The organism is Wolbachia endosymbiont of Kerria lacca (assembly GCF_051602725.1).
Lineage (GTDB): Bacteria > Pseudomonadota > Alphaproteobacteria > Rickettsiales > Anaplasmataceae > Wolbachia.
In genome coordinates, this window is sequence record NZ_CP192272.1 from 1,038,081 (window position 1) to 1,153,423 (window position 115,343).

A 115,343-nucleotide genomic window follows, 5' to 3' on the forward strand; every position below is an offset into this window, starting at 1 on the left:
TTATCAGCAAAGGCACCATTTGACATGATATTCATCGATGCTGACAAAAGTAGTTATCCTAAGTATTTAGATTGGGCAGAGTCATACATTAAACAAGATGGGCTAATCGTTGCAGATAACACTCTATTATTTGATACAGTATTTTTAGAATCTCCTCCAAAAGAAGTATCAGAAAAGTCATGGCATGCTATGAGAGAGTTTAACGATAGATTGTCAGATGAAAAAAAATATTTCTCCATATTGATTCCTACTGACGAAGGAATGACTGTAGCTTTAAAACTAACGCAAGTTAAAAATCAAGGTCAGCGTAATGTCTAGGGGGAGTTAAGCCAAAAACTCTCTCTAATAATATTTCGCGAAAACAAGGCCTTGATTTAACAATGGAGTACCATTCTTTTAAAATCTTACTTTTTTCCCAGGGAAAACTATTTACGTAGTCTATTATAGAAATATGTGATGCTAAAGTAATATCGGCTAAAGTGAACTTATCGGTTGCAAGCCAAACGTTCTTGTTAATTAAGTGTTCGATGTATTCCATATGGTAAGGCAGGTTATGCTGAGCTGCATGAAGAAATCTAGAGTCAGGGCTGCGGTTAGTAATTACTTTTTCATTCATAATATACTTAGTAACTTCATTGTAAAATTTGCTATCGAACCAATTGATTAAAGCGCGTATTTTAGACTTAATAATAGTTGATGAACCAAGTAATTTGACGTCACTATTGTAAATCTCTTCTATATATTCACAAATGGCATTACTATCCGCTATTACAAAGTTATTATCTATTAATACTGGTACTTGTCCGATTGGATTGATCTCCATGAATTCATTCCGCTTTTCCCATGGATTTTCATATACCAAATCACAACTCAGCTTTTTTTCCTTGAGAAGAGCTCTAACTTTTCGTGAAAATGGACAAAGAGGAAAATGATATAAAATCATAATATTCCTCTTTTGTTATTCCAATACCTATATGTTGTCATTCCAGTACGTGACATTGGAATCCAGCTTATTTCATTATGGACATTACTTTTAACATATATTCCTAGAATCCATTGTCCATTGTATAATTTCCAAATATTTTTATACTTGAATCCCAGTACAACTGTACGAACATTGTAGTTTGAGAGCAATCCCCACCGGAAGGGTGTCATTTCAGTGATTGACACTGGAATGGCTTTGTTGCACAGCTCTTCGGATAGTGGGTAATGTATAATAAATTCATGAAGCTATATCAAACTTAGCCATGCCTATTTCAGTAAATTTGTTAAGCAAATAACACTTGAGTAGCAGTTCCTTCTCACGATTAATCTCAGATTTATTCCTAAAACTAAATCCAAATATTTGCTTCAGTCGCGAGAAAAAACTTTCTATATAAGATCTCTTCCAATAATTTATCTCTTTTTTCCACCTCTTCATACCATCTTCATCATATGACTTTATGAGCTTGATTGTAGAATTTCTCTCATTCATATAATCCAACTTTGGATGCTCTACTGCATTATTTTGCGGAGGAATCCTTGTCTTTATGTCAAGCTCATCGCACAGTTTGTATAACTTCTTTCGATTATATGCCCTATCTGCATATATCGTGCTTATGTTATACTTGGTATCCACTCTTTCAATAAGATCACAGGCTCCATAGTGGTCGGAATAAACTCCACTACTGTATTTTGCAGCTATAACTTTTTTACTACCTATCTCTAGCATTACATGTAGCTTTCTTGTTTGCTCATAGCGGCGATACTTTCTATCTGTACCATTTGCCTTACTATGGCCTGGAATATTATTGTAGATGCTGATACCTGTACTATCTATAGCAATTTCAATATCTTCCATATCGTTCTTATCAACTCTGCAGTCGTTGATTTTGATATTAAGCTTTTTAAACCTTCTTGAAGCCTGCGAATAGCTGATAATTTGCAAAATTTTCCCTATTTGCTCAAGATATTTCTCTATAAATCCCACTGTTTGCCTAAGACCAATCCTGAATAGATAGGTTATTATGTGAATTAGAATCACTACTTTGTCGCTGTAGACATTGTTGCCACCTGCTACTTTTGGACTATTTTCGTACCAATTTTCAATGGCATCGTTGATATAATGAAAAACATTTCCCCTTTCTTGAAGAAATTTGTTATATTCATTGCAGTTACTGACTTTCATTCTTATTGGCATATTTTTCCTTTGTCGGCTAAATATCTATTTTATAACAAATTCCATCAGTAACTGCCTGTTCTTTCCTTGAGTGGTGCAACAAAGCCATCCCAGTGTCTGGGCACTGGGATGACAGAAGAAGAGTATTTTAGGTAACAGCTGTTTACTCCAAAGTAATGTTGCAAAAGGTCTAACATATAAATTATAAGGCTAATATAGAATATACCTTGCTAAAAAAAAAAAAAGAGTATAACCTTTTATAAGGTATGCAGGCAAAAATTCTGTAACTTGGTCAGGTCAGAAATGAAGCAACCATATCAGAATCTTTTTGGGTTGCATACCTATTTGTACTATTTGTTTTATTCTAGGCTATGAACATAGCATTAAAATATCGTCCTAGTAGCTTTAAAGATTTAGTAGGTCAAGATATATTGGTGCGTATACTAGAAAATGCTTTTACTCTCAACAAAATTCCACAATCTATACTGCTTTCTGGTAGCAGTGGAATTGGTAAAACCACCACTGCAAGAATAATAGCTTTATGTTTGAATTGCTCATTGGGGCCAACTTTTGAACCTTGTGGATCATGTACAAGTTGTCTGGCAATAAAAAATTCAAGCCATCCAGATGTAGTTGAAATCGATGCGGCAAGTCACACTAGTGTTGAGGATGTTAGAGCGATCTTGGGAGATATTTGCTATTTACCAATAAGTTCTAAATTTAAAGTTTACATTATAGATGAAGTACACATGTTATCCAGTAATGCATTTAATGCATTACTTAAAACTCTAGAAGAACCACCATCTAGCGTAAAGTTTATTCTAGCAACTACAGAAATAAAAAAGATACCAATAACTGTTATTGCGCGTTGTCAAAGGTTTGACTTACATAACATTCCTTCAGCTAAGATAATGGAGCGTTTAAATGATATTGCACAAAAAGAAAATTATTTTATTGAAAAAGAAGCATCGGAATTAATTGCGCACCACTGTAGCAATTCAATGCGTAACGCTTTATTTTTGATGAATCAAGCAGTGCTATATAGCAAAGATGGTACAATATCCACTCAAAGTGTTAAAGACATACTTGGTCTAGTAGATAGAAACGTTATATTTGATCTACTGGAAGCAGTATTAGATAGTGATTTACAGAAGGCTTTGTTAGTATTCGACAATGTGGTAAAAACAGCAAATCCGCTCAATATTTTTGAAGATCTGCTGCAAACAATCCAGTTAATATGCCGTTTTTTAATTACAAAAGAGATTGATACAGAATATGAGAAGAGCAGAGTAAAAGATTTGAGTGCAAAAAAGTCTTTAATATTTTTTTCGAGATTGTGGAAGGTGCTGCTTAAGGGTATTCAAGATATAAAAATTTCAACGTGCAATGAGGTTGCTGCTGAAATGATGTTAATTAGCCTTTGTTATCTTTCTGATTTGCCTTCTCCGGAACAGGTGATCAAAAAAATTCTTTCACAGAATGTAGAGCAAGGAAATAGACAGGGCAGACCTGTTGCACCTTCCCCCTCTGTCATCCAAGTAACTGACTACTCGGATCCAAAAAAATATGTGGAAAAACCCCACTCTGTCATCCCAGTGCGTGACACTGGGATCCATGTGAAAAATAAACAACAAAATTACGATTTTGATAAGATTTTGCAACTATTAAGGCGGAGTAACCAAATTTATCTTTACAAACAACTGTGTAGTAATCTAAAATTAATAGATTGTAAATTTGGGTATTTAAAATTAAAAGCTGTATCTAACTTGAACAGTAATTTTTGTAATGACTTGAAAAGTTACTTAAATCAAGCTACTAATCAGGAGTGGGTTATTATAGTTGATACGAGTTATATGAATAGGGAAGTGAGTAATTTAAATTATCCACCTGTAGTTAAGGATATATTAAATACGTTTAAAGGTGCAAAGGTAGTTAATATAGAAAATAAGGAGTAGGTTGTGGATTTCAGTCAAATAATGAAGCAAGCGCAAGAAATGCAAAAAAAGCTTGCGGAAGCCCAAGAAAAATATATTGGAAAAGAGTTTCAAGGTATTTCTGGTGGTGGCAAAGTTTCTGTATTAGTGGAAGTTATAAAAATAGGTGGCTATAAAGCTAAAAAGGTAAACATAGACTTAGAGCTTATGAGAAATGAAGAAAAAGACATAGTAGAAGATTTAGTGACAGCAGCGTTTAATGATGCAATTAAAAAAGCAGAAGAAGATATGGCAAATGCAACCTCTGATCTTGCAGGTATGATGGGGTTACCACCTGGATTTAAACTTCCTTTTTAAATTTACTACTGAAGTTTGACTTAATGCAGTAACTAAGTGTTTTCCTTTTATACTAGTACTTCCATGAAGTACATTCATATTACTGCATGAATATGCAGCAATTCACAATGATGAATGCAGATCAGAAGATAAAAAGACATTAGTGAAATAGGTGTCAGAAGATCAAGAGTAAAAAAAGTAGAGTAACTCTATTTATTAATTAATAAAATCTTTGTATTTTCCTAAAAGTTAGTTAAGATACAGAAGGTTTTGTGTTATTAAGTTAGCACTTGACTTAACTTTAGTTATTATTTAGACTGCTAAAGTGGAATTTTAATTTTTTTAACGAGGGCAATTATGCATTATAAAAAGTTTTTTTCGGCAGCTGCTTTAGTGACGTTGCTAAGCCTATCAAACTCTGCTTTTTCATCAGACCCTATTGGTCCAATAAGTGATGAAGAAACTAGCTACTATGTTCGTTTGCAATATAATGGTGAAGTTTTACCTTTTAAAACAAAGATTGATGGTGTTACATATAAATCAGGTAAGGACAACAATAGTCCCTTAAAAGCATCTTTTCTAGCTGGAGGTGGTGCATTTGGTTATAAAATGGATGATATTAGGGTTGATGTTGAAGGACTTTACTCACAATTGAGTAAAGATGCAGATGTAGTAGATACTTCTCCAGCAGTTGTAGAAAGTTTAACAGCATTTTCAGGACTAGTTAATGTTTATTACGATATAGCAATTGAAGATATGCCTATCACTCCATATGTTGGTGTTGGTGTTGGTGCAGCGTATGTAAGCAATCCTTTAGTAACAGAGGTTACTGGTGATAAAAAATCTGGATTTGGTTTTGCTTATCAAGCAAAAGCTGGTGTTAGTTATGATGTAACCCAAGAAATCAAGCTTTATGCTGGTGCTCGTTATTTTGGTTCTTATGGTGCTAATTTTGGTAAGACAGCTAAAGATGATGGCGTAATCAAAGTTCTTTACAGCACTGTTGGTGCAGAAGCTGGAGTAGCGTTTAATTTCTAGTCTATCTTTGTCTTATTATCCCAGTGGGTTTTTCTTATCATTCAAGTAGCATGACACTGGGATCTAGAAAAAAGAAATGTGAATTCCAGTGTTTGAGCACTGGAATAACACATTATTTATTTAATGTAGTTTTTATCGTTACACGCTGGCAATTTTAATTCTACATTTAGGTAGCTGTTGTTAAGATCTCAACTAGATATAAAGTTATGCTTTTTTAATTAAAGCTTGAATTTTTCACTGAAAATCAATATATTATATGTATAGAGTTTTAATTTAAGTTATTATGTTGACCCCAGTAGCAAATTTATGTGTTAATAGTAGCACTAATCTCATGCAATATATTGCTGAAGTGCGAAAATTTCCTATGCTTTCCCAAGAAGAGGAAGTGCGATTAGCAAAAAATTGGCAAGAATACCAGGATATTTCTTCTGCTCACAGGTTGATTACTAGCCATTTGAATTTGGTAGTAAAAATTGCAATGAAATTTAAGAATTACGGTCTATTGTTGATGGACCTGGTCATGGAAGGAAATATGGGTTTAATGCATGCAGTGAAAAAGTTCAATCCTGACTTGGGATTTCGTTTTTCAACTTATGCAGTATGGTGGATTGAAGCTTCAATGAAAGACTTTATATTAAAATCTTGGTCACTTGTAAAAATAGGTACAACGCAAGCACAAAGGAGATTGTTTTTTAGTTTACGTAAAATAAAAAAAAGAATTTTACAATACACAAACAGAGAAACTTTGAGTAAAGAAGAAATAAAAGCAATATCAAATGAGCTTTCTGTATCTGAAGAAGATGTTGTACAGATGAGCTATCGTCTGGCTTGTAAGGATCAGTCGTTAAATAATTGTATAAAAATAGGTGATGACTCTAAAAAGGAGTTACAAGATATGATTCCGTGTAATTTAGTTAGTCAAGAAGTAGCTTACCAGAATCATGAAGAAAAGGCATTAAAAGAAACAATTTTAAGCAATGCGCTGGCAAGTCTTAATGAAAGATCAAGAGACATTTTCATTAGCAGATATTTATCTGAGAATACTCAGACTTTGGATGAGCTTAGCAAAAAATATTGTGTTTCAAGAGAAAGAATAAGACAGCTGGCTGAGCAAGCGATGAGTAAGGTAAAACAACATATAAAATCAGAGAGTTTGAAATTCGGTTTACATGCGTAGTCTTTTCGTATTTCTAATATTTCTTTCAATAGACACTCTTGCATCGGTTAGTAATGTACAACTGAGCGAAAAATATAAAGACTGGTTTGTGTATACTGCATTGGAAGATGGTGAAAAAGTGTGTTATATTGTATCTCATCCTAAGAAAAAAAGTGAACATTATACAGCCGATCGCAAGCCGTATGTAATGGTCAGTTACGTTGATAAAAAAGCAGATGAGGTGAGCGTCACTTCTGGCTTTCAGTATAATAATGAGCCTGTAGTTCTCAATATCGATAAAAAAATTAAATATCAATTGCCAATAATACAGGGAAGTCTTGCGTGGACAGATGATACAAAAATGGACCAAGATTTGATTCTAAAAATGAAGCAGGGATTATCAATGGTAGTTAATGGAAAAGTAAAAACAGCAAATGTTGATGATACTTATTCCTTGCTTGGCTTTCAAAAAGCGTACCAAAAAATGCATGACTTATGCCATACAAAGTAAATTATTGATCACTAAAGTATAAGATAGGCTGTTTTGTCTCTCAGACAAAAATATGGATATCACTTTACATAGAATATGAATATCATTTAAAATATATTTTTGAGAATTAATATGTCAAAAATTGTAGATATAGGAATCAAAGAACAAAGTTCTGTGTGTGAACAAATGCGTTTTAGTGTAAGTCGTGCAAGCCTTTTAAATACGCTATCCAGGGTAAGTGGAGTGGTTGAAAGGCGCAACGCGATAGATGTTTTAGCGTGTATAAATATCAAAGCACAATATGGTAGCATAAAATTGAAGGCTACTGATCTTGACATTTCAATATTTGCCTCACTTACTGCAAATGTATCAGCAGAAGGAGAAGTGAAAATCTCAGCACATACTTTACATGATATAGTGAAAAAATTGCCAACTAATTTGGATGTCAATTTCGAAATGAATAATCAAGGAAAATTATTGATATCCTGTGGAAATGCAAATTTTTCTTTACCGAACGTAGTTTCAAATAACTTCCCTGTTCTTGAAGAAGGTGATCATCAATACGATTTCACTCTACTAAGTGCAGATTTGGTAGACTTGTTGACTAAAACGAAGTTTGCTGTGTCGCTAGATGATACAAGGTATAATTTGAATGGGATATATCTGCATACAGATGAGCAATTTCTGTACTGCGTTGCAACTGATGGCCACCGTTTATCATGTATAAAAAGGCCTAAACCTGAAGATATCAACGGAGAATTTGGGGTGATCATTCCACGTAAAACTATCATGGAACTGTTGAAAGTATTGGATGATTGTAATGAGATAAATATAAAACTTTCAGATAGAAAAATCAAATTTACATGTGGTGAGTATATTCTAATATCAAAATTGATAGATGGAACTTTTCCAGATTACAAAGCCGTTATTCCAACGTCTCAAGATAAACAAATGATTGTTGAGAGTAGCAAACTTGCTAGTGTTATAGACCGAGTTTCCGTTGTTGTGTCCGATAAAATAAAATCAATTAAATTTTCATTGCAAGAGAATTTATTAACTCTACATTCAAATTCCCAAGAGTGTAGTGATGCAACTGAGTCTATAGAAGTGGATTACGATGGAGCTCTTATGGAAGTAGGATTTAATTCTCGTTATTTGCTTGATGTTTTATCCTGTATAGAAAACAAGTGTAAATTTAGCTTATCAGATGGTAATAGCGCTACAATTATCACTGATGAAGATGATCCAAGTGCACTATATATAGTAATGCCAATGAGGACTTAAGCTAGTAATCTATCTTTACTAAGTATAAGCCGTGAGGCGGTGCAGTGATTCCAGCAGCGTTTCTTTTACATTGACTTAATATGTTTAGCATTTCTTGTGGATTAGTTCTATTTTTTCCAAATTCAACTAAAGTACCAACAATAATCCTCACCTGGTTATGTAAAAAGGAAATCGCAGATATTTTGATGTATATGTGACTTCCGTTTTGTACTATATCAATATCATCGATTGTTCTGACCGGATTTGTAGCTTGACAATCTTTTGAGCGAAAGCTTGAAAGATTATGTTTTCCAAGCAGGTGTCTAGCAGCTTCACGCATGATGTTTACGTCAAGTGGGTTAAATACTTGCCACACATAACCGATTTCCAGAGCTGCAGGAGCGTAGCGATTAATTATTCTATATTCATAATATCTTTTTTTTGCTGAAAATCGCGCATGAAATGCATCATCTACGGCTTCTGCACTAAGCACAACTATAGGAATCGCTTTTAAGTGATAGTTTATTCCATTTCTTATTCTGTAAAGCTCAAATTGCCTTTCCATATTGAAATGAGCAACTTGCCCTAAAGCATGAACCCCTGTGTCAGTTCTGCCACCACAATGCAAAGAGACTCTCTCGCCACTGAAATTAAATATAGCGTTTTCTATGGTTTCCTGAATTGAGTTAGCAGAGTGTTGTTGCTTTTGCCAGCCAGAGAAACTACTACCATTGTATTCTATCGTTATTTTGTATCGCACTACAAAGTCTATCTATCTAATTTTAGGTAACTAACGTTCTTCGTTATTAAAAAACCCTTGGCAGATTGGTTGCGTTCAATTACCATGGAGACTATACAAGTTAATAAATGATCCATGGCACATAATCCAGAAGAAAGAAATAATGATAAGCAAAAAGCACTAGATAATGCAATAAGTCAAATTGAAAAAGCATTCGGTAAAGGTGCAATAATGAAACTAAAGCAAAATCCTGTAGAAAAAATAGACACGATATCTACAGGGTCGATTGCACTTGATTCAGCTCTGGGTGTTGGGGGATTGCCAAAAGGACGTATAATTGAGATATTTGGCCCTGAGAGTTCTGGTAAAACTACCCTTGCTTTGCATGTAATTGCTGAAGCACAGAAAAAAGGAGGTTTATGTGCATTTATCGATGCGGAACACGCACTGGATGTTATATATGCTCGTAAACTTGGAGTGAAAACTGATGATTTGGTAATTTCACAACCAGACACTGGAGAGCAGGCGTTGCATATTGTTGAGTATTTAGTGTGTTCTAGTGCAGTTGATGTAATAGTTATTGATTCTGTTGCAGCACTAACTCCAAGAGCTGAAATTGAAGGGGATATGGGCGATCAGCACATGGGACTACAAGCAAGACTTCTAAGCCATGGACTCAGGAAACTAACTTCTGTAGTTTCAAAAGCAAACTGTATATTGATATTTATCAACCAAATTCGTATGAAAATAGGAGTAGTATATGGAAATCCTGAAACTACCACTGGTGGAAATGCGTTAAAATTCTATACTTCTATAAGACTTGATATAAGAAAAGTTGGTGCGATAAAGGATAAGGAGAATATTACGGGTAATGAAACGAGAGTTAAAGTTGTAAAAAATAAAGTTGCTCCTCCGTTTAGAGAGGCAAAATTTGATATAATGTACAATGAAGGCATATCAAAACTTGGAGAAATAATAGATATAGGAGCAAAACTTGGTGTACTTGAAAAGGCAGGTGCTTATTATTCATATAACAATACGCGTCTTGGCCAAGGAAGAGAAAATGTAAAAAGTTACCTCAAGGCAAACAAAGAAATTGCAAGTGAAATAGAAACAAAAATCAGAGATTTATTTAAAAATCATGATAATTCCATTGCAATAGAAGAGGAACGCGAACAACTTCTAGAAGAATCAGTATTCTAATCTAAATTAGTTTGTATTGGGCAGTATTCGTTTGCTATACTAAAGTTTCACTCTCAACCGAGTTGATAAAAGCTGTGGTATCTCCTTGCAGCATTAGGTGTATATTTTTTGCTATTTTTTCCACTAAGAGGATAACGTTATCAAAATTTTCAAATTTTGATAACACATAGTCTGCTAAGCTTTTCTGACCTTCAGGCCTGCCTACTCCAAATCTTAAACGCCAATAATCATTACCAATAAAGCTATCTATAGACTTAAGTCCATTATGTCCAGCAGAACTACCACCTTTTTTTACTTTTATTCTTCCAAATTTCAAGTCAGCATCATCATGTATGACAACAATATTGTCTAGCGATAATTTGTAAAAATTTTTTATTTTTGCAACAGGAATACCTGAATTATTCATAAACGAATAAGGCTTTATTAGCATAACTTTATTATTGTTAATTATGCCAGAGGTTATCAAGTAATCGGCTTTCTTAGAAAATGACTGAAAATTCCAATATTTGTAGATTGCGTCAATAACGATAAAACCAATATTATGATGAGTTAACTCATATTGACTACCAGGATTACCAAGCCCAGCTATTAAATGCACTACTCCTCTGTTTTTGTTTGAGTCTCTTCAACATCACTATCGGCAGCAGAGATTGTTACAATGGTGAAATTTTCTTCCTCATGAGCTACAAATTTAACACCTTCTGGCAATTTTACATCATTGATATGTATAGACTGACCAATCATTTTGCCAGACAAATCAATTTCTATGACTTGAGGTATTTTCTCAGGAGAGCATTTGACAGTAATAGAACGACACAGAACATTAAGCACTCCACCTAATTTGATTCCTGGTGATTTACTTTCATTGATGAATGATAAAGGTATATCTATTTTAATTTCACTACCTTTATCAACAAACTGAAAATCAACATGTTGCACAGTATCCTTTACTACATGCCATTGAATATCACGAACAAGAGCATATTCTTTTTTCCCTGAAATATCTAGTTCTATTAAATGTGCAGAAAGAGCACCTGATTTATATTGTTTAGTAAATTCCTTTGCAGACAATGTCAAATTTACGTTATCATGCCCTTTACCATATATAACTGCAGGTATACTTCCCTTCTCCCTCAGAGCCTGCATCGCTTTCTTTTTTTTTACATCACGTAACTCTGCATTAATTGTTACCATTTCTTGCTGTGCCATCGATTACTCCTATTCAGCTAATCCTTTTTATATAATTTAATAATATAACATAAAAATATTTATTTCAAACTTCATTCTTTCACACTAATTCTTTGTGGAAAAATTTATTTAGATATATACTTAAGATTACGTAGTAAGAGCTATGAGTATTAACGATCAAGTAGTTTTTAAGATGTATAAGCCAACAAAAACTGCAACACAATCTGGCTTAGGTAATACAAAATTCTGGTACCTAAAAATTGAGCCTTGTTCTTACTATATTGAACCTTTGATGGGATGGGTTGGCTCAAAAGATCCCCAAAAACAGATTGTATTAAAGTTTGATTCTCTTGAAAAAGCAATATCTTACGCAAAGAAACACAACACAAATTACACAATTGAAATGCCAAAAGATGTTAAAAGACTGCCAAAATCTTATGCAAATAACTTTATACTAAAGTAAATTTTATTGTAGTGTGTTTATCTAAAAACCTAAACCTAATCGTTACTATGATTTTGCTAACGCACTGCGGCTATTTAGAAAGTTGAACCTGGCTAGCTAGTATCAAAGAGTTATTTTTTAGGTATTTCTCCGTAAGACTGCAAGTTTTTTTGGATTACTCAAATAACTTCATTCTGCTTGAAGAACTTTTATGTTGCTTTGCACTAAATTAATTTCACGCTTTATTTGTGTTAGCTATTTATTTAGTGATTGGACATATAATTTTACCTTAAATAATCCTACAATGCTGAAGAAAAACATAATTATTGAAATGGCACGAAAGGTCCTCATGATAACCTCTGTATAGCTCTTAATTTTGCTGAACGCGCACGCGGATTTGCATTTATTTCTTCCGCACTTGCTTTAATCACTTTTTTGTTTAAAAGGGAGAATGTCTTGGTAGGTCCTGGTTCACACAAATCTTTAAAAAGGGTTTTAACTATACGATCTTCTAGAGAATGAAAGGTAACTACAATTAATTTGCCGTTTTCACTTAAAATCTCAGATGCAGCTTTAATACCCTTTTCAAGCTCTCCTAGCTCATCATTTACCCATATTCTGATTGCCTGAAATGTCCTAGTTGCAGGGTCAATCTTGCTTTTTCCACGAAACACTACAGAACGTACAATATCCGCAAGTTCAAATGTAGTTTTGATAATTTTCTTCTTCCGCGCATTTACTATCGCTCTTGCGATTCTGCGGGAATGACGCTCACCCCCATAATTATATATAGTGTTCGCAATCTCTTCTTCACGTAAAGCGTTAACAAATGTCGAAGCATTCATATGAGAATAGTTATCCATGCTCATGTTAAGTGGGCCATCACGTAGAAATGAGAATCCTCTATCTCCATTATCAAGCTGCATAGATGAAACTCCAACGTCGAAAACTATTCCATTGATACCTTTAATATTATTACTATCTAATAAATCTTTGATATTACTAAACTTTTCAATAAATAACTTTATTCTATTAGGGTATTTAACATTTAGATCATCATAAAATTTGGTAACTGTTTCATCCCTATCAATTGCATACACTTTGCAATCAGCGGATTCCAATATTGCTTTGCTATATCCTCCAGCCCCAAATGTAGCATCTACATATATGCCACCACTTTGTGGTGCTAATTGAAATAGCATCTCTTTTAACAAAACTGGAGTATGTGTCATATCAAGAGACTTTGTGCACTTAAATTAAAATAACTTTCTCGCCAAAAAATATATGGAAATATATAGGTATAGTATAAGAATATTTAAATATAATCAACGATATAAAAATTTAATAAGATAATATTATTAATATAACATTTACATAATTCACGTTTGAAAAAGTAAGTAATATTACTATAATATCAAACAAATTACGGAAGATTTCGTGCAACAAATAACAAAAGTAATACTATCAAGTTTAATTTGTAACACTTTGTTGTGGTATGATCACATGCTTTTCAGCCATCTAATAAGCATAATCGGAGATGTGTTTTTTCCATCAGACGACAAATTAGTCAGCATACTTAAAGCTTTTGGAGTGTTTGCAGTGGGTTTCTTAATAAGACCAATTGGTGCTGCTATATTTGGCCACATTGGCGATAAATATGGAAGAAGGATTGCTCTATTTCTCTCTATCATATTGATGACTCTATCAACCGTACTTATTGCATTTGTTCCAGGGTATCAGAACATTGGGGTACTTGCATCAGTACTGGTGGTATGTTTAAGATTATTGCAGGGTATATCTCTTGGAGGAGAGGCAGGAAATGCCCCATTTTTAATAGAGCATGCTCCTAAAAATAAAAGAGGATTCTTTGGCAGTATTGAAGTATTGAGCGCAATTCTTGGCTCAATATTAAGTCTTATAGTGGTGCTTATATGCAAAAAAGTATCCGATTTTGAATCTTGGGGATGGAGATTGCCTTTTATTTTCAGTTTTGTAATAGGATTAATCAGTATATATATGAGATATATACTCGATGAAAGCCCAGAATATAAAAAGCAGGAAAAGCCACATGAATTACCGTTAAAAGAACTGTTAAATGGCTATAAAAAACCTTTTCTAATATCAATTGGAGTTGACATAGTTGAGAATGCATCTCTTTACATATATTTAGTGTTTTTTAATCTACTTGCATCAACAATAAACACTCACTTTAATCACGCAGTAGAAATATTGAATCAGGTTGCACTTGGAGGATTGACTATACTATTTGCAATACTTTCTGATAAGGTAGGGAGAGAAAGAGTCATGAAATTTGCATTTGTGACTTTTATAGTAGTAAGTTATCCAGTTTTTTCAATGATACTAAGTGGTAATAATTTGCTCACCATAATGGCGCACGTTCTTTTTATAATCCCAATAGCTGCTTCTCTTGGTCCTGTTAGCGCGTTTATGTGCGAATTATTCCCAATAAAGGTACGATACAGTGGATTTGGTTTATCAAGAAATATAGCTTCGGGATTTTTTGGTGGTCTTGCACCATTTATATGCACAACTATTATCAAAGTTACAGGACAAGGAACTTTAGCAAGTTTTTACATGATTTTCTGTGCATTAATTGGGTTAGTTGCTATATCACAAGTTAAGAGTTAGATTTTTTCAAAAACCAAGTGTTTAAAAAATCTAATCATAAGGTGGAAAATGCCAATTTTTAGGTGATAGTGTAAATATTTCAACTCCATCTTTTGTGACTCCAAGCGTATGCTCAAACTGTGCAGAAAGTGAAAGATCGCGTGTTGTCACTGTCCAGCCATCTAGCTTGCTGAGCAGAGTTTCATGTTTTCCAGCATTGATCATTGGTTCTACCGTAAAAAACATGCCTTCTTTTAAGATAAGATCCTCACCTTCATCATAAAAATGTACAACATTTGGTGGAGCATGAAAAACCTTTCCTATGCCATGTCCACAATAATTGCGTACGATAGAATATCCAAAATCTTCAATATATTTTTCTATAGCAAATCCTATTTCATTTAACTTATTGCCGGGCTTAACTTGTTTTATCGCTTCCATTAGCGCATTGTAGGCAGCATTACACAAACGCTTTGCTTTTATTGAGGGTTTACCGGTCCAAAACATGCGACTTGTATCACCATACCAGCCATTTAAAATCACTGTAACGTCAATATTTAAAATATCTCCATCTTTAAGAGGTTTATCATCAGGAATACCATGACATACAACAGCATTTTTCGAAGTACAAATTGATTTCGGATATCCCTTATAATTCAGTGGTGCTGGAATTGCACCTGCATTGATTATAAAATCATGACATAGATCATTTAATTCATTAGTTGTTACGCCTACTTTGACGTGTGGTGCAATAAAATCAAGGGTTTCAGCTGCAAGCCTGCCAGCTTTACGCATAAAGTCAAAATCTTCTTGTGAATGTATAGTTATGTTCATGTTTCTTACGTTTTATTGTAATTTTCTGCTTCTCTTACGGATACATCAGTGTAATAATACTATAAAAATAAGCTCTTAGATCAAGCCATTTGTATATTAAGAGATAAAGACAAAAATCTAGACTGTGACTTTTGATTTAACCCAATGGTATAACTTACTTATTTTGCCATCGTGACCAAGCATTCCAGAATTATTTCTATAAAAGGTGTCAACTATTAGCTTTATAGAGCCTAAAGCAGCAGAAAATACAGGATTTTTGTCGTATTCGCCATCAAGACCGCTACAAGATTCAGGGCATCCGATACGGACTTGTTTATTGAATATATAGCTTGCAATTTCTTTCATGCTTGTGAGTTGACTGGTTCCACCTGTGATCACTACTTTATTAATTGGATCTTTCTGTTCTTGAAATTGTTCTCTTATCAGCTCAAGTATTTCCTCAACCCTTGGTCTTATGATGTTAACAAGTTCAGACTTAAACACTTGAGTTGGTTCATCGCTTTCATTACTTTGCACTGCAATACATTCATTCTCATCTATTGAAGTTACAATAGTGCTACCGTATAGTATTTTTATGCGTTCAGCATGCTCTATACTTGTGCATAATCCATAAGCTATATCTCGGGTAATGTGAATGCCACCAATTGGAATGCTGCTTGTGTACACAAGTTTTCCTCTCTTAAAAATTCCAATTGCAGTGCATCCACCTCCTATGTCAACAACGGCAGTTCCTAGCTCTTTTTCATCTTTACTTAGACAGGCAAGGCCTGCAGAATATGCAGAAGCAACACAACCAGCCATACTTATCCCACTATTATTAGTTATACAATTTTCGATATTGGTAAGCGCTGGACGCGAAGCAGTGACAACATTAACATCAGCAGATAATCTTTTTCCATATAATCCACTGACTTCCTTTATGTCAGTCATATCATCTAAGTGATATTTCAGTGGTATATTGTGAATGATGACATTTTCTTCGATATATTTCTCAAATGTCTGAAAGACTACACGTTTTATGTCTCGGTCTGAAATTTCGTGATTAGCTGCAATAATTTCGTTATATACGTTAAAAGATGAGACTCCACATCCGGATACATTCACATATATCTGGTCTATAGTCTCTTCTGATACTTGCTCAGCTAAACCTATAGTTGATGAAATAGAGTAACTTGCATGCTTTGCATCAGTTATTGATCCACCGCTTATACCTTCTGCACTTTTATAACCCGTTCCTATTATTTTATAGCTGAAGTTGCTATTGATCTTAACAATGAGACAGATAATTTTTGTTGTACCTACGTCTAAAACGGCAAAAACATTTCGCTTTGGTTTTATTATTACTGCAGAGTACATTAGTTGACCTTATGACACAATTCCATTCAAATTGTAGCTTCCTTTAATAATTTATATTTCTATTAAAAATACAGCAACATTTTAATATACCCAAAATACTGTACAAAGGAAAAAATAAAACATAAAATTTTAATTTTATGTCTAAATTGCCAATTGTAATTGCCCCTGATGAAAGGTTAACTACACGTGCCAGTGAAGTAATAGATATAACCGATAAAATTAAAGAATTAGTAAATGACATGTTCGAAACTATGTACCATGAAGATGGTCTTGGCCTTGCTGCAGTGCAAATTGGAGTGATGAAGAGAGTTTTTGTCATGGACGTTCAGCCAGAGAAGGCTGAAGATGGGCCAGCAGGATATGAATCAACTGGCAAATTTTGCATGATTAATCCTGAAATTACAGAATTATCGGGTGAACAAGTAATTCTCAAAGAAGGGTGCCTTTCAATTCCAGAGCAAAGCCATGAAATTAAGCGTCCAAAATATTTAACTGTGAAATATAAAAATTTAAATAACGAAGAACAGACGCTAAAAGCTAGTGGTTGGCTTGCAAGGTGTATTCAGCATGAGTTAGATCATTTAAATGGTATATTATACGTTAGACATTTGTCTAAATTGAAGTACGATATGGCTATGAAAAAAGCTCAAAAGGTTAAGAGGCACTATGAACAATGAAGATCTAGAATTGTTGAAGTTCTATCATGAAGTGGGTGTTGACTGCACGCTAACTGAAGGTGAAGAGGAAAAAAAAGTGGAAAATGAGAGAGCTGCACAGTCTTCTGTCATCGAGCAGAAAAAAGCCATGTTCCCAAGTGACTGGATCATTGAAGCAAGGAAGCTTGCAAGTGAATGTGGTAGTGTAGATGAACTAAGAAGTGCAGTTAAGTCATTTGAGGGTTGTGAAATAAAAAAAACTGCAACTAATACTGTTTTTTCCGATGGTAATCCAAATGCAAAAATCATGCTTGTTGGTGAAGCACCAGGAGCAAATGAAGACCTGAAAGGCATACCATTTTGTGGTGCAAGCGGAATGCTGCTCGATAAGATGCTCGGTGCAATTAATCTGGACCGCACTAAGGTATATATAAGCAACACCGTGTTTTGGCGTCCACCAGGTAATAGAAAACCAACTGATCTAGAGCTTGATATGTGCAGACCATTTGTTGAGAAGCATATTGCTCTTGTTTTACCGCAGATTCTGATTTTTGTTGGAGGAATCGCATGTTATAGCCTTCTTGATAACACAAAGACTATATCGAACTTGCGTGGCAAATTTCATACTTATACTAACCAATATTTATCTCATGCAATTACCACAGCCGCTATATTTCATCCAGCCTATCTACTTCGTCAACCAGCACAAAAACGCTTAGCTTGGGAAGATTTAAAGAAGATTAGAGAATATCTTGATAATACCAATAACCACACGGACGTTTAGCTCACTACTCGTTGTCATCCCAGTGCCGGCTAATTGCATTAAATATTGAAAAATTTACTAAACAGAGAAAAAGGCAAAAGAAAATCTATCAGCTACTACCTTTTTTTTAATTGGCGTTTTTCATTGCATTAAATGCTTTGATAAGCGTATTTTAGCTTATGTGGGTAAAAGTTTTATAAAGACATAGAGTGCACATAGTGCAAAAAATTAAACATCAAGTATATCGAGCTTTTTTTCCTTTTATCTGCACAGACTGAAGATAAATAATATATCTTCACCCTTATTTTAAGGAGAATGGCGGAGTCCGTCAAGTAACTCTTGCCGTTGCTATAGCTGCTTGAGTTCCTGTAATCACAATATTGGTGCAATGCACGCATGGAATTTTATTTACTCTATAATATATTGGTTTATAGTAGTACTAATGCAGAAATAAAGGGAGGAGACATTGGAAAGCAATATAAAAAAATTGAAAGGAAATTTTTTAGAACAAGCAATTAGAGTAAATCATGCTGGCGAATATGGAGCCATTTGCATTTATTCCGGTCAAAAATTTATTCTTAAAAAATCTTCCATAATTGACAAAATAATTGAAATGGAGGAGCAGGAAAAAAAACATTTCCACTATTTTAATGAGAAAATCAAGGAGCAAAGAGTTCGTCCTACTGTTTTGTTGCCAGTTTGGGGTGCTTTAGGGGTATCACTTGGTGTTGTAACTGCCATGATGGGTAAAAAAGCCGCTATGGCTTGCACTGCTGCAGTTGAAGAAGTGATCGGAGAGCACTACAAGGAGCAAGTCTTACATTTAGAAGATGGGGAATTAAGAGAAACTATAAGTAAATTTCGCGATGAGGAATTAGAGCACAGAGATATTGCAATTCAGCACAATGCCGAAAGCGCACTTGGCTACAACGTTTTATCTTTGTTCATAAAAACAAGCTGCAAAGCTGCTATTTACCTCTCTAAATTGATTTAATCAATCACTATTTGACAACCAACCACATCTGCCTTTAGTTCTTGTGCTAATTGCTGCCTCATATCCTCTACTACAATCGAATGCGTATGAATGTTTATAATTAATTTCTTAATTATTATCCTAAAAATACATTAATTTAATTCCCTATGAGAGTTTTCTTGTTGTTGTAAACATGTTTGCATAAGACTAGTAGATGGAACGTTTTTAATAGTCTGAGTTAACTCCTCAGGAATATTTTCAAAACTCTTGCCCATAACTTCTAAAACACTTTTTCCCTGTATAAGACAATTCCCTCCAAAGCTTGATTTGTTTTCTAACTTGCTAAACCTTATTTTGCTTTTCTCATCAATTTCTACTACCATTTTGTTACCATCTTTCCGTAGATAAATACTAATCTCTCCTATTTTAGTAGTAAAAAATATTTCAATACCACCTTTTAAGATATCTGTGTAATTTCTTTTTCCATCTTCTGTAATTTCAACTTTTACTATATTTTTCTCAATCTGAAATATGCCAACTTCTAAATCCTTAGCTTTTTCATTATTTAAAGTTCTCGCAATTTCAACAATACTACCTTGTGGATACTTAATATAAAAATATTTATTATCTACTTCTACTTCAAGATCATATTTATCAATTTGCTTGTTATTTTCTTTCACAATACCTTCATATGCTAGACCCTCTAGCATTTTTTTCTTACTCTTACATTGTTCGTTAAGATCATTTAAATAATTAGAGCCGTAATATCCGCCTTCAATATCGCTATAAAAAGATAATCCTTTTTCTACCCCACCTTTTAACACTAAATTACGAGTGATCTTTTGTATGATATTTTTTGTAGTTGAATTGTGTGGATTTGCATGAAAGCGATTAATTAATTCTTCCATTTTTTCAAATATAAAATTTGTTACAGTCTTATTATCCTTACCGTAATATGAGTTTAATCTTATTCCTTGATTTAAATAACCCTCTATTATGCGTTCCATGTACTTTAAAACGCTTTCTTGCTCATCGTGTTCTGTTATACCTTTTATCATCTCATCACAAAATTTTTTAACTAGAATTTGTTCATCTGTAGTCAATGGTATTTGCAATTTCGTAGAAGATGAGTCTCGCTCAAAAAGATAAATTATTGACAATTCTTCTGCTCTTTTAATAAAGTCATAACTTCTTAGATATTCTGCAACATCTTTGTTTTTTGCGTACCTTTTCTTGATTAAATCCATATGCCTATCTTTACGACTTATAGTCAGTAATTTTGGATTTGATGAACTACTCTGTTGACTATTGAAGAAGCTGTTAGAGAACTGTTCAGGCTCTAAAATAAGATTACTTTCACCTTGTTTACCTACTTGCTTAGACATATTATATACCATAACCAATAAAACTTTTTAGTGATTACTTCAATACATAGATAAGTCAATAAAAATATCTTTTTCTCTTCAGTGCTAAAAAATTGTCAAAAATCTCAAAATTGGTTAATTGCATATAATCTACTTTCTGGTATACATCAAAACTACCGTAGAAAGCTTCAACTTTGAAAGGGATTAACAAATAAAATTCTTGTACTTTACCTCTACTAAAGTACAATCAGGCTTTATTTAATATTTTTCATGCTTGATGAAGTACATGAGGAGTGTGGGGTATTTGGCATAAGTTGCAACCAAAGTGCTGCTTTTAACTCTATACTTGCTCTCCACGCTTTGCAGCATAGAGGTCAAGAGTCTTTTGGTGTAGTAACCAGTAACAACGATAAGCTGCTCTCTTATCACTTTCAAGGTCAAGTGAGCAGCGTATTTGATGATATAGATGAAATAAAGAAATCCTTACCTGGAGATTGTGCAATAGGTCATGTTCGATACTCAACCAGTGGTAGTAAATTTGGAGTGCAGCCCATGTTTGGCAAAAGTGGCAAATTTGGAGATTTCGCCATAGCACATAATGGTAATTTAATTAATATTTCTCCGATACGCGAACAATTAATTAAACAAGAGTGTGTTTTTCAGTCAGATATTGATACAGAAGTAGTAGTGCATCTGACAGCAAGCGGTGAAAAAGATAGCTTTTTAGAGAGTTTTATATATGCATTAAAGCAAATACAAGGTGCTTATTCTTTTGTGGCAATCAATCAAGAAGTAGTTATTGGAGTACGTGATCCATCTGGAATCAGGCCTCTTGTTTTAGGAAAGTTAAACGGTTCTTACGTTCTTGCATCTGAAACTTGTGCTCTTGATATAATAAATGCAGAGTTTATTAGAGAAATAGAACCAGGCGAATTAGTTACCATCAGTTCGGATAGTAAGCTAGCCTCAATGTTTCCTTTCCCAAAGCAAAAATCAAGTTTTTGTATTTTTGAATACGTTTATTTTTCAAGACCAGACAGCATAATGGAGAATAGGTCTATATACGATACAAGAAAAGAAATAGGAAGAATACTTGCAAAGGAAAGTCCACCAAAGAACAATGTAGATATGATTGTACCAATACCTGATTCTGGAATACCTGCAGCTATTGGATATGCAAAGCATTCAGGATTACCTATGGAACTGGGGATAATTCGTAATCATTATATAGGAAGAACATTTATACAGCCAATCCCTGAAATACGTAAGGTTAGAATAAAATTAAAGTTCAATGCTAATAAGCATATTTTAAAGGGTAAAAACATAATTTTAATAGACGATAGTATAGTGCGTGGTAGCACGCTCAGAAGTATAATAGTTATGTTAAAAGATGCAGGAGTAAAAGAAATTCACCTAAAGATTTCATGTCCACCAATTAAGCACTCTTGTTTTTATGGAATAGATACGCCAGAGTGCAAAGATTTAATTGCTGCAAATAAATCTGTAGAGGAAATTAAGGAAGTTATAGGAATAGATAGCCTAGCCTTCTTGAGTATTGATGGCCTATACAGGGCTGTTAAAGAAGAAAAACGTAACAACGCTACACCGCAATATTGTGATGCTTGTTTCACTGGTGACTACCCAATTGGTAAGTAATCTATTATTAATAAAGGTGAGGTTTTTTCTATGTTATATTAACAGTTTTAAAAATAGATTTTTTGCATAACCATATAGTTTTTGCCTGGGCGTCATTTGAGTGAAAACTACTTTACAAATTTCGTCATTCCCTTTACTATGATACCAAGAATATTTATCCTTATTTTTGACCTGCAGGCTCAATTACAAAATCAGTAAAAAACTCAAATATTTATTGGCAAATTACACAAAAATTATAGCGGCTTTTTTTATTTTTTCTACATTCAGCCAAAACGCGCTTGTTAGCACATTATTATAGCGCCAATTTACATTATAAAACTTGTCACACGGGGATTCTTTTGCCTTTTTTCTTCATTTGGTAAATTTCTTAATATTTGCAACTAAAGTAATTTTCGAGAGGTGTTATGTAAGTAGCTGACACACAGCTGTACGAGCATTCATTTTTGAAAGTAAATTGCGTAGCAAATGGTGTCATCCGAGTAGCTGACACTGGGATCCATCTCTTAATACAGCCTCATCAAAAATGTTGTGTTTTAACATAAAATTAACTGCTTTTATGCTCATAAACTTAATATCCAATCAAATTTCCTGGATCCCAGTGGGCTTTGTTGCACAGCTCTTCGGATAGTGGGTAATGTATAATAAATTCATGAAGCTATATCAAACTTAGCCATGCCTATTTCAGTAAATTTGTTAAGCAAATAACACTTGAGTAGCAGTTCCTTCTCACGATTAATCTCAGATTTATTCCTAAAACTAAATCCAAATATTTGCTTCAGTCGCGAGAAAAAACTTTCTATATAAGATCTCTTCCAATAATTTATCTCTTTTTTCCACCTCTTCATACCATCTTCATCATATGACTTTATGAGCTTGATTGTAGAATTTCTCTCATTCATATAATCCAACTTTGGATGCTCTACTGCATTATTTTGCGGAGGAATCCTTGTCTTTATGTCAAGCTCATCGCACAGTTTGTATAACTTCTTTCGATTATATGCCCTATCTGCATATATCGTGCTTATGTTATACTTGGTATCCACTCTTTCAATAAGATCACAGGCTCCATAGTGGTCGGAATAAACTCCACTACTGTATTTTGCAGCTATAACTTTTTTACTACCTATCTCTAGCATTACATGTAGCTTTCTTGTTTGCTCATAGCGGCGATACTTTCTATCTGTACCATTTGCCTTACTATGGCCTGGAATATTATTGTAGATGCTGATACCTGTACTATCTATAGCAATTTCAATATCTTCCATATCGTTCTTATCAACTCTGCAGTCGTTGATTTTGATATTAAGCTTTTTAAACCTTCTTGAAGCCTGCGAATAGCTGATAATTTGCAAAATTTTCCCTATTTGCTCAAGATATTTCTCTATAAATCCCACTGTTTGCCTAAGACCAATCCTGAATAGATAGGTTATTATGTGAATTAGAATCACTACTTTGTCGCTGTAGACATTGTTGCCACCTGCTACTTTTGGACTATTTTCGTACCAATTTTCAATGGCATCGTTGATATAATGAAAAACATTTCCCCTTTCTTGAAGAAATTTGTTATATTCATTGCAGTTACTGACTTTCATTCTTATTGGCATATTTTTCCTTTGTCGGCTAAATATCTATTTTATAACAAATTCCATCAGTAACTGCCTGTTCTTTCCTTGAGTGGTGCAACAAAGCCATCCCAGTGTCAAGCACTGGGATGACACCGTCATAAAGTAAACCAGTACTTGGATGAACTGGCAAAAATTGCTCTTAAATCACAAGTTCGTGCAATGATGGTGCTCCTTAAAGAAGCACCATTTGCTAATGTTTTGAAGCTTTAATGCTTATTATACGCATGTATTTTTTGTTGCATCCCATCTTTTACCATCAGGGCAAGCAGTTGCACCATCTTTACAAATCACACCACCTGGTACTATTTTTGAAACAACTACAGGTGCACCAAAAAACACAGCAGTAAATGCACCAAGTGCAAAAAGCGCTGGCCATGGCATTCTGCCAAATATTGCCAGCAATGCTGCACCTATTATCACTATTGTAATCATAGGCCCGCCTATACCGTGAGTATAGCCTACTATTTTGCATATTGTATTGGTTGTTGCATCATCAGTAACAGCAGCAGCAAAAGCATTATCAAATGCAAAGGAAAGAATTAAAGCTACAAGTAGAAGAAAATTTTTCATTATGCCTCCGTATTTAACGCTGGATTATCTATCATTTTGATTAAATTTAAGTAAACGGTGAGGATTTTTTGCTTAAAAGTATGCTTTATTTCATTTAGAATACTTTTCTTAGTTTATTTATATTACAAGTGCTACAGAAATTTTATAGTATCGTTTATTGCCTTTATCGTGCTTTAATTGACACAATTTATAATGATGGAGTGGAGCACGCAGGATATCTATCATTTTTAATCCTGTTATCAATATTTCCTTTTCTTATTGTTTTAATGGCCATGGCATCAACGTTCGCAAATTTCTTAGATCAATACAATGTCGGCTGGGCATTTATTATTGATAACATGCCACAGGATATTTTATCATCTTTGATGCCACGTATTAGGGAGATAATATCAGGCCCTCCGCAAAGCTTATTAACCTTGGCAATTGTAGGCGCTGTTTGGACTGCCTCATCGACAATTGAAGGATTCAGAACGATATTGAATAAGGCCTATAAAGTCCCGGTTTCATCGCCTTATATATGGAGAAGGGTGCTCAGTATATTACAATTTTTAGCAATTACGCTTGTTACAACTCTGACTATAGTATTTTTTACATTAGTGCCAATGTTAATTGATTTTTCTTACCAAGGGCTAAGTTATACTAGATATTTACTTATTGAGTTTTTGCTTTTTACTATAGTATCTTGGCTATATTTTACATTGCCAAACATAAAACAAAACTTATCAGACGTATTTCCCGGATCTTGTGTAGCTGTTATTCTTTGGACGATCTCTGCTTCAGCTTTCAAGCAATACTTAAAAGCTTCCTTTGACCAACTGAATTTGATATATGGAAGTTTAGGTGGTGTGATAGTATCGTTACTATTTTTTTATGTGCTAAGTTTGATTTTTATATATGGAGCAAAATTTAATTTTCAGCTAAAATATTTCAATGGATCTTGCTAAGGAGAAAGAAATGGGTGACTTAGAAGGTAAAATAGCTTTAATTACCGGAGCTTCAGGTGGAATAGGCTCTTCTGTTGCAAAAAGATTTGTAAAAGAAGGTGCATGTGTAATTCTGATTTCCAGATCTCTTGATAATCTCAAGCCATTGTATAACGAAATTGAAGAGCTGAAAGAAGGCTCTGTGAAACTAATTCAGCTTGACCTTTTAGACTTTGAAAACGTAGAAAAACTGGCAAATATGATAGAAAGCCCAAAATTATCAGAATCTGGAACACTTGATATACTGATTGCATGCACTGAAATTTTAGGTAAGTTGAGCTCTGTTCATGATTGTGAGCTTGAAGATCTACAGAACGTAATGAATACAAATTTTACTGCCAGTTGGTACTTGCTAAAAAATTTGGGTCCAATACTAAAAAAGTCTAATGCTGGAAGAGCGATATTCATGACCTCAGAGATAACACTTTCTCCTTCCTCTTATCCATATTGGGTACCATATGCTGCAAGTAAGGCTGCACTAGAAGCAATGGTGAAGATATATGCATCTGAGACAAAACATACGAACTTATGCATAAATGCCGTGTATTCGGAAGGGCCTATCGATAGTGAAATGTATAAGCAAGCATTTTCGGGAAAAGATATATCTGAATTGGTGCCACCTGATAAACTGACAGACAAATTTGTAGAACTTGCTTCTGAAGATTGTAGCATATCAGGACAAATCTTACCACTTAGCAAATCTCCCGAGTAAATTACCATAGTATCTGCAAAGATACTGTTAAGCCTAAAGGTAGTTAGGTTTAATAAAAATTCACATACACAGGAAAGATTGGTAACATTATTTGAGTCGAGACTATTATTGTAATTATGCCAAAACGCACAGATATAGAATCTATATTAGTAATAGGAGCAGGCCCAATAGTTATAGGTCAGGCATGCGAGTTTGATTATTCTGGAACGCAAAGCTGTAAAGTATTAAAAAGTGAAGGTTATAAAGTCATTTTAGTTAACTCCAACCCCGCAACTATAATGACAGATCCTGAATTCTCTGATGCAACTTATATTGAGCCGGTGCTACCTGAAATCATAGAGAAAATTATAATTAAGGAGATGCCAGATGCAATATTGCCAACAATGGGCGGGCAAACAGCACTCAATTGCGCAATAAAACTTGCAGATGATGGAGTGTTAGACAAATACAACGTAGAATTAATAGGAGTAAATAGAGAAGCAATAAAAAAAGCGGAAGATAGAGAATTATTTCGCCAATCCATGGATAAAATAGGTCTAAAATACCCCAAAAGTATCATTATAAAAAATCAAGAACAAATAAAAAAGGCTTTGGATTACATTGGATTACCAGCAATCATCCGTTCATCATTCACTCTTGGTGGCGCAGGTAGCGGCATAGCATACAATAAAGAGGAGTTTTTCAATATTGCAGAAAGTGCTCTAAAAATTTCACCAATAAATGAAGTTCAGATAGATGAATCAATTATGGGCTGGAAGGAATATGAAATGGAAGTTATCCGTGACTGCAAGGATAACTGTATAATAGTGTGTTCAATAGAAAATATTGATCCAATGGGAGTGCACACCGGAGATAGTATCACAGTTGCTCCTGCTTTGACTCTGCGTGATGCTGAATATCAACAAATGAGAAATGCATCTATAGCAGTGTTGAGAGAAATTGATGTTAGCGCCGGTGGTGCAAATGTTCAGTTTGCAGTGAATCCTAAAGAAGATGGAAGCCTCGTTGTAATTGAAATGAATCCAAGGGTTTCTCGCTCCTCTGCACTTGCTTCGAAAGCAACAGGCTATCCTATTGCAAAAGTTGTAACTAAACTTGCTATTGGCTATTCGCTCGATGAAATATGTAACGACTGTGCTCCAGTTATACCTGCTGCATTCGAACCAGTGATTGATTATATCGTCACTAAAATTCCTCGATTTGAGTTTGAGAAATTTAAGGGGACGAATTGTGAACTATCAACCTCCATGAAATCAGTGGGAGAAGTAATGTCTATAGGCCGCACTTTTAATGAGTCACTACAGAAAGCTTTTCGCTCACTTGAAACAGGGCTCACGGGACTTGATGAAGTGTTTTCTGAAGACACAGATGTTAAATCTCAATTAGCAAAATTGCTGCCAAACAGATTACTGATTGCTGCTGACGCAATGCGTCACGGAATTAGCATAGAAGAAATAAATTCGATTACAGGATATGACTTATGGTTTCTGCAAAATATACAGCAAATCATCTTGGCTGAACAAAAAATCAAGGAAAACGGCCTTCCTGGAACTGCATATGAAATGTTAGAGCTGAAAAAAATGGGGTTTTCAGATGCAAGATTGGCAAAATTAAGCAATAAGAAAGTAGAACAAATTGAAGCAATAAGGAAAAAATTTGATGTTAATCCAGTTTATAAGCGTGTAGACACCTGTGCAGCTGAATTTGAATCGAGCACTGCTTATATGTATGGCTGTTATGAGAATAACACAATCCAGCGTGTGACTAGAGATAAGGAAGAATGGATCCCAGTGTCAGCTACTCGGATGACAGAGGGAATGGAGTGCGAAGCAGATGTTTCTGACCGAGAAAAGGTTGTCATTTTAGGAAGTGGTCCAAATCGCATTGGTCAAGGTATTGAGTTTGATTATGCATGCGTACATGCAGCTTCTGCCGCCAAAGAAATGGGGTATGAAACAATAATGATTAACTGTAATCCAGAAACCGTTTCAACTGATTATGATACCGCTGATCGTTTATATTTCGCCCCACTGATTGCAGAGGATGTGCTTGAAATACTAAGCAAAGAGCAAGAAAATGGCACACTGGTTGGTGTAATAGTTCAAATAGGTGGTCAAACACCTTTAAAGTTAGCCAAAGTGCTTAACGAGAGAGGTTTCAAAATTCTGGGAACTTCGTTTGATTCTATTGACCTTGCAGAAGATCGCATGAGGTTTAAAAACCTTGCTTTGCAACTTAATTTAAAACAACCTGAAAGTTCTATCTGCCATTCAGTAGAAGAAGCGTTAACCAACGCAGAAAAGGTGGGGTTTCCACTAGTAGTTAGGCCATCATATGTCCTCGGCGGTCAGTCTATGTCGATTAGACATGATACTCAGAGCTTTAAAGAGTATGTCTTGAATCAAACCAAAATTTTTGAACACGGATCGCTTCTTCTTGATAAATTTTTAGTCAATGCAGTTGAGGTTGACGTTGATGCTGTGTGTGATGGGGAAAAAGTTTTCATTGCAGCGGTCATGGAGCATATTGAAGAAGCTGGTATCCACTCTGGCGATTCAACATGCTCAATACCGACAAACACATTGAGTGACGAAGTAATAAAAGAGATCGAGCTCCAAACTGAAAGAATAGCTCTTGCACTAGAAGCGAAAGGTCTGATAAACATTCAGTTTGCTGTTCAAGAGAGTGATGTATGCATACTTGAAGTAAATTTACGAGCTAGTCGAACCGTTCCTTTTATTTCCAAGGTAATCAATATTCCTATTGCAAAGCTTGCCACTCAGGTTATTTTGGGTAAAATTTTGAATCAGGAAAACAAGCCTTTCAATCATTTTGCAGTTAAAGCTGCTGTTTTTCCATTTACCCGCTTTGCAGGAGTTGATACTTTACTTGGTCCTGAAATGAAATCAACAGGAGAAGTGATGGGAATTGACTCATCTTTCGAAGCTGCACTTGCAAAAGTGCACATGGCTGCAGGATACAAGTTACCAACAGAAGGAACAGCTCTGATTTCAGTAAAAGATGATGATAAAGAGTATATATTGACTGTTGCACGAATGTTGAAAGAACTGAGTTTTGAAATATATGCCACCAAAGGCACAGCTTCGTATCTGAACAATAACGGCATTGCTGCAAAAGCTGTAAATAAAGTGAGAGAAGGCAGACCCCACATAGTTGATATGCTCAAAGATGGAAAAATAAATCTAGTAATCAATACCTCAAAAGGTGTGAAATCAGTTTCAGATAGCAAAGATATCAGGAGAACTGCTATTTTGCAAAATATAGCTTATAGCACCACAGCTTCTGGGAGTAAAGCGTTAGCGCTTGCAATTCAATATGTAAAGAATAGCAAATTGGAAGTGAAATCATTACAGCAGATACAAAATGTTTAAATATCAAGACTATAATAAATTATTACTTATTTCAAAATGAGGATCGTGTAAGCTAAGGCGAGAGAAATTTAATTAAAGGATTTTTGTGTCAGTATCAATATATAACTGCCTTGAGCGTTTGTTGAAAGGCTTTGTACTAATTTTCTTGATTCAAACAATATGCTAGACTTTAACTTAAAAATCTTTGTAAGTGATCACGACTGAAAGGTGTTTTCATGCATTTTTTACCTGAGTGCAATAAGTGTAGTTCATTGAGTTTCCAAAATTGATAATGAAGAAAAGCATTACTCGTCTAATAAAAGCAATTCAATACTCCTGTGAAGGAATAAAATCAGCTTTTGTATCAGAAGTTGCGTTTAGACAGGAGTTACTGCTTTTTATAATATGTGTTTCAACTTTGTTTGTTTTAGATGTAAGTAATTTAGAACGTGCAGTAATGGTAAGTAGCCTATTTTTGGTGTTAATTGTAGAAATTATTAACACTGCTTTTGAAACAACAATTGAGCGTATTTCCAGTGAACAACATATACTTTCAAAAAAAGTGAAAGATCTAGGTAGTGCAGCAGTTTTTCTCTCATTAATTAATTTCTTGATAACATGGATGATAATATTGATATGAATGTTGTTAAGATATATTTTCAAATTCACCGATTAAGACTTGCATGTCTTGTGGTAAATCAGAAACAAATTCTATATATTCTTTACTTTTTGGATGATATAAGCCTAGCGTGTGAGCATGTAGTGCCTGTCTATTGAAATTACGGATAAAGTCAGAGTTTTTAGCATGTTTTTCACTTTTACTACTATTTTTTCCGTAAACTTGATCACCAACTACAGAATGTCCTATGTGGCTCATGTGTACTCGAATTTGGTGTGTTCTGCCTGTCTCTAAAGTACATTTAACCAGGCTTGCTTGCCCTATAATTTTCTTCACTGAATAATGAGTGATTGCTAATTTACCTGCTGTTTTTGTGACACACATCATTTCTTTATTACTGCGTTTTGGAGCAATATGGGTTTTTACTGTTCCTTGCAGATTAGGTAATGCTCCCCAAATTACTGCTAAGTATTCCCTTTTTATTTTACGATTTGATAGCAGTTCAGACAAGAAGCTGTGGGATTGTTCATTTTTTGCAATTACCATGAGTCCACTAGTATCTTTATCAAGCCTGTGAACAATTCCTGGTCTTGTATTTGTATATGGAATTTTGCCAAGGTGAGCGATCACTGCATTCAGGAGTGTATCATTGTTTGTTCCAGCACCTGGGTGTACTGTTAATCTACTTTGTTTACTCAGAACTATAATGTCCCCATCTTCGTAGATGATATCAAGCTTTATATTATAGTTAGGTTCAATTGATGTGGATATGTCAGGTTGAACGAGATGTACTATATACTCTTCACCTGGTTTTACTATGTGGTCATTATTAATTATCGGCGTGCCAAATAATGTTACCCGCTCATCTTGTATCAATCTTTGCGCTTTACTGCGTGATATGTTGCACTTTTTAGCTATGTAAGTATCTAGCCTTAATTTTTTTTTCGTCACTATTAACATTTAAGGTTATATCTATGGTCACTACCCTGCGCAAGCTACTTTGAATGCTGCATGAACATCTGGATTCACAAAATCAACTTTTGTACTAGGTTGAATTTGAAGGCCGTCTTGTTTTTTAATATGGCAAATTATTTGAGAGCCATCTTTCCAGTAAATTATTATTTTATTATCAAAATCCCGTAGCGTTAACTCCCTCTTTTCCTCTTTTTTATCTTTTTCTTCTAGCTTAATAGACTCTAATAAATAATATAGAAAGTCACTTGCTTTACCGTTAACTTTTTTTCTCCATTCATCCATTTTTTCTTGTTCAGATAATTCTTTTTCCAATTTTGCATTTTCTTGCTCCAGCTCTTTCATCCTTTTTTTTGATTTTAATAGTCTATTTTTTTCTTTTGCTTTTTTCTCTTCATCCCGTTGTTTGTCAAAAGGAGTAGCAGTAATACTGCCTTCACTGCTATTAGGTTCATTTGATTGAGTCTGTTTATTCTTTAATTCCTCTAGTTCATCTTTTACTTTTTTTAGTTCTTCTTCTAATTCCTTCTTTATCTTTTCCGCCTCTTTTTTTTGCTTTTCCAACATATCTATAAACAAAGGATCATCGCTAACTGTGCTTTCCCCAGATTTAAAAAAGCCAACAAATCTGCTTGGTTCAAATCGCTCAACCTTATCTTCAGCGATTTTAATAGCATTATCTAAACTAGAAAAAATACTTTCAATGTTTAGTGAACTTGCTCTTTTTACCAGCCCTTTAGCTTCACTTAAAATGGGCGAGATTTCCTTGTGCAACTTATCTAAATCTTTTTTGATGTCTCCTCTAATTCCTTGTAGATGAACAAGTGTTTCTTGAATTTCATCATTTGCAGGCTTTAGAAGGCTATTATCAAGTAGATCTTTAACTTCATCTAGCTGCTTATCAAATGAAGCAACAATTTTATCTGTAAAATCAGTCAAGTGCTTATCAAGTAATTTTATCAATTGAGATATAGAATCATTTTCTTCCTCATCTTTTGTCTTTTTTTCTATTACCGATACAACCCCACCTCTTCTGAATGGAAAGAGAATATCCAAATTGTTAAACTTTTTAACAATATTATGATTATTGTTTATCTCATTGTTTTTTAGCTTGCTGAATGTTATACATATCCCAACAATAGCAATGATACTAGCCAGTGCAACTATGGCCCATTCCAAATCCTGAATATTGGCAAAGCTCAGTCTATTTTGTATTAACGCACCAACTATAATTACAGCACTAATTACATATGGTATGGTAAGAAAAATTGCCTTATTCTTATTCTCTTGTCTTTGATCATCTAATATTTTTTTTTGATTTTCAGAGATTGGCAAAATTATTGAAAAGCTTGCTTTTTTGTGACTTGTAAAACTTAAATTTTGTTTTATCTCTATTTTTAGAGCATTTTCAGCAAGTTCACTTATCTCGTTGTCTTTGCCACCTCTAATTTTATCATTTATTAATTCCTCTATCGGCTTTTTTCCTTCTTTTATCTTCTGCTTATGCATATATCTCATAGCAGAAGAGGCTGCAAAAGTTGTTAAAAGAATAATAGAAACCAAAGTGTAAATTGGCATGAATGTTGGGTTAAAAATATCTGTAATAAAGCTTAAATTATTACTAGTTATTATTATTGCAGCTACATAAGCCAAAGAAAATTGAAGCCAAGTATTTACAGCTGCTATAGGTAGAGTGTTACTTACGGAATATTTCTTTGCTGCATGCCATAATCTAGGGAAAAAACCAATAGCATCATCTATTTTGGCAAAATTATGATCTACTTTAACACTTAAAGGATTTATTATATCTAAAGGCATAAACTTCCTAGCACCTAATTAATTATATACTAATAACACTTTTAAAACAAGTTTTTTGGCTTATGCCAAGGACGATTAGAACGGACTTTGCTAACCTTTATGCCACTATTTGCTAGCCAAACAGAGTGTGTGCCATATGCCTCTAAGTCAGAGTATTTGATGATTTTAGTATTGCAAGCTGGATAGTTAAACTTGCTTAACTGAATTACTAGATCGACATTGTTACAATTTTCTAAAATATCTTCTCTTTTATGAGCTAGCAACACTGACTTATTATTTCCTTTATTATATGTACAGTCATAATCATTACATTTTAGCCTTTTGTTTGAATTACTGAATTTAGTGTGATTCAAAATTTGATTCTGCCCGTTTTGTTTAGCCCATGTTTTGACAACAAAGTTCCTATTTTTCCTAGTAAGAGAATATAGTAAACTGTCATCTTCTTTTACAGCAAGATTATCAATACTGACCAGGATGTCAGGGGTTCTATACATAGCGCTAGAGAAAATACCCAGCACAATAAAGAAAATTCCAAAAAAACGCCAATTCCTTTCCCACAAGCATAGCCACAATAACCCAAGTGTTATTATAATAATTGATGAGCCAGGAAAAGTGCGAGTGGGAATAACCAAATACTGAAGACTAGCGATTGCATTTGTTATACACAAGATACTGTCAATTGGGCGCTCTATAAATGGCGCTATAATCCATTCAATACCTAAAGGAATCAATAAAACATAAATTATTCCAAGTGGAATAATAATGAGTGTAACTATTGGTATAGCAATCAAATTTGTGATAATGCCACTGATTGAAAAATAGTTAAAATTGTATATTGTGTACGGAACAGTTGCTAAACTTGCTATGACTGAGCTGATCATTATCGACACAAAATATTTTATTATTTTTATTTTGAATAACTTATTAGCATTGATCTGATAGCTGGCAACTAGTGCCAAAACAGCAGAAAATGACATTTGAAAACCTGGCTTTAAGATTGCTTCTGGCTCCACTATGAGTATCACCGAAGCAGCAAACGCAATTGCTATTAATCCTCGATATTTCCTTTCTATGATTATTGCAACAAGTACCAAGATCACCATGATGTAGGCACGCTGAGCAGAAATTTGCATACCGGTAATCAACAAATAAAAGGTAGTTGGCAAGATAGTAAAGAATGCAGATATTTTTTTAGTGTTATATTTAAGAGTCAAAGTTTCAGATATTGCAAATAAATTACGGAATACTATAAAAAATAGACCAGCAACAAACGATAAATGTAAACCAGATATAGCGAATAAATGTGCTATACCTGAATCTCGTATCGCATTCATAGTTTTTTGATCTATCCCGTCTTTTTTGCCAATTAATAATGCAGAGATTATGTCCGCGTGTGGCTTTTTGGTATTTTGCTGTAGGTTTTCATAGATATATTGACGGAAAGATTCTATATACTCTTGAAATTTTCTTGCTTCAGCCTTTTTGTACAGGACTATTTTGCTTGTTGCAAAGCCTGTTGCACTTATTTTCTGATAATATGCTATTCTTGCAAAATCATATGCATATTCCGAAGGCGCAATTTTTGGAGGAAAGAGTTTTGCTGATAATTTTACTTGATCCCCTATTTTAATGCCTTCTTCCGCTTTTGTTTTAACTGATATTCTGATGTTATCCAGCTTGAACTTCGTGTTTTTTATTTCATAAAGCAAAAATTGTTTATATGAGCCCCTATCGTTAATATCCTTCACTGTAGCAACAATATCTTTCACATACCTTTCCTTATCAAGAATATGAGTATTAACTGAATCTGTTCTGAATTTGCTGGCTGTAAATCCTATGAGCACTGCAATTAAAGAAATGCATAATATTGCGTATTTCCTGTATAATATTGCAATCAGAATTAGTATAGGTGAAAGCAAGAGAAAAATAGATATAGTGAAAGCACAGCTTGGTTCAAAATTTAATGAGAAATAGGTTAAAATTCCTGCACACTGAAAAATAGGGAACCACAATATCAAGTTATATTTTTCATTGCACAGATTGTTATGTATATAATTTACTATCATGTTAAGAAAGGTTAATAGATATATAAATATATGTAATAGTGTGATTTTATTCTTTTATTTATTATTATTACGCATATAATAATAAATAAGCAACGACGCGGGATGGAGCAGCTCGGTAGCTCGTCAGGCTCATAACCTGAAGGTCGTAGGTTCAAATCCTACTCCCGCAACCATCTTTCAATTGTACAAATATTGCGATTTCTTTTATTATAATAGCAATGTTATTTCTAACTCAAAGCTTGTTTTTGACCTGTAGGCTCAATCGTAACATTCAGTAAAAAACTCAGGGTATTTATTGACAAAATTATAGCGGCTGCATGCCTTTTTTCTTTTTTCTTATTACATCAATAATTTCACTATACACTTTATTGTTGTCTTTATCTGCAATTCCAGTAATAACATTACATCTATTAGATTCTTTTATAGCTATTTCTTGAAATCCTTTTCGAATTTTATGATAGAAATCAATGCTCATTTCTTCATACTTATTTTTATCCTTTGCTCTGCTGAGTCCAACTTGAACATCAATATCTAAAATAAATGTGATATCTGGATATTTAATTTCCACTAATTTGTGTAAGTCTCTTATTAGACTCAAGTCAACACCTAGTCCATACCCTTGATACGCAATAGTTGAATCGATAAATCGATCACAAATAACTGTCTTTCCCTCTTTAAGAGCTGGTAGTATTAATTCTTTCATATGTTCATATCTCATTGAGGTAAATAATAAAAGTTCAGAGATGGGATCAATATTATCCTTAAGTAGTGATCCTCTTATTTTTTCTGCAAAATCAGTACCACCTGGTTCTCTAGTCAATACGACATTATTTTCACCGTGAATTTGCTTGAAATAATTTGCAAGTAACTCAGACTGTGTTGTTTTACCAGAACCATCTATTCCTTCGAAGGTTATGAACATAAATTTTATAATTACAATGCTAAATGCAAATAGTGTACATAGAAACCATTTGACATTTAAGCAATAAGATCATACATTATATACGGTATACAATTCTCTATGAGCTATGGTTACGCTAGACACTCCTAAGATAGATTTAGACTTTACTGCAAAGAATTTCAATCTCTTGGGAGTGGATAACAAATATTATACATTAAGTGACTGCTATGGGGAAAATGGTCTTATTGTAATGTTTATATGCAATCACTGTCCTTACGTTCAATCAATTATTAGCAATCTAGTAAGCGATGTTAATTTGTTGAAAAAAGATTATCAGGTAAACACCATTGCAATCATGCCAAATGATGTGAATAAGTACCCAGAAGACTCCTTTGAAAACATGATTAATTTTGCAGAGAAAAATAAGTTTACATTTCCATATTTAATTGACAGTAACCAAGAAGTAGCTAAAGAGTATGGTGCTGTTTGTACCCCTGATTTCTTTGGGTTTAACGCTGATTTAAAACTTCGTTATCGTGGACGTTTTAACAATGCAAAAAAAGAGAAAGTTCAAAATTATGAAATAGGAAGTAGTGATTTATTTCAAGCGATGAAATTTATTGCAAAAACTAGCAATCCTCCAATTGACCAAAAATCAAGTATTGGTTGTTCAATAAAATGGTCTAATTCTACAGGTTAAATATTATGCACAGCGGCTCTCAGCATTTGTTTGATATTATAATCTTACTTTCCGCTGCTGTGTTTATAGTCATAGCGTTTTGGAAAATGAATATTAGTCCAGTGCTTGGTTACTTTGTTGCAGGTGCATTGATTGGTTCTCATGGATTTAATCTGATACATTCAGTTGAAGTAATGGATAACTTTGCAGAGTTTGGCGTAGTTTTCCTATTGTTCATTATAGGTCTTGAATTGACATTTGAACGCCTTATCGCTATGCGTAGGCATGTGTTTGGGTTTGGTTCCCTTCAAGTTATAGTTACCATGATAGCAATATGGTGCATTGCTCTTGCCTTTGGAGTAAATACAAACATGGCAGCAGTTATTGGTGGTGGACTTGCACTATCCTCAACAGCAATAGTGTTGCAGGTTCTGCAAGAAAAGGGTTCTCAAGCAAGCCAAGTTGGTAGATTGTCAATAGCAGTGCTACTAATGCAGGACTTTGCAGTGGTACCTCTAATAGTACTAGTGCCCCTGCTTACTGGCAATTCTGAACACAGCTTAATAAGCTCGTTGGCAGGCTCATTAGTGCAAGCAGCTATTGCATTGGTGTTGATATTTGTAACTGGTAGGTTATTACTGAGGCCATTGTTTTCGGTTATTGCCAAAATGGAGAGTAATGAAATCTTTATATCAACAACACTTCTGATAATATTAGGATCAGCATTTATTACTGAACAATTTCATTTATCAATGGCATTAGGCGCATTTGTTGCTGGGTTACTAGTTGCAGAAACAGAACACAGGAATTCGGTAGAACATGCAGTATTGCCATTTAAAGACTTATTTCTTGGTTTATTCTTTATGACTGTTGGCATGTCTATTGATATTGACCTTTTACTCAATAAGTTACCACTCGTTACTTTATTATCAATTATCCTTATCGTTTTAAAGACGTCCATTATATATACATTGTGTAGATTTTTTGGATTTAGAAGTGCACCTGCAATACAAGCTGGATTACTGCTTGCACAAGGCGGTGAATTTGCATTTATTTTATTCCGTTTAGCAGATGAATTAGATGTACTATCAAGTGAAATCGCTCAAGTGCTTATGATGGTAACTACAGTAACTATGGCTTTTACTCCTCTTTTATCGGGAATTGGAGACTGGATAGCAAATTCATTTAGCACTGAAAAAATAATACTAGACGATGAAGCAATCGAAACAGACACACAAGATCTTTATAACCACGTAATAGTTGCCGGGTTTGGTAGAGTGGGATATATGGTAACGAAAATGCTTACTGCAGAGCATTTAAGTTATGTTGTTGTAGATATTCAATCAAAAATAGTGAAAGAAGGAAAAAATGACAGTTTCCCTATATATCTTGGAGATGCTACAAGATATGAAATTTTAAAATCAGTAGGAATAGAAAGAGCTCAAGCTCTTGTGGTTTCAATAAAGAACGAAGTCACTATAAAGAAAATAGTTTCTCTAGTTGCAACAAACTTCCCACATGTAAATATTATAATACGTTTACCAGATTTGAATAATGTGGAGGTTTATAAAGATCTAGGCGCTAGTAAAATTATTCCCGAGACGTCTGAGATTGGATTGCAGCTAGGTGGAGCAGCATTAAGCTTAAGTGGAATTAGCGAAAGCGGAGTTACATCTTTAAAAGGTAAATTTAGAAAAGGCAACTACAGTATGTTAAAAGACCTTGGTAGTGATAAAGATGAATAATCCTCTATCACTTTAATTAGTGATCAGAAAAACACATTTAATTAAGCAACTATACTCTCTAGAAAGGTGAAATTGACCTTATTGTAACTATGAACAAAATAATAATAAAAAAATTTGGTGGTACTTCGCTAACTGACTTAAATCGAGTTGCAAATCTAATAAAAAACGATATTGAAAAAGGTTATAATGTAATTGCTGTTGTATCTGCTGCTGCAGGATTCACTGACCAAATGGCTTTTCAAGCCAGGCAAATTTCAAATTTAAATTGTAGACAAGAGTTATCAGAGTATGATGTCCTGCTTTCAGCAGGAGAACAAATCTCTTGCGGGTTATTAGCTATCACTCTTCTGTCTGTTGGAGTTAATGCTAAATCATGGCTCGCCTGGCAGTTACCAATTGTAACGGATAATTTTTATTCTGAGTCTAAAATAAAAAAGATAAAAATTGACCATGTAAAAAGATCTTTTGCTGAGGGTTATACTGCTGCAATCATTGCTGGTTTTCAGGGTATACACGATGATAGAATCACTACTTTTGGTAGAGGAGGATCTGATATCTCAGCAATTGCCTTTGCTGTAGTCTTTGGTATTAGGACTTGTGAAATTTTTACTGATATTGACGGAATATATACAGCAGACCCAAAAATTGTTCCAAGGGCACGCAAGCTTAAATCTATCTCTTACAATGAAATATTGGAGATGTCGTCATCTGGTGCTAAAATATTGCATAATCGTTCAGTACAACTTGCAATGAAGCATAATATTAAGGTGCAAGTGTTATCCACTTTTGAGGAAGTAGAAGGCACTACAGTACTACACGAAAAAGATGTACTGGAAAGATACTTAATTACTGGAATAACTTATAGCACTCACGAAGCTCTTGTAACTTTTACTAACTTTGCAAATACTCTGGATACTTTAAGAGATATAGCAGGAGCAAACGTTAAAGTTGACATGATACATGGGTCAAGCTTTTTGATTTCTAAATTTGATGTTGATTTAATGACAAAGTTATTGAACAAAAATGAAAATTATGTCGTAAACAATAATATAGCTAAAATTTCAATAATTGGTATTGGTGTTATGTCTAACACTGAAGTGATGTATCGCACACTCAAGGTTTTAAGCGAAAAAAAGATAGAAATACTTGCTGTCACAATGTCCGAAATCAAGATCAGTATAGTTGTTCAAAAAAAACACGCTGAGGCTTTAATTAGAGATTTACATACCGAATATGAGCTTGATGTATGACAGCACGCTTGAAATTTATTTACTTGATAATTCAAAAAACTTGAAAGAGCAAAGATAGTTATTGAAATTATCTTGATTTACATCGGTTATCCAAGTTTGACATTGAATGCTTAACACCTCCTCCATTAACACCTTTCTGTAATCTTTATCCAGATGCGACATTATATCGTCAAGCAGAAGAAGAGGTGCTTTATTGTAATGAATACACCTTGCTTTTACACTAGATAAGATGATAGAAAGCAGTAATAGCTTTTGCTCTCCAGTAGAACAAAGATTTATTGGCATGTCCCCTTTTTGGCAAAAAACCCAAAAATTATCATTATGTACAGAAAAGGTTACTCTACCAGTTAATGAGTCTTTTTCTCTGTTTTCCTTTAGACGATTCTGAAAATATTCTGCAGTATCGTTCAAAGTTAGCTGACTGCTAAATTTCAAACTTGCCTTTGGAAAAAACTCACAAGAATGGTTATCAATTGTGTCTTGTAATATCTTTAAAACAGATGATCGCATACGTAAAATATCAATTGCATTGGTAGCCATGACGTTTTCAAGACTAGAGAGCCAACTTTCGTCCAAAATATTCTCTCTAAGCAATTTACTTCGCTCATGCTTAGCTTTTCTATATTTCATGTAGCAATAGGTGTAATTTTCTTCAAATAGTGAAACTATACGGTCTAAAAATTTTAACCTGTCACTTGGAGAATTAAGAAGAATATAGTCCATTTGTGGAATTAGCCATATTACATTAGATATTCTATACAAAGATGAGTAGCTTGACTGCGTTTTCCCATCAATTTGTATTAATTTCTTATTAAGATTCTTTCCTATACCAATTGAGTTAAGCTCTGCTCCATTGAAAAAATCATAATACACTACCCAACTTTCATTACTGCGCCTATTTTGCATCTCATTGATTTTTGCTTTTTTCATTCCGTTGCTTTTAGCAAGCAATGAGATTGCTTCAAGTATATTAGTTTTTCCAATACCATTTTTGCCAGTTACTACAACTGGTCTATCATCTAAATCCAGTTCAAAGTTTGAATGACTACGAAAGTTATATAATTTCAGTTTTTTTATATAGCAATGGGTAGTCATTCTTTAATTTATATTCTCCTTACTTCTTCTAGAACCTCATCAACATGTCCACTAACTTTTACGTTTTTCCAGATCTTCACTACTTTACCTTTTTTATCGATTAAAAAAGTAGTGCGCTCTATTCCCATATACTTTTTGCCAAACATGCTTTTTTCTACCCAAACACCATATTTTTCCAACATTTCAGCATTTTCATCAGAAACTAAAGAAAATGGCAAAGAATATTTTGCTTTGAAGTTAGCGTGGCACTTAACGCTATCTTTTGATACACCAATTATCACTGTGTCAAGAGAAGAGAAATTTTCTATTTTGTCTCTAAAGCCTTTTGCCTCCATTGTACAGCCCGGAGTATCGTCTTTAGGATAAAAATAAAGGACTACATTTTTTTTATCAAAAAATTCACTCAGCGATAAAATTTCGCCAGAATCTGTTGGCAAACTAAAATCAGGTGCATTATTTCCTACTGTTAATTCCATACTTTGCTCCATTATTAACACTTTTATGGTACTATAGTATATTGTAATAGGAAGGGAGGATAAATGAAAGTAGCTTTTCAAATGGATGAAAATATAAATTTTGAAACTGATACTACATTTGCATTAATAAAAGAAGCGCAGAGGAGAAAGCACGAAATTTTTGTCTATGTTCCTAATAATCTAGCACTCAAGTTAAATCAGTCAATTGCTCTTGCTCAGAAAGTCAGCGTTGATGATTTTGGTTTTACTTCTAAAGAAGATGTAACTATAGATTTGAATGAAATGGATATCATACTTATCAGGCAGGACCCACCTTTTGATATGCGGTACATTACAACAACCTATATCTTAGAAAAGACTACTGCGTTAGTAATAAATAATCCAACAGAAATAAGAAACTGTCCTGAAAAATTAATTACTTCACTATTTCTAGAGCTAATTCCTCCAACTTTGATCACTGAAAATATATCGATGATTAGAAATTTTTGTCACGACTATCAAGATATCATCTTGAAACCACTATATAGCTATGGAGGAAATGACGTAATAAGAATACAAGACCAAAATAGCATTCAAGTGGTAGTCGATCTCATGATTGCAAAATATGAATGTCCTGTAATTGCACAAGCATTTTGTAAAAAGATAAATACAGATAAAAGAATACTGCTACTGGATGGAAAGCCAATAGGAGTAATGAAGCGAGTTCCAAAGTCTAGCGGAGAAATCAGAACAAATATGAGGCTTGGAGCAAGTTTTGAATCTATTGAAATGAATGATAGAGACACTGAAATATGTAATAAAATCGGTCCTGAGCTAAAGAAAAGAGGGCTAATATTTGTTGGTATTGATATTATAGATGACTTCCTTCTTGAAATTAACACAACTTCGCCTACGGGAGTAGTTTATATCAATAAGTTGTATAGTAAATCACTAGAAAAAGAACTATGGGATGCATTTGAAGAAAAAGCAATTCGTCAACTAAGTTCTTGAGCTATTGCCTTAATAAATTCAGTAACTCCATTCCTTATTCTTGTTTTCTTAGTATTATTAGCCATATCACGCAATTTTTGACAATTTTGCAATAAATCAACTAGCAACTCTCCTAGATTCTTTTTCGCGTTACTATTTTGCTCAACCATTACAGCTGCTCCCGAATCTTCAATATGTTTTGCATTATAAAATTGATGGTTATCTTTTGAGTGAGGATAAGGAATATATACAGCAGGACGCTCAGCAAGAGTAATCTCTGCTATTGAAGTTGCCCCCGCTCTGCTAATTACCAAATGAGCATTGGCCAGTTTATTTTCCATATCATCGAAAAACTCACTTAACTCACAATCAATTCCTTCACTTTTGTATAGACTCTTGACCTTGTTTATATTTTTCTTCGTACATTGCTGCGTTACTCTAATCCTCTCTTTTACTTCAACAGGTAGATCACAAATTACGCTGCTCACTACATCATCAAAAAAATTTGCACCCTGACTGCCTGCTATTATTAACACGTTTAAAACTGTTTCAGCTCTAGAATAGCCTTGTGCTTCTATATCGACAAAATTTCCTGTAAAAACGCATTTACTACCTTCTGCATACTTAGTCTCTGGAAAGCTAGTTGCAATTAATTTTGCACTCTTGAAAAAGAATCTATTTACTCTCCCTAAAACTGTGTTTTGTTCATGTAAAACTATAGGTATAGAAAGAATCTTTGCTGCAAGAAGAGTTGGAAAAGAAGCGTAGCTACCAAAACCAATGATTAGCTTTGGTTTTAATTTTCTCGTTTGATACAGTGCTAATACACAACTATACATTAACAAAAAGAGAAACTTCAATTTGTTGCCACTTGGCTTGCACAATGGTAAAATATAACTTTCTATATTGATGGTTTTTTGATCAGTGAATAATATACAATTGTGCCCTTGTACCTTTAGTGCTTTTGCTAAGGTTATAGCTGGAAAAACATGCCCACCTGTACCGCCTGTTGCTAGAATAATAGTCATCTGTAAGTAGTAATTTGATAATAGATTGTTAATTATTTTTTAATACTTTGCATGTAAAATTTTATCAAGCTTTATGATAGTTGAGTTAAAAATGCCTAAAAGTAGTGACAGTAAAAAAGAATCTAACGTAAAAAATAAGCCTCAAGAGCAAAGCAGAAGCGGAGGTTTATTAAAAAACATAATAAAAGCTCTCTTCAATTCGGTTGTTGATCTACCTCAACAAGAACAACTCAATAAAAATATTGATAGACAACAAGGTTTAGATAGTAAAAGAAAAAGCCCAGAGGATCTTAATCGGGAAAAAAAGCTTGAAGTGAAAGAAGCAGCTGAAGGGTTAAAAGAAAAGTTAGAAAAATCTGATATTGGTAATCAATATATTAGAATTGAATCGCCTAATCAGGATACTTGTAGCTCCAAAACGATAGAACGTTAGTTCAACTATTCAGCGATTCACCATCTGCAGCAAGTACTGACTCATGTATCATCTCTGAAATGGTTGGATGAGGAAAAATCGTAGATTTTATGTCGAAGTCTGTTCCTTCTAGTTGCTTTGCAAGAGCAAAATTGCTAATTAACTCTGTTACTTCCGCACCTATCATGTGGCTACCCAGAAGTTCGCCTGTTTTTTTGTCTATAATTGTTTTCACTAAACCTTCAGTTTCACTTAGTGCAATAGATTTACCATTAAAGTTGGAGTGAAATTTTCCTACTTTTATATCGTATCCACTTTTTATTGCCTGTTCCTCAGTAAGGCCAACGTTTGCTACTTGCGGATGAGAGTAAGTGCAATTTGGTATGCACTCTTTTTTTAACTTATGAGCATTTTTACCGGCAATTTTCTCAACACAGATTACAGCTTCATGACTTGCTTTATGCGCTAAACATGGGGGACCAGCTACATCACCTATTGCATACACACTTGATTCACTTGTTTCATACCACTCATTCGTTTCAATGAAACCAGAAGAACTCAACTTAATTTTTGTATTTTCTAAACCTATATTTTCAGTGTTTGCTTGAACGCCAACTGCAACAATCACCCTATCAAATTCTTTGCTCTCACCACTACTTAGTAACACTTGAGCAAAGTCTTTATTTTTAGTCAAAGCTTTTACGCTACTGTTTGTATATATTTTTATCCTTTGTTTTGTGAATATTTCTTGTGCTAAATTTGAAATATCTTTATCTTCCAGCGGCAAAATAGTGTCTTTTACTTCTATAATTGTTACATCAACTCCCAAAGTACTATAAAAACTTGCAAACTCTATTCCTATCGCACCAGAACCTATGATTAGTAGAGATTTTGGTAACTTCTTTGGAGTCATAGCGTGCTGCGCATTCCATATTAAATCTCCATCTACTTCGATTCCAGGAAGATTTCTTGCCCTTACACCTGTTGCTAAAATGATATGCTTGGAAGAAATTTCCTCCTCCTTTTTGTCATTAAGAATTTTTATAGTACGATTACCTGCAAGTTTACCGAAGCCTTGATGGACTTTGATGTTATTTTTTTTCATCAAATACTCAACACCACTTGATAGCTTATCAACAACGTTCCTTGAATATTTCACTATTGATTGTATATCAAAACTTGTATCCTTTACTTTTATGCCAAATTCTTCTGATCTTCTTATTAATCTATAAACTTCAGACGCTCTAAGTAGCGATTTTGTTGGTATACATCCCCAATTTAAGCATATACCACCCAAATTTTCCTCCTTTTCAACAATTGCAGTTTTAAACCCAAGCTGCGCCGCCCTAATTGCTGCTATATAACCACCAGGACCGCTGCCTATAACTGTAATATCATACTCATTCATCAGTTTTTTTCGTGTGCAAAAGACTATATATAACAGATGGAACCCGTATGATCAATGCTCAGGTGTATAGAAGCGACTTGACAAACCTTCCCACGTTCCTTATCATATCAATAAGAGTATTTATCCTTGTTTTTAATCTCTGCAGATTTAACAACAAAATTCAGTAAAAAACTCAGGTATATATTGGCAGATTACATAAAATTATAGCGGCTGCATGTCTTTTTTATTTTTTCTACATTCAGCCAAAACGCGCTTTAAATAAGCGTTAGCACATTATTACAACGCCAATTTACATTATTATAGGGTCAAAACTCACTACTGGGGGATTCTTTTGCCTTTTTTCTATTTGGTAAATTTCTTAATATTTGTAGCTAAAATTTCAGGATGTCATTCCAGCACTTCTTATTACCTGTTCTGGATCCCAGTATCTGGGCACTGGGATGACAAAAACATAAGATGACACCGAAGGGGCTACTCGCATCTTTTTAGCCCAAATCACAATGTTCGTACAGCTGTGACTAGTATGACACCTTCCTTATACAAAAAATTTTTTGATAAAAAAACTGGATTTCAATACTGAGATTACATCCTTTCTAGTGGAGATTGCTCTCAAATCACAATGTTCATACAAATATACTTTATGAATTGCGTTTATAATCTCTAAACACTTCATTAATAGTGTGCCAAGCTTCGGCAGCGTTCGTGTTTGTGGTAATATCAGCAAGAGCCTTCCATAAAGCCCAGGCACGGCCACGAGTCCAAGTGCTAGCATCCAACGGAAGCATTGCACGGAAGATTTTTCGGCTTTCTCCTCTAAGCAGCGTCCAAGCAATCATTAGATCGCAAGCGGGATCGCCGATCCCCAATCCTCCAAAATCAATGACGGCACTCAATTTTCCTTCTTGCACCAATAGGTTGCCAGCGCTAACGTCACCATGGACCCACACTGGCAAACCTTTCCAAGCGCTTGCTAGCGCTGCTTCCCAGAGCTCGATTGCAGCATTGGCATCTATTCTATCTTTTAGAACGGCAATTGCTTGCTTTGTCTCAGCATTATAGGTTGTTAGTACCCCTCCACGATAGAAATTATGTGGTCCGGGAAGAGGCCCATCTGTAGTATCTATGCGTTGTAAAGCAGCGAGAAATTGAGCAAGGCTGGTTGCAAAGTTATTCAGATCTGCTATGTGCACAGATGCAGCGGTGTTGCCATCAATCCATTGGTAAATAGACCATTGCCATGGGTAACCCTCACACGACTCTCCCATTGCCAAAGGCTTTGGAATTGAAAGTGGCAGTAAAGGTGCCAACCTGGGTAACCACTTTTGTTCCTTTTCCACCTGCATTGCATACTTTGCAGCGCTTGGCATACGCACAAGCATGTGATCACCCAGACGAAATGTTCTATTGTCCCATCCACCGGGCACGATTTGGCAGATAGACAGATCTTTAAATTGCGGAAACTGGGTGACAACTAAGCGGTGTACAAATGCAGCATCTACTCTTGCTACTTTTTGCACCAATTGTGCCTTAAATTTCTTTCTTTACAATATATCCTACCTGATACAAACAGGGCTACTATAAGATAAATAAGATTCCATGTTGCTAATGAAACACCAAAAATATAATGAGGCCTGTCACAAGACGGAGAGTAATTGGGGTTTAATAGATTATTTCTCAACTCTTCTATGCTAACGTTACCACTTGCTTGCTCTGTACAGCCTAAAACATCATGAAATAAGTGGAGTTCAAGACCTACATGATAAAAAGATATTATTGCACCAATGAGATAGCTGCAAAACATCGCATAGATTAGGATTTTGTTGTCTTTGAACATGTACGCAACTGCAAGTAGCCCTGTAACATAGTAAACTACTCGCTCGTATATGCATAACTTGCATGGTAGCATATTGAAGAAAGACTCTAGCACATATGCAAAAATCAGAGCAGCGGCACTTGACAGCAAAAAGATTGTAGAACTGTTATTTATATCTGACATAATTAACGAATTACCACAACAACCGAAAAAGTCAACTTTTGTTTAATAATGTTCTATATAATTATAAAGCGACACATATCACTCTATAACTTTTTTATCTAGCCTCTATGTATGTATTCACAGCTAGATACTGATTTAGTTTGCATACTAGTTACAACCCTAGTATCACTATCTATTTTTGCAATTTCTTCTTTGGTATACAATTCATCCTTGTTTTTCGTCCAGCTATTGTCATATTGAGTATCAACTTCTCCTCCATTGGTTTTAAACCCAAATGTTTCTTGCATAAGCAATCTTGCTTCTTCCAAACGTCTGTTGTAACGTTTGTTAGAATCTTGATAGCTAGATATAAGAAGAAGAACGTCATTAGAAAGAGTGAAATATACTATCTCTTCCATAATTTTGTAAATCTCATGTTCTGATAACTTAAACAAAGGATAATCTTTTTGAAACTTATTCTTTACTTCATTGTAAATTTCCATAATTTTTACTCTACCAGCATCGCTTAGAGCAATGATAGCATTTTCAATACTTGCTATACCATCATAGTCATAACCTTTTCTGTCATTTTCAGCAACCAAAAAGCCATGCACAGCCTGAATCTCACCAACTTTCTTATCTTCTTTAGGTAAGATATCAAAATCAAAATAGATCATAGGAGATTTCAATACCAACAACATAAATATACGCATACTGTCTATCTCAACACCAAAATTTTACTTTCTGGAATAGAGTATAGATCTTTGAAATATTGAGATACAGTGTATAAAGGACATTTAGATAGTTCTGTTTTCTTATCTGTTTGTAAGTGAAAGCTAAATTCATACTCTCCTAAATCCAGCTCATTAAAGTCTATAAGCTCTATGTTTTTGTTTGGGTTAAACTCTCTGTTTGATATTTTATTCTCCAACTCTTTACGTTGCGTAGGAGTAAAACCAGATCCATTTATTACTAATTTCACTACACGCGTATCTTCCCTTTTTGCCCAATTGCTCAATCTTTCCAAATATTTTTCTGGAATCGGGTATCCATATCTTTTTGGAAGCCACTGAAATACTAAAGGTGTATCAACCGTGAAAGTATGTGGAGATCCAGGCCTTAAATCTTGTCCTTTATAATTCATAGCAAAAGTACTAAACAAGTTAATACTTTACTATATAATATTAATTTATCAACTACTTATTTAAGTAATATTATTTACTTATTAATAATATTACTAAGATAAAAAAGTATATTATTAGTAAAACAAGATTATCTACTTTACATAGGGGTTTTTATTCTTTTTCAAAAGCAATCTAACTGGTACACCTTCAACAAAGAAGTTTTTTCTAAGACCATTAGTCAAATAACGTTTATAACTCTCATCAACACTTTCCGGGACGTTGCATACCAAAGAAAAAGCTGGAGGTTTGGTGCCAATTTGAGCAATATACTTCATTTTAATCTCTCTACCTTTTATAAGTGGGTGAGAATGTTTTTCCACAGCATCTATTAGCCAATTATTCAGTTTTGCAGTGCTGATCTTCTTGTTTAAGGATTCACTCACTTCAAGACACTTATCTATCACATCACCACAGCGCATACCTTTCAATGCAGAAATTGTTACAGTTGGCACTTCCAAAAATAACCGAGTCACTTCCTGTTGTTTGACAAATTTTATTAACTTACTTCTGTCATCCTTACCTATTAAATCCCACTTATTTAAAACAATGATAATTCCCTTCCCCCCTTTAATTGCAGCTTCAGCAATTGATAAATCCTGCTGCTCAATGCCAAGCAAGGAATCTAACATTAAAATCACTACATGAGAGCGCTTTATTGACTCTATACTTTTTTCAACAAATCTTGATTCTAAGTTATCAACAACATTTGCCTTTCTGCGGATTCCCGCAGTGTCGATGAGAGTGATTAATTTCCCATTATGGTCGTATGAAATATCCACAGAGTCACGCGTGGTACCGGGTTCTGAGCTTACTATTAGTCTGTTTTCTGCAAGTAAACTGTTTAAAAAAGTTGATTTTCCAACGTTTGGGCGACCGATGATTGCAATCCTCAGTCTAATGGACTCACTTTCAGGCAGCTCAGTGCCTTCGCTAAGACCTTCAATCACACCAGCTAATGCATCATAAAGATCAACCATGCCAAGATTATGCTCGGCTGAGATGTATACCGGACCTATGAAATTGAAAAACTGCAAATAATCAACATTTTCCGATTTATGACTTTCACATTTGTTTGCTATTAGTATTACAGGTTTATTTGTTTTTCTCTTCAGCCACTTTGCAAACTCTTTGTTCTGCTCGTTTTGCACTTTTGCATCAACAAGAAAGAAAACTACATCTGCACTCGACAAAGAAAACTCTATTTGTTCAATAACTTGTAGTGAAAAACTGGTTTGGTCATTCCATCCTCCTGTATCTATAACTTTAAACTCTAAATCACTAATTCTTCCAATTCCTTCACGCCTATCTCTCGTTACTCCTGGAATGTCACTAACTACCGCTGCTTTTCTTCCCACCAGCCTATTAAATAGAGTTGACTTGCCTGCATTTGGAAGGCCTATTATGACTATTTTCAGCATAGTTTAAGAGCGTATTTTATAAATAGTAAATTATAATCAAAATTTTTTAATTTAACTATTGACTTGATAGATTATATACCTATCCTAAAATTAGGATATTTTATCTTAAGTTTATTATGTAGAATTGGAGGCGCTATGCATAATGCAAATGAAACTTTAATAATGAATTGCGGTCAAGTTGCTCAATTAACTCCTCAAATTTATAAATTAGGGACACCTTATAACAAAAGGACACGTATATATAACTATATAACTTTAGCTAAAGCATTGGAGAATCTCAATGATCCATCCCGGTCACATGAAAATAAGGAGATTTTTTTGAGTGACAATGATGAAGAAACTAAGAAATTTCTGAGTGTAATTCGAAAAGGAATTGCTGAATATACAGGTAATGATTCTATAGATGTGAGGTTGAGAGGAAAAGAAGATAAATCATTTACTGCATGGGTATCGTTAAAAGAAGGCAGAGGTGAGTTAAAATTTGGTAACTCATTTCCTGGTAAAGCCTTAAAGGATAGTAATCCAAAAATTGGAGCTTTTACATTGGTATCTCCAGAAGATAAAAGGTTGGTGCGTGTTTCACAAAGTGATGATGGTGTAAGGCTTTATCAAATACTAAATGAGTCTTGTATAATTAAATTTAACTGGAAAGTGGGTGATAGAGATTGCAGTATTGCTTTAAATATTAGTGGAAATGGTAACGTATTTTGTACTGATTTAAGTGATAATATAAGTCCTGAGGACTTCGAGGAAAACAAAGCTGTAAAAATAAAAATTGGCTATTATGAGAATAAGAAGATGGATAAATATAATGACATGACTCTAGCAAAATTGGTCTCATTGGCTTCAAACTTACAAGGAATTGAAAGAGAAGTTATAACAATTAATCCATCAACAGGTGTAACAAGTGCAAGTGCACAGAATGTTAGTGAGTCTCAGCATTCTCAAAATATTAAATAGAAATTGCTAGCGCATTAATTATCGTACACATACACCGTTGCATGCAGTAACGGTGTATGTGTATAATCAATAGGATTTGTAAGCTCAATAAAGTTTACAACCAATTTGAAAGTTATTTTACTACATGCAAGACTCTGAAATACTAGAAACTCTAAAGATCAAAACATTAGAAGCCGAAAAAGGAGGAGGTCCTGATAGAGTTAACAAGCAACATGAAAAAGGAAAGCTAACCGCTAGAGAAAGGCTGAGTATATTGCTCGATGAAAATTCATTTCAAGAGTATGATAAGTTTGTGAAGCATCACGCAACTGATTTTGGCATGCAAAATGCTGATTTTTTAGGTGATGGAGTTGTAATTGGCCATGGTACTATTCATGGCAGAAAAGTTTTTGTTTATTCTCAGGATTTCACTGTCTTTGGTGGATCACTTGGTGCATCACATGCAAAAAAAATATGCAAAATTATGGATATGGCAATTAATGCCAGGATTCCAATTATCGGACTAAACGACTCTGGTGGAGCTAGAATTCAAGAGGGAGTAAATTCCCTTGCTGGTTACGGAGAAATTTTTCAAAGGAATGTAAATGCATCAGGCGTTATACCACAAATCTCTCTAATCATGGGCCCATGTGCTGGCGGTGCAGTTTACTCTCCAGCGCTAACCGATTTTATTTTCATGGTAAAAAATAGCTCATACATGTTTATAACCGGACCAGATGTAGTGAAAAAAGTTACCTATGAAGATGTAAGCCACGAAGATCTTGGTGGAGCAAAAATTCATACAAGCAAAACAGGAGTAGCAGATTTTGCGTTCAATAACGATGTTGAAATGCTGCTGAGAATCCGTGAATTCCTTACCTTTTTACCAGTAAATAATCAAGAGTCAACGAAATCTGTACCAATCTGCAACTTAATTGATGATGTTGATGAATCTTTGAACACTCTAGTTCCTAGTAATCCTAATACTCCTTATGATATGTATGAACTTATTGAAAAGGTGTGTGATGAAAGGAAATTTTTTGCACTAAAACCCGATTTTGCCCGTAACATCATAATTGGCTTTGGCAGAATTGGAGGAAATACTATTGGTGTTGTTGCAAATCAACCTATGCACCTTGCAGGATGCTTGGATATTGACTCTTCAAGAAAAGCTGCGAGGTTTGTAAGATTTTGTGACGCATTTAACATTCCCATCATCACACTTATTGATGTTCCAGGTTTCCTGCCAGGTACAAATCAAGAATACAATAATATAATACAACACGGAGCGAAACTGCTTTACGCTTATGCTGAAGCGACCGTGCCGAAAATTAGCCTTATCACTAGAAAAGCGTATGGTGGTGCATATATTGTTATGAACTCAAAGCATTTAAAAGGTGATATAAATTATGCTTGGCCAACTGCTGAAATAGCTGTAATGGGCCCTGAAAGTGCAGTTGAAATTATATTTAGGCATGAAAAAGACCAGCAAACGTTAATCAAAGAATATAAAGAGAAATTTGCTAATCCATTTTTTGCTGCATCACATGGATACATTGATGACATTATAGTGCCAAGTAAAACAAGGCATCACTTTCACAAAGCACTAGAGCTACTTAAAAACAAGAAAGTAGAAAGAATATGGAAGAAGCATGATAATCTTCCTTTGTAACTTTCCTCTCAGTCTTTATTGTAAGGTCTACAGTGCCGTTACACCAAGTTGGATTACCAATAACGCTAACTTTTGGGTTCCTTTTTTCTATAATATATTCTTATAGCTAAAAAATTACTTCCGCATATTCTAAATCTGATTATAATGACAATTAGAGATACTTTTAGAGCTCAAAAATTTATCTTTGTCTGCAGACTTTTTTTTATTAAACAATCAAACTCATAAAAAAATGTAGCGTATCCTCTTCAGCGTATGTGGGTGCATACACACATACTTAATTTCTGTCGTATGTGCATTGCATTTTTTTCTAATCTTTTTTTTTCAAAGGAGGATTTTATGTCCAGAATTCCAGATATTTGACGTTTACTTTAGCTAATAAAAACCAACTGGTACCTGCGGTTTTTATAGCCTCAAAATTTCAATCAAAATTCAACTATCATTCAAAGAAACTTATAGTTATTCTTAGTGTTATTACTGTAGTAACAGCGCTATGATGATAAGAATATACAATCCTTTGTAACTTTCTTCTCAGTCTTTATTATAAGGTGTTCAATAATATGGGAAGAGTAAAGTTTTAAAGAGATAATTAAAATTATCCTTATCACCTACTTAGCAATAAATTATATTTGCTTAATCGTAATTACTTACACTTCTTCAATGTCCTGTTTTATTTATGGCAAACATTAAGCTTAAAAATGTACACAGTCTATTAAATTATATTATTTGTTTTTTCCTTATATACATTCAGTATATGCATTCTGCTATTGCTTTAGATAACTCTTCATCACATTTAAAAAACTCACCTGATTTTTTACCTTTTAGAAAACCTTTTGATAATATAGAAAAAATTATTAGAACTGACAATTTTAGAAGTTTTGATCTTGATAAAAGAAATAAGCTTTATACCAATGCTCATAATAGTATCAGTCTTGTAAATATTATTAATAAAATTATCTTAGCTCAAGATAACTTATTCATACTAGAAAGTAAGCCGTATAATATAGTACTTGTTGATAATCCCAATCTTAGTAGAACTACAGGTGCTGCAGGAAAGGACTATGTAATTATTGAGGGAAGCTTAAAAAAAAATATCAAAGATTATACTAGAGTGATATCACATGAATTAATTCACAGATATATAGGACATATAATAGAGCAAGACAACGATAAGAAAAATGAAATAAAATATAAGTGGTTTTTTGAAGGATTTACGGAATTTTATGGAGTGAAAACCTTACTTGACACGAAACTTATTGATAAAGATGAGTACTTAAAAATAATTAATATTACTTTAAAAGAGTATTTTAATTCTTTAATACCTAATATTGATTTCGAAAAAACAAATCAAAAGCATTTACTTGATCAAAACATAAGCATGTTGAGTTATAACAAAGGTTTTATTCTTGCAATGATAATAGATGAGAAATTAAATGAGGTTAGTAATGGAAGGTATAACTTATTGACTACTATAAATAATATAATAAGTGAAATAACTTCAAAGAAAGTTAATTTTAATGTTGACTTATTTGCAAGTCATTTAAAACATTACTTATCAGAGTCCTTTATAAAAGATATCATAGCCTCTATAAGAGATTCTAGCATACTTCTCAGTTTGTTACCTAGTAGATTACTCAATAAAAATTTAACTTTCCAAGATACTGATAAGTATAGTGATATATGCTTTAACTTAACCAGAAGTCTAGAGCTACAAAAGATACGTGGGGTTAAATTAGGTAGTGATTGCCATAATATGGGACTCAAGGATGGTCAAGAACTAAAGTGTTATAGTATTGACTTTAATAGTGGTAATATTAAGTTAAAAGTCCTTGAAAACAAGATACCGAAAGTTATACATTTGAAAGCAAATAAAATGACGAGTAGCATTCCAATATATAAATAGCTCAGATAAATGCTTGACAAAAGCTATAGTAAACCTAGACTTTGCTATTTTAAGGCAAAATAATTATGGTAAACAATAAAGAAAAACAAGTGGATTTATTATTAGAGCTTCTTAGCGCTAATATCGGTCAAGTTAGTAGTAGTGTCATACTTAAAAGAATAGAAAAGCTTTCAGATAATTTTCATGGTAGAAATAATCACAATAGCCATTGTCAGTTTGATAGAGATGGTGGAGGGCATGGTAATATATGCTGGGCAGATAAGATAAAAGAAGACCTGACTGAGAACTATCATAAAAAGGATAGAGAAATTTCTATATAACTTTTCATTAGAGCTATTTTACGGTAATTATTCAAGAGTTGAAGGATTTGGCAAAAGAAGTCCTTTTGTATTACCGTTAATATGTGTTTCCAATAATGGTAATCTCGGCCCACTAGATGATTTGAGAACATGTGTCCCTCATAAGTTTGTTGAATATAACATAAGCAATACTAGTTGGGCTAAGTTCTCATCAGATAAATTTTTTAATAACTTTTTGAGTGATATGGAAAACAGGCCTGACGATTGTAAGCAGTGTTGTTATGAAAATATTTGTGGTGGGGGAAGTTATGGTAACAGGTTTAACCCTGCCAACGTAAGTTTTAATAATCCTTCAGTATATTGTGAGGGATTTTTGGCAAAGGATTATACAATTTCTTTTAATGCATGGATTTTCTAAAGAAAAATTACGGCAGGTATTATTGAATAGTAATACTGAAAAAGCAGCTTAATGGTAGTGTATAAAAGGTATTTACTAGACGTTTTTCTATAATCTAATTAGCATCTAGAGGATTGACTTTATGAATATCGTCCTCTAAACTGCCGTTACCAAGATTCGAACTTGGGACCTCGTCATTACCAATGACGTACTCTACCACCTGAGCTACAACGGCAAGTTCACGTATTATGATAATGAATAACATGAAAAAAAATAAGGAAAAAGAAGAAGAGAGAAAAAGATTGGCAAAAGCTTTAAAGCAAAATATTCTAAAAAGAAAAAAACAGCAACAGAGTAGACAAGATGCCAGAACTCCCAGAAGTGGAAGTCATCTCTAACTTCTTATTTGATAAAATCAAAAATAAGAAAATAAGCAATGTTACAGTCAATAATTGGAATTTGCGTGTACCAATAACAAAAAATATTGATGATTTGCTAAAGGGCAAAGTTATAAATGATATCAAGCGTAGAGGTAAATATATAATCTCGAATATAGATGCTAGTATGGCTGTAATCATACACCTTGGCATGAGCGGAAAGCTTATATATGTTGAAGACAATCAAGCACAGAACAAACATGATCATGTGATATTCTTATTTTCTGACAACACTTCACTAATCTTTAATGACCCAAGAAGGTTTGGATTAGTGATTGTTTTAAACAGAGAGCAAGAACTAAATTTTTTTAATAACCTAGGAATAGAACCCCTCACAGATGAATTTAATGGAAATTATTTACAGAAGTTGCTACAGAGCAGAAAAGCAAATATCAAATCGGTATTAATGAATAATAAGCTAATAGTTGGCGTAGGTAACATATATGCTTCTGAGAGCTTATTTAGAGCTCGCATATCACCACTTAGGCTAGCACAAGATTTAACATATATAGAGTGCGAAAAACTTGCTATCGAAATAAAAAATACTCTGAGTGATGCAATTGCTGCTGGTGGTTCAACACTGAAAGATTATGCACAACCATCTGGATCTGCTGGATACTTTCAAAATAACTTTTACGTATATGGTAAAGTGCAAAAACCTTGCAGAATCTGCAACAATATCATAACACTTATACGACAAAATGGTCGTAGCACTTATTTTTGCAATGCATGTCAGAATTAAATTTTATTTTTGCATATGACACTCTTACCTGAAAAAGATCCTTTTGATTTGTTCTCAAAGTGGTATCAAGAAGTACTTAATTTTCCGTGTAAAGAGTCAACTGCAATGACGCTAGCAACGTGTAGCAAAGACTGCATTCCATCTGCAAGAGTGGTATTACTAAAGGAGTATAGTAAAGAAGGTTTTGTGTTCTTTACTAACGTAAACAGTAGAAAAGGAAAAGAATTGACTGAGAACCCCAAAGCTGCACTCGTATTTCATTGGACAGAATTTTCTAGACAAGTACGAATTGAAGGAGAAGTTAGGCTTCTAAGCGGCAAAAAGGCTGACGAATATTTCTCCTCTCGAGCACGCGATAGTCAAATTAGCGCGTGGTGCTCAAAACAATCAAGAGTTCTGAAAAATTGGCAAGATTTTGAGCAGGCTATAGAATTGAAAGAGAAAGAATTTCACAATACACAAGTTTCTCGTCCTGACTTTTGGGTGGGATTTTGCGTAATCCCAAAGGTAATTGAATTTTGGCAAGAAGGTGAATATAGGAGACACACTAGATTTAGATATACTCTTGTTGAGAAAAGCAATTGGAAAGTGGAACAATTATATCCCTAACGTTAGAGAAAGCTACTCTGCAGATCAAAAATAAAGATTTATTGTCATCCTGATCAAGTAACTTTTTATGGTTTAAAAACTTGTTGTATGTAATGTATTGTAATACTTACGCAAAATATTTTAGTGCATTCTCAAATATGAGCATTCCATCACCATATTTTGGCATAGCCACTCCTGAACGTTTACATTTTTCTTTTTCAAGAGGCCAGTTGTCCTGCTGAGTAAAAAATATTCCTCTCTCTGGGTGAGGCATTAAAGCTAAAACTCTACCACTTTTGTCTGACAAAGCTGCCAGGTCGTGTATAGATCCGTTTGGATTGTAAGGAAATTGTAAATTTGCATAGTCACCATTTTCATCAACGTAACGCAGTGCAACGGAATTATTTTCAATCAATTGATTCAAAGTATCTTGATCCATAAAAAATTTGCCTTCCCCATGAGCAATAGGGAGATATAGTTCACTCAGGCCCCGTAGCCAAACAGAATTACTCTGCGGATTAACTCTCACTCTAATCCAACGACATTGGTAATTACCTATATCATTAGAGGTTAAAGCTAGATTAGAGAATTCTGGAACTAACTTTACTAATATCTGGCAACCATTACATATCCCTATAATAAGCTTATCCTGAGATAAGAAATTTTGAAATTCGTCTAACAAGTTGTTTTTTATACGCAAAGCAAACGCATTACCAGCACCAGTGTCATCACCATAGGAAAAACCTCCTGGAATTGCAAGTATATTGCTTAATTTCAGTTCACTTGGATTATCTATAATATCATTAATGTGAACGATTTTTACTTCAATATTATTAATACCAAGCTTTCTGCTACATTCCATAAATGCAAATGCAGTTTCTTTTTCGCAATTTAAGCCATAACCAGATAGGATTGTAATTTTCATGAATCAAAAAACTCGAACTTTCTTTTTACAAAATTTGCTATTAAATTCAAAGCAAATAGCATTAACAATAAAGCTATAATTGCAATGGCAGCAAGCTCAATAAATGCAATTTCAGGACTACTTGACCATATGTATATTTGTACAGGTAAAACAGTTGCCGGATCGAAGAAGGATGTAGGTGTATCAGCAATAAATGCTACCATGCCTATCATAAGTAAAGGGGAAGATTCGCCTAAAATCCTTGCAATTGCAAGCACTGCACCATGTATTATCCGTGGCAACGCAATCGGTAAAGAGTGATCCAATATCACCTTGATGTGAGGTGCACCTAGCGCAAACGCTGCATCTTTTATTGCAATAGGAACGTTTGTAAAGGCATTTTTTGTTGCAATAATAATATTAGGCAGCATCATAAATGAAAGAGTCATCCCGCCAACAAGCGGTGAAGAACGGGGTAAACCAAATATGCCCAAGTAGAGAGTCAGTCCTACCACACCAAATATTATCGAAGGCACTGCAGCAAGGTTATTCATGCTAATTTCTACAATACTGGTTATTAGCCTATTTCTAGGCATAAATTCATAAAGACAGATACCTGACATAATTCCTATTGGCAATGCCAACGCTAAGCATACTATAATTGTCATTAATGAACCGATAAATGCCCCTAAAATCCCTGCATTCTCAGGCTCACAAGAATCAGACTTAAGAAACAGAGACTTATTAAAAAATTTTCTTACTCTTCCCTTCTCTTTTAACCAATCAAGTAATTTAGCATAATGATCATTCAAATGTTTATATTTATTTATTGAATTAATTATACTTGACGCGGTAAACCAGATCTCATATTCACCACTATCTTTTACTTTCTTATGAGAAAATTTCTCTAGTTCTTTGTAAGAATTACGACTTAAAATTTCGTCACCGTCTTTAAAATCAGTTCCTTCAAACACCTTACGTAAAGAATTGTTGAGTAAGCCAATGGACTTATATCGTAAATCACCAGGATTATTAGTTAAAATAAGATCAGCATTTATTTCAACTGGTAATAAAATTTTCGTTACTGTTAAAGCACTGTAAGAGTTAACTAATATACTTAGTAATATACATATAGGACACCCAATTGAGACAATCAGTGCTGTAAAAGAGCAAAAGCATAAAATGTTGTTCTTTTTATTTTTTCTTTTTACACGAGCATGTACGCGCTTAGATTGAAGTAACTTAAGAAAGTTTTTCTTTATTATACCCATTTACTTTTCTTTACATGAGGATTTGAAAAGACTTTCCCCTTTTTCCAGTGCTTGAACTGAGATCTAACAGGCTTTGCCTGCAAATAATTTTTATATTTTCCATGAAAGCACAAACCAAAAGGAGAATCTGGATCCCAGTGGGCTTTGTTGCACAGCTCTTCGGATAGTGGGTAATGTATAATAAATTCATGAAGCTATATCAAACTTAGCCATGCCTATTTCAGTAAATTTGTTAAGCAAATAACACTTGAGTAGCAGTTCCTTCTCACGATTAATCTCAGATTTATTCCTAAAACTAAATCCAAATATTTGCTTCAGTCGCGAGAAAAAACTTTCTATATAAGATCTCTTCCAATAATTTATCTCTTTTTTCCACCTCTTCATACCATCTTCATCATATGACTTTATGAGCTTGATTGTAGAATTTCTCTCATTCATATAATCCAACTTTGGATGCTCTACTGCATTATTTTGCGGAGGAATCCTTGTCTTTATGTCAAGCTCATCGCACAGTTTGTATAACTTCTTTCGATTATATGCCCTATCTGCATATATCGTGCTTATGTTATACTTGGTATCCACTCTTTCAATAAGATCACAGGCTCCATAGTGGTCGGAATAAACTCCACTACTGTATTTTGCAGCTATAACTTTTTTACTACCTATCTCTAGCATTACATGTAGCTTTCTTGTTTGCTCATAGCGGCGATACTTTCTATCTGTACCATTTGCCTTACTATGGCCTGGAATATTATTGTAGATGCTGATACCTGTACTATCTATAGCAATTTCAATATCTTCCATATCGTTCTTATCAACTCTGCAGTCGTTGATTTTGATATTAAGCTTTTTAAACCTTCTTGAAGCCTGCGAATAGCTGATAATTTGCAAAATTTTCCCTATTTGCTCAAGATATTTCTCTATAAATCCCACTGTTTGCCTAAGACCAATCCTGAATAGATAGGTTATTATGTGAATTAGAATCACTACTTTGTCGCTGTAGACATTGTTGCCACCTGCTACTTTTGGACTATTTTCGTACCAATTTTCAATGGCATCGTTGATATAATGAAAAACATTTCCCCTTTCTTGAAGAAATTTGTTATATTCATTGCAGTTACTGACTTTCATTCTTATTGGCATATTTTTCCTTTGTCGGCTAAATATCTATTTTATAACAAATTCCATCAGTAACTGCCTGTTCTTTCCTTGAGTGGTGCAACAAAGCCATCCTAGTGTCAAACATTGGGATGACACCACAGCAGGAGGGAAAGTACAGTTGTGCGCCACACACTGGGATAATAAGAGAGAGTTTTGAGATGATACAATTGACATCACTCCCTATTGTATCTACTTAGATTTTTTTTTAACATAAGTAGTACGTTCTTTGATCCTTGCAGCTTTCCCAAATAGCTTGCACAGATAATATAATTTTGCTCTACGGACCTTTCCCTTTCTCATCACTTGTACTGAAATTAATGCAGGAGAGTAAACAAAAAATTGTGATACTATACTTTCTCCATGACTTACCTTTCTAACTGAAAAAGAAGAGTGTAATCCACGATTTCTTTTTGATATACATACGCCCTCAAATATCTGTATACGCTCACCCGTACTATCAACTACCTTAAAAGTGACCTTCAAATCATCGCCAGGACAAAAAGCTGGCATCTCTTTGGCTAACCTTTGTATTTGTTGTTCGTTAAATTTTTCAAGTAAGTTTGTCATTTATCATCTCCATTCAACAATTCAGGTCGACGTTCCTTTGTTCTAACATATGACTGTTCCCTTCTCCAATCACTTATTTTTCTGTGATTGCCAGACAACAGAACCTCAGGAACTTTGTACCTACTCCACTGCTCAGGTCTAGTATATTGAGGATATTCAAGTATACCACCACTATAACTAAAACTTTCTTCAGCAACGCTATCGAAATTATTTACTACACCTGGAAGAAGCCTAATACATGCATCAAGAACCACCATCGCAGCTGGCTCACCTCCCGAAAGTATATAATCTCCAATACTTAACTCATAAGGAGTATACACATCAATTACTCTTTGGTCAACACCTTCAAATCGACCACACAATATTGTTACATGAGGAATTTCTGTTAACTCCTTCGCAATTCTCTGATTAAATTTTGTACCAGATGGAGTCATATAAATAAATCTAGTATTTTTATGAGCAGAAAGCACATTATCAACTGCATTACCAATCACATCTGGGCGCATAACCATCCCTGCTCCACCTCCATATGGAACATCATCCACAGTTGAATGTTTATCTTTAGCAAAAGAACGAATATTTACTATTTCAAGATTCCATATTTTTTTTTCCAACGCTTTTCCGGCAAGAGAATAGTTCAAAAACCCGGGGAACATTTCTGGAAATATGGTTAATATTGTAACACTAAACGTCATTAGCAAATTTGTAGTAAACTAAGCAGCAATTTGATATTATCTTATAGTATACAGCTAAATTAATCATGTCACTGAATAAAACGATATACGAAGGTAAAGCCAAAGTCATTATTGAAACTGAAGACTCATCAACTGTTATACAGTACTTTAAAGATGATGTTACAGCGTTCAACAAGGAAAAATATGAAATTATTGAGGGCAAAGGAATAATTAATAATCATGTTAGTGCTTTTATCATGGAAAAGCTTGAAGAAGCAGGAATTAGCACGCACTTTATAAACACTCTAAACGAAAGAGAACAGCTAGTCAAAAAGCTCAAGATAATACCTCTTGAGGTAGTGGTTAGAAACATTGCAGCTGGCAGCTTTTGCAAACGTTTTAATATCAAAGAAGGTGAGGCACTTACATCTCCTATAATCGAGTTTTTTTACAAAAATGATGACCTAGCCGACCCAATGGTGAATGAAAATCACATATTATATTTTGGTTGGTTATCCCATAAAGAAATGGAAGAAGTTAAAACTACAACTTTAAAGATCAACAAAATCTTAGTCGACCTATTTTCAAATGCAAATATATATTTAGTTGATCTCAAGTTAGAATTTGGCAAATTGATAAACAACAGCACTAAAATCATTTTAGCCGATGAAATCAGCCCTGATAATTGTAGGCTATGGGATAAAAATACTCATAAAAAGCTAGACAAAGATGTTTTCCGTTTAAATCTAGGAAACTTAAAGGAAGCATACTCAGAAGTTGCAAAAAGACTGTCGGTAAAGTTAGACTAACCAAATACTACTCTATCAAGTGGAGGCTGACATGCTTCATCAAGTTTTCCAATAATCTCAATTTTTTCTCCACGCTTTTGGAAATGGCTTTCCACATCCTTCATATTATCGGGATCTACAATCAGTACTATACCTATGCCGCAATTAAATGTTTTTAACATTTCTCTCTTTTCTATTTTACCTTCTTCTTTCAGCCATAAAAATATATCTGGCCATTTCCAAGAATTAATATTTATGTCTACAAATAAATTTCCTGAGAGAATTCTTGGAATATTGTCTATTAACCCGCCACCTGTTATATGCGCAATGCCTTTTACCTTTGGCATAATAGGCAACAAAGAATCAACATATATCTTTGTTGGCTTAAGTAATATTTCACCCCAAGATTTATTATTCCATGGAGATATATCATTATAATTTATACCTAAGCTTTTAAAAATATGGCGCACCAAAGAAAATCCATTTGAGTGAATTCCATTTGATTCTAAACCAACTACACAGTCACCTGCTTTCATTATACTACAATTTGGAAGAATTTGCTTTCGATCAACAACACCAACCACAAACCCTGCAAGGTCATAGTGATTGTTACCATACATTCCAGGCATTTCTGCAGTTTCTCCACCAACTAATGCTATTTTAGATTCCTTGCACCCTTCTGCAATGCCCTGGATTACAGACAATAAAACGTTTTTGTTTAAAACGCCTGTTGCAAAGTAATCAAGGAAAAATAAAGGTGTTGCTCCTTGTGCAAGTAAATCATTTACACACATTGCAACTAAGTCTATACCTATAGTATCATGCTTATTCACCTCTTGAGCTATTAATAGTTTTGTGCCCACTCCATCAGTTGAGGAAACAAGTACTGGATGGTCGTATTTCTTACTCAGCGAAGAAAAGTCAAACAATGCGGAAAATGATCCTACTTCACTAATTACTTCTTCTCCTTTAGTCTTTTCAATAATAGGTTTAACTTTTTTTATTAGTTCATTATATAGTTTAAGGTCTATTCCAGATTTAGCATAAGTATTCATAACGCCTTCACAAATCTTATAATTATTAATACTACATTAATGCTTTGACACAAAAAGCGCAACGAAACTTTCTCTTAAATTGACTACTACATGCCTACCAATATAGGGTTAACTTAAATCATTTATACTTTTATCCAATGAATAAAAACATAATGTTAATAACAGAGTGCCTATCAGGACGAATTCTCCATGATTTTGCTAGTTCTATGCAAGGAATAGTGGGTGGATTGGAAGAGCTTGAAGAAAACAACCCTAATATGCAAAGTGAAGCATTGTCATTGCTTAAAGAAAGCTCCGATGATTTAATATATAAATATAAAGTTATGAAGCAAGCGTATTCTCATTCATCAGATAATTGCAGCTTTGTTAAGACTAAATCCAATATAGAAAATTATTTATTAAAAAAAAAGTAAAGCTTCAGTGGAGAGTAAGTGAATGTCCTACAGAAAACTTAATTGAAAAAATAAATAAGATAATTTCCAATATGGTGATAACTATAATCAGTGCAGTGGCACAAATTGAATTAGTGTCTATTTTACTGACTAAAACAGAAGATAAAACACTACTCACTATAAAAGTAGTAAATGAACATAAATCAATAAGTACATTATTAGTGAGCAAATTAACAAAAAAAAATGATATTCGTTTGGATACAAAAGACATTATTATCTATATGACTTCTTTACTGTTAGAACAGTATAACACTAAAATCAATTGCACTTGTGAAAGTAATTCACTGAATATAGGCTTAACTATAACTTGAGATGGCTTCATATTTCATAAAAGGGAATCGATACTATAAATTTGAATCTTGGGTAAGGAAAGGAAAAATTTTGTGGAGTAACTTAGACATAAAATCTGTAGTTAATTTGCAGGAAGTATTAAATAAACCATACGCGTCAAGTTAAGGAAATATCGTGAAATATAGCAACATTTGAGATGGGCATTTTATTGTCCCAAATTTGGGAGAAAAACCCTGGACTTGAAGTCCATCCTTTTAAGAATATAATTTTAAGGTGAAAAATCTGAAAGAATGTGGAATATTATAGAAAAAGCAGTCACTCTGTATATATATCACATAGTGTGGATAACAAAATATCGATATCCAGTACTAGTTGGAGATATTGGACAGAAAGCTAAAGAAGTTGTACAAGAAGTATGTGCAAATAATCAAGTAGAAATTATCAGAGGTAGAGTTGCGTCAAGTCATGTACACGTATACGTTTCTGTACCCCCATACTTAAGTATTAGTAAGTTAGTGCAGTTAATAAAAGGAAAAAGTTCCAGAAAAATCCAGAAAAACTTTCCAGAGCTAAAAAAGAGATATTGGGTTGTGGGCAGTAGGCTAGTTTGTCAGGACTAGCGGAAATGTAACTGACGAAATGATAAAAAATTATATTGAAAATCACTCTAAAAAAGAAGATAAATTTGGTGACTTTCAAGTCGAAAGTTAGCATTCTATGCTCTCTCTCAATCTTTGGATTTTAATCCATAGTGGTTGAATTGTTACATTTATTTTTTTAGGGAGTTCTTATCTAGAAGAAGATAATTTTTTCAGAAGAATCTATAAATTAATAACTTTATTTAACACTCCCTAATTTACCTCACAACTCATTTTAACATATATGAAAATAATGTTTAAAGAATTTTTTCCTGCAGTAATGAATTATTATGAAGCTTGCATTTTCTGTCGCTTACTACTGGGATAGCTTGACAGTTGCAGTACATGTCTATCAATGATAAAATAAAGATCAGTTTATTTTGATACTATGATTAGGTTACTCTTTGTTGCACTATTATTTCTTTGTGGTGCTGATGCACTTGCAAAACAGGAACCACGACCAATAGCTGGTGATAACCACATAAAGGTAATGAATTATAATCCACAGGCTATACATAAGTACACGGGCTTTTATGGTTATCAATCCAGCATATTGTTTGAGCCAGGGGAGGTAATAGAAAGTCTTTCAATGGGTGATGCAACCGGTTGGCAACTCCTTCCTCAAGGTAATAGATTATTTATTAAGCCTATAGATGATATTGCCGATACTAATGCAACTATAATTACCAATAAAAGAGTTTATTATTTCGAATTTCATGCTGAAGAAGCAAACGGGCTAGATGATCCAAGGTTAGCATATGAAGTAAGGTTTCTTTATCCACTGTTCAACAGTGATGAAATTTATTCAACGAGTAACGGTGATATTCTAGAGCAAGCTATTCATACCACTATCCCTGATATAAGTGATATTGAGGTTATAAAGAAAGGCTTGAATTTTAACTATTCCATCTCGCACGTTAAAGGCAGTCAATCAATAATACCAATTAAGGTTTTTGATGACGGAAAATTTACATATCTACAATTTAATAAAATAAACTCTGATTTCCCGGCAGTTTTTATGGTTGATTCTGCAGGATATGAATCCTTGATAAATTTTCGTACAGTTGATGACTACCTGATAATTGAAAGAGTAAGCTCGGTATTTACCTTAAGAAACGGATCAAGTACAGTCTGCCTGTTTAATGAAAACATACCTTTCAAAAAAGGTAAGTGATTAAAGGCTATAGTATTCTTATAGGTGCAAAATTCTTTCTATGGTGCTTCGTAATTCCATGAAGGCCAATAGCGCTGAGGTGTTCTTTTGTTCCATATCCTTTATTTTTATACCAATTATATTGAGGATGTTTATTATGCAATTCTTCCATAAGCCGATCTCTTGTAACTTTTGCAACGATTGAAGCGGCTGCAATTGATATACTTAAACTATCACCATTCACTATAGATTTTACTTGCCATTTTACTTCAGGTGGTTGATTACCATCAACTAGCACATAATCTAGTTCTAGATTCAAGTTTGCCAACGCACGTTTCATTGAAAGCTTTGTTGCTTGCAAAATATTGTATGAGTTTATTTCTTCTACGCTTGCCATTCCTATACCAAATTTTGCAACAGACGTTATTTTTTCGTATAGAACTTGCCTACACTTAGGGGTTAGCTTTTTTGAGTCGTTTATTCCATCAATAACCGTATCTCTATCAGTAAATATTACAGCTGCAGATATCACTGGACCGGCAAGCGGACCTCTTCCTACTTCATCTACTCCTGCTATAATTCCTGATAATGTATTTTCTAATGAAAAGTCTGGATATTTCATAATTCCTATAATAAGAAAGTTAAAGCAAAAATCGAACAAACGATAGAAATTATCCAAAATTTTATAACTATTGTATTTTCTGACCACCCTTTCTTTTCAAAGTGATGATGTATTGGTGTCATAAGGAAAATTCTTCTTCCTGCTCCATATCTAAATTTTGTATATTTAAAATATGATACCTGAATAATCACAGATAAAGTCTCTATTACAAAGATTATTCCAATAACGGCAAAAAGCATTTCTTTTTTAATTAGAACACTAGTGAGTCCTAAAGCTGCACCGATTGATAGGCTTCCAACATCACCCATAAATATTTTTGCTGGATGTGTGTTAAACCACAAGAAACTTAAAATAGCTCCTATAAATGCAATGCAGAATAAAGTAATGTTTACATCTGTCTGAGTGATGTATGCAATTAGCCCCAAAAAAGCAAAGGAAGTAATGGCTTGAGTTGCAGCAAGGCCATCTAGGCCATCTGTAAGATTCACAGCATTAGAAGAGCCGACAATTACAAATGCAGCAAACGGAAGATATAGATAGCCAAGGTCGATTGCTACTTCTCTAAATAGAGAAATTTTTGTAAAACCTTCAGCAGATTGTAGCTTAAGTATAAACATACAGACCAGAGTAACGACAAACTGAATAAGTATTTTGGTTTTTGCACTTAAACCTCGGTGGTGATTTGTCTTCAATTTTAAATAGTCATCAATAAATCCAAGTAGAGCAAAAAATAGAGTTATAAATACCAGCAATGAAATTTCTGGTGTTAATTGAGTCCAAAGCAGGATTGGTAATAAAGCAGAAGTTAGTATTATTATTCCACCCATAGGTGGTATATTCTTTTTTGTTATTAAATGACTTTCTGGTCCATATGATCTGATTGGTTGTCCATCTTTACTTATCTTTTTTAGAAGTTTTATAAAATAGGGAAAGAGAATAAACCCAAAAATAAATGAGATAAAAAACGTCTTTGTAGATGAGATCACCTGCCTATTCAAAATTAACTAGATATTATACCAAAAGCTTTACCTAATCTCAATTTATACCTTTTTATCAGCTCATTTTATTTGGAGTAAATTTAGTTATTGATTAGCTATAGCAAAGTTTACATACTGATATTTAGTTAATGGTAAGAGGTAGCATATGTTAGATTATATTAAAAAGCTTTTGTGGGCTACTACAGTACCTGATAATGAGAGTAGAGTTAAAAGTTCTTACATGCATATAGTAGAGAAACCTTCTTTTGGTGATGCAGCTTCAAAGTTGAGTAAGGAAGAAAGGTCAGAAGAGCATCTTGTTCTTCTAAAAGGTAAAGGCAATAGCTCTGGTACAACTGTAACAGAAGGATCGTCTAGTATTCAGAATGCAGTATCAGGCAAGAACAAGCGTGAATATATTAAATTAGACAGTGATGAAGAATGGGATAAATTCTTTAAGTTACAGAATGATCCAGACACTAATACTACAAACAAAGAACCTTTTTCTCCGAAGAAAGGAGAATCTCACTATCATGGTAAAGAGATTGTAGGCAAGATTGCTGACCAAATTAAGGCAGAGATATCGAAGGTATATACCATAGAGTCCATAATGATAAAAGAAGGCAAAAGGGAAGGTAATATTGTTTACCCCACCGTGAGAGTTGTGCTACATGCCAATAAAGAAGGAGTAGATATAGCTAAACTTCTAGGCGGTAGTATATGTAAAGAGTATGGTGTAAGAACAATTACATTTTGTTATCCTAATCAAGAAAAAAAGAGAGGGGCATGTTGCTATATTAATAATGATAGTGATAATGAGGAAAGAGTTTATGAAATAATTAGTGGGTTATATGAAATGACTTTAAAGTGGTATGTTGATGGAAGAGAATGCAAAATTAAAGTTAACATTGATGGTAATAATGGTGTAACTCTCCTTGAAGGCAACGGTGTTACTGCAGAGCAGTTGCGTGCAAATAAAGAAGTCAAAATAGGTAAGAGACGTGAACCAAAATCTTTATATGAAGCGTTAGTACCGCAATTGCAACAAAAGAGCTCTGAATCAGTCAAGGTTTTACAGCAGCCTTCAACAGATGTAACAAATGTGACAACAACACCAACTTCTACTTCTCAGAGATGTAGGTATCCTCTTATCTAAATAAGGAAAAGCGAAAATAGTATGAGTTGCTTGCAAATGTAAGTAACTTGTACTTCTATGATGAATAACACAATATTACCAAGAAATTTCTATGAACGGCCAACTTTAACCGTAGCTGGGGAGCTGCTAGGCAAGATGCTGAAATTTTCTAATTTTAGTGGAATAATAACTGAAGTTGAAGCGTATATAGGAATGGATGACCCAGCTTGTCATGCAGCAAGAGGCTATACTAATCGAACCTCAGTAATGTTTGGTACGCCAGGGTTTTCGTACGTATATTTTATATATGGAATGTACTATTGTCTAAATATTGTAACAGAAGCAGAAGGATTCCCAGCAGCAGTGTTAATACGAGGATTAAAGCTCACTGAACCGCTTGAAGCAAATTTAGGCGGGCCAGGCATACTGTGCAAAAAATTAAACATTACAAAAGAACATAATAAACAAGACCTTACTATAAGTCATGAATTTTGTCTCTATGAATATCACCTCAAACCAGATTATGTGTGCACTCCAAGAATCGGAATTAGTAAAGGCAAGGAGAAATTTTGGCGATTTAAAAGTTGCGTTTTAGCAGACATGCCTAAAATCACACTCAACAATAAATATTAGACCTCCTGCATAAACTAGATAAAAAGGCAAATAGCCTTTTATGTTTACCAACAATAGACTTCTTGGATAACCTAAGGATATTTTTTGATCTTCTATGGGGGAGTTGAACATTCCCTTTTTATAAAACTTTTGCATACTCCTATTTAACTTTAATAGCTCTTTATCTTCCTGAAATCTGGATGTTTTATCAATGCATCTTCTATTCAGCCGTTAGCAAGAACTTTCACTTATTCCATAGCTTTGCACTATATGGAAATATGTACGGTATTTACACAAATATTCGAGTGATATTAATAAATATATTTGGTTTTCCTCCTCTTGCCTTTTTCTTGGCCTCTTCCTCTATTAAAATTTCTATTATTTTTCCAATGTTTTTCTTTTTACTCCTCTTAGTCTTCGAAGCTTCTCTTCATCAAGTTTACTTATCTGCTCAAAATTTATACCTTCCCTAATATTGCTTCTACTACTTGTTTCTTAAGTTATCCAAGAAGTCTATTGTCTGTTCAGATACGAGGTAGCTGCTGCCATTTGAAATATTTTATTCACCTAAAATTACATTCTACCTATTTTAAAAGTAGTTTAAAAAAACTTTATAGACTGCATACAAAAGACCTAACATCTTTAGCAATGCCTTCATAAATCCTTACTAAATCCTCACTTAGTATTGAAGGATTTCCACAATCAGAAGCACTACATATTTGCGGATCTAGAGGAACTCTGCTCAAGAGTTTGACTCCCAGCTCTTCAGACATTTTTTTTGCACCACCTTTTCCAAATATGTGTATTTTTGAATTATCTTGAACAAAATAGCTCATATTTTCCACAATGCCGATAATTGGCACGCTGAGCTTTGTGAACATATCATAAATTTTTTGTGCATCGATTAAAGCAAGCTCCTGTGGAGTTGAAACTATTATTGCTCCAGTTAAACTAAAATTCTCCATCAGACTTAAATGTACATCGCCAGTGCCAGGCGGTGTATCAATGATTAAATATTCTATATCAGACCACCTTGTTCCCATTAGCAAATTGTAAAGTGCTTTTGTGATCATAGGTCCACGCCATATTACTGCGCGGTCCTTATCAATAAAATAGCCAATTGAAATAGTATAGAGACCATGTTTCTCTATAGGCATTGCTTTACCACTCTGTATTTCTGGTTTTAATTTCTCAGTGCCCAACATTTTAGGAATCGAAGGACCATATATATCTGCATCAACTAGCGCAACTTTATGTTTTAATTCTGCTAACGAAAGAGCTAGATTTAGTGCAACTGTCGACTTACCCACACCTCCTTTACCAGAAGCAACGACAATTATATTTTTCACTCCTTCGATATGAAGTTTAGCTTTTTGTTGCCTAGCTTGTTTTTGACCAGTAGCAACTACAGTAACCTTTCCTACTCCCGGTATCGCCTTAACAGCTTGCTCACAATTTTTTCTTAATTCTTCATTTGGCTCAGTAACTTCAAGAGCAAAAGCAACATCTTTACCCTTAATAACAATTGAGGATACTACACCAACATTCTTACCACTTTTCTTCTCTATAACCTTTTTTAGGCTCTCTCTTACGATTTCCTCATTAACCTGTGTAAAATTTTTCCAGAACATATGATGAAATTTTTTCTATTGGTGTATACTAACATAGAATAATTAAACTGCACTGACTTTAAAACGAGGTTACAAGAATATGCTAAATCATCAAAATTTAACACGAAAACAAAAAGATTTGTATTTTTAGCTAAAAAGATCTATATGGAATGGAAGGAGCATCAGCGATATCTTGGAAGCAGTTTCAGGAAATGATTTACTAAAGTTCTTATCACTTGATATACTACACAATTTCCAAGAGGTGGGGAACGCACTTTAACACTACTTAGCCTAGCTATACATAGAGACAATAATGAATGTGTTAATTCTATTTAGAACAAGCTCAAAACAATGGTATACTACAAGATATTCTTACTGCTCCAAATATTATAAACTATCAAAATGGTTTGATGTACACCTTAACATCGCTTGGCTTTGCCATACATCATAATAAGGGAAGGTATATTAATGTTATTTTAACAACAGCCCAAGAAAATGGTATATTACAAGATATTCTTTCTTCTAGAAATATTGTACAGTATTTAAATATTATAGCGTGTACTTTAACGCCACTTAACTTTGCTATATATAAAGGCAATAACGAATGTATCAATTCTATTTTAATACGAGTTCAAAATAGTGATACACTACGAAATATCCTTACTTCTAAAGATATTGTGCAGTTTCCAGGCGTGACGTATGTCATTAAACCATTTGCCTTTGCTATATATAAAGGTAATAATGAATGTGTCAATTCTACTTTAATACGAGCTAAAAATAGTAGCATGCTACAAGATGCATTTACTGAAGTAAGTACTGTACTGTTTCCATATGGTAGATATACTTTGAATGCTTGTGAGCTAGCTGTAGTTGTTAATGAGAACAATGCTAGTATTAGGACTGCATTAGATAATGTATCTATTTCTTCTAGGTATGTTAGAGAAAATAGCAAAGTTAATTAATTTCTTAAGTAACTCTTTCTTGCAAGTACTACTTTTTTATGTATCTGTTCAGGCAATGGCGTTAACTTAAGAGAATGAATTAGCAAGCTCTCCTAAAGACATTATGGCGTTTAGGCTTATCTACTTTATTGCGGCTATACAATCTTCACGTTAACTTTAGTGCGTATTTTAAAAAGGGCTTGAAAGTTTTTTGGTGCTAATAAGCACCTGATAAAGTTTCTGTCTCATTACACCAAATAAAACTGAAAAATTTAAACGATACTCAGCAATTTGATCTGGGTTCCAAGGCTCTTGTGCATTACACATATGAAGTATTGCACATGACCAAGTTTGCACAAAATTCTTGTTTCTAAATTTATCCCAGAAAAATTCTCTAATTCTGCTTCTACTTTGAGTCGTTTATAGCACTCCTCTATGTGACACTTAATAGATAAGCTTTACTGATATCTTCTTTATTGAAATAAAATAGAAACCAAAGGTCCTATTTTTTACAGTATTTTATTCCTTAACATCTTTTCTTAAGTTGACGCTATTGGGCTTTGTTGCATCGCTATCTACGATGAATAAAAGATAAAATGTAGAATATCAGTAGCTTATTATTCTAGCATTTATAGTAAGGACAATCAGTAAATATCTAAATTTAAGTAAAAGAAGTTTTACTATCATTCACTAATCTAGCTAGAATTCAAGAATTTCAATGCTTTAGCTATTTTAAGTAGAATTAAATTTACTAGTACAAACAATAAATTACTATTCTTAAATTTAATCAGATAGATTGCAAAAAATAAGATTTTCAATAAGCTGCTTGTATAGTTAGCCTTTCATAGATAGTGATGCAACAAAGCCCGCTGGAATCTAGTTCATATTATATATTTATCTGATAAGTTCCATGTATGTGTAATTTATTTAAATTGACTTCTTATCATATAATTAAATACATTATTGAAAATTAAAGGTAAGGTTATAGCAATGGAAATTTCAAATTGGCACGAATTATTGAGTTTAGTTAATGTTGACAAAGATTTAAGCAAAGATAACGTAATTGAAAAAATACAAAATGAGCTGAAAAGATATTCAAAGGAATATGAAGAGTGGGAAAAGTCTGGCTTTGATATAAATTATGTGTTTAAAGATGGTGAAAAAGCGACTCTTTTGCACTTGGTGGCTTCCTTTAACCTAGAAAATATAGCGAAGGCTCTCATGGAAAAAAGGGCAAATGTTAATGAAAAAGATGTAAAAGGAGATACTCCTTTACATAATACTACTTATCTTGATAGTATAAACATAGCAAACGCTCTCATAGAAAAAGGTGCAGATGTTAATGCAATAAATATATGGAGAAGGACTCCTTTACACTATGCTGCTTTATTTCGCAGTATGGCCATAATAGATGCTCTTGTAGAAAGAGGTGTCAATGTTAATGCAGTAGATATGTGGGGAGAGACTCCTTTATACTATCTTAATTGTCCAGCAATTAAGAAAGGGTGGATTGCCGGTGGAGTAACTGCATTATTAGGTACTGCTATATCTATAGCACTTTTTACAGCCGGAGCAATTACAGCTGAGTTAATACCTATAGTTATAGCAGTAGTTGCAATTACAGCAACAGCATTAATAGTTGGCAATGCTATATATAAATTGTCAAAGCCTGACACTCAAGTTGATAAACCAATCTCAGCAAATCGACAGCAAGAAACTGCTAGCGATAGTAGGGTTGCCTAGCGATTCTGCCACAGTGTCAGCTGCTTTAATGATATCCATTTGTTCCTATAATTGTCTTTTCTTGGCTACCTTATTTTGCTATTCTGCTGAACAGAGACAAATTTACTTTCTTACTTCACTCACTAAAATTTTAATATGTCGTTTCTTTCCTGCAGATAATTTTATAAATGGCTGACCTTTAAAGCTTTCAGAGTTTATTGTATAGTTAACATCGTTTATAGTATTATCATTAACTTTGCATCCATTGCCTTGTATTAAACGCTTTGCCGCACCTTTTGAAGGTTCAAAACCGGTGTCATACAGCAGGTCTATCAAGGGTATACCATTTGCAATTTGTTCTTTTGTAATAGTGTAACCAGAAAGCAATGAACTGTCTTCATTTTCAAAAGCAGAGATTGCAGCAGATCGTGCAAGTTCGGCTTCTTTGCAACCGTGACATATTTTCGTCACTTCTGTTGCCAAAACCTTTTTTGCTTCGTTTGTTTCTTGATCCTTCAAGGACTCTAGTTTTTTAATTTCATCAATTGGTAAATCAGTGAAAAGTCTCAAGAAACGACCAACATCTTGATCATCAACATTGCGAAAATATTGCCAGTAATCATAAGAATTTAGCATGCTGCCATCAAGCCATACTGCCCCACTTTCAGTTTTGCCCATCTTTTTTCCTTGTGCGTTTAATAAAAGAGGTGTGGTAAGACCAAACAGCTCAGGTAAATTTAACTTTTTGCTAAGTTCAATTCCGTTTACTATATTTCCCCATTGGTCTGACCCTCCAATCTGGAAACGACAGCCATACTTTTTATTCAACTCGACAAAATCATAGGCTTGTAACAACATGTAATTAAACTCGAGAAAGCTTAGATTTTGCTCCCTATCTAGCCTAATTTTCACACTATCAAAGCCTAACATGCGATTTACAGAAAAATGTGTCCCTATATCACGCAAAAAGTCTATATATTTTATGTTATCTAACCAATCTGCGTTGTTTACTATGATTGCACCAGTTTTTCCATAATCGAAAGATATCATCTTCTCGAGGGTTTTCTTTATACCAAGTATATTTTGATTGATATCTTCTATCGGCAAGACGCTTCTTGCTTTGTCTTTACCAGATGGGTCACCAATTTTTGTTGTGCCACCTCCAAGTAGAACTATTGGCTTATAACCGAATTTTTGTAGGTGACGGAGCATCATGATTTGAATGAGACTGCCAATATGCAAACTTGGTGCCGTACAATCAAACCCAATGTATGCAATTATATAATTATCTTGTGATAATAGCTGGTCTAACCTATCAATGTTTGTACATTGATATAGGTATCCTCTTTCTTGAATGAAGTTTAAAAACTCGGATTTATGTTTCATAATATGTTATTTTGTGTGTAAACGGTGTTGTTAACGATGGTGTCATTCCAGTGCTTGACGCTGGAATCCAGTTTATTATGAAATTTCATCAAAAATGTTGTATAGTGTGCTCGTTTATGATTAAGTTTTCTAGATTCCAGCGTCAAGCACTGGAATGACACCACCAACTTCATAAGGGTTGCCTTCAAAATTACAACATTTGAAAGTGTATACCAGCTACCTGGATAATCAATTCCATAACTCTTCTATCTTATAATATTCTCTTACTTCTGGCCTGAATAGGTGAACCATTATACCTTGAAAATTCACAATCACCCAGTTACCTTCATCCATACCTTCTACATCTATTTTATCATATTGCTTGAGATTTTTCATCACGTGCTCAGCTAATGCTTTTACATGGCGGCTCGAATCACCGGATGCAATGATCATATATTTTGCAATTACAGTTTTATTCTGTACATCAAAAGTAACTATATCTTGACCTTTGTTTTGATCTATTACATCTACAATTGTATTTTTTATTGATTCTGTATCACCATTCATTATTCTAAATTATATAATTTATCTGTAATGATACACTCAAAATTTCTGAATATGAACTATTTTTGATATGTTTCTAGTGTAACGTTTATAATACATATATTTGTAATATATGATAGTTTTCTGATGGTATGATCATTTACTTAATCGGATTTCCGGGTAGTGGCAAACTTACGATTGCAAAAGAGCTGTGTAATATTATTGATGGGGTGATAGTAGACAATAACCTGTTTAATAATATTATATTTGATATGATTGACTTCAGAAATGCTGAGGTTACAAGTGAAATATGGGAAAAAATTTTTGTGATTAGAGAGAATATGTTAGCAATATTGGAAAAATACCATATAGAATCAAAGCATTATATATTTACAAACGAATTGATAAAAGGTGATTCCTATGATCAAAAAGTATACAACTCAGTGGTGAATTTAAGTAAAAAAATGAACGTGGAGATTCTCCCTGTGGTGTTATATTGTAATAGTGGAGAACTAGTAAAGCGCGTTCAATTAAAGGAAAGAGAGCAGGAGAGAAAAATTACTGATTCAGATTTTGCTATGAGAAGAATTAAAGGAAAGAAACTATTTGTCCCTCAAGGTTCACTTGAAATTGATAGCTCAAACTTAAGCGCAAAAGAAGTTGCAAAAAAAATTGTTGAAAAAATGAATAGTAAAAAAGTAGTTGGAACTTCTATGATAGATAATTTAGCAACAGAGAGTATTTGTGATTAGTGAGGAGAAAGAGTATCGCCCTTGTGTTGGCATAATGTTATTTAACAAACAGGGAAATATTTTTATTGGAAAACGTTTTGATAGTGACTTTTATTGGCAGATGCCACAAGGAGGAGTTGATGAAGGTGAAGAGCTAGAGCAGGCAGCGCTACGTGAGCTATTGGAGGAAGTTGGTACTGATGAAGCAGAAGTTGTGGCTCAAAATAAAGAGTGGATATATTACAACTTACCCGAGGAAGTTATACCGATATGCTGGAATGGGAGATATTCTGGCCAAAAGCAAAGGTGGTTCTTAATGAAATTTTGTGGGAAGGATAAGGATATTAATATTAACTATACTGATCATCCAGAGTTCAAAGAGTGGCGTTGGCAAAATGTGGATGATTTGGTAGCCAGTGCTATACCGTTCAAAAAAGAAGTTTATAAAAAAGTGATAGAAGAGTTTTCTTCTATCATAAAAGGATCTATTTATGATAGTTGATTCTCATTGTCATCTAATTTATTTTTCTGATGATGAAATACCAAAGGTAATTTCAAGAGCAGAGCAAAATGGTGTGAGAATTTTGCATAACATATGTATAAGCATTAATGATATCCCTAAATTATTAAAAATCTCTTCATCCTATGATCAAGTCTACTGCTCCGTTGGTATACATCCGCTTGATACTACTGTGGAAAAAGGTGAGTGTATAAATGCTGATGAATTGATTGAATTTACTAAGGGCAAAAAGGTAATTAGTATCGGTGAAACCGGATTAGATTTTTATAAATCTGATAACAAAAGCAATCAAAAAAAAAGTTTTGCATCACACATAGAAGCGGCAAAAGTAACAGGATTACCTTTAGTTATTCACACTAGAAGTGCTGATAGTGAGATGATTGATATGTTAAATTCAGAAATGAAGAAGGACGCTTTTAGTGGAGTAATGCATTGCTTTGCTTCTTCTAAAGAGCTTGCTTATAAGGCTATGGACTTGGGATTATACATTTCATTTTCTGGAATTATTACTTTTAAAAATGCGAACTTACTAAGAGAAATTGCACAAAATGTGCCACGTGAGCGTGTTTTAGTTGAAACTGATGCACCTTACCTGTCACCTGAGCCTTACAGAGGAAAAAAAAATGAACCAGCAATGGTGAAATACGTTGTGAATTGTTTAGCGAAATTATGGAATGAATCGCCAGAAGAAGTAGCAAAAATAACTACAAATAATTTTTTTAGACTGTTTTCGAAGCTTGAGCTCAAAGAAATTCTATAGGGCAATTAATTTAGCTGACAGAGCTCTTTTACTGCACTTACAGATTTATAAAACATCTCTTGTTCACTATCGTTCATTTTAACTTCTAGAACTTTCTCAACTCCATTTTTGCCAATAATAGTAGGAACACCAATGAATAAGTCTTTCACACCATATTCACCATTAAGATAAGCAGCGCATGGTAATATACGCCTTTTATCTTTTAAGTATGATTCTAGCATGCTTATGGCTGAAGATGCAGGAGCATAGTATGCAGATCCAGATTTAAGTAGATCAACTATTTCTTTTCCACCATTACGAGTGCGCTCAACTATTTCATCAACTTTTCCTCGCGTAATCACACCCATCTCAATGATTTGGGTAAGTGGAATGCCAGCAATTGAAGCATAATTGATTAGTGGTACCATAGTGTCACCATGTCCTCCAAGCACAAAAGCAGATACATCTTCGACAGAAATATTTAACTCACTTGCAAGAAAATAACGAAAACGAGCAGAGTCAAGCACTCCTGCCATACCAACAATCATATTAGTTGGCAGGCTTGAAGATTTGTATACTACTGAAACCATAGCATCTAAAGGATTGGTAACCACTATTACAAATGCGTTTGGAGAATGTTTTTTAATATTTTCCCCAACCTCTTTCATTACTGCAGCATTAGTTTGCAGAAGGTCATCTCTGCTCATTCCAGGTTTTCTGGCAATGCCAGCAGTTATTATAATTGCGTCAGAGTTTTTTATATCTTCATACCTATTTGTACCAGTAATATTGACATTAGATCGATCAATAGGAGATGATTCTGTAATGTCAAGTGCTTTACCTTGTGGTATTCCATCGCTTACATCAAGCAAAATAACATCTCCTAGCTCTCTTAGTGCAATCATATGGGCAAGAGTCCCACCGATATTTCCTGCACCAATCAAAGATATTTTTTTTCTTTGTGCTGTCATTTTCTACTCCTTTATATTTACTTTTGTGGCTTTACTAACTTCCCAAGGGGATAAGCTGTCAAACATACGAAAATCTTGTGGTAAGTCTATAGGATTATATACAACCTTTTTTGCCTCTATATCGTATCTTACTTCCTCGTAGCCAGTGAGAGGAAAATCTTTTAACATTGGATGACCTTTGAATCCATAATCCGTTAAAATCCTACGTAAATCTGGGTGATCAGAAAACTCTATTCCATACATATCAAATACTTCACGCTCAAACCACGAAGCTGCGTTAAATATCTTTGCTACACTTAGAGGTATATCACCTTCACATAACTGAAGCTTTATGTGCACTCTGATATTGTGTACAACGCTGAGCAAATTGTATATTAGCTCGAAACGTTTTTCTCTATCTGGGTAATCAACTCCAAAAACGTCAACTAATAATTCAAGCCTACACTTTTCATCATCACGTAGAAAGAGTAAGTGATTTTCAATGTCATTCAAAGCTGAATATATTACAATAGTGCCATCATTTTTCTGAATACATTCACATTTAGTCTTTTTTTGTATGTATTTTGCAGTTTTATCCATGCTATATATTTTTAGTTCGTTTTATTTTATTTTGTAGACATAGCATTCCATATAGCAACGCCTCAGCAGTTGGAGGGCATCCAGGAACATACACATCAACTGGCACAATTCTATCGCAACCACGGACTACTGAGTAAGAATAATGATAATAGCCACCGCCATTTGCACAACTTCCCATAGAGACGACGTATTTGGGATCTGCCATTTGATCATAAACTTTACGCAATGCTGCTGCCATTTTATTAGTTAACGTGCCAGCAACAATCATAACATCTGCTTGCCTTGGGCTTGCACGAAAGATTATGCCATATCTATCAAGATCATAACGACTGGATGCAGTGTGCATCATCTCTACTGCGCAACATGCAAGACCAAATGTCATTGGCCACAATGAACCAGACCTTGCCCAGTTCATTATATAATCTATTAAATCGCCAAATTTAGTGATAAGAAAACCTTCTTTTTTGTAACGATTCCAGTCGCCATTAGATAAATTTATTCCCATTCCAACGCACCTTTACACCACTCATAAATAAAGCCTATAGTAAGTATTGCAAGGAATATCATCATAGACCAAAATCCGCAATAGCTTATTTTAGATAAAGAAACGGCCCAAGGGAAAAGAAAAGCAATTTCTAAATCGAATATTATGAACAATATTGCAACTAAGTAAAATTTTATGTCGAAACTTTTTCTGGCTCTTGATAAAGGATTAAAGCCACACTCATATGTAGAAAGCTTTTCACCATCTGGGTTACTGACTGCAAGAAACATAGGTAATACACCTAAAGTAAAGGATACTACAATTAATACACAGATAAAAATTAATATGGTTAAATATTCACTCATTTAAAAAACATATAACACTATGAATTTACATGCTTTCCTAATCTTTTACCACCTAAAATATGTATGTGAAAGTGCGGTATAACTTGCTCTCCATCTTTACCGTGATTAGTAACTAATCTATATCCTGTTTTTTCTAAGTTATATTTATGTGCTATTTCTCTAACAGTTTTAAAAAAACTTACTATTTCCTCTTCGGAAGCTTTCAGAACAAAATCATCGTATGAAACGTATTGAGCTTTTGGTATAACTAGAATATGAACTGGTGCATCAGGATACTTATCACGAAAAGCCAGCACATTTTCATTTTTATGTATTTCCTCATAAGACAACTCACCTCTTAATATCTTAGCAAAGATATTAGTGTCATCATAAGCTGTACTACCCATACTTTATTAAATTCCTGGTCCTCTTCTATTTTGCTTATGATTTGGTGTAGAAGGTGGGCTTATTGCTGCTTCACTAGAAGCATCTTCAAGACTTGAAGCGTCGTCTTTTAGCTGTATATCTTGTCCACGCAAAATTGACCCATAGTCCATTTGGTGTCTTTTTGAAAAAGTTTCTATTCTATTTGCCCTTCTTGCAGCAATAACTTCTGGTTGTAAATGATACATATCTCCAGGAACAGTTAGGCTATGATACCTTTCCTCTATTTGAACTTCTTTCATAACACTCTCCATAATTTATTTCCCCCTACCTCTTATGCTTTCGCAACTTTCAAAATCTTGTTTAATAGCTTTTTGCCAATTATTTAAAATTTTCTCTGATGACTTTTCTTTATCCATAGGCCTTACAACTTCCTGTGACTTCTGCTTTTTACTATCATATCCACTATACAACTTTTCTGCAATACCATACAGCAATTTCCGATCTGTGTGAACTTTAAACTCTCCACCAGTAATTTTTGCCAAATTTTTAAGATCACAATCAATCTTATTATAAATTCCTTCAAGAGCGTACTTTTTCATTACTTTTTCATCCATACCTAGATTTTTATCTTTTATTTCTTGGATAATTTTTTCAACATCAACTTCAATTACAATTTTGTTTTCTTCTCTAAAAATAGTTATATTGGGCAGATCTTCCCTTATTTCATCTAATTTCTCTGGACTCAAGTAAGGTATATCCCCCGTTAAAGTTCTTGACGCTAAAAAACTTACCTTACCTTTTTCTTGTTTTGTTATTTGTATGCCGAGGTACTTACTAGCTTCTGTGGTTTTTATAGGTGGGTCATATTTCTCTTCTTCTTTAGGCAAATCACTCACAGCGTTTTTTAATGAAACTTTAGCATCATGCTTCATTTCATCAATTGAAGCAAACGGTTTCTTCATAGGATAAATAAGTGCTTTAGGCACAAGAAAAAACACGCCTTTTATCTTAGCCAAAATAGACTTTTTATTTGACTCATCTTTTGCCATACATACCTCCAAGTCACTTTCTACAATCAGATAGTAAAACACACTCAATTATAGACGAAAATATTTAAGCTTGTATATCTATTATAAGATGAAATTATAGAAATAGCAATCATTATTTGTACATTACCAAAGTATGTAGTATTTTTGCTGCTTTTCTTGTTCAAATTACCTTTAAAGATAAATTATGTTAAAATGGAACGCAAATAATATTATAGATGCTACTGGCGGAAGAGGGGAGGGTGTTTGTAATTCGGTGTATAGCTCAAATATTTCAACGGATACAAGAAGCATAAAAAAAGGTGATTTATTTATTGCTCTCAAGGGAAAGAAATTTGATGGGCATGATTTTCTACATGAAGCATTTTTAAAAGGAGCTGTTGCTGCGGTAGTAAGCGAAGATAAATATAGAAATTTTCCTCTAATTATTGTGCAAGATACTCTAAAAGCTTTGCATAATATGGCATCATATTACATTAGAAATATTCTTGTTAATGCTAAAGTTATCACAATTACAGGTAGTGTTGGGAAAACCACTACAAAAGATATGCTTAACACTGTTTTGTTGCATTATGGAGTATCTCATGTAAATGAAGGTAACTTGAATAATAATATAGGATTGCCTTTTACGATTCTAAAAGCGCCAGAAGACTGCCAGTATTTAATCCTTGAAATAGGAATGAGTAGAGCTGGTGAAATAAAAGAGTTATCGAAGATTAGCAATCCGGATATTGCAGTTATTACCAACATTGAACCTGCGCATGTTGAAAACTTTTCATCTCTACTTGATATTGCGCAAGCGAAATTAGAAATTCTACATGGTATGAAAAATAATGGTACTTTGGTTTTGAATAAGGATAATGAACATTATGATTATCTCTTATCAAATGCTAACAGAAATGTAGTAAGCTTTGGTAAGAATGAAAGTGCTACTGTTTGTTTGTTAGAACTAATAAGAGACGATAACGGTCTAAATTTAAAAATCAAACTGAACAGTGGTCAAATTATGAACTGTAATTTACCTGTAAAAGGCGAACATTTTGCATACTCTGCATTAGTTGTTACAGCAGTTTTGCAAAGTCTCGAACTTGATTTATCTAAATTACCACTAGCACTTGAGAATTTTACTGTAACAGAAGGTAGAGGTAATGTTCATCAAGCTAAATACAATGGAAAATTAGTACATTTGATTAACGACTCCTATAATGCTAACCCTACTTCAATGAAGGCTGCAATAAGAACTTTAGGTACATATTCTAATTTAAGAAAAGTGGCACTACTTGGCGATATGTTAGGACTTGGTAATGAAAGCATAGTATTTCATACAGAATTGCTTGACTCTATAGTAGAACAAAATGTGAATAAAGTTCATACAGTTGGTAAATTTATGTTAGAATTGAATAAACTTTTACCGGAGAATATAAAAGGCATGCATTTCGATGATTCTAACCAATTGAAAAGTAATTTAGCTAATATTGTTCAAGGTAATGATGTAATTTTAGTTAAAGGTTCTCATGGAATGAGAATGGACCTTATAGTGCAGGAATTCACAATAGAATATTAAATAAACTATTGTATTAATTTAAAGTTAAGCTATTGGAAGTTTTAACTGTGATAAAACGTATAATTATTTTTGGTGGAACGGGATTTATAGGAAAACACATCGTAAGACGCTTGGCAGCGGCGGGGTATTTAATAAGAATATTTACTCGTGATCAGGAAAAAGCTGCTTGTCTGAAGTTATGTGGAAATTTAGGACAAATATCAATAATTGAAGGAGATTTTTTTAATGAAAGATCAATTTTAGAAAGTATGGAGGGGTGTGATGTTGTTATAAATTTAGTAGGAATATTATATGAAAAAAGAAAATACGATTTCTATACAGTTCATGTTGGAATAGCTGAAAGAATAGCAAAAGCTGCGCAAATAAAAAATGTATCCATGATGATACATTTTTCTGCCATGGGAATAGAAAATGATAAGTTATCAAAATATGCCCAAAGTAAATTGAAAGGTGAGAAAGCTGTAGCTTCGGCGTTTCAAGGAGCAATGATAATTAAGCCAAGTCTTGTATTCGGTAAAGAAGATAGTTTCTTCAATAAATTTGCAAGATTAGCAACAATTCTTCCTTTTTTGCCGTTAATCGGTAGTGGAATAACGAAGTTTCAGCCGATATGTGTAACAAACTTAGCTGAAGTGGTATACCGTATTATCAGCTTTAATAAGCAAGATAAAAAAATTTATAATATAGGTGGACCAAAAGTTTACTCTTTTAAAAGCTTATTAAAGTTTATTCTGAATGTGACTAACAGAAAGTGTCTACTGATCAATGTACCTTTTCCAATGGCAAGATTGATAGCCTTTTTCTTAGAAAGTAAAGTTGTTTCTGTACTGTTAAAACCTATAACCGGAGATGCAAGCCCTATACTTACTCGAGATCAGGTGAAAGTTATGATGAGTAGTTCAATCGAAAAGTCAGATGATCTCGGAACAATGAAAATTAGACCACTAGCAATTGAAAATGTGGTGCCAGAATACTTGAAAATTTATAGAAAGCATTGATAGAAGAATGTGCCCGGTAGGATTCGAACCTACGACCCACAGCTTAGAAGGCTGTTGCTCTATCCAACTGAGCTACGGGCACACATCATATATAAAATGCTTCTTAGTACACGTGAAGTCAAGTATTTCTTGTGAATATAATGTTTGTGATAATATCTCAAAACTTTGTCAGTACAGCATGTAACGATAAAACTGAGAAAAAAGAAGCGTGGGTAATAGGAAGTCTAATAGCGCAGTAACACAGAACCCCAGGTCAGGCCTGCACCTATTGAAATCAGCAGTACCAGATTTCCTGATTTTATTTTTGATTCTTGTATTGCATAGTCTAAGGCCAGTGGAATTGATGCTGCTGAGGTGTTTGCATGCTTATCAACGGTATTAATCACTTTCTCTATAGGAAAATCTAATTTCTTTACTACTGCTTCAATAATACGAATGTTTGCTTGATGGGGAATTAACCAGTCAATATCAATGATTTTCAAATTATTGCATTTCAGAGTTTCCTCTACTGAGGCTGTTAACTTATCCACTGCATGTTTAAACACTTCTCTTCCATTCATAAGTATCTTTCCAGAATCACGAGTAGAGGATACCCCTCCGTTCGTACATAGTATGTCCACATTGCCATCAGAGTGTAAGTTTGTTGATATGATGCCGCTGCTACCCATTTCTGATTTTATTATCACTGCACCAGCACTATCACCAAAGAGTACACAAGTTGACCTATCTTCCCAGTCAACAATCCTAGACATTATTTCAGCACCAATAACGAGCGCATATTTTATTCTATTGTCAGATTTTATGAGCGAATCAGCAACTGTAACTGCATATATAAAACCAGAGCATGCTGCTTGTACATCAAAAGAAAATGCATTTTTACATTTTAACTTACTTTGTACAATCGTTGCACAGCTAGGCAAAGTTTTGTCAGGTGTTGTTGTTGCAACTATGATCAAACCAATTTCATCTATTGAAATTTTCGCTTTTTCTATAGCATTTTTTGCTGCATTAACAGCTAAATCTGACGTTAGTTCTCCTTCATCTGCTATATGTCTTTGAACTATTCCTGTTCTTTGCCGTATCCATTCATCGTTTGTTTCAACTATCAATGCAATTTCGTTATTACTCAAAATTTTTTTTGGTAGGTAAGAACCAGTGCTCAATATGAAACTTTTATTCAATATGACTTACCCCGTTAATTATCTTCTGGTTCAAATTTTCACTGATTGCATTTACTGCAAATTTTATAGCGTGAGCAAAAGAAATAGCATCAGAATTTCCGTGGCTCTTTATAATGATACCATTTAGCCCTAAAAACATAGCTCCACTTCTAATTTTAGGATTAAAACGCTCTAATGCTTTATTTAGCTTGGGTTTTAACAATATGCCGACAAGCATTTTTGTCATCCATGAATTAAATACTTCCTGTTTTATTAGACTGATAAAAGTACCAGCAGTTGCCTCAGCTGTCTTGAGCATTACATTACCAACAAAACCATCAGCAACAATTACGTCTATATTACCATCTAAAAATTCACTTGCCTCTATATATCCTTTGAAGTTAATACTTGGAGCATTTTTGAGTAACTCAAAAGCTCCTCTTACTGAGTCAGTACCTTTCACTTCCTCTGTACCAATGTTTAGCAAAGCGACTTCAGGATTTTCAACTTTTAATGCTATTTTTGCAAATATACTCCCCATTAATGCAAATTGAAATAATGAGTCAGTATTACAGTCAACATTTGCACCAAGATCAAGCAATGCAAAGCTTTTTGTCTTAGTTGGACAGACAGATGCAATAGCAGGACGATAGATATTGGGTAATGTTCCTAAAATAAATCTGGAGATAGCCATCAATGCTCCAGTGTTGCCTGAAGACACCATCCCAAAAGCTTTACCTTTTTTCACTGCTTCAACAGCTGCCTTCATACTTGAATCTTTGCGATGTCTAAGTGCAAAAGAGGGTTTATCATTTGGAAGAACATTATCAGAGCAATGGGTAAATTCGGAGTTATCGCTTACTTTTTTGTATTTTGAAAGCAAAGGAGATATTTCTTTCTGATCTCCATAAATATGAAAAAAAACTTCAACACCTGAGTCAACAAGATTATCCAAGAAAAAACTAGCACCTTGAATTACGGAAAGAGGTGCAAAATCCCCTCCCATAGCATCAAGTGCGATAGCTATGTTGTTGTTGACCGTGGGTAACATATCATGAGTTACTCCGCCTTTTGTTTAATGAAAACACGTTTTCCTTTGTAACTATTGTCAACTGCTATGTTGTGAGGCAACATGAATTCTCCAGTTGTTGCACATACTACAATATTCTTAGGCTTAATAGCATGATGAGAACGATGCATATTACGCCTTGACTTTGACTTTTTTCTCTTCGGAACTGCCAAAACTTACTCCAATTCAATTATATAACACAATTTATTAGTAGCATGTTTTTTACAAGGAGTAAATAGCAAAATAAATAAGGTTTTCTTATACAATTCAGTCTTATAAACTTAAACTCAAGCATTTTGATCAAAGTATATTGAACTTAAGACATATCTTGACTATACTCTGGCGAAGTTAATAAAAATTTTAATAAAATCAGTAAAACTAATTTTAGCTAAGATAAATGTAAAGTGAGTTCCTTTAATATAGACAGCGTTAGAATAATCGGTAGATGCTTTATGAACTTTCTGTTGAGGATTGGTAACGCATTTGTATTTTTTATTCAATCTCTATACCACTGCTTTATTCCTCCATATTATTTTAGCAATGTGGCAAGACAAATTATAGAGATAGGCTTTTTCTCTTTGCCAATTGTTGGGCTCACTGGAGTTTTTATAGGAGCAGTGATAGTTTTACAGAGTAGCTTAAGTGGTATATTGATTAATCAAGAACAAGTAGTACCTAAACTTGTTGCGATCACTATCATTAAAGAGTTAGGGCCAGTTTTGATCAGCTTAATAATGGTAGGAAAGGTTGGGTCCTCAATTGCAGCAGAAATTGGCACGATGCGCATCACTGAACAAATAGATGCACTTACAACTTTGGACATCAATCCTTTAAAATATTTAATTGTACCAAGAATTCTAGCGTCAGTTATAGTATTTCCAATACTTACAGTATGTGCAGATCTAATAGGAATATTTGGAGGGTATGTCACCGCAGTCTTTGAATTTAACCACAATTTAAATATATACATAAAATATACAGCTCAATTCTTTAATATGTACGATTTTATTGTTGGGCTAATGAAAGCGACTGCTTTTGGAGCCATAATTTCTGTTTCAAGTTGTTATTACGGTTACCATTGTAGGGAAGGTGCACGAGGAGTAGGTATTGCAACAACATCAACTGTTGTTATATCCTCTATATTGATAATTTTAGCAAATTACTTAATTACTTTAATACATGCATAGCCCCATAATATCAATATTGAATATAAGCTTATCCTTTGATGATAGAACGATATTAAACAACATAACTTTCAATATATCGAAAGGAGAATCATTAGTCATACTTGGCGGCTCAGGAAGTGGTAAATCTGTATTAACAAAAATAATTATTGGATTACTGACACCAGACTCAGGGTCTATTAAAATAAATAGTAAAAGCAAAAATAAATTTGGAGTCTTATTTCAAAATTCCGCTTTGTTTGACTACGTTACAGTGTGGGAAAATATATCTTTTAATTATAAAAAGCGCTTTAATATCAGCGAAAAGGAGGCAAAACAGCTAGCAATCGAGAAGTTAAATGATGTTGGACTGGAGGAAAGCATAGCAGATATGTTTCCAATCGAGCTATCAGGCGGAATGAAAAAAAGAGTAGCACTTGCAAGGGCGATTGCGCACAATCCAGAAATTATTGTATTGGATGAGCCAACTTCAGGATTGGACCCAATTATGTCAGATATGGTAAATGAGATAATAATAAAATTATCTAAAGACTTTAACCCTACAATTATCACGATTACACATGATATTCATAGTGCATTTAAAATAGCTGATAAAATAGCAGTATTATATGAAGGGGAGATCATTTCTCACGGAACTGTTCAGGAAATACAAAATACTAACAACGAATATATAAAAAAGTTCATTTATTGTATATAGCTACAGGTTTACAAACGATATTATGGATGCTGTAACTAGCCTAACTTGAGATATCGATAACCTTCGGTCTGTTACTAGTGTAGTGCTACGGTGGTATAGTGTGTTAGCTATAAAACAGCGCATTAAATATAGATAAAGTAACTTGTATCAATTTTGATTATCATGCCAATTCCAACTGAAGAAATTTATTGAATTTATTACTTCACGCTAAAATAATATACTTTACTATTCAACAGCAATTACAACTGATGATTTTATTTCATTCCACTACCTGCTGACTTACTTTCTGCTTAGCATATCCATCAAATCAGATTCTTTGAGTTTACTATGGTCAATTTTACTGAACTTATTCACCATAGAGCTCGTTTGATTATACTGCTTAATTAGAAGATTAACGTCAGTTACACTTGTTCCGGACCCCTTAGAAATTCTAAGTCTTCTTTTGCCATTTAAAATATCTGGATTTTGCCTTTCTTTTTCGGTCATTGAGTTTATGATGGCTATATATTTTTTCACTTTATTGTCATCGGGCACACTGCTACTTAGCTTTTTTGTGAATGAACTAGGAATGAATTTCATTATGTTGCTAATGCCATCCATTTTACTCAGAGTCTTTAACATTCCCACTAGGTCGTTTAGGTCGAATTTACCCTTTTTTACTTTCTTTTGTAACTTATCAATTTCTTCCTGACCAACAATCTCAGCAGCTTTTTCAACCAATGATACAACATCACCCATGCTAAGTATCCTTTTTGCAATTCTATCGGGATAAAAATCATCGAGATCACTTAATTTTTCACCACAAGCAATAAATTTAATTGGACAATCGGTGATCATTTTCATAGAAAGAGCAGCACCACCACGTGCATCACCATCAACACGGGTGAGAATAATGCCGGTTACACCTATTATCTCATTGAATGATTTGGCAATATTGACCGAATCCTGGCCTATCATTGCGTCGGCTACTAAAATAACTTCTGCAGGTGAAGCTATTTCCTTTACGGCTTTCAACTCATTCATCATATTATTATCAATATGAAGCCTGCCTGCGGTGTCTAGTATTAATACATCATAATTTTCGTTCTTTGCTGCTGCCAGTGCCCTTTTTGTAATTGTAACGGGCTTCTCGTCTATTACTACAGGTAAAGTTTGCACATCTATTTGTTTACCTAGCACTTCAAGTTGTTTTTGGGCAGCCGGTCTATAAATGTCTAAAGAAGCGAGCATCACTTTTTTCTTTTGTTTTTTTAACTTTAAAGCAAGCTTCCCTGAGGTGGTTGTTTTACCCGCACCTTGTAGGCCCACCATCATAATCACAGCAGGGGGTTTAGCTGCTAGGTTTAAGTCGCTTTTCTCTGATCCGAGAACTGCAACTAAATTATCCTGCACAATTTTGATTATCATTTGCGATGGAGAAACGCTTTTTATGACTTTTTCCCCAATCACTTTATCTTTAATGTCATTGATGAATTTTTTCGTAACTTCAAGTGAAACGTCAGCTTCAATTAAAGCTATACGTATTTCACGCATGGCAAGGTTAAAATCATCTTCAGAAATGATTGACTTTCCTCTCAGTTTACTAAATACAGAATTTAAACTTTCGGTTAACGATTTAAACATAATAGCGCTAGTAGAATACTCATTAAAAATAGAGAAGAAGCTGAAACAAAACTCACTGAGTTATAACTCAGCACTTCTTTAAGTTTAGTAATATTATTAAAGTATAAACTAGCAAGTGAATTAGTCAAGTTTTGCAGTACGTTGGCAGACATTTCTCTCACTTTAAAGACCAGTTGATTGAACAGCAAGACAGTATAAGGTATGAAAGCTCTAAAAATCCAATCAACATCCATTTTAAAATTTATTCTTGGCAAAAATAACTTGCGTAAAGGAATAAACAATAAAGTGGTACATAGTAATAAATAAAACTGAGACCAAATGTTTTGTGTATTGTACACCAGATCAAAAATTGAAGGTTTATTGTAAATAGGTAAGTAAGGATTGCCAGCGATTACGCATATAAATGCTAAAATAATCATAGTCATTTTGCCTCCCCTCTCTGCTAAAGGTTTTGACTTACTTTTTGCAATAAATAAGTAATAAAGAAACTTTAGCCCAACGCTTAAATGAAGCAGCAAATTTAGAACCTTATATAAATTTTTGTACCCTTTTAAGGCAACAGTGTTCATTTCAATTTCAGCTGTGATATATGATTTACTGATAAATCCAACGGTTCCAGGAAATGCAGCCATTGTAAGTATTGCGATTATAGCACACATGCCTTCCACTGACATCAGTTTACCCACTCCATTAAAACTAATTGTTTTTGTTTGTAAAATAATCGAATTACTGACCACAAACAATAATGATTGATAAACAAGAGAGAAGATTATATGCAGTATCAAAATTGGTATTGCTTTTTCCGAAGGACTGAGCAAACTTCCTGCAATAATCAGCAAGCCCATTTGTCCTACAACGTTATAGCATAAAAATCTGCGAATATTTTGCTCAAGAGAAGCAAATATAATACTGTAAATTGCAGTGATGGCGCCTACAAGCGCTAATATTTCAGTACAATCTTGCCATAGGTTATAAGTGTGTAAAAGTATCACTAAAAAAGAGACTTTAGTGGTAAATAAAGAGAGATATGTGGTGCCATGTAGCGATGCAGCAGGATATGCATCAACAACCCAAAATGAAAAAGGAAAACAAGCGCAGTTTATCAACAAACCCCAAATTATCAGGTTAGTGCTTTGAAGTGCCAATCCTGCTATTAATATAACTCCAACGAAAAAGTGTACACAAGCGTACCTTATTGCAGGTCCACTATCTCTACAGCCAGCTGCGATAGTAAAAAATGCACTGACGGTCATTAATTCACAGAATATTATAACCAATATCATCTGCTTGGATAAAATTGCACAGAGTGAACAGGTAGTGTAAGCAGCAAAAGATAGCATCTCTGAAAAAGTCAAATTTTGTGTTGGTAGAACAGCTAAAAATGCAACTGACAAAAAAGATATTAGTACGATACGAAAAGATAAATCAAAATCTAGAATTGGGAGAGACCAATTTACTGCAATGCTCAAATTTTCAGGTAATTTTAGAACTATAACTATTAATGCAGTCAGTAGAAGTAGCAGTGACGATTTATAAAGTTGCACAATAATTTAAACCAATATGGTTTATGCTATCTTAATATATGAATAAAATCAATTTGCATATTAACCACTAATTAAACTAATTACCATATAATTATATCAGGGTTTAGAGGGTTGTAGAGAAACCGGTCAGATTAGGTTTTTAATCTAATCTGACCGATAGCTTTAATAGTGAGGTAAGCTTTAATATAGCACTCCTAATTCATAGTGCTACACTCGTGCATAATTTATTTTTAATTTGTGCACGAGCATTAGTAAATTATTTACTTTTTGAAATAAAGTTTGGCGTCACTTTAATACCAAGAACTTCAGTAACTCCACCAATTGAAAGTTATTTACTCGCTTTCTCTTAATTATCTGTACAAATCTAATGTAGCTAGTAGTTTTCAATTCACTCATTCAACTTTTATGACCTTTGCAATAGTTGATCCTATTAAAGAATTATTTGTTAATTTAGTTTTTTATGTTTTTTGGATAATGGTATAGATAGGTTCCACTAACAAGTAGCGGAATATTAGATTGTTTTCAGTCTATAGTCAAGTGCTGTAATTACGCATTTGAGCAGCAGATACTGGAACTCAGAAAGCTCTTGAGTAGCTATATAGTGAAAAATTAGATTATAAAATCCTCTAACAGTACATTCTGTGTTGTACCATCATCCACAACTGTGTAATCAATATCACACTTATTGAGCCCACTTAATATCCTATTGTGGAAGTATTTTTCACCATAATCTTCCATAATAACAGTGATATAGTCAACACTGTCAATATCAGGGAGCTTATTACATATTTTTGGATCTTTGACTGCATAGTGTTGCGTAAACTTACACTCATTAACGTCATCTTTACAAAAAGAAATTTTTCCTTTTTGTTTATCATCTGTAGTCATGATAAATCTGTTGCCTTCTTTATCTCTTGCTATAAATTCATAGCTGTTCTTGTCTATAGAGTATTTTTCCTTTGGAAATGACAGTGTTAAGTTGTATGTCATAATGCTACCTTAATAAAAATTATTATTGTAGTATAGATTTATTAATAAATAATATATATTATGATATAATTAGTGCGAAGTGGGTTTACCAGTTGGACCCATAAAGATTATTTCCTCTCCTTCTCTTAAGCCTCTGCACAAATTAGTGGAGCCGCCAGTTTCAAGCACAATAGTGGAAATAATTCCTTTTTTTTTGTCTACTTCAGTGCCGGTTACAGCTATACCTTCCATAGCAAGGGTTGTATTATTGACTTTTCTGCTATTGATTGCAAAATTTTGCAACCTAAAGAATTGTCCGGGTTTAAAATTTTTTGCCGCAAGTGGTGCTTTGATCACTATTTCCACAACTTTGTCAGTTAAATATTGAATTTTTATAATCTTTGCGGTGAATTGCTCTTTGATTCTATTAAAAAATTTTTCGTTAGCCAGGTGTTCTGATATTATTCCAGCGCGTGACGCTTTAGTGTACAAATGCTGCAATTTGTAGGTAATTCGCATAGTAGGTGGTGTTATGCAAGTAGCTGACACTGTAATCCAGTTCTGACTATACAACCATCTGATGTACTCATTCAAAATTAAGTTTTCTGGATCCCAGTGTCTGGGCACTGGAATGACATCTTTTTTGGTGAAAGTTACTCTTACATTACAACATTCATACAAGTGTGCATATGACTCCGAGATTCTAGCTGGAGTGGGAGAAATGAAGCTAACTCTATTCAAAAGCTGAGAAATGATAGGGTAGCCGTTCTTAGCACTTGCCATAGCTTTCACGACGCTGCCGCTATACGAAGGGTGAAGATCACCAAAAAAGCTAATTGTTTTATTGTCTTGCTTATATACCAATATCCTGTCTTTATCCTGCATCTTAGGAGAAAATACTGGATCTATTTCTTTTCCTAATGAGTTTAAATGAATAAAATATCCATTACTTAGTTGAAAATGCTTTTTATCTTCTGTTGCAATAGCCGTGTTTGGTTCAGTGCCTGCTGCTATGAGAATAGAGCGTGCTTTGATACATTTAATTTCGTGGGATTTTGTATCAATCAGTTTTATCAACTCAGCATGATTATATTTGTCTGTAACAATTTCAATAGGCTCTAAGTTTTCAATGAAGTAGATTCCTTCTGACAATGCATTTTGCACCTCTTCGCTATTTAATCGATAGCTCGGTGAATCTTTTAGCTCTTTTCTGTATATAATTTTCACTCCCCCGAAGCTCTTAGTTAGTTCCAATATTTTTGCTTCTCTATTCTCTTTTTTTGCTAACTCTTGCTCTGCTTGGATCAATTTTGCGTGCGATATAAGCTCATTTGCAATTTCATATTCTTCTTCCGTCCAATCTTTTTCAACATATTTCTTTCCATACTTATCAACTAATATCTCATAACGAAGAAGAAATTTTTCTACTTGAATTGGATAATATGCTAAAGCTTCAGTGGCAGTATCAATTGCAGTGAGTCCTGCACCTATGACAACTATCGGCATGCGAACTTGCAGATTTGCTATGGAGTCGAACTTAAGAGCACCGGTAAGTTGTAATGACATCAGAAAATCAGATGCCATGCGCACTCCGCGAGCCAGCATATTCTTTATTTTGATCATTCGTGGCTTGCCAGAGCCAAGTGCTAGTGCGATGTGATCAAAACCCAAGTTGAAGGCATCATCAACATTAATCGTGCCATCAAAACGAATGCCTCCATAAAGTGCGAAATTCTCACGCCTTTCCAGTAGTAATCTAATAATCTTTAAGTAATTTTTATCCCATCGGGAAGTAATGCCATATTCTGCCACCCCACCAAACCCATCTGCCATGCGTTCACTCAATTTTTCGTGTTTGAAATCTTTAATTAGCTGAAAATTATCGATCAAAGGTTCAATCTTTAGTCCATCAATGGCGATAACGTTATGCCCATCGTTTAATAAATGATGAGCTAAATTAAAACCCGCAGGACCAAGTCCTACAACTAGAACGTTTTTTCCAGTATTTTCTTTTGGCAATGGACGCTGAAAATTTAAAGGATTCCAACGGCTAAGCAGAGAATATATTTCAAATCCGTACGGCAAATTGAGTACGTCGTCCAAAATCCTTGTTTCAACCACTGGCACATTTACAGGCTCTTGTTTCTGATATATGCATGAGTTTATGCAATCATTGCATATTCTATTCCCAGTAGCTGCACATAATGGGTTATCTATCATCACAATTGCAAGACTTGCTATGCTATATCCTTCGCTTTTTACCAGATTCATTTCTGATATTTTCTGCTCTAGTGGGCAGCCGTGCAGCTCAACTCTAAGTGGAGACTTTTTGAAAGTGTTGTCATCATTGATTAGCCCCTTTGAGCAGCTGTCCTTACTTTGCTTATGACAAAATATGCAGTAGTGAGCATTATCTAGTGCTTTATTCAAACTCACCTTTTTGCTTGTTAGATCAAAACCATATCTTCTTTTCACCTCATTTGAATACAGAACCTCAACCTCGTCTACTTCTTTTTTCAAGAATGATACGAGATTTTCGTAATCAATTTTCTTATGTATGCTAAATAGTATACTCTGTTTATTTTTTACTCTCCAAACTGCATATTGAGCCGCAAGTTCTATTTCTTCTTTGTGATCCTCTTTATTTTCAAGCCAACTCATTACCTGCTCAGAAAAGTTTTTTTCTGTTGTCGGTAAAGTAATGAAACTATTTAATTTGTTAGTGACATAATCAATATTTGCTACATCAGTGTATTTCTTCAATGCATAACGCTGAACAAATAATCTTTTGCATCTGTATATTACAGCAAAGTCATTGTGTTTTTCCTTTAACTCTTCTACTTCTTTTTCAATATTGAAAAATTTTGCAATAAATTCATCAAGTAAATGTGAGAGATCCATTATTAACTGGCTATTACAACCATCTTTCATCCAAGCTGGAATCCATCCTTCTTGTTTTCTGGATCCCAGTGTCAAGCACTGGGATGAACACTGGGATGACATCGAAGAAGAAGCTGCTTTTTCTCTTGCTTCAACTAATGAATAAAACAAGCTTTCATCGCACGATTTTATGTAATCCAAAAACGCCTTATCTAACTTTATTAATTCATTACGAGTGTATAAGTTTGAAAATGAGATTTTGAAATTCAGTTGCATCTTTATACTATACAGTGTACATACTGTTTCTTATAGATGAAGATTTTATTTATCTTGCAGTTTTGCTAAGATTGTTGCTCCTGCAACCTCTTCTTTTCCAACAGATGCAACACACTTAAATTTGTATACACCTAAACGCAAACCTTCAAAGTTAGATTGAAGAATTAAGGTATCTCCTGGAGTGACTGGCTTTCTGAATTTTGCGTTTTCAATGGACATAAAGTATACAACTTTATTTTCTACTGTTTTTTTACCGAGAACACATATAGCAGATGCTTGAGCTAAAGACTCAATTATCAAAACTCCTGGCATTATCGGATGGCCAGGAAAATGACCAATAAAAAATTGCTCGTTGAAAGTCACGTTTTTAATTGCTTTTATACTCATACCAGGATCGCATTCTATGACCCTATCTACTAAGAGAAAAGGATAAGAATGTGGTAGTATTTTTATAATATCATTGATATTACATTGCATAAGTCTATTCAATGTTTTGCAAAGCAAATTCGGGTATTTCCTTGTTTACATTTTTTAATACTACATCCGATAAATCTACTTCATCCATAGAGTATAAAACTTGATTCTTTTTTGAAATAAATAGTACCAAATCTATGTTGTTTTTTTCTGCTGTTCTTTTAGCAACTTCTTTTATCTTGTTAAAGACACTTTCTACTGCTTCTCTATAATTTTCTTCTAAATGTGACATTTTCTTAGCGTAATTATCCCTAACACTTACAGTATGCTTACTAAATTGTTCTGTCTTTTCTTTTTTTGCTTCTTCTGACAAAAGGTCAAATTCTTCTTTCGATGGCTTAAATTTTTCTAACTCATTTTCAAATTCCTTCTGTAATCTAGAGTTCTGCTCCTTTATTTGTTGTTGTATATTTTGCAGAGCCAGAGATTCATTGATAACCTTATCACTATCAATAATGGCAGCCTTTGTATTAAGCGTGCTCTGAGGTTGATACCCTACAAACTTATACCCCACAAATAAGGAAATAATTAAGGCAATAACTGATGTAAATAACTGTATATATTTCATTTAAATCCCCGCTTCAATAGAAATTTTAACGTTTGTCGATGGTATTATGTCATAAGCTTCCTTTACTAAAGGAAACCCAAAATCTAATCTAATTCTACCAAAAGGAGAAGGCATTGAAAAGCCAAAACCTGGTGATACTCTTATAAGCTTACTATCGTAATATTTCCCACTATATCTCTTCTTTTCATCTAAACCAAAAAGTGTTGCATAGTCAACAAATAGTGAGCCTTTGATACCAGCATAGTCGTATAATTTAGATAGTGGAAAATCTACTTGCTGTGTTAAATTAAAATAAGTTTTGCCTCCCAATGAGCTTTGATTTTTGTCTTCTGCTCTTGGTCCAATGCCGGAAAGGTCAAATCCTCTAATCTCATTACCCCCTTTAAAAAAGTGCTGGCCAATGTTTAGATCTTCATCGGTATAAGAAAAAATATGACCTGCTGCTACTTTAAAGCGCAGTGTTATATCATCATCAATTTTGCTTAATATAGGATGTGTATAAAAAGATAAGAATTCAGATTTTAGGAAATTTACATTTCCTCCCAATCCTGAAATATCCTGATTTAAGCGCAATAAATATCCCTCTTTAGGAGTATAGAGGTTATCCAGTTTATTGTATGATAACGTATATCCCACTGATGAAACCTGATACTCACCTTCTTGATCTCTTATTATCTCAGAGATATCCTCATCTTTTCCACCCTTATTGTCCATGTGTATGTGATTATACTTATAAGAATATTGAAAGGAATTGGTTAGATTTTCTGAGATTTTATATGATACTTTTGCTATTCCTCCCCAGTTGCAGGTATCGAAAGTAGTGTTTGGTTTGTCTTGTTTTTCATAAAAAACACCCATGCCTAGTGAAGTATCAGAGTCGTTAAAATTATTTTCAACAGCGTCTATACTAGTAGAAAGAACATATTGACTTTTTTCAAGAGCAAAAGATACTTCTTTACCACTACCAAATAAATTACGATCTGTGAAATCGGTTTTAACAAATACTCCACCAGGAAGAGACATACCACCTGTTAAAGATAATGAGGCAGTTCTTTTTTCTTTAACATTTAAATCAAGATTCACTGCATTGTCATCCACTGTATAACTATTTATTTTTACTGTTTCAAAGAAATCACTATATATCAATTTTCTACGTGATTTTTGGATCTCAGATGTGTTATATGCGTCACCTTCTGCCATGCTAAGTTTTCTTCTAATTACTTTATCTAAAGTGCGGTCATTGCCATCAATAGTAATTTGGTTTATATAAATCTTTTTACCTGGTAGCACTTTGTAAGTTACATCCACAATATTGTTATGTTGTGTATATTCTGGATTAACTTTTGCAAATATATATCCTTTTTCGCTTAAATGTTTACTTATTTTTTCTGCTGTATTGTTAATTTTAACTCTATTAAATATTTGATTATTTTCCTCTTTGATAAATTCTAATATTTCTTCCCTTAAACTTAAATCCTGAATCTCAGTTTCAATATCAACTTCATTATTTCCAAATAAGTATTGCTGCTTTTCATCAATCAAAAAAGTTAACTCTATTTGGTTATTATTATCAACCTCAACAATTGGTTGGATATTATTTTGAATATATCCCTTAGATGAATAGAAGCGATCAAGCAGTTCTGTGTTAATCAGTAGATATTGAGGTGAATAATGAGTTCCGCTTTTAAAAATGGCTCTAAATAACTTACTAAATATATCATTGCTATGCCTTTTGATAACTTGCTCTAACTCATTTGCTGAAAAGTTTTTATTACCTATAAATCGTAAACCCTTAATTTTAGAAGTTCTTCCTTCTTTTATCTTAAAAATTAGGTTTATCCTATTGCTACCAAGCTTATCTAGCTCATATGCAATTTTAACACCAATTTTACCACTGTTCCTATAAAGAGTAGCTAGATTTATTAAATCGTTTTGTAATTTTGTTTCAGTGAAAATAGTTAGTGATTTTGACTGGATAACGTTATTTAGCAACTCTTTACTGTTAAATAACTTATTGCCTTTCAATATTACTTTGTTAATCAATGGATTCTCATGAATTTTTACTACTAAGTTTTTTTCATCATCGATATAGGCGTTAATACTAGCAAATAACTTTGTTTTATATAAATCTTTTATAACTGAATCTACATCATCATCATTTATATGATTACCTGGTTCTAATTTTGTATAAAACCTTATTATTTGATCACTTACTCGCTCATTGCCAATATACTTAATATTTTTTATCTGTACTTTTTCCTTATTTTCTAGAGCAACAAGTAGAGTGGGAAAAGAAATAAATATTATTATTAGTATGTGAAATAACTTTTTCATATGTATCTTAAAAAAGATGCCTAATATCATTTGTGATTGCAACTGCCATCAACAAAAACAGTATGGTAGCACCAAAAGTGGCTGCATATTTTTGATATTTCAAACTCAAATCTCTACGTATAACTGCTTCTATAATATAATGAAATAAATGCCCACCATCTAGTAGTGGTATTGGCAGCAAGTTAATTGCAGCTAAATTCGCTGAAATAATTGCCATAAAATATAGAACCATAATAAGTCCCTTTTTAGCTGATTGCCCTGAATATTTTGCAATTTTTATTGGCCCACCTATTTCATTTATACTCCTTTTACCAACAACAATTTGAAAGAGTGCTTTGATTGTTAAACACATAGTGTGGTAGGTTTCATTCACTGATAGGCTAGCAGCTCCAAGAAAAGATGACTGTTTTAACCCTATCATATTAATTGAGGTAATTCCTATAGTTTTTCTTTCTATTATGTTACCAAAGACATCTCTATCCTCAACTGTAAACGGAGTTAGAATAGTTCTGTACTCTTCGTTATTTCTGCTATACTTAATTTCTATTCTTGTTTCAGGGTTGGACATTATCACGCGTGAAATATCTTCAAAGTATTTTATTTTGTACTCATTGATCTGTGTAATAGTGTCACCTGGTAATAGGCCAGCTTGCTTTGCTGCACTTTCTTCAATTACATTACCAATTACTGGTGGAGTACGATAATAACCTGCCACGCTGAAAAATATTGTGAAGGCTATAACGGTAAATATCATGTTTGCAAAAGGCCCTGCAAAAACTATTGCTGCTTTTTGATATCGAGGTTTTGTATGGAATGAGTATAATTTTTCTTCTTCAGTTAATTTTTGTTGATCAACAGGAACGCTTGCTGCATTAGTATCCCCTAACATTTTAACGTAACCACCCAATGGAAAGGCACTTAATTTCCATCTAGTTCCAGACTTGTCGTTAAAACCAAAAATTTCAGGACCAAAGCCTATAGAAAAAGATTCAACTTTAACCTTGCATGCTTTAGCGACAATATAATGCCCACATTCATGCACGAATACTATGATAGAAATTATTAAAGAAAACGATAAAAAATAATATATTCCAGCGCTAAGTTGATGAGAAATTAATTCCACCTATGTTTTAAATCTTAATCAAACGTTGAGTATATTAAAATGCGCCTTGCTTGACAAGTATTTAGTTTAGTCTTTAAATTAAAAAAAAGTTTAATGACAATGATAGATATCTCCTTATTAAGAAGAAAACTGATGTATAGGAGTTGGCATAGGGGTTGTAAAGAAACTGATATACTTTTAGGGCATTTTGCATTGAAATATCTTGATAAATTTTCCTTAAGTGAACTAATTGAATACGAAAAAATAGTTGATCTTGATGATTGCGAATTATATTGTTACATAACTCGTAAGAGACTTCTCCCCCCTGATTTGAGTAGTGAGGTAGTCGATTTGATTGCTTCCTTTAATCACTTATGCACCCAATAATCTTGTTTACCCTATCTAATACTTCAGCATATTCTACTCTTTTTTCCTCCTTATACTTTTTGCATTCTTGATTTATTTCGTCTAATCGCTTTGTTAATTCTAAAATTTTGTCTTCGAGAGTCAATGCTGCAAGTAAGAAATTTAATGCATCTGAGCCCTTACCTCCAGTTCTTTGAGATATGGAGCTAACTAGCTTGTTGAAGCTATTAGCAAGTTGTAATAAATGGTCCTTCTTTTTACTTTCGCAAGATATTTTATATGTGTTATTATGTATAACTATTTCTACTACTTGCATATGATGCTATATTGTACAACTTTCAAATTTACAATATAGATTTTCATTCATTTATCAAGAGGGATAACTTTTTACTGCTACGAAAATAAGTTTTAAAGTATTGATGTTTTGCAACCTTCTGTGACGTCAAATTACTTGCTTCTTTCAAGTTATAGCTTCTAATTGAAAAAGAACCAAACCCCCTGATTTCAACTCTATTATGATATTTTAACGTGTTTGAAAACACTCGAAAAAAACTATCAACTATGGCTGCTATAATAACCTTATCTAACAAAAGGTTTTTTTTTGCCACTTTTGCTATTATATCAGATTTCGTTGCCATTTATATGAAGCACAAGAAGTTATTTGGCAGATAATATTATATTATATTTTTCAACACCTACTACTTCAACTTGTATTTTTTCTGATATAGAAAACTTTTTATTTTCTGGTAAATGCTCTTGATCTACTAAAAGGGTTACATTGTTCTCACTTTCAACGATTAGACCATTTTCCTCTCTCTTACTTACAGTAACCTGAATTTTATCCCCTACTTTAACTTTCTCTATCAGTTCTTCAAGAGGATCATACTCTATTTGTTTTACTCCAAGATAAATTCTTGTCCGATCTACGTTAGCCCTTATCACTTTTGCTTCTATTTCATCACCTACATTATACTTTTTTATCTCATCTGAATTGTTTTTCGACCAACTTAGATTTTGCATATAAATTGTTCCTTCTACGTCCTCAGATATCTCAGAATTATCAAAAGTCACAGATATTTGTGAACCATTGTTGCTTTTAACTTTACCAGAAACAATAGAACCAAGAGGATATTTATCAATAAATACTTGCCAAGGATTCTCTACGCACCTTTTTGTGCTTAAACTCATCTTATTTTTAATAATGTCAATACCGAGAATTTTTACATCCACTTCTTGTCCTATTGTTACAAAACTACTAATTGGTAAATTACTCTTGCTCCAAGTTATTTCTGATGAGTGTACCAAACCCGCAATCCCAGGTTTAATCTCAACAATGAATCCACAATCTTTTATACCCGTTACGCATCCTTTGTGTACGCTGTTAATTGGGCATTTTGACTCTAGATCTTGCCAAGGATTGTCTCCTAATTGTTTTACACCCAGGGAGATTTTTCCATTTTCTCTATCTATTTTTATAATTTTAGTTTTTATATGCTGACCACAAGAAAAAATTGCAGATGGATGACTTACATTACTCCAAGAGATATCTGTAATATGTAGCAGTCCATCTATAACTCCCACTGTATCTGATTCATGAATGCCAACAAATGCACCGTAGTGAGTGATGCTTTTTATTTTGCCTTCTACTACATCACCTTCATTTAAAGATTCTAAAAACTTAATTTTTTCACCAGCATGCAACTTCTCTAATACCAGCTTTCTTGATACTACAATATTCCCCTGCTTCTTATCCATTTTAAGAACGATGAATTTTTGTTCAGTTTCAATAAGGTGATTAGCATCTTTTATTTGCTTCAAATCCACATGACTCAGAGGTAAAAACGCACTTATTCCATCACCAAGATCAACAATAAAACCGCATTTAATTGAGCGTTTAATGATTCCTGTTACTTCATCTTTTGTAATTGCGCTTTCTTCCAATTTATTCCATTTTTCGTCTCTGATTGCTTTCTCACGACTAAGAACAACATTACCATGGTAATCTTCAATTCTTTCAACATAAACTCTAATTTTCGCGCCAACAGTGATATCATCATTACAACTGAGCTCCTTAATCAGAATTCTTCCGTCTGACTTTAAACCAACATCAACCACAATATCATTAGAATTTCTTCTTGTGATTATACCTTCTACCACATCTCCTTCTTTGATTTTGTTAGCAAAAGAATCTTCACAAAAGTCATTGTCTTGATTATCAAATTGATCTTGAAATATCTCTTCTATGAACCTATTTGATGATAGCCTCTTGATAGCAACTGTACTTTCCATACCTTTTAATTTTAACTTCATTAGAACTCATATATTATATAATATTAATAATTAGTGACAAGTAAATTCTCATTAATTCATTTCGAGAATTGTTTAAGCTATAAAAGATTAAGTTATGTAAGATATGTTATCTAGGAATAATAATTGGATTAGGTCATTTTCCAGAAGATCTAGGTTGAAGTTGAATGTTTTGGAGAAGTATTCTATTAAAAACAGCAAGGAATCTATAAAAAAGATCGTAGACTTACAAAAAAGAATACGAGTAGAAATAGGTTTCGGTAATGGTGAAAATATGCTCCATCAGGCATTCAATGAATCTGATCTATTATTTATAGGATGTGAGCCTTATTTAAAGGGGGTCTCTTCCTTGCTAAAAAGCATAGAAGCACACAGCATAAAAAATATTTTAATATGGACAGAAGATGCAAGAGAATTAATTGCCAATTTTCCTGACAACAGTGTTGAAAAATTCTTTATTCTCTTTCCAGATCCATGGCCAAAAAGAAGTCACAACAAAAGACGGTTAATTAATACGGAATTTTTAAATTTATTAGCAAAAAAAATACTTGTCACAGGTGAAATATTTATTGCAACTGATCATCAGGATTATGCAGAGTGGATAGAGTTACATATAAAGCAGTGTAATTTTTTAACCTATAAGGAAGATAGTTTTGCAAATTATACCCCAACAAAATACCACAGAAAAGCGCTAGAATATCAGCGTAAAATAAAGTTTTTTAAAGTAAATGTTATATCTAAACTGACTTAGATTTACCTCTGCTTGTTAGTACAGATGTGTACATGACACTCTATAGTGCAAGTAGCCTACCATATACTGGGAATAACAGTTTACTGAATTCTTTAATCTCACAAATAGAAAGATCAATAAACTTGATAAACATCAACATTATCAGCCAGCATTGCTTTTGCAACTTCAATTCTACCTTTTTTATGATCGGTTTGGATAATTTTATAACCTATAGCATTTTGTCTAGCAACCAATCTGGTGCTTCTCTACCTTTTTCCCACTTAGCAAATCTCATCTTTTCTTTTAGGTAATATTCTCTATATGCTTCTATTGGGTTATTACATTTATATCGATCAGGTAACGCTTGTGTAAAAGCTTGTATATCAGCTGATCGAAATATTAGCAAATCCTTGTTATTATCGCACCAATCTATAACTTCTTCGGATTTATGCGTTCTTTTGTATCGCAAGCTATATTCTATACACAATTCTTTTCCATGTTTTATTAACCAATCAAAGTTTCCTTTTGATTGTCTAGCCCATAAAGAACAAGGATGGTTTTTGTGAGTAAGTTTATATGGAACTTCTATATTCTGGTTTGTAATGCTGACTAAAGGATTTGGCTCTTTTAATGCTATTGAAAAAACACTGCTAAGCAATTGAGCAGTTTCTAGCGGCATTTTTACTATGTGCTTATCGCATAACATTTGTGCTGCAGTTACAGGATTTTCGTCTAATATAAAGATATTCATCTAAGCACCCAGAGATAGAATTTTTGCGTAGTATTTATTTCAATAAACCCTAAAATATCATTCAGAAAATGGATAAAACTCAGTTAAAAAAATTATACACAATTCCGAGGAACCTTTTCAAGCTACAATGAACGTATCGCTACCACTCTAGCAATATTATTTCTCACCCACTGAAGATATTGCACGGTACTGTCTACTTGATCGTCGTGACGGATTTCTGGAAACATTAAAATCTCATACTCAAAGTCGCTAAGCCATACTGCTTGGTTAGGGAGAAAAACCCGCTCAGATTCTATAATTGGGACAATTCGGTGAAATCGAGTTAATTTGTCATCATGTGGTACTATTTGAATAATAGGTAAATCACTGTTTTTCCTGAGCTCCTGAACCAATTGCTGACCGCTTGCTTTTGCTTCGATTAAAATTGCGTGTGGCTTCCACCTTGCAGCCAGCGACAGAACTTTCTCTTTAAGTTTTGGATATTCAAGTTTTGCGCGATATACATCGAGTAAATAGAATGTATTATCTACTTTTGTCCAGGTAGTGCAGACACTAAAGTCACTTGTATTGTTTGTTGAAATTGCAGTATCCCAACTTTGTGTTACATGCAAGAGGCTATCAGGAAAATTTTTATAGCGCTTCAACCACTCTCGTTTAATTATAGCACTTGAAAGTGGTAGAGGGTTTTGTTGGTATTGAGCAGCAAAACCATAACTCCCAAGTTCAGCTTTTATCATCTCAATTTCTTCTTTTCCTTCAGTTAGGGAATACAACAATTGACCTTCTTTTCTTGAGTATATTTCCTGTTCATGCTCTGGAATATGATTATTAACTGAATAAATAATCTCCTTATCTTCAGCTATTATTGGTAAACAGACATGATGCCATATGTTTCTTGGTTTACAGAGGAGGTGACCAGTTAAATCTTCTAAATGGAGTCTGTGCATCACAAGAACGATAACTCCTTTTTTTCTGTCGTTGAGCCTGGTTACTAAAGCCTGATCAAACCAGTTTGCAGCACGCTTTCTAAATGTTTCGCTCAAAGCTTGTGCGGGACTTAGTGGATCATCCACGATAATGAAATCTCCACCTTCACCGGTTAATGTTCCCCCAACTGATGTTGCAATCCTACATCCTCTTTGCACTGTTTGAAATTTATATTTAGTGTTTTGATCTTTGCATAATTCTACTTTCGGAAATAGCTCTCTATACCAATCAGATTGCATTATGCACCTGGTATCGAGTGAGTGCTTTTCGCTGAGGAGCCGAGAATAACTTGCAACTATTATTCTTGCAGTTGGCTGATTTCCGAGTATCCATGCGGGCCATGCAACACTTACACAAATAGACTTCATTGAACGCGGAGGCATATTGAATATTATTCTTTTCACTTCACCTGAACTTGCCGCTTCAAGCCTATCCGCTATGACTTTTATATATTGATAATCATTATACTCACACCCCGGTACTACCGTTTGAAAGCATAATTCAATGAATTTTAAAAAGTTTATATTGTTCATAAAATTGAGATTTTGTTGATTTTTTAAGATTTTTTTGTATAATTATAGTGAGAGTTAAAATATGAAAGAAACAAGAGAGCAAACTGAGAGAGAATTTATAAAAACTCAAAACGGGATAAAAATAGAGACAATTACGCTTCTTGGTAAAAATCAAAACAATAATCGAGGTGAAAAACATCTGATATACTTTATTGGTGGAAATAGAGCGTTAAGCCCTGGTAAAGATTATTCCCAAAATTGGAATTGGGCCACAGAGCAATGTACATCTTTTTAATTATCCTGGACTTGGTTTAAGTAAAAACAGTTCATTGATACGTAGCAATAGAGTTAAATCTGGTATAGCAGTTGTAACTAACTTATTGGAAAAAGGTATAAAGCCAGATGATATCATATTGTTTGGAGACTGCCTAGGTGGACATGTGGCTGCAGAGGTTCATAAAAATTTTAAGTATAAGGATATACATTTAAGATGCATCGTTAGCAATGCTGCAAGTTCACTTAAACAAGCTTCTCTTTATTATTTTGGATTCATAGCAAAATTAAAAATTTTTCTTGCTCCGATAATCAAATTGGTACTAAAGATTTTTGGCTGCCACTGGAAGACATATAAAATCGTAAATTCAATTACTCCTTATACAATGTACTTTAATCGAGAGGGAGATAAAACGATAAAACAGCCAGCGCAACTTGCAACAGAAATAGAAAAAATAGATCAAAGCGGTAGAAGAAAAGATTACCAAAAAAAAGAAGTATTTGAAGATTTTGAGGAATATGAAGAATTTTTCAAGCAGTATACAATATTAAGAAAAAATGATGAATATATTGATCCTAAAAAAGCTGAGAAAGATATACATAAATTGCCAATTACGTGCTTAAAATCTTCCAACAAAACTGATTACACTTTTCCTGAGCTGATTAATTTATATATTCAAGCGACAGATGAATATTTTTCTAAACATGGCTCACTAAATAATGAAGAGAAAGTTAAAGCATTTAAAGAAAGTAAATTTTATAAAGATTTTTCAAGCTGTAAAAATTCAAAGGACTTTTTGCATAATTACATGAAGAAGCAAGAGATGTCATTTCAGCATGTGACAATAGAATCTGGGGAAAAAAGACCTTTCTTAACAAGTCAAAGAAGTCTAGGGTAGCGAGCTTTAAACTTTTGACGCATATGCTTTTTTCAACATTTTAGCCATCTGTATCTGTTCAGATGCATGCAAATATTGAAACCAGTGTTTCTTTTCTTGTCATCCGAGTACTGGGATCCAGAAGAATTAATTGTGAACAAATAGCTATACGATATTTTCAATGAAGTTACAAAAAAGCTGGATTCCACACTGGAATGACACCGTCATAAACTGCTAGGCCTTCATAATGTCATTCCAGTCCTCATAGTGTTTATCCCGGCCTTCATAATTTCATCCCAGTGTCCTCTTTCTCTTATCATCCCAGTACTTGATACTGGGATGGCTTTGTTGCACCACTCAAGGAAAGAACAGGCAGTTACTGATGGAATTTGTTATAAAATAGATATTTAGCCGACAAAGGAAAAATATGCCAATAAGAATGAAAGTCAGTAACTGCAATGAATATAACAAATTTCTTCAAGAAAGGGGAAATGTTTTTCATTATATCAACGATGCCATTGAAAATTGGTACGAAAATAGTCCAAAAGTAGCAGGTGGCAACAATGTCTACAGCGACAAAGTAGTGATTCTAATTCACATAATAACCTATCTATTCAGGATTGGTCTTAGGCAAACAGTGGGATTTATAGAGAAATATCTTGAGCAAATAGGGAAAATTTTGCAAATTATCAGCTATTCGCAGGCTTCAAGAAGGTTTAAAAAGCTTAATATCAAAATCAACGACTGCAGAGTTGATAAGAACGATATGGAAGATATTGAAATTGCTATAGATAGTACAGGTATCAGCATCTACAATAATATTCCAGGCCATAGTAAGGCAAATGGTACAGATAGAAAGTATCGCCGCTATGAGCAAACAAGAAAGCTACATGTAATGCTAGAGATAGGTAGTAAAAAAGTTATAGCTGCAAAATACAGTAGTGGAGTTTATTCCGACCACTATGGAGCCTGTGATCTTATTGAAAGAGTGGATACCAAGTATAACATAAGCACGATATATGCAGATAGGGCATATAATCGAAAGAAGTTATACAAACTGTGCGATGAGCTTGACATAAAGACAAGGATTCCTCCGCAAAATAATGCAGTAGAGCATCCAAAGTTGGATTATATGAATGAGAGAAATTCTACAATCAAGCTCATAAAGTCATATGATGAAGATGGTATGAAGAGGTGGAAAAAAGAGATAAATTATTGGAAGAGATCTTATATAGAAAGTTTTTTCTCGCGACTGAAGCAAATATTTGGATTTAGTTTTAGGAATAAATCTGAGATTAATCGTGAGAAGGAACTGCTACTCAAGTGTTATTTGCTTAACAAATTTACTGAAATAGGCATGGCTAAGTTTGATATAGCTTCATGAATTTATTATACATTACCCACTATCCGAAGAGCTGTGCAACAAAGCCTACTGGGATCCAGATGCATGGCTAATGCTGAAACCAATACTCCCTTTTCTTGTCATACGAGTACTGGGACCCAGAAGACTCAGGTAATAAGAACTAGATTCCAGCGCCACGCGCTGGAATGACACCGTCATAAACTGCTAGGTCTTCATAATATCATACCAGTACTGGTATCCAACTAAATTGGTGAACACTTTACAGCATTTTTGATAGAAAGAACTAGATGCCAGTGTCAAGCACTGACCCATTTTTTCCTTAAGTTTTTGCAGCTTGTGTTCTATTACAAAACCACTGCGTTACTAACGAGCGGCAAAATGGTAGCGAATCTAAACTAAAAAAATACATTTTTACACTGCTTGAAAGTCTACTCGATTCAATTTTAAAAACAATTATTGAAACAATTATAATATACTTTGTGCGTGGTTAAGATAGCTCTGGAATAGTATAAAGAACTATGTCATCATTGAAGAGAAATTCATCTGTTGTTTTGTACTCTTTATTAATTTTATAAGAATCATAAACATCGTAATCTGCTTTTGTATGGTAATCACAATATTGAAACTTACCCTCTTTATTGAAAAAGCCAAATTGATCAATTAATGTAGCCATTTTCTCACGTTTTGCTAATTCAAATACATCAGCTGGGCAGTGGCCTGAAGAATCTTGATTAGTAGTTCCTTTTGCAATAAAAAAAGATGGTTTATCGTTAAGCAACTTGCAGAAATTTGGCTTATATCCCTTTTTCATATAGTTTAAACTTGTATACTGGTATTCATCTGGAACATTTGAGTATTGAGAATCATACTTTTTATGTTCAAAAAACTCATTACCTAGGAAATTACAAAATGTTAATTTATAATCATCATTATTACTAGACTTAACGACTTTAAGATAATGAAAGTTTCTAGGAATTTTTATCTCTTCTTCTGTAACGTGATTATGTATGACCAATTGGTCATCAAGCATGCAGTAACCTATTTTTGGTAAAGTAGCTACAAGCTTACCGTTTAACATGATATCTGCTTGATAGATATTATCCGATAATTCTTTTCCCTTTTGCAAAGTAAAATCCTGCCCTGCTTTAGCTGGTGCACTGCATTGCTCAGTTTTAGTTAAGTTTTTTATTATTGTTGATATCTCACTAATTTCTAATATATCATGCTCATTTTTTGTGTATTGATACTTATAGCAACTACCATCTTCACATACTGGAAGACATTTTCCTTCTTCATCTGATATATAGATATAATCACCTTCTATTGTAAAATAAAGTCCACCTTTTTCTTCTTGAATTTTTTGTAGTACTGGGTCATTTTCATCGTTAAAATTGATAAAATTGAGTACTCCAGTTATATCTCTACCAGACAATTTGAGGCCAAAGTTAGGACTATCTTTTATGTTGTAAAGCGAAATCAAGATAGGTTTTGATTCAAGCTTTTCTATAATATTGTTTCTATTTGTACTTATTATAGCTTCTTGTTCTACAATAAGATCCTCTTTAATAGAGTTTCCACTTTCATCAGATCTTTCTGCCTGCAGGGGTAAGTTTCCTTCATATAAAGATATTTTATCTCCCTGCTTCTTTAACTTCAAACCATTAATATCCTCTACTTTAATTGTACCAATATGTGAATTGATAACCTTACTATTTTTGTTTAATATATAATATTCAGCAGGAAGTTTAATCAATTTTTTATAGAGCGGATTTTTATCCTCTATTTTAAATATATGTTTTTCCATGATATTACCTTAAATAACCAACAACTTGCTGATTAATGGCACTTAGGCTACTAGGAGGAGAGACATAACTCATAAAACTCCTTGGCTGCTCATTATCTGCCACTATTTTTTCAGTATTAACGAAAGCTCTTTGCTGCTCATTTAATCTTTTTTCCATATGATCTTTGAAAGTAGCCAAACATTTACTAGTTTGTTTGTAATCAGGTAATGATTTTTTCGCAGCTACACACAAGAACTTCAACAACTCATTATGATTTTCATCATTAAGTAATGACTTATTGATAATGGTTGACTGCAGTTCTACTGGATTAAAATTTAGACTTTTCTTTGAAATGCCGCATTTCACAGCTGTTTCTCCTAATACTTCTTCAAATTTTTTTACAATATCTACTGCATCTATTATTTTTGTCACTCGATTAAGCTCCTCTATTTCATTTTTTACTTTATATTTGTCCTGTCCTACCGCAGGGTAAAAGAAATTTATTACTTGAGATATAAATGAAGTTGGTCTGCTTGCTCCGCTTGTCACTGATGATTTTTTAGTTTCCCTCCTTCTTCTGCGTGCACTACAAACTTGATCTGCAGGATTTGTTGTACAAAACATATCTCTTACGCTACTATGCAATGCTTCCGCATTTTCTGCGGATTGAAGTGCTTGATCAGCAGAATCTTCAGCTTCTCCTGTAAGATTCACTGTTTGATTGTGTAGTATTTTAACCTTATCTTCCGTATCTTTAGCTTGTTTGGCAAAACCTTCTGAAGCATTTTTAGCTGCCTCTGCTGCTTTTTTAGCATCCAGAGTTTCATTTTTTGCTTTTCTTATCTCACGTAAAAACTGATCAGCTAATGTAGCACCTATTCCATCTTCTCCCTTGGAACCTGGCAATCCATTCGCACCTGGAGCTCCGGTATCTCCTTTTGGACCTTGTGGACCTGGCATACCCTTAAGACCAGATCTACCAACTTGACCTTTAGGTCCTTGCAAACCTATCTCTCCCTTAGGTCCTTGCAACCCATTCGCACCTGGTTCTCCTTTGTCACCTTTAGAACCTATCTCTCCTTTCTCACCCATATCACCTTTTATTCCCATGGCTCCGTCTAATCCTTTAGGACCTATATCTCCTTTTTCTCCCTTTGGACCTTGGACTTCTCCTGGATTTTTCCTTAGTTCTTCTGCAATGCTTTGTGTTAGCTCGGTATTATTTGCAAGGTTTTCTACTAATGTATGATTAGAATCACTTAGTAACACATCTGCTAGCTCTTCCATTCTGTTATCAGCTAATGCAATGGCTATTCCTGTTTGAATATCTTGATTACTAATAATTCTTCCTGCAACTTGCTTCTCTAATACTAAATCTCCGCCTTGGTCACGATATTCAAGCACCTGATTAGCAATAGTGCCATTATTAATTAATTTTTGTGCAACTTCTTCAGGACTTGCATCTCTACCTTTATCACCTTTAGACCCAGTATCTCCTTTGTCACCTTTAGAACCTATCTTTCCTTTCTCACCCATATCACCTTTTATTCCCATGGCTCCGTCTAATCCTTTAGGACCAATATCTCCCTTTGTTCCATTTATACCTGGCTCACCTTTTATGCCTGGCTCACCTTTTATGCCTGGCTCTCCCTTAGGACCTTGTGCACCTGGCAATCCATCTGTTCCGGTATCTCCTTTATCACCTTTAGAACCAGTATCTTCTTTGGGACCTTTTATCTTTCCTGGATTTTGTCTCAATTCTTCTGCTATTCCTTCACGTAAGACTGGATCATTTACCAGCACTTTTTTATCTTGATCATCTTTTGCTTCTAGTACTGCTCTTCCTAATTCACCTACTTTTTGAGTGTCAAAGAACTGATGAACAATATTTTCAACTATTGTTTTTGCTGCATTCACATCGCCTTTTAATTTGGCATACTCAAGCAAATACTCAACTAATTTTTCCTTGTCTATTTCTTGCTTCACGATTTCTAGAGCCTTTGGCTGATTATTTAAATCACTATGAAGCAGAAGATACTTAGCAAGTGCCCAATCGCTCACCTTACCTTTTATAAGATTGTGAGCTTCTATCTCGCTCATACTGCTTCTATCAACAAGTAGTTTAGCAAGCTTTTCTGCAAATTTTTCATATTTTTGGAAGGCTATAGGATCGGGATTATTTTTCTTTGTGGCATCGCTTGTTATCTTACTCACAGTATCTTTTATAATGTTTTTTGCTTCCTCTAAAGAAAGTTTACTTACTACTCCTTCAGTAAGTTTTGCTACATCAATTTTATTCACAAGTTCCTGCGAATTAAGATTAATTTTACCGGCAATCTGAGTTGCAAGATTTTCACCTTTGATACCATTTGCGTTAAGAACTGCTTCTCCTAGCTCAGCTTTTTTACTGGTAACTAATTCAGTTGCAATTTCTATAGCACTTGAGGCATCTCCCTTCTCACCTTTTGAGCCAGTATTTCCTTTAGAACCTTCTGGACCAGGAAAACCTCGGTCACCCTTATTACCTTTTGGACCTTGTTCGCCCTTTAACCCCCGTTGACCGTTACGACCTGGTTCGCCCTTTTGGCCTGGAGGACCTTGTACGCCTTTAACTAACGCTTTTAAAGAATCTTCTCGCTTTACACGCTCACCAAAAAGATGTGCTATTCTTTCTGAAAATCCCATGGAATTACTCTGATCTTCTTCCATTATAGCTGCTGCTAAAGGATATAGATGGGCTCTGTTAGAAGAAAATTCGGTAACAACTTGACTAATACTTGGAGTTATTCCATTAGTGCCTTGATTCCCTTTTTCTCCTTTAGGTCCTTGATCACCTTTTGATCCATGCGCACCTGACGATCCAGTATCCCCCTTGTTACCTTGAGGACCAGGCGCTCCATCGAAGCCTCTATCACCTTTTTGTCCCCTTTCACCTGGCTCACCTTTAGGACCTTGTACACCAGTACGTTCTAATCTGTCTATTCTGCGTTTTAAAAGTTCAATTTCTGTTTCTAAATTTATATGTTCTTGAATATTCACATCAACCTCCAAAAAGTTATCAAAATTTTCTAAGTTATAATAATAAGGATATGGACCTGGTCTATTGTCGTGCTCATACCCAAAAGAATTAGGGTTAAAATTATAAAAATTTTTGCATGTGCTATTTTCATACGATATGCAACCAACATAACTATTGCCTAACTTTTTTACTGCGAAATAGGTATCTTGTGCTTTCAAGCTCTCCATTTCATGAAAAGGGAATAACTGGAATGTATTGCTTATACGAGTAAATGCTGAAAGGATATTATTCAATATGCCAACTTTTCCACCAGTTAAATTATATACCTGATTATATACCTGAGCGCTCCTATATAATTTGTATATATTTCTTGATTCTTTAAACAAATAGTCTCCTATTTTTATTTTGAGTCTTCTATCAGGTGAACTTTTAAGATCTTCCAAAATAAGACTAACATTTTCGCTACTAATTATGTCTTTTGGATCTATTAAAACCTTCCTGTTTTCTAGCAGTTCATAATAAGTACTACAGCTTTCATGATTATATGTGTTAACATGTAAACCATTTGTGTAACCATAAGGCATATGATAAATAGTATCTATCATAGTATCTTTGCCATCATAGTAATAATAATAAGGTTGATCAGAGGTAGTAACTAAAGCGAATTTGTAATCATTTCCTACCCTTTCTAGCTTTAATTGTGGCCATTCAGATAAGTTGTTTAGTATACTTGCCACGTCATGCTTCAAATCCCAAATTTGAAAACTCAGGCCAATATTGTTGTCGATGATAATGTAAGATACACTAGGCAGGCTAAATGTTGTTTTGTTATTTAATCTTATTTGTGCAGGTATCCTACGACCAGTTCTATTATTACAATCTTTTTGTGGAATATCTTCCTTTTCTAGTTTAAAACGCATCTCCACCTCCCTTTGCGATTAGATATAATTAATTTATGGGTATTAATTATTGATTAATACTGATGATCAGTAAATATAATTATATTTTACACTAATTTAGTTATAAATTAACTTGTGAAAGAAAGTTGTTTTTTTACAACTGAGCATAAAAATGCTTTGTATTATCGAACTTCTTACCACTCCAGCTCTTTCATCTTATGGATGATATCGTTCCAGTGCTTGATACTGAAATCTAGTTCTTCCATAACCTCGTTGGAAAGGTTTTCAGTATAGGGACAAATTTTATTAATCTACAGAAACACCCTTACCCTCAGGATAAAGAAGCTAGTTAAATTTGTCAAGCAATTTTTTCATGACCAGCTAGATAAATAGCTACTTCTTCAATTTGATTGAGGTGAAAAATTGATTGCCGTTGCGGTAAATAAGCAGCATTACTGAATCTTTGCCGTCTTTTTTTACTGCTGAATCAATTTGTTTTTGAAAATCATTAGTATTTTCAATATCGATTCCATCTAGTTGAATAATTATATCACCTTTCTTAATAACACGTAGTGTAGAATTACTACTACTATCTACACTAGTAACTACTACACCCTTTGTGGGTGCATTGTTTTTTAGTTCTTTTGGCAAATTTGAAACGGTTAAACCACTTATATAACTAGATGTTGATTTATTTTCTTCTTGATTATTACCTGAATCATCATTTGTAGATTCCTCGATTGCAACCTTGATATTGACTTCTTTACCTTTTCTAAGTAACTTAACCTGTACTTTCTTTCCGGGCTCAGTTCGTGAAACCATATGAGGTAATTGCGTCATTCTATCAATTTTTTTGCCGTCAAACTCTAATAGTATATCACCTACTTTGATTCCTCCTTTCTCTGCAGGACTGCCCTTTACTACGCTTGCAACTAATGCACCTTTGATATCTTTTAAACCCAAGGATTCAGCAAATTCTTTTGTTATAGGCTGAACTTGCACGCCAAGCCAACCATGTTTTATTTTTTTACCACTTTTTAATGTGTCAATAATTGAAATAGCTAGATTAGATGGTATAGCAAAGCCTATACCCACGTTACCGCCAGATTCAGATGGGGAATAAATAGCAGTATTAATGCCTATAACTTTTCCATTTAGATGAAATAGTGGTCCCCCTGAGTTACCTCTATTAATTGCAGCATCAGTTTGAATAAATTCATTCATAGTACCAATACTAATGTCTCTAGATCTTGCAGACACAATTCCTGTACTTACAGAGCCACCTAAACCAAAAGGGTTGCCTATTGCAATAACTGTATCACCAACTCTTGCTTTATCAGAATTACCAAATTCAACAAAAGGAAGATCTTTATCAGAATTAATCTTAAGCACAGCAAGATCAGTTTTTGCATCATAGCCTAAAACTTCTGCTTTGAAATAAGTATTATCGTTCATAGTAACTGTAATATCTTGGGCATTTTTAATAACGTGATAGTTGGTTACTATGGTTCCACTTTTATCTATAATAAATCCAGACCCAAGTAACGTCACTTCTCTATTAATGCTAGGAGCTCTATCGAAAAATTGATCAAAATGCTCGAAAAATTCTCTAAAGTCATCAAAGAAATTATTTCTTGGCGTAAAAGGGATTTTAGTTCTACTGTTATTTTCTTGCTTAACTATTTGCTCACTTGAAATATTTACAACTGCGGGAATAAGTTCTTCCACTATATCAGCAAGCCCTTTATTACAACTACATACAGGATCTGCAACTGTTTTTGCAAACAGATTAGCATATGAAGCAAATGAAATTAAAAAATATGCAAATATAGATAAAATAAATGCTTTACTTTTCATAAACTATTTCCATCCCTTGTTCAAAATATCTAAGAAATTATTATTTGGTGAAAGCACAAATTTAGTATTACCCTCAGCAAATGATTTACTGTAAGCTTTCATAGAGCGATAAAAGTTAAAAAACTCTTCATCAACCTTGAATGCCTCATTATAGATTCTAGTTGCTTCAGCATAACCACGGCCTCTTATTTCATGTGATTCTTTTACTGCACTAGAGACAATTCCCCTTTTTAATTTATCAGCTTTTGATCTAATTTCTTGTCCAGCTTGTTCTCCTTCTGCTCTAATTTCTTTTGCTTCCTTTTCTCTTTCAGTTTGCATGCGGCGGAATATTGCAGAACTATTTTCTTCTGGTAGATCTGCTCTCTTAATTCTTACATCTATTATCTCTATGCCAAATTTTCCAGCTTCAGAATAAACTCCACGTTGAATTAATTGCATAACTTCTGATCTCTTTTCATTCAAT

115 protein-coding genes, 3 tRNA genes, 1 other RNA gene and 4 pseudogenes (2 of these 123 cut by a window edge) are annotated in these 115,343 nt (G+C 33.8%); 54 read left to right on the top strand and 69 right to left on the bottom strand.

Annotated elements, in window-relative coordinates; all coding sequences use genetic code 11:
- Positions 1 to 318, top strand: the final stretch of a protein-coding gene (locus ACQ4M0_RS04780) for an O-methyltransferase (protein WP_006013497.1). It extends 360 nt beyond the left edge of the window; 318 of the gene's 678 nt are visible here — the last part of the coding sequence; its start codon lies beyond the left edge, outside the window; it ends in the stop codon at positions 316 to 318.
- On the opposite strand, the gene ACQ4M0_RS04785 is transcribed toward ACQ4M0_RS04780, so the two are convergent.
- The 3 genes from ACQ4M0_RS04785 to ACQ4M0_RS04795 are packed head-to-tail and all read right to left on the bottom strand — an operon-like array spanning position 290 to position 2,179.
- Positions 290 to 943 (bottom strand): glutathione S-transferase family protein, encoded by a 654-nt coding sequence (locus ACQ4M0_RS04785; protein ID WP_019236837.1) that lies wholly within the window; start codon positions 941 to 943, stop codon positions 290 to 292. The two genes, ACQ4M0_RS04780 and ACQ4M0_RS04785, sit on opposite strands and share 29 nt — an antisense overlap.
- The gene (locus ACQ4M0_RS04790) at positions 940 to 1,170 is read right to left on the bottom strand and encodes a hypothetical protein (protein ID WP_438456313.1); all 231 of its coding nucleotides are present in this window, start codon (positions 1,168 to 1,170) and stop codon (positions 940 to 942) included. Before ACQ4M0_RS04790 ends, ACQ4M0_RS04785 begins: the two co-directional genes overlap by 4 nt.
- Positions 1,171 to 1,222: 52 nt before the next feature.
- A complete protein-coding gene (locus ACQ4M0_RS04795) occupies positions 1,223 to 2,179 on the bottom strand; it encodes an IS5 family transposase (protein WP_213863789.1) in 957 nt (318 codons plus the stop codon).
- A gap of 235 nt (positions 2,180 to 2,414) precedes the next feature.
- Here ACQ4M0_RS04795 and ffs point away from each other — a divergent pair.
- The 7 genes from ffs (at position 2,415) to dnaN (ending at position 8,396) form a co-directional block, all read left to right on the top strand.
- Positions 2,415 to 2,513: signal recognition particle sRNA small type (gene ffs / locus ACQ4M0_RS04800), an RNA gene on the top strand.
- 16 nt (positions 2,514 to 2,529) lie between these two features.
- A complete protein-coding gene (gene dnaX / locus ACQ4M0_RS04805; RefSeq protein WP_438456314.1) occupies positions 2,530 to 4,113 on the top strand; it encodes a DNA polymerase III subunit gamma/tau in 1,584 nt (527 codons plus the stop codon).
- A 21-nt stretch (positions 4,114 to 4,134) separates the two neighbouring features.
- Positions 4,135 to 4,449: a YbaB/EbfC family nucleoid-associated protein gene (locus ACQ4M0_RS04810; protein ID WP_006013488.1), complete on the top strand. Its 315-nt coding sequence runs from the start codon at positions 4,135 to 4,137 to the stop codon at positions 4,447 to 4,449.
- Positions 4,450 to 4,785: 336 nt separating this feature from the next.
- Positions 4,786 to 5,466, top strand: coding sequence for a P44/Msp2 family outer membrane protein (locus tag ACQ4M0_RS04815; RefSeq protein WP_438456315.1), 681 nt, complete (start codon positions 4,786 to 4,788; stop codon positions 5,464 to 5,466).
- Positions 5,467 to 5,749: 283 nt separating this feature from the next.
- Entirely contained in the window at positions 5,750 to 6,643 is an 894-nt protein-coding gene (locus ACQ4M0_RS04820; RefSeq protein WP_012481951.1) for an RNA polymerase factor sigma-32, read from the top strand.
- Entirely contained in the window at positions 6,636 to 7,133 is a 498-nt protein-coding gene (locus tag ACQ4M0_RS04825; RefSeq protein ID WP_019078627.1) for an invasion associated locus B family protein, read from the top strand. Before ACQ4M0_RS04820 ends, ACQ4M0_RS04825 begins: the two co-directional genes overlap by 8 nt.
- A 111-nt stretch (positions 7,134 to 7,244) precedes the next feature.
- A complete protein-coding gene (gene dnaN, locus ACQ4M0_RS04830; RefSeq protein WP_007302325.1) occupies positions 7,245 to 8,396 on the top strand; it encodes a DNA polymerase III subunit beta in 1,152 nt (383 codons plus the stop codon).
- Position 8,397: 1 nt separating this feature from the next.
- Here the strand turns inward: dnaN and truA are convergent, their stop codons facing one another.
- The gene (gene truA, locus ACQ4M0_RS04835) at positions 8,398 to 9,135 is read right to left on the bottom strand and encodes a tRNA pseudouridine(38-40) synthase TruA (RefSeq protein ID WP_007302324.1); all 738 of its coding nucleotides are present in this window, start codon (positions 9,133 to 9,135) and stop codon (positions 8,398 to 8,400) included.
- A 114-nt stretch (positions 9,136 to 9,249) separates the two neighbouring features.
- On the opposite strand from truA, the gene recA reads away from it, so the two are divergent.
- Positions 9,250 to 10,317, top strand: a complete 1,068-nt coding sequence (gene recA, locus ACQ4M0_RS04840) for a recombinase RecA (RefSeq protein WP_007302323.1) — start codon at positions 9,250 to 9,252, stop codon at positions 10,315 to 10,317.
- A 34-nt stretch (positions 10,318 to 10,351) separates the two neighbouring features.
- Here the strand turns inward: recA and pth are convergent, their stop codons facing one another.
- Positions 10,352 to 10,915 carry an aminoacyl-tRNA hydrolase gene (pth, locus tag ACQ4M0_RS04845; protein ID WP_007302322.1) on the bottom strand — a complete coding sequence of 188 codons (564 nt, stop codon included), beginning with the start codon at positions 10,913 to 10,915 and terminating at the stop codon, positions 10,352 to 10,354.
- Positions 10,915 to 11,526, bottom strand: coding sequence for a 50S ribosomal protein L25/general stress protein Ctc (locus tag ACQ4M0_RS04850; RefSeq protein WP_007302321.1), 612 nt, complete (start codon positions 11,524 to 11,526; stop codon positions 10,915 to 10,917). The genes pth and ACQ4M0_RS04850 overlap by 1 nt, the downstream gene beginning before the upstream one ends.
- Positions 11,527 to 11,668: 142 nt before the next feature.
- Between ACQ4M0_RS04850 and ACQ4M0_RS04855 the strand changes: the two genes are divergently transcribed.
- Positions 11,669 to 11,968, top strand: coding sequence for an ETC complex I subunit (locus ACQ4M0_RS04855; RefSeq protein WP_438456316.1), 300 nt, complete (start codon positions 11,669 to 11,671; stop codon positions 11,966 to 11,968).
- Positions 11,969 to 12,294: 326 nt separating this feature from the next.
- Here the strand turns inward: ACQ4M0_RS04855 and rsmH are convergent, their stop codons facing one another.
- Entirely contained in the window at positions 12,295 to 13,179 is an 885-nt protein-coding gene (gene rsmH / locus ACQ4M0_RS04860; RefSeq protein WP_213863862.1) for a 16S rRNA (cytosine(1402)-N(4))-methyltransferase RsmH, read from the bottom strand.
- Positions 13,180 to 13,384: 205 nt separating this feature from the next.
- On the opposite strand from rsmH, the gene ACQ4M0_RS04865 reads away from it, so the two are divergent.
- The gene (locus ACQ4M0_RS04865) at positions 13,385 to 14,596 is read left to right on the top strand and encodes an MFS transporter (protein ID WP_012481950.1); all 1,212 of its coding nucleotides are present in this window, start codon (positions 13,385 to 13,387) and stop codon (positions 14,594 to 14,596) included.
- Between the two features lie 30 nt (positions 14,597 to 14,626).
- On the opposite strand, the gene map is transcribed toward ACQ4M0_RS04865, so the two are convergent.
- Positions 14,627 to 15,409, bottom strand: a complete 783-nt coding sequence (gene map, locus ACQ4M0_RS04870; protein ID WP_213863864.1) for a type I methionyl aminopeptidase — start codon at positions 15,407 to 15,409, stop codon at positions 14,627 to 14,629.
- Between the two features lie 117 nt (positions 15,410 to 15,526).
- Positions 15,527 to 16,765: a cell division protein FtsA gene (gene ftsA, locus ACQ4M0_RS04875; protein WP_438456317.1), complete on the bottom strand. Its 1,239-nt coding sequence runs from the start codon at positions 16,763 to 16,765 to the stop codon at positions 15,527 to 15,529.
- Between the two features lie 137 nt (positions 16,766 to 16,902).
- On the opposite strand from ftsA, the gene def reads away from it, so the two are divergent.
- From def to ACQ4M0_RS04890, 3 genes are all read left to right on the top strand, one after another.
- Positions 16,903 to 17,442 carry a peptide deformylase gene (def, locus tag ACQ4M0_RS04880; RefSeq protein ID WP_264376708.1) on the top strand — a complete coding sequence of 180 codons (540 nt, stop codon included), beginning with the start codon at positions 16,903 to 16,905 and terminating at the stop codon, positions 17,440 to 17,442.
- Complete coding sequence (locus tag ACQ4M0_RS04885; protein ID WP_010403847.1) at positions 17,432 to 18,205, top strand: uracil-DNA glycosylase; 774 nt, start codon at positions 17,432 to 17,434, stop codon at positions 18,203 to 18,205. The genes def and ACQ4M0_RS04885 overlap by 11 nt, the downstream gene beginning before the upstream one ends.
- 445 nt (positions 18,206 to 18,650) lie before the next feature.
- Positions 18,651 to 19,178, top strand: a complete 528-nt coding sequence (locus ACQ4M0_RS04890) for a demethoxyubiquinone hydroxylase family protein (RefSeq protein ID WP_007302313.1) — start codon at positions 18,651 to 18,653, stop codon at positions 19,176 to 19,178.
- Positions 19,179 to 19,309: 131 nt separating this feature from the next.
- On the opposite strand, the gene ACQ4M0_RS04895 is transcribed toward ACQ4M0_RS04890, so the two are convergent.
- A complete protein-coding gene (locus tag ACQ4M0_RS04895; RefSeq protein WP_438456318.1) occupies positions 19,310 to 20,542 on the bottom strand; it encodes a hypothetical protein in 1,233 nt (410 codons plus the stop codon).
- A gap of 249 nt (positions 20,543 to 20,791) precedes the next feature.
- Between ACQ4M0_RS04895 and purF the strand changes: the two genes are divergently transcribed.
- Entirely contained in the window at positions 20,792 to 22,177 is a 1,386-nt protein-coding gene (purF, locus tag ACQ4M0_RS04900; protein ID WP_052265009.1) for an amidophosphoribosyltransferase, read from the top strand.
- A 647-nt stretch (positions 22,178 to 22,824) separates the two neighbouring features.
- On the opposite strand, the gene ACQ4M0_RS04905 is transcribed toward purF, so the two are convergent.
- From ACQ4M0_RS04905 to ACQ4M0_RS04915, 3 genes are all read right to left on the bottom strand, one after another.
- Positions 22,825 to 23,781, bottom strand: coding sequence for an IS5 family transposase (locus tag ACQ4M0_RS04905; protein ID WP_213863789.1), 957 nt, complete (start codon positions 23,779 to 23,781; stop codon positions 22,825 to 22,827).
- A gap of 16 nt (positions 23,782 to 23,797) precedes the next feature.
- A complete protein-coding gene (locus ACQ4M0_RS04910) occupies positions 23,798 to 23,932 on the bottom strand; it encodes a hypothetical protein (protein WP_264687584.1) in 135 nt (44 codons plus the stop codon).
- Positions 23,933 to 24,018: 86 nt separating this feature from the next.
- Positions 24,019 to 24,372, bottom strand: a complete 354-nt coding sequence (locus ACQ4M0_RS04915) for a TrbC/VirB2 family protein (RefSeq protein ID WP_214303143.1) — start codon at positions 24,370 to 24,372, stop codon at positions 24,019 to 24,021.
- 128 nt (positions 24,373 to 24,500) lie between these two features.
- Between ACQ4M0_RS04915 and ACQ4M0_RS04920 the strand changes: the two genes are divergently transcribed.
- From ACQ4M0_RS04920 to ACQ4M0_RS04935, 4 genes are all read left to right on the top strand, one after another.
- Positions 24,501 to 25,316, top strand: coding sequence for a YihY/virulence factor BrkB family protein (locus ACQ4M0_RS04920; RefSeq protein WP_265025189.1), 816 nt, complete (start codon positions 24,501 to 24,503; stop codon positions 25,314 to 25,316).
- The gene (locus ACQ4M0_RS04925) at positions 25,303 to 26,067 is read left to right on the top strand and encodes an SDR family oxidoreductase (RefSeq protein WP_006013430.1); all 765 of its coding nucleotides are present in this window, start codon (positions 25,303 to 25,305) and stop codon (positions 26,065 to 26,067) included. Before ACQ4M0_RS04920 ends, ACQ4M0_RS04925 begins: the two co-directional genes overlap by 14 nt.
- 116 nt (positions 26,068 to 26,183) lie before the next feature.
- On the top strand, positions 26,184 to 29,459 hold the full coding sequence (carB, locus tag ACQ4M0_RS04930; protein WP_438456319.1) for a carbamoyl-phosphate synthase large subunit: 3,276 nt from the start codon (positions 26,184 to 26,186) through the stop codon (positions 29,457 to 29,459).
- A gap of 271 nt (positions 29,460 to 29,730) precedes the next feature.
- Positions 29,731 to 30,078 carry a diacylglycerol kinase gene (locus tag ACQ4M0_RS04935; protein WP_007302306.1) on the top strand — a complete coding sequence of 116 codons (348 nt, stop codon included), beginning with the start codon at positions 29,731 to 29,733 and terminating at the stop codon, positions 30,076 to 30,078.
- Positions 30,079 to 30,084: 6 nt separating this feature from the next.
- Here ACQ4M0_RS04935 and ACQ4M0_RS04940 read toward each other — a convergent pair whose 3' ends face one another.
- Genes ACQ4M0_RS04940 through ACQ4M0_RS04950 form a run of 3 tightly spaced genes read right to left on the bottom strand, consistent with a single transcriptional unit; the run spans position 30,085 to position 34,913 of the window.
- Positions 30,085 to 31,017 (bottom strand): RluA family pseudouridine synthase, encoded by a 933-nt coding sequence (locus tag ACQ4M0_RS04940; protein WP_264684877.1) that lies wholly within the window; start codon positions 31,015 to 31,017, stop codon positions 30,085 to 30,087.
- Positions 31,018 to 31,038: 21 nt separating this feature from the next.
- Complete coding sequence (locus ACQ4M0_RS04945; protein WP_438456320.1) at positions 31,039 to 32,847, bottom strand: hypothetical protein; 1,809 nt, start codon at positions 32,845 to 32,847, stop codon at positions 31,039 to 31,041.
- 41 nt (positions 32,848 to 32,888) lie between these two features.
- On the bottom strand, positions 32,889 to 34,913 hold the full coding sequence (locus ACQ4M0_RS04950) for a ComEC/Rec2 family competence protein (RefSeq protein WP_026097260.1): 2,025 nt from the start codon (positions 34,911 to 34,913) through the stop codon (positions 32,889 to 32,891).
- Positions 34,914 to 35,009: 96 nt separating this feature from the next.
- Here ACQ4M0_RS04950 and ACQ4M0_RS04955 point away from each other — a divergent pair.
- Positions 35,010 to 35,086 (top strand) — tRNA-Met (locus ACQ4M0_RS04955).
- A gap of 131 nt (positions 35,087 to 35,217) precedes the next feature.
- Here ACQ4M0_RS04955 and tmk read toward each other — a convergent pair.
- Positions 35,218 to 35,835 carry a dTMP kinase gene (gene tmk / locus ACQ4M0_RS04960; protein WP_007302302.1) on the bottom strand — a complete coding sequence of 206 codons (618 nt, stop codon included), beginning with the start codon at positions 35,833 to 35,835 and terminating at the stop codon, positions 35,218 to 35,220.
- A 106-nt stretch (positions 35,836 to 35,941) separates the two neighbouring features.
- Here tmk and ACQ4M0_RS04965 point away from each other — a divergent pair, with 106 nt between their 5' ends.
- The 3 genes from ACQ4M0_RS04965 to ACQ4M0_RS04975 all read left to right on the top strand — a co-directional run bounded on the left by ACQ4M0_RS04965 (position 35,942) and on the right by ACQ4M0_RS04975 (position 39,488).
- Positions 35,942 to 36,514 (top strand): thioredoxin family protein, encoded by a 573-nt coding sequence (locus ACQ4M0_RS04965; protein ID WP_213863872.1) that lies wholly within the window; start codon positions 35,942 to 35,944, stop codon positions 36,512 to 36,514.
- Positions 36,515 to 36,519: 5 nt separating this feature from the next.
- Positions 36,520 to 38,238 (top strand): monovalent cation:proton antiporter-2 (CPA2) family protein, encoded by a 1,719-nt coding sequence (locus ACQ4M0_RS04970; protein ID WP_007302300.1) that lies wholly within the window; start codon positions 36,520 to 36,522, stop codon positions 38,236 to 38,238.
- Positions 38,239 to 38,327: 89 nt separating this feature from the next.
- A complete protein-coding gene (locus tag ACQ4M0_RS04975) occupies positions 38,328 to 39,488 on the top strand; it encodes an aspartate kinase (protein ID WP_007302299.1) in 1,161 nt (386 codons plus the stop codon).
- Between the two features lie 15 nt (positions 39,489 to 39,503).
- Here ACQ4M0_RS04975 and recF read toward each other — a convergent pair whose 3' ends face one another.
- Complete coding sequence (recF, locus tag ACQ4M0_RS04980; RefSeq protein ID WP_007302298.1) at positions 39,504 to 40,583, bottom strand: DNA replication/repair protein RecF; 1,080 nt, start codon at positions 40,581 to 40,583, stop codon at positions 39,504 to 39,506.
- A gap of 8 nt (positions 40,584 to 40,591) precedes the next feature.
- Complete coding sequence (gene bcp / locus ACQ4M0_RS04985) at positions 40,592 to 41,059, bottom strand: thioredoxin-dependent thiol peroxidase (RefSeq protein ID WP_010403789.1); 468 nt, start codon at positions 41,057 to 41,059, stop codon at positions 40,592 to 40,594.
- A gap of 63 nt (positions 41,060 to 41,122) precedes the next feature.
- On the opposite strand from bcp, the gene gshB reads away from it, so the two are divergent.
- On the top strand, positions 41,123 to 42,049 hold the full coding sequence (gene gshB / locus ACQ4M0_RS04990) for a glutathione synthase (protein WP_007302296.1): 927 nt from the start codon (positions 41,123 to 41,125) through the stop codon (positions 42,047 to 42,049).
- Here the strand turns inward: gshB and ACQ4M0_RS04995 are convergent.
- The gene (locus tag ACQ4M0_RS04995; RefSeq protein ID WP_007302295.1) at positions 42,034 to 43,056 is read right to left on the bottom strand and encodes a UDP-N-acetylglucosamine--N-acetylmuramyl-(pentapeptide) pyrophosphoryl-undecaprenol N-acetylglucosamine transferase; all 1,023 of its coding nucleotides are present in this window, start codon (positions 43,054 to 43,056) and stop codon (positions 42,034 to 42,036) included. The genes gshB and ACQ4M0_RS04995 overlap by 16 nt on opposite strands.
- Before the next feature lie 73 nt (positions 43,057 to 43,129).
- Between ACQ4M0_RS04995 and ACQ4M0_RS05000 the strand changes: the two genes are divergently transcribed.
- The gene (locus tag ACQ4M0_RS05000; protein WP_438456321.1) at positions 43,130 to 43,489 is read left to right on the top strand and encodes a hypothetical protein; all 360 of its coding nucleotides are present in this window, start codon (positions 43,130 to 43,132) and stop codon (positions 43,487 to 43,489) included.
- 1 nt (position 43,490) lies between these two features.
- Here the strand turns inward: ACQ4M0_RS05000 and lpdA are convergent, their stop codons facing one another.
- From lpdA to der, 6 genes are all read right to left on the bottom strand, one after another.
- Complete coding sequence (lpdA, locus tag ACQ4M0_RS05005; protein WP_438456322.1) at positions 43,491 to 44,876, bottom strand: dihydrolipoyl dehydrogenase; 1,386 nt, start codon at positions 44,874 to 44,876, stop codon at positions 43,491 to 43,493.
- Positions 44,877 to 45,514: 638 nt separating this feature from the next.
- Complete coding sequence (locus tag ACQ4M0_RS05010) at positions 45,515 to 46,255, bottom strand: aminoglycoside phosphotransferase family protein (protein WP_438456670.1); 741 nt, start codon at positions 46,253 to 46,255, stop codon at positions 45,515 to 45,517.
- A 125-nt stretch (positions 46,256 to 46,380) separates the two neighbouring features.
- Positions 46,381 to 46,872 carry a disulfide bond formation protein B gene (locus ACQ4M0_RS05015; protein WP_438456323.1) on the bottom strand — a complete coding sequence of 164 codons (492 nt, stop codon included), beginning with the start codon at positions 46,870 to 46,872 and terminating at the stop codon, positions 46,381 to 46,383.
- 98 nt (positions 46,873 to 46,970) lie between these two features.
- Positions 46,971 to 47,564 carry a hypothetical protein gene (locus tag ACQ4M0_RS05020; RefSeq protein ID WP_438456324.1) on the bottom strand — a complete coding sequence of 198 codons (594 nt, stop codon included), beginning with the start codon at positions 47,562 to 47,564 and terminating at the stop codon, positions 46,971 to 46,973.
- A 5-nt stretch (positions 47,565 to 47,569) separates the two neighbouring features.
- A complete protein-coding gene (locus ACQ4M0_RS05025) occupies positions 47,570 to 47,995 on the bottom strand; it encodes a hypothetical protein (protein ID WP_246111615.1) in 426 nt (141 codons plus the stop codon).
- A gap of 132 nt (positions 47,996 to 48,127) precedes the next feature.
- Positions 48,128 to 49,453, bottom strand: coding sequence for a ribosome biogenesis GTPase Der (gene der, locus ACQ4M0_RS05030; protein ID WP_007302288.1), 1,326 nt, complete (start codon positions 49,451 to 49,453; stop codon positions 48,128 to 48,130).
- Between the two features lie 135 nt (positions 49,454 to 49,588).
- On the opposite strand from der, the gene ACQ4M0_RS05035 reads away from it, so the two are divergent.
- The 5 genes from ACQ4M0_RS05035 to ACQ4M0_RS05055 all read left to right on the top strand — a co-directional run bounded on the left by ACQ4M0_RS05035 (position 49,589) and on the right by ACQ4M0_RS05055 (position 54,681).
- On the top strand, positions 49,589 to 50,413 hold the full coding sequence (locus tag ACQ4M0_RS05035; protein WP_438456325.1) for a hypothetical protein: 825 nt from the start codon (positions 49,589 to 49,591) through the stop codon (positions 50,411 to 50,413).
- A gap of 124 nt (positions 50,414 to 50,537) precedes the next feature.
- On the top strand, positions 50,538 to 52,064 hold the full coding sequence (locus ACQ4M0_RS05040; protein ID WP_007302285.1) for an acyl-CoA carboxylase subunit beta: 1,527 nt from the start codon (positions 50,538 to 50,540) through the stop codon (positions 52,062 to 52,064).
- Between the two features lie 751 nt (positions 52,065 to 52,815).
- Positions 52,816 to 53,964 (top strand): hypothetical protein, encoded by a 1,149-nt coding sequence (locus ACQ4M0_RS05045; RefSeq protein WP_019236860.1) that lies wholly within the window; start codon positions 52,816 to 52,818, stop codon positions 53,962 to 53,964.
- Between the two features lie 65 nt (positions 53,965 to 54,029).
- Positions 54,030 to 54,284 carry a hypothetical protein gene (locus ACQ4M0_RS05050; protein WP_019236861.1) on the top strand — a complete coding sequence of 85 codons (255 nt, stop codon included), beginning with the start codon at positions 54,030 to 54,032 and terminating at the stop codon, positions 54,282 to 54,284.
- A gap of 121 nt (positions 54,285 to 54,405) precedes the next feature.
- On the top strand, positions 54,406 to 54,681 hold the full coding sequence (locus ACQ4M0_RS05055) for a hypothetical protein (protein ID WP_149168765.1): 276 nt from the start codon (positions 54,406 to 54,408) through the stop codon (positions 54,679 to 54,681).
- A gap of 141 nt (positions 54,682 to 54,822) precedes the next feature.
- Here the strand turns inward: ACQ4M0_RS05055 and ACQ4M0_RS05060 are convergent.
- Positions 54,823 to 54,895 (bottom strand) — tRNA-Thr (locus ACQ4M0_RS05060).
- Between the two features lie 19 nt (positions 54,896 to 54,914).
- Here ACQ4M0_RS05060 and ACQ4M0_RS05065 point away from each other — a divergent pair.
- The 3 genes from ACQ4M0_RS05065 to pdxH are packed head-to-tail and all read left to right on the top strand — an operon-like array spanning position 54,915 to position 56,448.
- Entirely contained in the window at positions 54,915 to 55,058 is a 144-nt protein-coding gene (locus ACQ4M0_RS05065; RefSeq protein ID WP_264685792.1) for a hypothetical protein, read from the top strand.
- Entirely contained in the window at positions 55,024 to 55,839 is an 816-nt protein-coding gene (gene mutM / locus ACQ4M0_RS05070) for a bifunctional DNA-formamidopyrimidine glycosylase/DNA-(apurinic or apyrimidinic site) lyase (RefSeq protein WP_149168767.1), read from the top strand. The genes ACQ4M0_RS05065 and mutM overlap by 35 nt, the downstream gene beginning before the upstream one ends.
- Positions 55,840 to 55,854: 15 nt before the next feature.
- Complete coding sequence (gene pdxH / locus ACQ4M0_RS05075; protein ID WP_006014087.1) at positions 55,855 to 56,448, top strand: pyridoxamine 5'-phosphate oxidase; 594 nt, start codon at positions 55,855 to 55,857, stop codon at positions 56,446 to 56,448.
- Between the two features lie 106 nt (positions 56,449 to 56,554).
- Here pdxH and ACQ4M0_RS05080 read toward each other — a convergent pair whose 3' ends face one another.
- The 6 genes from ACQ4M0_RS05080 to trmD form a co-directional block, all read right to left on the bottom strand.
- Entirely contained in the window at positions 56,555 to 57,352 is a 798-nt protein-coding gene (locus ACQ4M0_RS05080) for a phosphoribosylformylglycinamidine synthase subunit PurQ (protein WP_438456326.1), read from the bottom strand.
- Entirely contained in the window at positions 57,349 to 58,602 is a 1,254-nt protein-coding gene (locus ACQ4M0_RS05085) for a DUF3333 domain-containing protein (protein ID WP_438456327.1), read from the bottom strand. The genes ACQ4M0_RS05080 and ACQ4M0_RS05085 overlap by 4 nt, the downstream gene beginning before the upstream one ends.
- A gap of 186 nt (positions 58,603 to 58,788) precedes the next feature.
- Positions 58,789 to 59,745, bottom strand: a complete 957-nt coding sequence (locus tag ACQ4M0_RS05090; protein ID WP_213863789.1) for an IS5 family transposase — start codon at positions 59,743 to 59,745, stop codon at positions 58,789 to 58,791.
- A gap of 16 nt (positions 59,746 to 59,761) precedes the next feature.
- Positions 59,762 to 59,896: a hypothetical protein gene (locus tag ACQ4M0_RS05095; protein ID WP_438456328.1), complete on the bottom strand. Its 135-nt coding sequence runs from the start codon at positions 59,894 to 59,896 to the stop codon at positions 59,762 to 59,764.
- Between the two features lie 56 nt (positions 59,897 to 59,952).
- On the bottom strand, positions 59,953 to 60,330 hold the full coding sequence (rplS, locus tag ACQ4M0_RS05100; RefSeq protein WP_007302278.1) for a 50S ribosomal protein L19: 378 nt from the start codon (positions 60,328 to 60,330) through the stop codon (positions 59,953 to 59,955).
- On the bottom strand, positions 60,327 to 61,025 hold the full coding sequence (gene trmD, locus ACQ4M0_RS05105; RefSeq protein WP_012481936.1) for a tRNA (guanosine(37)-N1)-methyltransferase TrmD: 699 nt from the start codon (positions 61,023 to 61,025) through the stop codon (positions 60,327 to 60,329). The genes rplS and trmD overlap by 4 nt, the downstream gene beginning before the upstream one ends.
- Before the next feature lie 65 nt (positions 61,026 to 61,090).
- Between trmD and purC the strand changes: the two genes are divergently transcribed.
- Entirely contained in the window at positions 61,091 to 61,813 is a 723-nt protein-coding gene (purC, locus tag ACQ4M0_RS05110; RefSeq protein ID WP_007302276.1) for a phosphoribosylaminoimidazolesuccinocarboxamide synthase, read from the top strand.
- Here purC and purM read toward each other — a convergent pair.
- Complete coding sequence (gene purM / locus ACQ4M0_RS05115; protein WP_438456329.1) at positions 61,810 to 62,847, bottom strand: phosphoribosylformylglycinamidine cyclo-ligase; 1,038 nt, start codon at positions 62,845 to 62,847, stop codon at positions 61,810 to 61,812. The two genes, purC and purM, sit on opposite strands and share 4 nt — an antisense overlap.
- A gap of 137 nt (positions 62,848 to 62,984) precedes the next feature.
- On the opposite strand from purM, the gene ACQ4M0_RS05120 reads away from it, so the two are divergent.
- From ACQ4M0_RS05120 to virB9, 4 genes and pseudogenes are all read left to right on the top strand, one after another.
- Complete coding sequence (locus ACQ4M0_RS05120; protein ID WP_438456330.1) at positions 62,985 to 63,260, top strand: hypothetical protein; 276 nt, start codon at positions 62,985 to 62,987, stop codon at positions 63,258 to 63,260.
- The gene (locus ACQ4M0_RS05125; protein WP_125855783.1) at positions 63,245 to 63,610 is read left to right on the top strand and encodes a histidine phosphotransferase family protein; all 366 of its coding nucleotides are present in this window, start codon (positions 63,245 to 63,247) and stop codon (positions 63,608 to 63,610) included. Before ACQ4M0_RS05120 ends, ACQ4M0_RS05125 begins: the two co-directional genes overlap by 16 nt.
- Before the next feature lie 272 nt (positions 63,611 to 63,882).
- Positions 63,883 to 64,301: pseudogene (tnpA, locus tag ACQ4M0_RS05130) on the top strand (IS200/IS605 family transposase).
- Positions 64,302 to 64,616: 315 nt separating this feature from the next.
- On the top strand, positions 64,617 to 65,402 hold the full coding sequence (gene virB9 / locus ACQ4M0_RS05135) for a P-type conjugative transfer protein VirB9 (RefSeq protein ID WP_438456331.1): 786 nt from the start codon (positions 64,617 to 64,619) through the stop codon (positions 65,400 to 65,402).
- Between the two features lie 7 nt (positions 65,403 to 65,409).
- Here virB9 and ACQ4M0_RS05140 read toward each other — a convergent pair whose 3' ends face one another.
- The gene (locus ACQ4M0_RS05140) at positions 65,410 to 66,003 is read right to left on the bottom strand and encodes a ribonuclease HII (RefSeq protein ID WP_007302272.1); all 594 of its coding nucleotides are present in this window, start codon (positions 66,001 to 66,003) and stop codon (positions 65,410 to 65,412) included.
- Between the two features lie 5 nt (positions 66,004 to 66,008).
- Positions 66,009 to 66,989 (bottom strand): phospho-N-acetylmuramoyl-pentapeptide-transferase, encoded by a 981-nt coding sequence (gene mraY, locus ACQ4M0_RS05145; RefSeq protein ID WP_052264679.1) that lies wholly within the window; start codon positions 66,987 to 66,989, stop codon positions 66,009 to 66,011.
- A gap of 157 nt (positions 66,990 to 67,146) precedes the next feature.
- On the opposite strand from mraY, the gene ACQ4M0_RS05150 reads away from it, so the two are divergent.
- Positions 67,147 to 68,136 carry a hypothetical protein gene (locus tag ACQ4M0_RS05150; RefSeq protein WP_438456332.1) on the top strand — a complete coding sequence of 330 codons (990 nt, stop codon included), beginning with the start codon at positions 67,147 to 67,149 and terminating at the stop codon, positions 68,134 to 68,136.
- 60 nt (positions 68,137 to 68,196) lie between these two features.
- Positions 68,197 to 68,748, top strand: coding sequence for a DNA-3-methyladenine glycosylase (locus tag ACQ4M0_RS05155; protein ID WP_012481934.1), 552 nt, complete (start codon positions 68,197 to 68,199; stop codon positions 68,746 to 68,748).
- Between the two features lie 213 nt (positions 68,749 to 68,961).
- Here ACQ4M0_RS05155 and ACQ4M0_RS05160 read toward each other — a convergent pair.
- Positions 68,962 to 69,112, bottom strand: a pseudogene (locus ACQ4M0_RS05160) (IS5/IS1182 family transposase); the annotation flags it as partial.
- Between the two features lie 226 nt (positions 69,113 to 69,338).
- On the bottom strand, positions 69,339 to 70,358 hold the full coding sequence (locus tag ACQ4M0_RS05165; protein WP_019236868.1) for an Mrp/NBP35 family ATP-binding protein: 1,020 nt from the start codon (positions 70,356 to 70,358) through the stop codon (positions 69,339 to 69,341).
- A gap of 389 nt (positions 70,359 to 70,747) precedes the next feature.
- Between ACQ4M0_RS05165 and ACQ4M0_RS05170 the strand changes: the two genes are divergently transcribed.
- On the top strand, positions 70,748 to 71,299 hold the full coding sequence (locus ACQ4M0_RS05170; RefSeq protein WP_438456333.1) for a WD_0033/WD_0034 family tandem repeat-containing protein: 552 nt from the start codon (positions 70,748 to 70,750) through the stop codon (positions 71,297 to 71,299).
- A 79-nt stretch (positions 71,300 to 71,378) separates the two neighbouring features.
- Here the strand turns inward: ACQ4M0_RS05170 and ACQ4M0_RS05175 are convergent.
- Positions 71,379 to 71,759, bottom strand: a pseudogene (locus tag ACQ4M0_RS05175) (IS4-like element ISWosp8 family transposase); the annotation flags it as partial.
- Between the two features lie 509 nt (positions 71,760 to 72,268).
- On the opposite strand from ACQ4M0_RS05175, the gene ACQ4M0_RS05180 reads away from it, so the two are divergent.
- The gene (locus ACQ4M0_RS05180) at positions 72,269 to 73,021 is read left to right on the top strand and encodes an ankyrin repeat domain-containing protein (RefSeq protein WP_007302265.1); all 753 of its coding nucleotides are present in this window, start codon (positions 72,269 to 72,271) and stop codon (positions 73,019 to 73,021) included.
- A gap of 102 nt (positions 73,022 to 73,123) precedes the next feature.
- Here ACQ4M0_RS05180 and tyrS read toward each other — a convergent pair whose 3' ends face one another.
- Both tyrS and rsfS read right to left on the bottom strand, forming a co-directional pair.
- On the bottom strand, positions 73,124 to 74,386 hold the full coding sequence (gene tyrS, locus ACQ4M0_RS05185; protein WP_012481931.1) for a tyrosine--tRNA ligase: 1,263 nt from the start codon (positions 74,384 to 74,386) through the stop codon (positions 73,124 to 73,126).
- Between the two features lie 228 nt (positions 74,387 to 74,614).
- Positions 74,615 to 74,932, bottom strand: a complete 318-nt coding sequence (gene rsfS / locus ACQ4M0_RS05190; protein WP_007302263.1) for a ribosome silencing factor — start codon at positions 74,930 to 74,932, stop codon at positions 74,615 to 74,617.
- A 128-nt stretch (positions 74,933 to 75,060) separates the two neighbouring features.
- Between rsfS and ACQ4M0_RS05195 the strand changes: the two genes are divergently transcribed.
- From ACQ4M0_RS05195 to ACQ4M0_RS05205, 3 genes are read left to right on the top strand one after another with little or no spacing between them, the layout of a single operon-like run.
- Positions 75,061 to 75,660, top strand: coding sequence for an AAA family ATPase (locus tag ACQ4M0_RS05195; protein WP_052264674.1), 600 nt, complete (start codon positions 75,061 to 75,063; stop codon positions 75,658 to 75,660).
- Entirely contained in the window at positions 75,653 to 76,141 is a 489-nt protein-coding gene (locus ACQ4M0_RS05200) for an RNA pyrophosphohydrolase (protein WP_438456334.1), read from the top strand. The genes ACQ4M0_RS05195 and ACQ4M0_RS05200 overlap by 8 nt, the downstream gene beginning before the upstream one ends.
- Positions 76,131 to 76,919, top strand: coding sequence for a TatD family hydrolase (locus ACQ4M0_RS05205; RefSeq protein ID WP_007302260.1), 789 nt, complete (start codon positions 76,131 to 76,133; stop codon positions 76,917 to 76,919). Before ACQ4M0_RS05200 ends, ACQ4M0_RS05205 begins: the two co-directional genes overlap by 11 nt.
- 5 nt (positions 76,920 to 76,924) lie before the next feature.
- Here the strand turns inward: ACQ4M0_RS05205 and mdh are convergent, their stop codons facing one another.
- Genes mdh through ACQ4M0_RS05240 form a run of 7 tightly spaced genes read right to left on the bottom strand, consistent with a single transcriptional unit; the run spans position 76,925 to position 80,712 of the window.
- Complete coding sequence (mdh, locus tag ACQ4M0_RS05210; RefSeq protein ID WP_007302259.1) at positions 76,925 to 77,869, bottom strand: malate dehydrogenase; 945 nt, start codon at positions 77,867 to 77,869, stop codon at positions 76,925 to 76,927.
- A gap of 3 nt (positions 77,870 to 77,872) precedes the next feature.
- Positions 77,873 to 78,448 carry an NADH-quinone oxidoreductase subunit C gene (locus ACQ4M0_RS05215; protein ID WP_007302258.1) on the bottom strand — a complete coding sequence of 192 codons (576 nt, stop codon included), beginning with the start codon at positions 78,446 to 78,448 and terminating at the stop codon, positions 77,873 to 77,875.
- A 1-nt stretch (position 78,449) separates the two neighbouring features.
- Positions 78,450 to 78,953, bottom strand: a complete 504-nt coding sequence (locus tag ACQ4M0_RS05220) for a NuoB/complex I 20 kDa subunit family protein (protein ID WP_007302257.1) — start codon at positions 78,951 to 78,953, stop codon at positions 78,450 to 78,452.
- Positions 78,944 to 79,297 carry an NADH-quinone oxidoreductase subunit A gene (ndhC, locus tag ACQ4M0_RS05225; protein WP_213863882.1) on the bottom strand — a complete coding sequence of 118 codons (354 nt, stop codon included), beginning with the start codon at positions 79,295 to 79,297 and terminating at the stop codon, positions 78,944 to 78,946. The genes ACQ4M0_RS05220 and ndhC overlap by 10 nt, the downstream gene beginning before the upstream one ends.
- 17 nt (positions 79,298 to 79,314) lie before the next feature.
- Positions 79,315 to 79,683, bottom strand: coding sequence for an HIT domain-containing protein (locus ACQ4M0_RS05230; protein ID WP_006014413.1), 369 nt, complete (start codon positions 79,681 to 79,683; stop codon positions 79,315 to 79,317).
- 6 nt (positions 79,684 to 79,689) lie between these two features.
- On the bottom strand, positions 79,690 to 79,974 hold the full coding sequence (locus ACQ4M0_RS05235) for a hypothetical protein (protein WP_438456335.1): 285 nt from the start codon (positions 79,972 to 79,974) through the stop codon (positions 79,690 to 79,692).
- Between the two features lie 3 nt (positions 79,975 to 79,977).
- Complete coding sequence (locus tag ACQ4M0_RS05240; protein ID WP_007302253.1) at positions 79,978 to 80,712, bottom strand: hypothetical protein; 735 nt, start codon at positions 80,710 to 80,712, stop codon at positions 79,978 to 79,980.
- Between the two features lie 184 nt (positions 80,713 to 80,896).
- Between ACQ4M0_RS05240 and ACQ4M0_RS05245 the strand changes: the two genes are divergently transcribed.
- Both ACQ4M0_RS05245 and ACQ4M0_RS05250 read left to right on the top strand, forming a co-directional pair.
- Positions 80,897 to 82,273 carry a UDP-N-acetylmuramoyl-tripeptide--D-alanyl-D-alanine ligase gene (locus ACQ4M0_RS05245; protein WP_019078639.1) on the top strand — a complete coding sequence of 459 codons (1,377 nt, stop codon included), beginning with the start codon at positions 80,897 to 80,899 and terminating at the stop codon, positions 82,271 to 82,273.
- Between the two features lie 47 nt (positions 82,274 to 82,320).
- The gene (locus ACQ4M0_RS05250) at positions 82,321 to 83,271 is read left to right on the top strand and encodes a complex I NDUFA9 subunit family protein (RefSeq protein WP_180708352.1); all 951 of its coding nucleotides are present in this window, start codon (positions 82,321 to 82,323) and stop codon (positions 83,269 to 83,271) included.
- Between the two features lie 8 nt (positions 83,272 to 83,279).
- On the opposite strand, the gene ACQ4M0_RS05255 is transcribed toward ACQ4M0_RS05250, so the two are convergent.
- From ACQ4M0_RS05255 to rpmF, 4 genes are all read right to left on the bottom strand, one after another.
- Positions 83,280 to 83,353: transfer RNA gene (locus ACQ4M0_RS05255), tRNA-Arg, on the bottom strand.
- Positions 83,354 to 83,495: 142 nt separating this feature from the next.
- Complete coding sequence (locus tag ACQ4M0_RS05260; protein ID WP_052264671.1) at positions 83,496 to 84,452, bottom strand: beta-ketoacyl-ACP synthase III; 957 nt, start codon at positions 84,450 to 84,452, stop codon at positions 83,496 to 83,498.
- Positions 84,445 to 85,482, bottom strand: coding sequence for a phosphate acyltransferase PlsX (gene plsX / locus ACQ4M0_RS05265; RefSeq protein WP_438456336.1), 1,038 nt, complete (start codon positions 85,480 to 85,482; stop codon positions 84,445 to 84,447). Before plsX ends, ACQ4M0_RS05260 begins: the two co-directional genes overlap by 8 nt.
- 8 nt (positions 85,483 to 85,490) lie before the next feature.
- On the bottom strand, positions 85,491 to 85,673 hold the full coding sequence (gene rpmF / locus ACQ4M0_RS05270; protein ID WP_006014434.1) for a 50S ribosomal protein L32: 183 nt from the start codon (positions 85,671 to 85,673) through the stop codon (positions 85,491 to 85,493).
- 231 nt (positions 85,674 to 85,904) lie between these two features.
- Here rpmF and ACQ4M0_RS05275 point away from each other — a divergent pair, with 231 nt between their 5' ends.
- Together ACQ4M0_RS05275 and ACQ4M0_RS05280 are read left to right on the top strand one after the other, a co-directional pair.
- Positions 85,905 to 86,687: an MlaE family ABC transporter permease gene (locus ACQ4M0_RS05275; protein WP_438456337.1), complete on the top strand. Its 783-nt coding sequence runs from the start codon at positions 85,905 to 85,907 to the stop codon at positions 86,685 to 86,687.
- On the top strand, positions 86,680 to 87,381 hold the full coding sequence (locus ACQ4M0_RS05280; RefSeq protein ID WP_438456338.1) for an ABC transporter ATP-binding protein: 702 nt from the start codon (positions 86,680 to 86,682) through the stop codon (positions 87,379 to 87,381). The genes ACQ4M0_RS05275 and ACQ4M0_RS05280 overlap by 8 nt, the downstream gene beginning before the upstream one ends.
- Positions 87,382 to 87,660: 279 nt before the next feature.
- Here ACQ4M0_RS05280 and ffh read toward each other — a convergent pair whose 3' ends face one another.
- The 8 genes from ffh to rseP all read right to left on the bottom strand — a co-directional run bounded on the left by ffh (position 87,661) and on the right by rseP (position 99,172).
- Positions 87,661 to 89,004 carry a signal recognition particle protein gene (gene ffh, locus ACQ4M0_RS05285; RefSeq protein WP_438456339.1) on the bottom strand — a complete coding sequence of 448 codons (1,344 nt, stop codon included), beginning with the start codon at positions 89,002 to 89,004 and terminating at the stop codon, positions 87,661 to 87,663.
- Positions 88,989 to 90,548 (bottom strand): proton-conducting transporter transmembrane domain-containing protein, encoded by a 1,560-nt coding sequence (locus tag ACQ4M0_RS05290; protein WP_438456340.1) that lies wholly within the window; start codon positions 90,546 to 90,548, stop codon positions 88,989 to 88,991. Before ACQ4M0_RS05290 ends, ffh begins: the two co-directional genes overlap by 16 nt.
- Positions 90,549 to 91,157: 609 nt before the next feature.
- Positions 91,158 to 91,538 carry a hypothetical protein gene (locus ACQ4M0_RS05295; protein WP_213863887.1) on the bottom strand — a complete coding sequence of 127 codons (381 nt, stop codon included), beginning with the start codon at positions 91,536 to 91,538 and terminating at the stop codon, positions 91,158 to 91,160.
- A 69-nt stretch (positions 91,539 to 91,607) separates the two neighbouring features.
- Positions 91,608 to 94,673: a WPE palindromic element domain-containing protein gene (locus ACQ4M0_RS05300; protein ID WP_213863888.1), complete on the bottom strand. Its 3,066-nt coding sequence runs from the start codon at positions 94,671 to 94,673 to the stop codon at positions 91,608 to 91,610.
- A 45-nt stretch (positions 94,674 to 94,718) separates the two neighbouring features.
- Positions 94,719 to 95,150, bottom strand: a complete 432-nt coding sequence (gene fabZ / locus ACQ4M0_RS05305) for a 3-hydroxyacyl-ACP dehydratase FabZ (protein ID WP_006014455.1) — start codon at positions 95,148 to 95,150, stop codon at positions 94,719 to 94,721.
- Positions 95,151 to 95,154: 4 nt separating this feature from the next.
- Complete coding sequence (locus ACQ4M0_RS05310; protein ID WP_007302414.1) at positions 95,155 to 95,715, bottom strand: OmpH family outer membrane protein; 561 nt, start codon at positions 95,713 to 95,715, stop codon at positions 95,155 to 95,157.
- Complete coding sequence (gene bamA / locus ACQ4M0_RS05315; protein WP_438456341.1) at positions 95,716 to 98,049, bottom strand: outer membrane protein assembly factor BamA; 2,334 nt, start codon at positions 98,047 to 98,049, stop codon at positions 95,716 to 95,718. It lies immediately after the preceding gene.
- A gap of 7 nt (positions 98,050 to 98,056) precedes the next feature.
- Positions 98,057 to 99,172: an RIP metalloprotease RseP gene (rseP, locus tag ACQ4M0_RS05320; protein ID WP_007302416.1), complete on the bottom strand. Its 1,116-nt coding sequence runs from the start codon at positions 99,170 to 99,172 to the stop codon at positions 98,057 to 98,059.
- 99 nt (positions 99,173 to 99,271) lie between these two features.
- Between rseP and ACQ4M0_RS05325 the strand changes: the two genes are divergently transcribed.
- Positions 99,272 to 99,538 carry a succinate dehydrogenase assembly factor 2 gene (locus ACQ4M0_RS05325; RefSeq protein ID WP_019236875.1) on the top strand — a complete coding sequence of 89 codons (267 nt, stop codon included), beginning with the start codon at positions 99,272 to 99,274 and terminating at the stop codon, positions 99,536 to 99,538.
- Here ACQ4M0_RS05325 and ACQ4M0_RS05330 read toward each other — a convergent pair.
- From ACQ4M0_RS05330 to ACQ4M0_RS05340, 3 genes are read right to left on the bottom strand one after another with little or no spacing between them, the layout of a single operon-like run.
- Entirely contained in the window at positions 99,516 to 99,833 is a 318-nt protein-coding gene (locus ACQ4M0_RS05330; RefSeq protein ID WP_007302417.1) for a cell division protein ZapA, read from the bottom strand. The genes ACQ4M0_RS05325 and ACQ4M0_RS05330 overlap by 23 nt on opposite strands.
- Before the next feature lie 43 nt (positions 99,834 to 99,876).
- Positions 99,877 to 100,155: an HU family DNA-binding protein gene (locus ACQ4M0_RS05335; RefSeq protein ID WP_007302418.1), complete on the bottom strand. Its 279-nt coding sequence runs from the start codon at positions 100,153 to 100,155 to the stop codon at positions 99,877 to 99,879.
- Positions 100,156 to 100,174: 19 nt separating this feature from the next.
- Positions 100,175 to 101,827, bottom strand: coding sequence for a 30S ribosomal protein S1 (locus tag ACQ4M0_RS05340; protein WP_438456342.1), 1,653 nt, complete (start codon positions 101,825 to 101,827; stop codon positions 100,175 to 100,177).
- A 103-nt stretch (positions 101,828 to 101,930) separates the two neighbouring features.
- Between ACQ4M0_RS05340 and trmB the strand changes: the two genes are divergently transcribed.
- Positions 101,931 to 102,575: a tRNA (guanosine(46)-N7)-methyltransferase TrmB gene (gene trmB / locus ACQ4M0_RS05345; RefSeq protein ID WP_007302420.1), complete on the top strand. Its 645-nt coding sequence runs from the start codon at positions 101,931 to 101,933 to the stop codon at positions 102,573 to 102,575.
- Between the two features lie 208 nt (positions 102,576 to 102,783).
- Here the strand turns inward: trmB and ACQ4M0_RS05350 are convergent, their stop codons facing one another.
- Together ACQ4M0_RS05350 and terL are read right to left on the bottom strand one after the other, a co-directional pair.
- Positions 102,784 to 103,305, bottom strand: a complete 522-nt coding sequence (locus ACQ4M0_RS05350; RefSeq protein ID WP_007302421.1) for a pyrimidine dimer DNA glycosylase/endonuclease V — start codon at positions 103,303 to 103,305, stop codon at positions 102,784 to 102,786.
- 122 nt (positions 103,306 to 103,427) lie between these two features.
- Positions 103,428 to 104,825 (bottom strand): phage terminase large subunit, encoded by a 1,398-nt coding sequence (gene terL, locus ACQ4M0_RS05355; RefSeq protein WP_012481978.1) that lies wholly within the window; start codon positions 104,823 to 104,825, stop codon positions 103,428 to 103,430.
- A gap of 61 nt (positions 104,826 to 104,886) precedes the next feature.
- On the opposite strand from terL, the pseudogene ACQ4M0_RS05360 reads away from it, so the two are divergent.
- The 3 genes and pseudogenes from ACQ4M0_RS05360 (at position 104,887) to ACQ4M0_RS05370 (ending at position 107,339) form a co-directional block, all read left to right on the top strand.
- Positions 104,887 to 105,976 (top strand): annotated as a pseudogene (locus ACQ4M0_RS05360) (alpha/beta hydrolase family protein).
- Positions 105,977 to 106,222: 246 nt separating this feature from the next.
- The gene (locus ACQ4M0_RS05365) at positions 106,223 to 106,366 is read left to right on the top strand and encodes a hypothetical protein (RefSeq protein ID WP_438456343.1); all 144 of its coding nucleotides are present in this window, start codon (positions 106,223 to 106,225) and stop codon (positions 106,364 to 106,366) included.
- A 16-nt stretch (positions 106,367 to 106,382) separates the two neighbouring features.
- Positions 106,383 to 107,339 (top strand): IS5 family transposase, encoded by a 957-nt coding sequence (locus tag ACQ4M0_RS05370; protein WP_213863789.1) that lies wholly within the window; start codon positions 106,383 to 106,385, stop codon positions 107,337 to 107,339.
- Positions 107,340 to 107,805: 466 nt separating this feature from the next.
- On the opposite strand, the gene ACQ4M0_RS05375 is transcribed toward ACQ4M0_RS05370, so the two are convergent.
- The 4 genes from ACQ4M0_RS05375 to hflC form a co-directional block, all read right to left on the bottom strand.
- Positions 107,806 to 109,122 (bottom strand): hypothetical protein, encoded by a 1,317-nt coding sequence (locus ACQ4M0_RS05375; protein ID WP_438456344.1) that lies wholly within the window; start codon positions 109,120 to 109,122, stop codon positions 107,806 to 107,808.
- Positions 109,123 to 109,126: 4 nt separating this feature from the next.
- Entirely contained in the window at positions 109,127 to 113,041 is a 3,915-nt protein-coding gene (locus tag ACQ4M0_RS05380) for a collagen-like protein (protein ID WP_438456345.1), read from the bottom strand.
- A 372-nt stretch (positions 113,042 to 113,413) separates the two neighbouring features.
- Positions 113,414 to 114,877: a DegQ family serine endoprotease gene (locus ACQ4M0_RS05385; protein WP_007302429.1), complete on the bottom strand. Its 1,464-nt coding sequence runs from the start codon at positions 114,875 to 114,877 to the stop codon at positions 113,414 to 113,416.
- A gap of 3 nt (positions 114,878 to 114,880) precedes the next feature.
- Positions 114,881 to 115,343 carry the 3' portion of a protease modulator HflC gene (gene hflC, locus ACQ4M0_RS05390; protein ID WP_007302430.1) on the bottom strand. It continues 410 nt past the right edge of the window, so the window shows 463 of its 873 coding nt (coding positions 411-873); its start codon lies off the right edge, out of view; the stop codon is at positions 114,881 to 114,883.

Coding starts and splice junctions, on each gene's coding strand:
- purM (WP_438456329.1), bottom strand. CDS start 62,847: ATGAATACTTATGCTAAATCTGGAATAGACCTTAAACTATATAATGAA.
- ACQ4M0_RS04825 (WP_019078627.1), top strand. CDS start 6,636: ATGCGTAGTCTTTTCGTATTTCTAATATTTCTTTCAATAGACACTCTT.
- ACQ4M0_RS05370 (WP_213863789.1), top strand. CDS start 106,383: ATGCCAATAAGAATGAAAGTCAGTAACTGCAATGAATATAACAAATTT.
- ACQ4M0_RS04855 (WP_438456316.1), top strand. CDS start 11,669: ATGAGTATTAACGATCAAGTAGTTTTTAAGATGTATAAGCCAACAAAA.
- ACQ4M0_RS04915 (WP_214303143.1), bottom strand. CDS start 24,372: ATGAAAAATTTTCTTCTACTTGTAGCTTTAATTCTTTCCTTTGCATTT.
- ACQ4M0_RS04815 (WP_438456315.1), top strand. CDS start 4,786: ATGCATTATAAAAAGTTTTTTTCGGCAGCTGCTTTAGTGACGTTGCTA.
- ACQ4M0_RS05205 (WP_007302260.1), top strand. CDS start 76,131: ATGATAGTTGATTCTCATTGTCATCTAATTTATTTTTCTGATGATGAA.
- ACQ4M0_RS05050 (WP_019236861.1), top strand. CDS start 54,030: ATGGTAAACAATAAAGAAAAACAAGTGGATTTATTATTAGAGCTTCTT.
- dnaN (WP_007302325.1), top strand. CDS start 7,245: ATGTCAAAAATTGTAGATATAGGAATCAAAGAACAAAGTTCTGTGTGT.
- ACQ4M0_RS05235 (WP_438456335.1), bottom strand. CDS start 79,974: ATGGAGAGTGTTATGAAAGAAGTTCAAATAGAGGAAAGGTATCATAGC.
- ACQ4M0_RS05000 (WP_438456321.1), top strand. CDS start 43,130: ATGATAGTTGAGTTAAAAATGCCTAAAAGTAGTGACAGTAAAAAAGAA.
- ACQ4M0_RS05245 (WP_019078639.1), top strand. CDS start 80,897: ATGTTAAAATGGAACGCAAATAATATTATAGATGCTACTGGCGGAAGA.
- ACQ4M0_RS05380 (WP_438456345.1), bottom strand. CDS start 113,041: ATGCGTTTTAAACTAGAAAAGGAAGATATTCCACAAAAAGATTGTAAT.
- ACQ4M0_RS04945 (WP_438456320.1), bottom strand. CDS start 32,847: ATGCCTTTAGATATAATAAATCCTTTAAGTGTTAAAGTAGATCATAAT.
- recF (WP_007302298.1), bottom strand. CDS start 40,583: ATGACTACCCATTGCTATATAAAAAAACTGAAATTATATAACTTTCGT.
- ACQ4M0_RS05015 (WP_438456323.1), bottom strand. CDS start 46,872: ATGTCAGATATAAATAACAGTTCTACAATCTTTTTGCTGTCAAGTGCC.
- ACQ4M0_RS05330 (WP_007302417.1), bottom strand. CDS start 99,833: ATGCAAGTAGTAGAAATAGTTATACATAATAACACATATAAAATATCT.
- purC (WP_007302276.1), top strand. CDS start 61,091: ATGTCACTGAATAAAACGATATACGAAGGTAAAGCCAAAGTCATTATT.
- ACQ4M0_RS05040 (WP_007302285.1), top strand. CDS start 50,538: ATGCAAGACTCTGAAATACTAGAAACTCTAAAGATCAAAACATTAGAA.
- rsfS (WP_007302263.1), bottom strand. CDS start 74,932: ATGAATGGTGATACAGAATCAATAAAAAATACAATTGTAGATGTAATA.
- ACQ4M0_RS05120 (WP_438456330.1), top strand. CDS start 62,985: ATGAATAAAAACATAATGTTAATAACAGAGTGCCTATCAGGACGAATT.
- mdh (WP_007302259.1), bottom strand. CDS start 77,869: ATGACAGCACAAAGAAAAAAAATATCTTTGATTGGTGCAGGAAATATC.
- ACQ4M0_RS05240 (WP_007302253.1), bottom strand. CDS start 80,712: ATGGCAAAAGATGAGTCAAATAAAAAGTCTATTTTGGCTAAGATAAAA.
- ACQ4M0_RS04885 (WP_010403847.1), top strand. CDS start 17,432: ATGAACAATGAAGATCTAGAATTGTTGAAGTTCTATCATGAAGTGGGT.
- gshB (WP_007302296.1), top strand. CDS start 41,123: ATGAAAGTAGCTTTTCAAATGGATGAAAATATAAATTTTGAAACTGAT.
- ACQ4M0_RS04820 (WP_012481951.1), top strand. CDS start 5,750: ATGTTGACCCCAGTAGCAAATTTATGTGTTAATAGTAGCACTAATCTC.
- terL (WP_012481978.1), bottom strand. CDS start 104,825: ATGAACAATATAAACTTTTTAAAATTCATTGAATTATGCTTTCAAACG.
- ACQ4M0_RS05065 (WP_264685792.1), top strand. CDS start 54,915: ATGAATAACATGAAAAAAAATAAGGAAAAAGAAGAAGAGAGAAAAAGA.
- der (WP_007302288.1), bottom strand. CDS start 49,453: ATGCTGAAAATAGTCATAATAGGCCTTCCAAATGCAGGCAAGTCAACT.
- trmD (WP_012481936.1), bottom strand. CDS start 61,025: ATGACGTTTAGTGTTACAATATTAACCATATTTCCAGAAATGTTCCCC.
- rplS (WP_007302278.1), bottom strand. CDS start 60,330: ATGACAAACTTACTTGAAAAATTTAACGAACAACAAATACAAAGGTTA.
- ACQ4M0_RS05165 (WP_019236868.1), bottom strand. CDS start 70,358: ATGTTCTGGAAAAATTTTACACAGGTTAATGAGGAAATCGTAAGAGAG.
- ACQ4M0_RS04795 (WP_213863789.1), bottom strand. CDS start 2,179: ATGCCAATAAGAATGAAAGTCAGTAACTGCAATGAATATAACAAATTT.
- ACQ4M0_RS04950 (WP_026097260.1), bottom strand. CDS start 34,913: ATGATAGTAAATTATATACATAACAATCTGTGCAATGAAAAATATAAC.
- ACQ4M0_RS05295 (WP_213863887.1), bottom strand. CDS start 91,538: ATGACATACAACTTAACACTGTCATTTCCAAAGGAAAAATACTCTATA.
- ACQ4M0_RS05085 (WP_438456327.1), bottom strand. CDS start 58,602: ATGGGTATAATAAAGAAAAACTTTCTTAAGTTACTTCAATCTAAGCGC.
- mutM (WP_149168767.1), top strand. CDS start 55,024: ATGCCAGAACTCCCAGAAGTGGAAGTCATCTCTAACTTCTTATTTGAT.
- ACQ4M0_RS04935 (WP_007302306.1), top strand. CDS start 29,731: ATGAAGAAAAGCATTACTCGTCTAATAAAAGCAATTCAATACTCCTGT.
- ACQ4M0_RS04995 (WP_007302295.1), bottom strand. CDS start 43,056: ATGACTATTATTCTAGCAACAGGCGGTACAGGTGGGCATGTTTTTCCA.
- recA (WP_007302323.1), top strand. CDS start 9,250: ATGGCACATAATCCAGAAGAAAGAAATAATGATAAGCAAAAAGCACTA.
- ACQ4M0_RS05375 (WP_438456344.1), bottom strand. CDS start 109,122: ATGGAAAAACATATATTTAAAATAGAGGATAAAAATCCGCTCTATAAA.
- ACQ4M0_RS05035 (WP_438456325.1), top strand. CDS start 49,589: ATGCATAATGCAAATGAAACTTTAATAATGAATTGCGGTCAAGTTGCT.
- ACQ4M0_RS05335 (WP_007302418.1), bottom strand. CDS start 100,155: ATGGCAACGAAATCTGATATAATAGCAAAAGTGGCAAAAAAAAACCTT.
- ftsA (WP_438456317.1), bottom strand. CDS start 16,765: ATGTACTCTGCAGTAATAATAAAACCAAAGCGAAATGTTTTTGCCGTT.
- ACQ4M0_RS04850 (WP_007302321.1), bottom strand. CDS start 11,526: ATGGCACAGCAAGAAATGGTAACAATTAATGCAGAGTTACGTGATGTA.
- ACQ4M0_RS05220 (WP_007302257.1), bottom strand. CDS start 78,953: ATGGGAATAAATTTATCTAATGGCGACTGGAATCGTTACAAAAAAGAA.
- ACQ4M0_RS05090 (WP_213863789.1), bottom strand. CDS start 59,745: ATGCCAATAAGAATGAAAGTCAGTAACTGCAATGAATATAACAAATTT.
- plsX (WP_438456336.1), bottom strand. CDS start 85,482: ATGTTACCCACGGTCAACAACAACATAGCTATCGCACTTGATGCTATG.
- ndhC (WP_213863882.1), bottom strand. CDS start 79,297: ATGAGTGAATATTTAACCATATTAATTTTTATCTGTGTATTAATTGTA.
- carB (WP_438456319.1), top strand. CDS start 26,184: ATGCCAAAACGCACAGATATAGAATCTATATTAGTAATAGGAGCAGGC.
- ACQ4M0_RS05340 (WP_438456342.1), bottom strand. CDS start 101,827: ATGAAGTTAAAATTAAAAGGTATGGAAAGTACAGTTGCTATCAAGAGG.
- purF (WP_052265009.1), top strand. CDS start 20,792: ATGCTTGATGAAGTACATGAGGAGTGTGGGGTATTTGGCATAAGTTGC.
- ACQ4M0_RS05325 (WP_019236875.1), top strand. CDS start 99,272: ATGATAGATATCTCCTTATTAAGAAGAAAACTGATGTATAGGAGTTGG.
- ACQ4M0_RS05010 (WP_438456670.1), bottom strand. CDS start 46,255: ATGCTTGTGCGTATGCCAAGCGCTGCAAAGTATGCAATGCAGGTGGAA.
- ACQ4M0_RS04905 (WP_213863789.1), bottom strand. CDS start 23,781: ATGCCAATAAGAATGAAAGTCAGTAACTGCAATGAATATAACAAATTT.
- ACQ4M0_RS04975 (WP_007302299.1), top strand. CDS start 38,328: ATGAACAAAATAATAATAAAAAAATTTGGTGGTACTTCGCTAACTGAC.
- ACQ4M0_RS05155 (WP_012481934.1), top strand. CDS start 68,197: ATGAATAACACAATATTACCAAGAAATTTCTATGAACGGCCAACTTTA.
- ACQ4M0_RS04785 (WP_019236837.1), bottom strand. CDS start 943: ATGATTTTATATCATTTTCCTCTTTGTCCATTTTCACGAAAAGTTAGA.
- map (WP_213863864.1), bottom strand. CDS start 15,409: ATGAACATAACTATACATTCACAAGAAGATTTTGACTTTATGCGTAAA.
- bamA (WP_438456341.1), bottom strand. CDS start 98,049: ATGAAAAAGTTATTTCACATACTAATAATAATATTTATTTCTTTTCCC.
- ACQ4M0_RS05300 (WP_213863888.1), bottom strand. CDS start 94,673: ATGCAACTGAATTTCAAAATCTCATTTTCAAACTTATACACTCGTAAT.
- virB9 (WP_438456331.1), top strand. CDS start 64,617: ATGATTAGGTTACTCTTTGTTGCACTATTATTTCTTTGTGGTGCTGAT.
- ACQ4M0_RS05280 (WP_438456338.1), top strand. CDS start 86,680: ATGCATAGCCCCATAATATCAATATTGAATATAAGCTTATCCTTTGAT.
- ACQ4M0_RS04810 (WP_006013488.1), top strand. CDS start 4,135: ATGAAGCAAGCGCAAGAAATGCAAAAAAAGCTTGCGGAAGCCCAAGAA.
- ACQ4M0_RS04970 (WP_007302300.1), top strand. CDS start 36,520: ATGCACAGCGGCTCTCAGCATTTGTTTGATATTATAATCTTACTTTCC.
- fabZ (WP_006014455.1), bottom strand. CDS start 95,150: ATGCAATGTAATATCAATGATATTATAAAAATACTACCACATTCTTAT.
- ACQ4M0_RS05310 (WP_007302414.1), bottom strand. CDS start 95,715: ATGAAATATATACAGTTATTTACATCAGTTATTGCCTTAATTATTTCC.
- ACQ4M0_RS05230 (WP_006014413.1), bottom strand. CDS start 79,683: ATGGGTAGTACAGCTTATGATGACACTAATATCTTTGCTAAGATATTA.
- bcp (WP_010403789.1), bottom strand. CDS start 41,059: ATGGAATTAACAGTAGGAAATAATGCACCTGATTTTAGTTTGCCAACA.
- ffh (WP_438456339.1), bottom strand. CDS start 89,004: ATGTTTAAATCGTTAACCGAAAGTTTAAATTCTGTATTTAGTAAACTG.
- ACQ4M0_RS04965 (WP_213863872.1), top strand. CDS start 35,942: ATGGTTACGCTAGACACTCCTAAGATAGATTTAGACTTTACTGCAAAG.
- lpdA (WP_438456322.1), bottom strand. CDS start 44,876: ATGAATGAGTATGATATTACAGTTATAGGCAGCGGTCCTGGTGGTTAT.
- ACQ4M0_RS05215 (WP_007302258.1), bottom strand. CDS start 78,448: ATGGATAAAACTGCAAAATACATACAAAAAAAGACTAAATGTGAATGT.
- ACQ4M0_RS05025 (WP_246111615.1), bottom strand. CDS start 47,995: ATGAATTATAAAGGACAAGATTTAAGGCCTGGATCTCCACATACTTTC.
- tyrS (WP_012481931.1), bottom strand. CDS start 74,386: ATGAAACATAAATCCGAGTTTTTAAACTTCATTCAAGAAAGAGGATAC.
- ACQ4M0_RS04940 (WP_264684877.1), bottom strand. CDS start 31,017: ATGTTAATAGTGACGAAAAAAAAATTAAGGCTAGATACTTACATAGCT.
- ACQ4M0_RS05140 (WP_007302272.1), bottom strand. CDS start 66,003: ATGAAATATCCAGACTTTTCATTAGAAAATACATTATCAGGAATTATA.
- ACQ4M0_RS05020 (WP_438456324.1), bottom strand. CDS start 47,564: ATGCGTATATTTATGTTGTTGGTATTGAAATCTCCTATGATCTATTTT.
- ACQ4M0_RS05195 (WP_052264674.1), top strand. CDS start 75,061: ATGATCATTTACTTAATCGGATTTCCGGGTAGTGGCAAACTTACGATT.
- dnaX (WP_438456314.1), top strand. CDS start 2,530: ATGAACATAGCATTAAAATATCGTCCTAGTAGCTTTAAAGATTTAGTA.
- pdxH (WP_006014087.1), top strand. CDS start 55,855: ATGACACTCTTACCTGAAAAAGATCCTTTTGATTTGTTCTCAAAGTGG.
- ACQ4M0_RS05180 (WP_007302265.1), top strand. CDS start 72,269: ATGGAAATTTCAAATTGGCACGAATTATTGAGTTTAGTTAATGTTGAC.
- ACQ4M0_RS05170 (WP_438456333.1), top strand. CDS start 70,748: ATGTACACCTTAACATCGCTTGGCTTTGCCATACATCATAATAAGGGA.
- ACQ4M0_RS05045 (WP_019236860.1), top strand. CDS start 52,816: ATGCATTCTGCTATTGCTTTAGATAACTCTTCATCACATTTAAAAAAC.
- tmk (WP_007302302.1), bottom strand. CDS start 35,835: ATGTTCATAACCTTCGAAGGAATAGATGGTTCTGGTAAAACAACACAG.
- def (WP_264376708.1), top strand. CDS start 16,903: ATGTCTAAATTGCCAATTGTAATTGCCCCTGATGAAAGGTTAACTACA.
- ACQ4M0_RS05350 (WP_007302421.1), bottom strand. CDS start 103,305: ATGAATATCTTTATATTAGACGAAAATCCTGTAACTGCAGCACAAATG.
- trmB (WP_007302420.1), top strand. CDS start 101,931: ATGTTATCTAGGAATAATAATTGGATTAGGTCATTTTCCAGAAGATCT.
- ACQ4M0_RS05080 (WP_438456326.1), bottom strand. CDS start 57,352: ATGAAAATTACAATCCTATCTGGTTATGGCTTAAATTGCGAAAAAGAA.
- ACQ4M0_RS04895 (WP_438456318.1), bottom strand. CDS start 20,542: ATGTCTAAGCAAGTAGGTAAACAAGGTGAAAGTAATCTTATTTTAGAG.
- ACQ4M0_RS04925 (WP_006013430.1), top strand. CDS start 25,303: ATGGATCTTGCTAAGGAGAAAGAAATGGGTGACTTAGAAGGTAAAATA.
- ACQ4M0_RS05150 (WP_438456332.1), top strand. CDS start 67,147: ATGTTAGATTATATTAAAAAGCTTTTGTGGGCTACTACAGTACCTGAT.
- ACQ4M0_RS05385 (WP_007302429.1), bottom strand. CDS start 114,877: ATGAAAAGTAAAGCATTTATTTTATCTATATTTGCATATTTTTTAATT.
- rsmH (WP_213863862.1), bottom strand. CDS start 13,179: ATGACACATACTCCAGTTTTGTTAAAAGAGATGCTATTTCAATTAGCA.